The organism is Mucilaginibacter sp. UR6-11, assembly GCF_020880695.1.
Lineage (GTDB): Bacteria > Bacteroidota > Bacteroidia > Sphingobacteriales > Sphingobacteriaceae > Mucilaginibacter.
Genome location: NZ_JAJIWO010000004.1, coordinates 1 through 115,343, shown reverse-complemented (window position 1 = coordinate 115,343; position 115,343 = coordinate 1). Strand labels below are relative to the sequence as shown.

Sequence of the window (115,343 nt, the reverse complement as noted above, 5' to 3'; positions counted from 1 at the left end):
GCCGCGCAGTATGTGGGTGAGCGAACTGGCGCTGGCTGTTGCCGCTGTCCCGTTCCTGGCGCTGTTGTTTGGGCTGACCAAGGGGAGGCACCATTATACCATCCACAAAGAAACCTTATACTTCCCCGACCTGCCCGCGGCTTTTGACGGGTTTACCTTAACCCAACTATCAGATATCCACGCCGGCAGCTTTACCGACGCCAAAGGGGTTAACAAAGGCATTGACCTGGTAAACGCGCAGCAAAGCGACGTTATTCTGTTCACCGGCGACCTGGTAAATAACAAGGCCACCGAGATGGATCCCTGGATCTCTACATTTGCACGCTTGCAGGCGCCATACGGCAAATACTCTGTATTAGGCAACCACGACTACGGCGACTACACCCATTGGGACAGCGAGGAAGTCAAAGCCGCTAATCTTGACGATTTAAAGGGTGTGCATAAAAAGATAGGCTTTCGCTTATTACTGGACGAAGCCGTAAAGATTGAAAAGGACGGCCAGAGCATTACGCTGATAGGCGTTGAAAACTGGGGCAAAGGCGGCTTTCACAAATACGGCGACCTTGATAAAGCTATCCTGGAGATAGACGACAGCCAGGTTAAGATCCTGCTGTCGCACGATCCATCGCACTGGGAAGCCAAAACGCTGAACCACCTAAAACATATCCACCTTACGCTGGCGGGGCATACCCACGGCGCGCAGTTCGGCATTGAGCTGTTTAACTTTAAATGGAGCCCGATTAAATATGTTTACAAACAATGGGCCGGCCTGTATAAACTAAAGGACCGCTACCTATACGTAAACCGCGGCTTCGGTTTCCTGGGTCTGAAGGGCCGCATAGGGATCTGGCCGGAGATTACGGTGATTACTTTGAAGAAAGGTTAACGCCCTCCGCCCCCTAAAGGGGGTACTTTTGAAATAACAGATGGTAACTATATAAGCAAAAAGTGCCTTGTGATAATTAAGACGCTTTTTGTTTATGCTATTAAATTCACCTTTCAGTGGCCGGGGGGTTAAACATTAAACCTGAAGTGCATGATGTCGCCATCTTCAACAATGTAGGTCTTGCCTTCAATTCCCAGCTTACCGGCCTCTTTAATAGCGGCTTCAGAACCGTTATACTTTACAAATTCGTCATACTTAATCACCTCGGCGCGGATAAAGCCTTTTTCAAAATCGGTGTGGATAACGCCCGCGGCCTGCGGCGCGGTAAAGCCCTGGGTGATGGTCCAGGCGCGTACTTCCTGCACACCGGCTGTAAAGTAGGTGGCCAGGTTAAGCAGTTTGTAAGCAGCTTTAATCAACTTATTTACACCCGATTCGGTCAGACCCATATCGTTCAAAAACATTTCGCGTTCTTCAAATGATTCGAGTTCGGCAATCTCGGCTTCAATCTGTGCCGATATGACCAGTACACCCGCGTTCTCATCCTTAACTGCCTCGCGCACTTTGTCGACATAAGCGTTGCCGGTGTCTACCGATGCTTCGTCAACATTACAAACGTACAATACGGGTTTTGCGGTTAACAACCATAAGTCGGCAATGTATTCTTTATCTTCTTCGGCAACCGGCGCAGTCCGGGCAGATTTACCCTGAAGCAAATGCTCTTTATAAACTGTAAGCACATCAAAGGTTTTCTTTGCCTCTTTGTCGCCGCCGGTTTTAGCCATTTTTTCAACCTTCTGGATCTTCTTTTCAATACTGTCAAGATCCTTTAACTGGAGCTCGGTATCAATGATTTCTTTATCGCGGATGGGGTCAACGCTGCCGTCAACGTGGATAACATTATCATTGTCAAAACAGCGCAATACGTGCAGTATGGCGTTGGTTGAACGTATATTACCTAAAAACTGGTTACCCAATCCTTCACCCTTGCTGGCGCCTTTTACCAGTCCGGCTATATCCACAATCTCGATTGTATTGGGGACGATTGATTTTGGCTGTACTATCTCCGTTAGTTTCACCAGGCGCTCGTCGGGCACGGTTATTACGCCCACATTTGGTTCAATAGTGCAAAACGGGAAGTTAGCCGCCTGCGCCTTGGCGTTTGATAAGCAATTAAAAAGAGTTGATTTACCCACGTTTGGCAAACCTACTATACCACATTGTAAAGCCATTTATTAGTTATTAAGTTGATTATGTGAGTGGTTGGTTAAGTTAAATCCTGATAAGTGTGAAAAACTCAATCAACTTATTCAACCCAATAAACCACGCTCTAAAAAGCGCAAAGATAAGAGAAAATACTGCCTTATAATTTGAAAAAATAAACGACTTTTGTCGCAATTAAACAGGAACGGTAAACCCATGTAAAAAGCGGCGTATTATGGAAGAAATGGTTGAACAAATAGAATTGTTGCTGGAGCAAAAAGACGAGCAGCAATTACAGGATTACCTTAACAACCTTAATATATCAGATGTTGAAGAACTGATAGACGAACTTCCGCAATATGGCCCCCGTTTTATTGAAACTTTGTCGCTTAACCGTGCGGTAAACGTTTTCAGGATCCTTGATTTCCCTACGCAGGAACGCATCATTAAAAAACTTCCGGGTAAAAAAATCGCCGAGATCATTACCGGGCTCCCGCCGGATGACCGTACTGCGTTCTTCGCCGAACTGCACGGCGACGCGGTGAAAGCGCTGATCCTTCACCTGTCAGCCGCCGATCGAAAAGAAGCATTATCACTGTTAGGCTATAAAGAGGACAGCGTTGGCCGTTTAATGACGCCCGATTATATCGCTGTTAAAAAAAGCTGGGACGTTAACCGCGTGCTGGCCCATATCCGCCAGTTTGGTAAAAACTCTGAGACCATTGACGTTATTTATGTACTGGGCGACAAGGGAGTTTTGCTGGATGATATCCGGATCCGCGAGATCTTACTGGTTGACCCGGATACCAAGATAAGCCAGTTAATGGATGGCCGGCTCATTGCCCTTAAAGCTACTGATCCGCAGGAAGAGGCCATTAATGTGTTCAGGATGAATAACCGTACCGCTTTGCCGGTTACCGATGATGAAAATATACTGCTGGGGATTGTGACGGTTGACGATATCCTTTGGATAGCAAACGAAGAATACACCGAGGATATCCAGAAGATAGGTGGTACTGAAGCGCTGGATGAGCCTTACCTTGATATCAACCTGTTTAAGCTGGTCAAAAAACGGGTAGGCTGGCTTATAGTCCTGTTTTTAGGCGAGATGCTTACCGCTACCGCGATGGGTTATTTTCAACTGGAGATAGAAAAGGCAGTAGTGCTGGCCCTGTTTATTCCGCTGATCATATCCAGCGGTGGTAACAGCGGTTCGCAGGCCTCAACGCTCATCATACAAGCTATGGCCTTAGGCGAATTAACAGTTGAGGACTGGTGGCGCGTTATGCGCCGCGAAATCATATCTGGCCTGATGCTGGGTGCTACCCTCGGTATCATCGGCTTTTTACGTATAGCCGTGTGGAGCGGGTTTAGCAATATTTACGGCCCGCATTGGCCTTTGGTGGCATTGACGGTAGGCGTATCATTGGTAGGAGTGGTGTTATGGGGCTCATTGGCCGGATCTATGCTGCCGCTGTTGCTCAAAAAGTTGGGCGCCGACCCTGCAACCTCTTCCGCACCCTTTGTGGCTACCCTGGTGGATGTTACCGGGCTGATTATTTATTTCAGTATCGCGGTAATTATAATGAGCGATTTGCTGGGGAAATAGGTTGTCGCTTAGCTGTCGTCCGGGAGTGGAAAGCTTTACGCAGCCGAATTACTCAAACTGCAGTTCCCATTGGTCATCGCCCGCGTCCACCACGCGAAAGATTTTCTTTTCTACAGTTTTATCGCTGTCAGACGAATTGATGCGCACTATTTCATGGTCATGAAATTCCTCTGTTTTAGGTACCATAATTGCGGTTAATGAATGCGGGTCGCCGGGAACTGTTAAGATTTTCATAAGATTATCGTTTTGATGCTAGCTTAACAAAGCAGATCAAAATAAGTTTGCGGGGATCCATCCGGCGCGCTAATCCGGGCAGGGCAGCCGGCAGGTTAAACAAAAAAAGACCCGCCAGCCGGCAGGTCTTTACTTTTAGGTTTATAATAAAGTTTTAGTTTGGGTTCTTTTTATAAATTCTCGAATGAAAAATCATCATCTGTAATTGCTTTAGCAGCTTCCGGAGCATCGCTAAACTCGTAACGTTTTTCAACAACTTCCTGGTTCTCTTTGATGTAGTCGATGGTTCCGTTTAGTCCTTCAACAAATTTTTCAAAATCTTCTTTGTATAAAAATATTTTGTGTTTAATAAAAACTCCGTCTTCCAGTCTTTTTTTGCTTTCAGTAATTGTAACGTAATAATCGTTTGACCGTGTTGCCTTTACATCAAAAAAATAAGTCCTTTTGCCCGCTCTTACTTTCTTTGAAAAAACCTCTTCGCGCTCTCTGTTGTCAAAATCTCCCATGCTTCGTAATTGTTGTAGTTTAGTTTGTCAGGCATAAATATAAATAATTTTTCAAAGTGCAAGTATTAAAACAAATATTATTACCACTTTTTTAAACATTTATATATAAAATTATTAAATTTTTCTAGTTGCCCGGTACTTCTTCTTCCTCAAGTAGTTGTTTTTCATACAGTTCAAAGTAGGTTCTTTTGCGCTGCATCAGGTAATCGTGGTCGCCCTGCTCAATAATTTCGCCGTTATCTATCACTAATATTTTATCAGCATTTTTTATGGTCGAGATGCGGTGCGCGATAATAATATTTGTTTTGCCCTGCATAATATGCCCCAGGTTTTGTAGTATTTCTTCTTCGGTACGGGTATCAACCGCCGACAGGCAATCATCAAAAATCAATATCTGTGGATGTTTAACTATTGCCCGGGCAATAGATACCCGCTGCTTTTGTCCACCCGATAAAGTTACGCCGCGCTCGCCTATCAAGGTTTCAAAACCCTTTTCAAGCTCTATAATATTATTATACACGGCGGCATCTTTGGCAGCTTGCTCAACTATCGGCATATTTAATACATCGGCGCTAAACGCGATATTATTTGCGATAGTGTCCGAGAATAAGAACACTTCCTGCGGTACAACGCCTATTTGTGAGCGGTAACCTTCCAGGTTAAGTTGTTTAACAGGCTCGTTATCAATCAGGATCTCGCCACCGGTGGTATCGTACATCCGCAGTAATAAGTTGGCAATGGTTGATTTGCCCGAACCGGTACGCCCGATAATAGCCACCATTTCGCCGGGATTTGCGGTGAACGATACATTTTTTAAAGCCTGGATACCGGTATCAGGATAAGTGAAGGATACATTTTTAAATTCTATCCGGCCATTTATAACTCGCTTAGGTGTATCAGGCGATATAATCTCAGGCCTGGTATCCAGGAATTCATTAATGCGTTTTTGTGAGGCCGCGGCGCGTTGTATTAACGACGTCACCCAACCCAGCGCCATTACCGGGAAGGTAAGCAGGTTAAGATAAACTAAAAACTCGGCTATATTGCCGGGGGTGATGTTGCCCTTCATCACCTCAATACCACCAATAAATACGGTGATAACATTACTTACGCCAACCAAAAGCAACACCAGCGGATAAAATGCGGCCTGTACTTTAGCCAGAGCCATAGAGTGGGTTTTATAATCGTCGCTCTCCAATGCAAATTTAGCACGTACAGACCCTTCGCGCACATACGATTTCATGATCCGGATACCGGAGAAGTTTTCCTGAACAAAGCTGGACAGGGCTGATAACCGTTCCTGTATTTTTTCACTACGAAAATTGATGATATTATTTACATAGTATATCATAACTGCCAGTATAGGCATTGGCAGTATAGAAAAAATAGCCAGCCGCACGTTTACCATCAACATAAAAATGATAGCCATGGTAAACAACACAACTGTATTTAGCGCGTACATAATGCCCGGCCCCAGGTACATGCGTACGCGGCTCACGTCTTCGGTTACACGGTTCATCAGGTCGCCGGTATTGTGGCGGCGGTAAAAAGCAAGTGAAAGATCCTGGTAATGACTGTAAATTTCATTTTTCAGATCATACTCGATATGGCGCGACATCAATATGATAGTTTGCCGCATAAAAAACAAAAACAAACCCCTGATCAATGAAAGCGCCAATACCAATACGCCAAATAACAGCAGGCTCGACCCAAATATCTCATAAACCATGGACTGCCTGTTAAAGCCCGAAAAAAGCTGGTAAACACCAATGTTTTCGGTAACCAAATCAAACGCTATCCGGATAACCTGCGCGGGCAAAACGCTGAAAATATTCGATATAACAACGAACAATATGCCGGGTATCAGGTGCCAGCGATATTTTACAAAGAATTTATTAAGATAAGCTAGATCTTTCATTGATAGTTCTTAGGCCCCAAATCCGGATAGTATCCGGGGTTGCGGGTAAAGCAAAAATACATTAAATGGATTTGATTTTTTTAAGGAAACCCCGCTTTATCGTTTCAATCTAAAAAATGCCAGCTCTTCGCCATTGCGTATCAAATTTTCAACCGGTTTAAGCCCGGCTTTTTGCAGCACCCGCTGCGATGCCACGTTTTCAAACGTAGTGCAGGCTACAATTTCGGTAATATTTATATCGGCAAAACCATGGGTAATCATCGCCAGCGCCATTTCAGTACCAATACCTCTTCCCCAATATTTCTTTTCCATGCTATAGCCCACTTCAAGTATGCCCGGCTCATCATTAAACGGGCGTAAAAGGCAGCTGCCTATAAATTCGCCGGTAGCATTGTCAAATATTCCCCAAATCCCTGTCGCTTTGGTTGTTAAATACTGACTTAAGGCGTTGTTGAAAATAACAATACGCTCATCGCGGCTGCGCTTTGGCAAATACCGGGCAACCTCATCATCGGTAAAATGGGTTAGGTAGGTTTCCAGCTCTTCGGGTAAAAATTCACGGATAATCATCCTTAAAGTTTGGGCAATAATATTCATAATCAAATGTAAAAATTCATTTTAAAATCTATGCTTACAGTACGATATGCCGGCTGCTTAATACTTTCCTGACTTTTGGGACTAAAAAACATTAGTTGCGAAAAAAAAATACCTACTTTTGTTGCGCCTCAATAAACTACAGATGCCGATCACAAAAACCACAGATTCAATTTTTAGCCAGCTGGAAGATTGCGGGCACAAAAAAGTTGTTTATTGCAGTGATCCGGATACCGGCCTGAAAGCAATCATAGCCATTCATAATACCATACTAGGCCCCGCACTGGGTGGCGTACGTATGTGGACCTATAAAACCGAGGCTGAGGCGCTGGCGGACGTTTTGCGTTTGTCAAGGAGCATGACCTATAAGGCGGCTATCTCCGGGCTTAACCTGGGTGGGGGCAGCGCAGTGATCATCGGCGACTCGAGAAAGCATAAAACCGAGGCCCTTATGCGTAAATTTGGCCGTTTTGTTAAAAACTTTAACGGCGAATTTATAGCCGGCGAGGATGTAGGCACAAATTTGCGCGATATGGAATATATCCGCATGGAGACCGAGCATGTTGCGGGCCTGCCTGAAACCATAGGCGGCAGCGGCGACCCGGCCCCGATTGCTGCAATGGGCGTTTTTATGGGTATCAAGGCGTCGGTAAAAGAGGTTTTTGGCACAGATAGCCTTACCGGTAAATCAGTCATTGTACAGGGTATTGGCCATGTGGGCGAAAACCTGGTTAAACTGTTGCGCGATGAGAATGTAAAAGTTTACATCAGCGATATTAATGAAGAACGGACCCGGCAGGTATCAAAAAAATACGGTGCCGAAGCGATATCAAACAATAATATCTTTGATATTGACGCTGATATTTATTCGCCCTGTGCATTAGGGGGCACCATTAATACCCAAACTATAAATAAGCTTAAATGTGCTATAATAGCAGGGTCGGCAAATAACCAGTTAGAGGACGAAGAGGTACACGGACAATTATTACTTGATAAAGGTATTATATTTGCCCCTGATTACGTTATCAATGCCGGTGGTGTTATAAACTGTTATTCTGAGCTGATGGGTTTTAGTAAAAAACGCTCGCTGCAATTAACAGAAAATATTTATGAGGCAACGCGCAATGTTTTAAGGCTTTCAAAAGCCGAGAACATTTCTACCATTGTTGCGGCAAACAAAATTGTTGAAAAACGTATTACAGACATTAACAAAGTAAAATCAAGCTATTAAATAAATCACAAACAGGATTCATTTCCTAAATCGTTCTTACAAAATGTTAAACAGAAGGCACCTACGGGTAAAAGTATTACAGTCATTGTACGCATATCATCAAACAAGCGCGGCAAATATTAAACAACAGGAAAAAAACTTATTGCAAAGTATAGACCAGGTATACGAAATGTATATTTGGATGCTTTCCCTGATATCAGAAGTAGTTGGCTATGCCGATATAGACGCTAATGAAAGGGCACACAAGCATTTACCCACTGCCGATGACCTGAACGCGAACCTTAAACTTTTAACCAACAGGTTCACCATCTCCTTAAATCAAAACAAAGAGTTTTTAGCCGGGCTAAAAAAATATAAAGTTGAGTGGAGCTTTGAGCCGGAACTGGTTAAAACGCTTTTTACGAATCTGAAAGCAGCGCCCGAATATGCTGAATATTTAGAAAAGACCGGCGATACTATCCAGACCGATAAAGACATCATCAAGTTTATTTTCAAAAAGATCATCCTGAAATCAAGCCTGGCCGACCAGGTTTTTGAAGAGAAATTTATCTTTTGGCCGGTTGATAAAGATGTTTTACAGGCATTGATAGCCAAAACATTTAAAAACTTTGCCTTTGACGAACCTGAAAAAAATAAACTGGCCGAAGTAACCGGTAACTGGGAAGAGGACCGCGAGTTTATAGTGAAGCTTTTAGACACTACCGTGCGTTATGATAAAGATTACCAGGAACTGATAAGCGCCAAAACAAAAAATTGGGAGCCTGAACGTATTGCCATGATGGATACCTTATTGATGAAAATGGCCATTGCCGAGTTTATTAATTTTACATCTATCCCGGTTAAGGTTACTATTAATGAGTATCTGGAAATATCAAAAGAATACAGCACGCCAAAAAGTAATTCGTTTATAAACGGTATCTTGGACAAGATTTTATTTGAGCTGAAAGCAGAAAAGAAAATAAATAAAATAGGTAGAGGATTAATTGAATAATAATCAAAAATGAAAAAACTTTTTTTAGGTATTTTAATGGCAGGCGCTTTAATGGCCTGTAACAACACAAGTAAAAAACCGGTAGCTTTCACTACGGATGGGTCTGACATTAAATATGACGCCCCAACGTTTGATTTTGGTAAAATAAAGCAAAGCGAAAAAGTTTCTCACCGCTTTAAGTTTACCAATACCGGAAAATCACCATTGATTATAACAAATGCAACGGCATCATGTGGTTGCACAACGCCTGTCTGGCCTAAAACCCCGGTTCTGCCCGGCGATACAGGTTCAATAGCCGTGACTTTTAACAGCGCCGGTAAATCAGGCTTACAGGATAAGTTAATAACCGTTACCGCAAATAGCCAACCGGCACAAAGTATTGTGCATTTAATTGGCGAAGTACTTACAAACAATAAATAAAAATGATAGCAACTATTTTACTACAGGCCGCCGGCGGCTTTGACCCTAAACAATTGATCGTATTTGGATTAATTATAGTGGTGTTTTATTTCTTTATGATCCGCCCGCAGATAAAAAAACAAAAAGATCAGAAAAACTTTGTTAACGATTTGAAAAAAGGCGACAAGATCATTACCACAGCAGGTATGCACGGTAAAATTGTTGAAGTTGCTGATACCACTTTTTTAATTGAGACCGAAGGCGGTCATAAAGTACGTTTCAACAAGTCGGCAATTTCTTTAGATGATTCAAAAGCGTTAAACGCGCCGGCTTCAACTAAATAAGCGCATTAAGGTTAAGCTGGAGGTAAAGGGTTAAAGGCTTATTGCCTTCTCTTTATTAAGCCCGGGACTGAAAACATTATTAATAGGCGAAAGTAAAGGTTTATACCTTTTATCTTTCGCCTTTTACCTTTCACCTCAATATGGCAATAGTAAAACTATCAACAACAGAACGCAGGCGGGCATCGGCATTTGTTACCTGCCTGGGGCTGGCGCTTTTCGCGTGGGTAGCTACTGTTTTGTCCAGCTCCTATAATTACAAGGTAAAAGAAATACTTATTTTTAAAAACGCCCCTCAAAAACGGGCATTTCATTCGTTACAGTCTGATACCGTTTTGGTGACGGTTAAAGGAAGCGGCTGGCAAATGCTGCTTTCAAAAATAAACGAGCAAAACCGGGTAATTAAAGTTGACCTGAGTAAGTTAGACAGCGAAGCCTATGTAGTATTAAGTACGCAGCTGGCAGCTATAAATGCAGAAAAAGCGGTTGATAACGTAATTACCGCCATAACCCCTGACACACTTTATTTTGATTTTACAAATCGCAGCGTACGCCGGGTGCCTGTACAACTGGTAAAATCAATCCGGTACCAGCAGCAATTTGCCCAGTCGGGCAATGCGGTTATTAAACCGGCTTACGTTACCATCAGCGGCCCAAGTAACCGTATCGATAAAATAAAATACTGGCGAACCGATTCATTATCGCTAAAAAACATCGGCGAAAATATCAGCACACAGGTAAACCTTGAAGCTTCTGAAGAAGGGAATATCAGCATCTATCCTAAAACGGTGCAGGTAAACATTCCGGTTGATGAGTTTACAGAAAAAACGCTGGCCCTGCCTGTTAAGTTGATTGGCAATATCGATTTTTTTAATGTGAAGCTGTTTCCGCAAAAAGTAAATGTCACTTTTACAACAGCTTTAAGCAGTTTTGCCGATATAAATGAAACGCTTTTTGAGGCCCAGGCCGACCTTAATTTATGGCGTGTGTATGGCTATAATACACTGCCGGTTAAAATTACCCGGCTGCCGGCATTTTGCAAAGTGGTGAATATAGAGCCGCAGAATATTGATTTCATTGTTAAAAAGTAATGCTAAAAATAGGGATAACCGGCAATATAGGCAGTGGTAAAACTACCATCAGCAAAATGTTTGAGGTACTGGGCATCCCCGTATTTTATGCTGATGCCGAGGCCAAAAAGGTAATGACCACCGACCCTGTGCTGGTTGCTGCTATAAAGAAGGCCTTTGGCGATGCGGCCTATCTGCCGGACGGCAGCCTCGACAGAAAATATATAGCCAACATTGTTTTTAATAATGATGAAGAACTGGCAAAGCTTAATGCTTTAACACACCCCGCCGTATTCAGGGCTTTTGATAATTGGGTTGCCGATATTAAAAATGCACCCTATGTAATGAAGGAGGCTGCTTTGCTTTTTGAAAGCGCTTCTTATAAAATGTGCGATTATTCCTTACTGGTTACAGCGCCGCTGGATTTGCGGATACAGCGCGTAACCAGGCGCGACCATATCACCCCGGCCGAAGTAGAGGCGCGCGAGGCCAAACAGTTTACCGAGGCCAAAAAGCGCGAACTGGCAGATTACCTGATTGAAAACGACGAAATGCATTTGATTATTCCGCAGGTACTCCAGCTGCACCATGCGTTTTTACAGCTAGCAAGCGGCGGATGATACTTGACGATTTTATTTTTATTAATGCCAACGGCATTTATTGCAGTTACGGTGATTTTTATCTTGATCCGCAACAGCCGGTGGCAACGGCGGTTATATCGCACGCACATGCAGATCATGCTGTCAGCGGCAATAAGGAGGTTTATTGTACCCGCCCAACGCGCGAGTTTATGCACCTGAGGTACCACCGGTCGGCGGCGCAGGTGTTCAATATCGTCGGCTACAGCCAGCCGTTTATGATCAGGGATGTAAAGCTTACTTTTATATCGGCCGGCCACATGCTGGGGTCGGCAATGGTACTGATGGAATATCAGGGCGCCAGCTACCTGTATACCGGTGATTATAAGCTGCAACCCGATGCTACCTGCGACCCGGTTGAATGGGTGCATGCCGATGTACTGATCACAGAGAGCACGTTTGCTAATCCTGATATTATCCACCCGGATCCGGTGGCCGAGATAAAAAAATTAAATGATATTAAAACCAATATTCTGCTGGGGGCGTATGGATTGGGTAAGAGCCAGCGTTTAATACAAATGATAAATGAATACGCTCCGCAGAAAACAGTGCTGGTGCACCATAAAATAATGCCCCTAAACCAAATTTATGAGCTGGCAGGGTTTAAGTTAGGAAAGCACCAGCTATACGGCCGCAAGCTAATGAAAGAGCAAAAGGAGTTTGTTTATATAGTGCCGCCTTTCACTTTTAATAGTTATATAAAGGCTACCGGTGTGAAAAGATTGTTTGCGTCCGGCTGGAAAAACCTCCAGGTGAACAATGAGGACACGCTGTTTATATCAGACCACGTAGACTGGAACGATATTTTGCAGGCCATTAAGCTGGTTAACCCAAAACAGGTATGGACCCTGCATGGCAATGGCGCCCGGCTGAAGGCGCATCTGGGGACGGATATTGTGGTTAAACTGCTAAATTAACCGTGATGAAGGAAGGCGAAGACTATTATATAAATAAGGACGGCAACTTTGTTTTTACTGAAGCCTATCATTTAAAACGCGGTTATTGCTGTAAAAACAAATGCCTGCACTGCCCCTGGAACTTCGGAAAAACAGAAGAAAATAACAAATCAGAGAAAAAATAAGATATTTGCATCTTTGAAGTAATATTAGCAATGCGGATAGACGACGAAATACAAAGTTCAAAGTTTGAAGATAACTACCATAAGGCGGTTATCAACATCGCGTATACCGATGGCTGGTTAAAAAATACTTTTAACTGCCATTTCGAGAAACATAATTTAACGCAGCAACAGTTTAATATTTTGCGCATTTTAAGGGGCCAATATCCAAAACCGGCAACAGTTAACCTGCTTAAGGAACGCATGATAGATAAAATGAGCGATGCATCGCGCATTGTTGACAGGCTGGTGCAAAAAGAAATGATAACCCGTTGTACCAATAATAAGGACAGGCGCGCGGTTGATATCCGCATCAGCGAAAAGGGCCTTGATACGCTGGCAAAAATGGATGCCGAATTTAAAACCAAAGATTTTATTAAGAATAACCTTACCAACGAAGAAGCCGGCCAGTTAAGTGATCTGCTGGATAAGTTGCGGGGGTGAGACGAATTTGAATTTTGTAGTCGGATTTACCACCGCCTCCCTTGGATTTGCCATTGAATTGAATACACCTGGGTTATAATATTAGCTTGGCCTATAATATCCAATCTTCGTTTTAATACCTAAACTATGCGTCTTTCTATTTTAATTATTACAATTTTAATGTCTCTTAATTTGGCCGGGCAGCCATTAGTTCGGCCGCTAAGGCAGGAGATTATAACTGATGTTAGTTATTTGAAATCTGCTGTTGATGAAATAACCGTTAATCCTTATTTAAGAATATCAAAAGCTCAGTTTTTAAGAGAAATTGATAAAGCGGAAAGTAAATTATTACGTAAACCACAAGTAAATATTATTGACTTATATACCTTTCTGCAGCCGGTAATCGTGAAATTAGAAGATGGCCATACAGAACTATATCTTAACTCTTACATTGATAAAACAGACTATTTTGTATTTCCCTTCAACCTCTCCATTTCAACAAATGGCTTGCAGGTCACTGGTATAAATTCCGGTTATCAAACCTCTGTTCCTCTAAATGTTATTGATAAGAAGCTGGTTTCAATTAATGGTTATTCCTCGCAAGAAATTCTGAATACGATTAATAAATATTGTAGCGGAGAAAGCAAAAACAGCCGTTTAGCACTTAGCGGATATCTGTTTAACACAATTTTTAATCTCTTCTTTAGTAAAGAAAAAGAATTAAACATCCAATTTAACGACAACACCAGTTTACACTTAATCGCTGTAAAAAAATCAGAAATTAAAAATACCGCTTCAGCGGATCCGGGAACCCCTGATTACTCTTATCAAATAAGTAAAGATGAGAGAACCGCTACCTTAACTTTTAATAGTTTTTCAGGTTTGAAGAGATTTAAATCGTTTTTGTCAGAGATGTTTTCTTCATTAAGACAAAAGCACATCAAAAATTTAATTATTGATATCAGGAATAATGGAGGTGGCAATTCTGACCTCGGTGATGAGCTTTTAAAATACATTTGTCCGGTTCCGTTTACGCAATATGAAAAAACGATATTGAGATACAGCAAAATCAGTAAAGCATCTTTTAAAACGGATGCACCAGCTGATAGTGAGGAGCTAAAAGAATATCTAAATAAGCCGGACGGCACAATGGATACTATCGACAAGTCAAAGCAATTAGTCATTCCGGGAAAAGAGCAGTTTTTGGGTGCCGTTTTTTTACTTACGAGCCAGTCTACTTTTTCATCCGCTGCCGACTTTGCAAATGCCTTTAAGTTTTATAAGCTCGGAAAAATAATCGGGGAGGAAACCGGAGGGTATGTCATTTCACCGGGAGAAGATATCACGACAAGGTTGCCAAACTCACAATTAGAATTTCATATATCTTCAAGCAAAGATTTTGATATTGGTGTTACTAAAAATGATTGGCATGGTGTGCGACCTGATCTGGAAGTTAACAGAAGGGACGCATTGAATTATACGTTAAAAGAGTTAATCCGGTAATTATACTTTAACGCCCTTATTGATGTTGCCCGGCACGGGTCGGAGTTGGTAAACTTCGACAACCGCTACATTTTTCTGAAAAGCGGGGGTAAAGCCTCAGAGGCTATGCATCAAATTAGCTTTCCAAAATATCCAGCCGAATAAAAGGCCCACCAGGCTGCCGTATATCGCTCCTGCCGTTACATCAACCGGATAATGTACGCCAACATATACCTGCGCAAAACTTATGGACGCGGCCCATAATAAACCCACAGGCAATATCCATTTATGGCGTTTATAAAACACGATGATCAAAAACACCGCTATGGCAAAATGGTCGCTGGCATGGGTTGAAGGGAAGCTGTAGCCCGGCCCGCAATCAACCCTGCGGACAATGGTTGCCGCCATAGCCGGGTCATTACAGGGCCTTACCCGCTGGTAAAATGATTTAATAATGGTAGCGCTGCCAAAATCAGCAAGGCCAAAAGTAAGGGCCAGTAAAATAATGATTACAGCGCCCCGCTTCCGGTATCGCCAAAGGCAAAAAACAAAAATAAAAATATACAGCGGTATCCAAACTAACCGGTTGCGTAAAACCGGCATCAGCAGATCAAAAAACGTATTGCCCAGGTCATGGTTAATGAAATGGAATAACTGACGGTCAAACTGTAGCAGGTAGTCGGGCATTGGCGTTTAAACAAGGTGTAAATATAAACTAAGATTTTGTGGATTTAAGGATTTTAAGATTAATACAGCAAGTGTAAAATAATCATGAAATGCATTATCCCGCCGACAGCTTGTTCAGACAAAATCAATAAATATCGTTACTTTTGCAGCATAATTAAGAATATATATTTTGACTTTAATAAAATCGATTTCAGGTATACGCGGTACCATTGGCGGTGCTGCAGGTGATGGTTTAACACCATTGGATATTGTAAAATTCACCTCGGCTTATGGCGCCTGGGCGGTTAAAAAAACCGGCATAAAAAAGATCGTACTGGGCCGTGATGCACGCATATCGGGCAACATGGTTAATAATCTAGTTACCGGTACGTTAATGGGTTTGGGTATTGATGTGGTTGATATAGGCCTGTCAACCACACCAACCGTTGAAATAGCGGTGCCTTTGGAAAAAGCAGCCGGTGGAATTATCCTTACAGCCAGCCATAATCCAAAGCAGTGGAACGCGCTTAAGCTGTTAAATGCCGATGGCGAATTTATTAACGATGCCGATGGCAAAGAAGTATTGGAAATAGCAGAGAACAGCGATTTTACCTATGCTGATGTTAGTGCTTTGGGTAAAGTGAAATTTGACGATACCTATATGCAAAAACATATCGACCAGATATTGGCCCTGCCACTGGTTGATGTTGACGCCATTGTCAAAGCCAATTTTAAAGTAGTGATTGATTGCGTAAACTCTACGGGTGGTATATTTGTACCTGCTTTGCTGCAAGCGCTGGGCGTTAAAACCGTACATCGGTTATTTTGTGAACCTGACGGCGAGTTCGCCCATAACCCCGAGCCGTTGCCGGAGAACCTGGTAGCCTTATCAGCAGAAGTGCTGGATAAGGGTGCGGACCTGGGCATAGCCGTCGACCCGGATGTCGACCGCCTTTGCTTTGTGTGCGAGGATGGCAATATGTTTGGCGAGGAGTACACGCTGGTTGCCGTTGCAGATTATATCCTGAAAAACAATAAGGGTAATACAGTGTCTAACCTGTCATCAACCCGTGCTTTACGCGATGTTACCGAACAAGTAGGCGGCGAATATTATGCAGCCGCGGTAGGCGAGGTGAACGTGGTGAATAAAATGAAAGAAGTTGGCGCCGTTATAGGCGGCGAAGGTAACGGCGGGGTAATTTATCCCGGGCTACACTACGGCCGTGATGCCTTGGCCGGAATAGCTTTGTTTTTAACGCACCTGGCTAAATATGGGAAACCCATATCAAATTTGCGCAGCTCATATCCGGGCTACTTCATCTCCAAAAATAAAATCACACTTACGCCGGAGATGGACATCGATGCGTTGTTATTGAAAGTTGAGGATAAATACAAAGATCAGCCACATTCAACCATCGACGGACTTAAAATTGAGTTTGAGAAACAATGGGTACATCTGCGCCGTTCAAATACAGAGCCGATTATCCGGATCTATTCTGAAGGTGATTCTGAAACGGTTGCCGATAATTTGGCCAATAAGATCATCGCGGATATAAAAGAAATACTTCAGCTTCGCTAATGAGTGATTGAGTGAATTAGCGGGTGAGTGAATATAGAAGCTGACGAAAGCATTTTCCGGTTGGGAATTTTGATAGATGCGGATATAATTACAAAAAATGCAATAAGGAGTTTACTGACAGAAGGTAACGAAATATTAAAAGTAACGTCATCTGCCAGAAAATATAACTGATAAAAACAAATAGTGAAAGATAACTGGTGACCGGGCGACGAAACATTCCCTCGTTCACACAAACACTCATTCACTCATTAAAAAAACTAACTGATGAGGATTTACCTTGATAATGCTGCCACCACACCGCTGGATGCAGCAGTGATGAAAGCTATGTGTACGGTAATGGAAAATAATTACGGTAACCCATCGTCTATACATGCGCACGGACGTGAAGCCAGGGCATTAATCGAAAAATCACGTAAAACTATTGCCAACCTGCTGCATACCTCGCCCGCCGAGATCTTCTTTACCAGCAGCGGTACCGAGGCTGATAATACGGCCATCCGTTGCGGTATCATCGACAACAATATCACCCATGCTATTACCACGCGTATAGAACATCATGCGGTTATTCATACGCTTGAGGCGATGGCAAAAGCAGGCACTATCAAACTTAGCTTTGTTGATGTTGACAGTAAAGGCAATGTTGATTATACCCACCTTGAAAAACTATTGCAGGATAATGAGCGCAGCTTTGTGTCGCTGATGCATGCCAATAACGAAATAGGCACCCTTACTGATATTGAAAGGGTAGGAAACCTATGCGAGCAGTATAACGCTATTTTTCATTGCGATACGGTGCAGACCATGGGACACTATCCGCATGACCTGACCAAACTAAAGGTTCATTTTTTGGTTTGCGCCGCACATAAATTTCATGGGCCCAAGGGTGTAGGTTTTTTGCATATCAACCATAAAATAAAAATTAAACCATTTATTTACGGTGGATCGCAGGAACGTAACATGCGTGGCGGTACCGAAAATGTTTATGGTATAGTTGGCCTGGCTAAAGCACTTGAACTGGCTTATGCAGATATGGAACAACATCAAACTTACATACAGGGCCTGAAATCGTACCTTAAAGAGCAGCTGACCGAAAATATCCCGGGTGTTTTATTTAACGGCGAAACGGATGAGGATAACAGCCTGTATACTGTACTGAACGTTTCGTTCCCAGAAACGGACATGGCCGACATGCTGTTATTTAACCTGGATATCGCCGGCATTTCTGCATCGGGCGGCAGTGCCTGCAGCTCGGGTACAGACATCGGCTCACATGTGCTTACCGGTATAGGCGCAAGCAGTACCCGGCCTTCGGTACGCTTTTCTTTCTCTAAGTACAATACTAAAGAAGAGATTGATTTTGTAGTAAATAAGGTGCGCGAGTTGTTTGTAGTGAACGCTTAAATGCCTTCCCGAAGGAGTGGACACATTAAGGTATCAAGTTTAAATTTTTAAGCCTTGCCGACGGGAGGTTATTCAACTTGTTTTGTGTTTTAATGTGTTTAGGACAGCTGTGCCGTTTAGCATAAGGTGAATTACTGGCACGGTTTTCGGGGTTATATCATTACTAGTAAACAATGAAAATCATGGAAACGAACAATCAAAATCCCGGAAACGGTAACAGACCAGACGAAACTCCTGAAAGACATCAATCAGAACAAGAAGGTTCAGGTTATGCTCCGCAACGCGAGCAGCAACAACATAATAAAGGTAACGATGCTTCATACAGCGAGCAAAATGACGTGACCCCGCCAAATCATAAAGAATTTCCCGTACGTGGCCCGGGCAAGGCCGATTTTGAAAGCCGCCCGCAAGGCCGTACCACCGGCCGTATGGTAGGCCATGAGCCGGGTACAGAAAGCTTGTAAAAGTTATAGTCTTATTTATAATAAGGGCTATCTGAAAAGGTAGCGTTTTTACTTAAAAATTAAAGCTATGAAACCTAACAATCGAAACTCCGGAAACGGTAATCAACAAAAAACTGCGGTTAAGCAACAACAGGTTGACCAGCCGCAAAAAACTAATAACCCATCGGGCAAAAAGCCGGTTTATATTAAAGATATGCCGCCGATAGATGGTGCCAGGCCAGGCGTGATATAGGCGCAAAACAGGCAACAAAAAAGGGCGAACATCAAGTTCGCCCTTTTTTTGTTTATGCTTATGGCTTTTAATTTTTCATCATTTTTAAAAATGCCGCCAGCTCTTCTTTCATTTCACGGCGGTCGACTATAAAATCAAGGAAACCGTGTTCCTGCACAAACTCGGCAGTCTGGAACCCTTTTGGCAGGTCTTTCTTAATAGTTTCTTTGATAACCCTTGGGCCGGCAAAACCTATCAGCGCACCCGGCTCGGCAATGTTAATATCACCCAGCATGGCGTACGATGCGGTTACACCCCCGGTAGTCGGGTCTGTTAATAAAGAGATATAAGGGATCTTAGCTTGTGACAGCAGCGCCAGCTTGGCCGACGTTTTGGCCATTTGCATTAAAGAGAACGCTGCTTCCATCATCCGTGCACCGCCCGATTTTGATATCATCAGGAAAGGTACCTTATGCTCAATGCAATAATCAATAGACCGGGCAATCTTTTCGCCCACTACCGATCCCATTGATCCGCCTATGAAATTGAAATCCATACAGGCAATTACCAGGTCCTGCTCGTTTATTTTACCAACGCCGGCCCTTATCGCGTCCTTTAACCCGGTTTTAAACTGGGTTTCAACCAAACGCTCGGTATATTTCTTGGTGTCGGTAAAATTCAGCGGGTCGCCCGACACCAGGTCAGGGAATAACTCGGTAAATTCGTTATTATCAAACAATACAGAAAAATATTCTTTTGATCCTATCCGCAGGTGAAACCCGCAGTAATGACACACGTATTGATTTTCAACCTGTTCTGAGTAATGTAAAGGTTTTTTACATTGAGGGCATTTGTTCCAGATCCCTTCAGGGGTGTCTTTCTTCTCCTCGGTAGTCGTAATGATCCCTTTTATTTCACGTTTAAACCACGCCATATCTATGTCTAGCTCTTTCAATATACTGCAAAGAAACGAATTATTTTGTTAGATGTTTGCTAAATTTTAGAAACGAAGCTTTAGAATCAGGAAACAGGAATCAGAGCAGGGATGATTTGGATCGTTTTTAAAGAAACAGGATAATAACCCGTACTTTAATACTGCGGTTGTATACGGGCGTTTCCCTTCGGGCCGGGCTGTCCATTCATACGCCTTCAGGCATTTGACCAATGTCATCAATACCCTATCACTTATATAGACATTTTTTCTATATAAAACCGATAAATTTTTTACCTTCGAGGCCCAAACAAAAGTCAATGGATTTAAAAAATTATAAAGGTGTTTTGCACGGCGATCAGGTGCAGGCATTATTTGAAGCAGCAAAAGAGCATAAATTTGCTTTACCTGCAGTAAACGTAATAGGTACCAATACAGTTAATGCTGTTATGGAAACTGCAAAGGCGGTTAACTCGCCGGTAATTATTCAGTTATCACATGGCGGTGCGCAGTTTTATGCGGGCAAATCATTAGATAACTCTAAGTTGCAAGCCTGTATTTTAGGCGCGGTATCTGCTGCAAGGCACGTGCATTTATTGGCAGAGCATTATGGTGTCGCGGTTATTTTACATACCGATCATGCTGCTAAAAAATTATTACCCTGGATAGACGGTTTATTGGATTACGGCGAGAAATTTTTTGCTGAAACCGGCAAACCGTTGTTCTCATCGCATATGCTTGATCTTTCTGAAGAATCATTAGAAGAAAATATAGAGATTTCGGCCAGGTACCTGGCGCGTATGGCCAAAATGGGCATGACGCTTGAAATTGAATTAGGTGTTACCGGTGGCGAGGAAGATGGCGTTGACAACAGCGATGTTGACAGCTCACGTTTATATACCCAGCCTGAAGACGTAGCCTACTCGTACGAGAACCTGTTAAAAGTTAGCCCGCGCTTTACTGTTGCAGCTGCTTTTGGCAATGTGCATGGTGTTTACAAACCGGGTAATGTTAAATTACAACCGGTTATTTTACATAACTCACAAGAGTACGTTAAACAGAAATTTAACCTGTCGGCTCAAAAACCAATAAACTTTGTATTTCATGGCGGATCTGGTTCAACGCAGGAAGAAATACGCGAAGCTATTGGTTACGGAGCAATCAAAATGAATATTGATACTGATATGCAATGGGCATACTGGGAAGGCATTAAAGATTACTATAAGGCTAACGAAGCTTATTTGCAAGAGCAGATTGGTAACCCGCAGGGAACCGATTCGCCAAACAAAAAATACTACGACCCGCGCGTATGGTTACGTAAAGGCGAAGAGAACTTTGTTAAACGCTTAACGGCTGCTTTTGACGACCTGAATTGCATCAACGCTACAGATAAACTATAATCAGCAGCCTCATAACCTTAAAAAGCGCCAATGCAAAACATTGGCGCTTTTTTTTAGTTATAAAACCATAATTACTCATAATAATATATATGGCAAAAAAGAAAAATTTTTTCGAACGGTTCTCTAATTGGGCTACGGCCGCTACAGGCAGCTCAGCTGCGTTTTTAATAGCTATATCCGTAATAATCATATGGTTGGTGACCGGGCCGGTATTTAAGTACTCAGATACCTGGCAATTAATTATTAATACAGGTACAACTATCATAACCTTTTTAATGGTGTTCCTGATCCAAAAGTCGCAGAACAAGGATTCAAAAGCAATCCATTTAAAATTAAATGAGTTGCTGGCCTCACACCAGGGTGCAAGTAACCGTATGGTTGATATTGAGGATATTACCGAAGACGAGCTTGATCATCTTCATAAATTTTATGTACAGCTGTCAGATCTGGCCGAGAAGGAAGATGACCTAACCTGTACACACTCTATTGATGCTGCCGAAGAAAACCATAACTTTAAACTTTCTACCTATAAAGCAAAAAAGCATTATACCGATGCCCGAACCAGGAAAGATTCAAGTAAAAAAAGTAAGTGACCCGGCCAGCCTTGAAAAGGTTTTTGCCATCCGCCGCGAGGTTTTTGTTGGCGAACAAAATTGCCCACCCGAACTGGAGTGGGAGCATGAAGATGAATCAACCCATTTTTTAGCCACTGTTGATGATATACCGGCCGGCGCCTCGCGCTGGCGCAAAACCGAAAATGGTTATAAACTGGAGCGTTTTGCCGTCCTGAAACCATTCAGGGGATTGGGCGTGGCACAGCAGCTGGTTAAAACGGTACTGGCCGATCTGCCGCCGGATGCGGATTATATCTACCTTAATGCGCAATTATTAGCGATGGGCCTTTACGAAAAATTTGGTTTTGTAAAAGAGGGCCCCCAGTTTGAAGAGGCCGGGATCCCGCATTTTAAAATGGTGAGAAAATGATTTTGAATGTCGGAGTCCGGACGTTCGATTCGGATTTGTAAAGTAATCAATGACTGCTAAAGAGACTAAAAGGTAGCGCGCCCTGGCGGTAAGAATATATTAACCAAACACCCGGACGGAATAATCCAGCGCTTCCTGTAATTTATCATAATTAAGCCTGCTAAGCACGTTTTGTGTTTCGAGGTAACCTATCAGGTTTTCCGTAGCGATGTTGCCCGTAAGGTCGTCTTTGGCCATTGGGCAGCCACCGTAGCCTTTTAATGCACTATCAAAACGCCTGCAACCGCTTTGGTAAGCTGCTTCTACTTTTTCATGCCAGGTAGTTGGTGTGCTATGCAGGTGTACGCCAAATTCGGTTTGAGGGAATGCCTGGCAAAGCACCGGGTAAATACCGGCTATCTGTTCAGCGGTTGCAATGCCTATCGTATCAGACAAAGCCACAATCTTGATCCCCTCGTAAACCAGCTTCCCGGTCCAATATTTTACAATTTCAATATTCCATTCGTCACCGTAAGGATTACCAAATCCCATAGAAAGGTAAACTATCAGTTCCTTGCCTTTATCGGCACATAATTGTTTAATCCGTTTCACGGTTTCAAACGCGTCAATTAAGGTAGCGTTGGCATTACGCAATTGAAAGGTTTCTGAGATAGAGAACGGATATCCGAGGTAAGTTATCGCGTCGTGCGACACGGCTTCCTCAGCGCCTCTGTAATTAGCTACAATGGCCAGTAATTTTGATTGTGTATTACGCAAATCAAGTTTGGCCAGTACATCCGCCGTATCCCGCATTTGCGGTATAGCCTTAGGCGATACAAAACTTCCAAAATCTATGGTATCAAAACCTATCTGCAATAACAGGTTGATATACGCAGCTTTGACAACGGTTGGCACAAAGCCAGGTAAACCCTGCATGGCATCGCGCGGGCATTCAGTAAGTTTAATTTGCGTACCGGCCATAATGATGCAAGTTAATCAGCTTTTGCTTCCTGCGTATGTTTTTTTGGTAATTCCTCTCTTTTAAATCTGCGTATGATTAGCCTGCTGCCCCCGTTAAACGTTACATAGCTGCCTATCCAGTTAATGAATACAATTACCTTATTGCGGAAACCTAAAAGGGATATCAGGTGGACGAACATCCAGATCAGCCAGGCAAAAAAGCCCTGGAACCTGATTTTGCCCAGGTCGGCAATGGCTTTATTACGGCCTACGGTGGCCAATGAGCCTTTATCCCTGTATTTAAAAGGCACTACCGCTTCGTCTTTAATCAGGTGCATAATGTTTTTACCCGCCAGCGCGCCCTGTTGAATAGCAACCTGCGCCACCCCGGGATGACCTTTCGGCATTTCCTCGGTAATCATGGCGGCAACATCACCGATAGCAAATACATTTTCGGCGCCTTTTACCCGGTTTATAGCGTCAACGCTGATCCGGTTGCCGCCAACAATTTTATCTTTGCCAATGCCATCAGGTACAACGCCCATAACCCCGGCGCTCCATATTACATTTTTTGTCCTGATGGATTTACCGCCTTCAAACTTTATCTCTTCACCGTTATAACTTTCAACCTTTACGTTTAGTAAAACTTCAACCCCCATATCGGTTAAAAACTTTTTGGCCGCTTTTGATCCCTGGTCAGAGAACGGCCCCAGCACCTTTGGTAAAAAATCTACCAGGTAAACCTTCATGTGATTTTTTTCCAGGTCGGGATAATCACGGGTCAGGATATGATTACGCAGTTCTGCCAGCGCACCTGCAAGCTCTACACCGGTAGGGCCGGCACCAACCAGTACAAAGGACAGGTAAGGTTCCTTTTCTTCCCTGGTGGTCTTTAAAGAGGCCTCTTCCAGGTTCTGAAGGATAAGGTACCTTAAATTTAGCGCTTCGGGGATTGATTTCATTGGCATGGCGTAGCGCTCAATCTCTTTGTTGCCAAAGAAGTTGGTGGTCGACCCGGTGGCGATCACCAGGTAATCATACGGCACATCGCCAATGTCTGTACTAACGATATTTTTCTCCATATCCACACCTGAAACCTCAGCAATGCGAAACCGGAAGTTTTTTTGCGAAGCGAAATTCTTACGCAATGAAAATGCGATGGATTCAGACTCCAGGCTGCCCGTGGCAACCTGATACAGCAGGGGCTGAAAAGTATGATAATTATGTTTATCCAGCATTAAAACATCTACCGGCTTGTCAGCCAGCTGTTTGGCAACTTCCAGTCCGCCGAAGCCGCCGCCTATGATAACTACCTGCGGGAATTTTGATTTTTTTGGTTCCTTCATTTGATATAATATAAAGAACGCAAACCAGTAATAATTAATTGAAGGTTTGTGTTGATCCAGGCCTTTAAATACAAAAATCATTCCGCATATAGTTAGTTAACCAGATAATGACAGGAATAAGTGATTCATATCAGATTAAACCCGATCTGCTGTCATTTTTGCGCTTTTTAAATAGCGGTAATTTTAGACATTCTTAAAACCTATTAAAATTTAATACCATGGGAAATATAATTTCAAACAAAGAAGAGTTGTTAGTTGACGCACCTGACGTTAATGTAGCAAACAAAATATCAACAATGAAAGCGCTGGTTTATCATGGGCCGGGAAAAAAATCGTGGGAAGACAAGCCAAAACCGGCAATCATAAAACCAACTGACGCGATCATTAAGATTTCAAAGACTACCATATGCGGCACCGACCTCCACATTATGAAAGGAGATGTCCCAACGGTTACAGACGGAAGGATAATTGGTCATGAAGGTGTTGGCGTTATCCAGGATGTAGGATCTGCCGTAAGCAGTTTTAAACCGGGCGACCATGTCATTATATCATGTATCACATCATGCGGCAAATGCGAATATTGTAAAAAAGGCATGTACTCGCATTGCGAAGATGGCGGATGGATACTGGGCAATACCATTGATGGCACCCAGGCCGAATTTGTGAGGATACCTTATGCCGATAACAGCCTTTACCATATACCTGCGGGCGCGGATGAAGAGGCACTGGTGATGCTGAGCGATATTTTGCCAACCGGTTTTGAATGCGGTGTGCTAAACGGACAGGTTAAACCCGGAGACGTAGTAGCCATTGTAGGCTCAGGGCCGATAGGTATAGCCGCATTATTGACAGCCCAGTTTTATACCCCGGCAGAAATTATTATGATTGACCAGGATGATAACAGGCTGAGTGTGGCAAAGAAATTTGGGGCAACGCATACCATTAATGGTGCAAATGAAAATGTTATTGAAAAGATAATGAGCCTTACCAATAACAAGGGGGTTGATGTAGCCATTGAAGCAGTAGGTATACCTGCTACCTTTGAACTGTGCGCTGATATAATTACCGCCGGCGGCCATATAGCTAATATTGGTGTTCACGGCAAAAGCGTTACGCTGCATTTGGAAACGCTTTGGTCTAAAAATATAACGATCACCACGCGATTGGTTGATACGGTAACTACTCCATTGCTGCTAAAAACAGTTCAGTCGAAAAAGATTGAACCTAATAAATTGATCACTCATCATTTTAAACTGGATCAGATAATGGCGGCGTATGAAACTTTTGGCAATGCTGCCAAAGAAAAGGCTTTAAAAGTGATCCTTGAAAATTGATCATTTTTAAAATAGTGCTATATAGGTTTTTTGTAATAAAAAAAGCCGTCTTCAATAACATTGAAGACGGCTTTTTAGTAAAAAGTATTTTAGTGGTTATCTCAGGTCTTTCTTTCCGAAGTCGATAATAACCGGTGTCGCGATACAAATTGATGAGTAGGTACCAAAACATACCCCAATTAATAACGAGAACGAGAAGCCACGTAAAACGTCGCCACCGAATATGAACAGGATAACCAATACAAACAATACTGTTAAAGCGGTAATAATGGTACGGCTTAATGTATTGTTGATGGCGTTGTTGATAACCTCTTTAGGCTCGTCAGTTTTTGCATGGTGTAAATGCAGGAACTCACGGATACGGTCAAATACAACCACGGTATCGTTAATGGAGTAACCTATTACCGTTAATATAGCCGCCACGAATGACTGGTCAATATCAAGGAACGGCAACACATGTCTGAACAATGAGTAGAATGAAAGCACCATTAAAGCATCATGCGCAGTTGCAACCATCGCCGCCAGGCTAAATTGCCATTTGCGGAAACGTAATAAGATATAAGCCGATATAACCAATATGGCAAACAATACGGTCCAGACAGCTGATTTTTTCAAACCATCAGCAATAGTAGCCTGTACTTTTTGCGAACCTAAAATATCTTTTTTATTTATCTGTGTAACTGCCTTTTTGTTTAATAAATCCAACAAAGTGTTTTCAACTTTTGCATCAGCAGTGGTTGAGTTATCTTCAATTAGATAGTTGGTAGTTACACTTATTTTGTCTGATCCTAATTTTTTAACCAAAGTGCCATGACCCAATACTTCTTCTACAGCCCCACGTGCATCTTCAACAGTGGCGTTTTTATTAGGAAACCTAAGGATATAAGTACGGCCACCCTGGAAATCAACACCATAGTTAAAGCCCTGCACAAACATCGATATAATACCCGCGGTGATAAACGTACCTGAGAAAATATAGAACCTGAAACGTTTTTTAACGAATGCGAAGTTTGCATTTTTAAAGGTATGTGAGCTCCATGGGTTTGAGAATTTAATATCCCAGCCTTTTTCAATCATCCACTCAAATATTAATCTTGAAATTAATAATGAACAGAATAAGGAAGTGATAATACCGATCATCAAAGTGGTTGCAAAACCCTGGATGGGCCCGCTGCCAAATACAAACAGGATAACACCTGTTAAGAAGGTACTTATGTTTGAGTCAAGGATAGATGATAAAGCATGTTTAAAACCATCGCTAACCGCTAAACGGACCGACTTACCTAATGCCAGCTCTTCACGCACACGTTCATAAATCAATACGTTGGCATCAACCGACATACCGAACAATAACACGATACCGGCAACACCAGGCAAGGTTAATACAGCACGTAGGCTGGTTAACACGCCCATCAGGAAGAATACGTTGATGATTACCGCAACAACCGCTACGGTACCTGCACGGTTATAATAAGCAACCATGAACACCAATACTACCAGTAAACCCATTAAACATGAGATTAAACCGGCGTTAATTGATTCCTGGCCTAATGACGGACCTACCACGTCCTCGCCAACTATACGGGCGGGAGCTGGTAAACGGCCGGCTTTTAATACGTTGGCCAAATCCTTGGTATCTTCAACTTTAAAGTTACCCGAGATTGATGATACGCCACCTGATATTTCATTCTGTACGCTTGGGGCAGAGTAAACATTGTCATCCAAAACAATAGCGATTGCTTTTTTGCCTTGTGCCGCTTCGGCAGTTATCGCGCGCCATTTTTCGGCACCTTGCGAGTTCATGACCATTCTAACTTCGGGGCTGCCTTTTTGATCCACGTCATTTTGTGCATCGTTGATAACATCGCCGCCTAATACCGGGCCATTTTCTGCACCCGACAGTTTAAGCGCATACAATTCAAATATTTTTTTATCAAATGGTTTAACGCCCCATGCAAATTTAATGTTGCGTGGTAATGATCCCTGCACATCAGCACTATGTAAATAGCTGTTTACTTTGGCAGTATCTTTTTGCATTGCCCAGCCCACAACCGCACCGGGGCGCAATTGCTGCTGACCGCTTTGATCCTGGTAAGTTGGGATCTGTAATACAGTAAAAAGCGGATGAGCTGCGTTTAATTTAGATTTGGCAGCCAGTGAAGTATCCTTGGCTGCGGTTTTTTCAACTTTATTTAATAAAGCTAACGCACCTTTTTTAGCAACGGTATCCTTAGTGGCTGCCCCAGCTGTAGTTTTGGCAGTGTCTTTGGCAGCGTTTTTTGTTTTAGCGGCTAAGATGTTGTCTATGCTGGTAAACATAGGATATACTTCCTGGCTCTCAAAAGTCTGGTAAAACTCTAACTTGGCTGATCCTGATAAAAGCTTGCGTACCCGTTCAGGGTCTTTAACACCAGGTAATTCGATAAGTATACGGTTGGTGTTAGTCTCTAACTGGATGTTGGGCTGCGTAACGCCAAATTGGTCAATACGGGTGTTTAATACCGTGTATGATTGTTTTACCGCAACATCAGCCTCGTCTTTCAGGTATTTCTCTACTTCGCTGTTTGAGGCGTTGTATTTTAAATGAGCCTGGTTGTCTTTGGTTGAAAATATGGCAGCCAGCTTTCCGTTAGGGGCCAGTTTCTCATACTCGTTAACAAATAACGTGATGTAGTCAGACTGGCTGGTCCTTGTATCAGCTGTTGCATTAACCAATGCCTGGTTAAAAGCAGGGTCCGGATTGTTGTTTGACAATGCCTTTACCAGTTCAGCTAACGAGATCTGCATGGTAACGTTCATGCCGCCCTTAAGGTCAAGACCCAGTGCAAGCTCTCTTTCAAGGCAGTATTGATAAGTATGGCCCAGCACCGGATAGGCCGGCAATCCTGAAACAGAATCCAGATAAGCCTTTACTTTTGCAGTATCGCCTTTCGCATATACTTCAGCATCTTTCTCAACTTTGCGCGCCACCCATGTAAAAGACAATTGGTAAATACACACAATCGTTAGCACTATGGCGAAAAATTTAATAACCCCTTTACCTTGCATTGTAAATTATAATATGTAATTAATTAGTTTATAAGCATTTTAAACAAGACGGCAAATCTAACAAAATTTTGCAACCCTGAAATTTTAAATTGAAACAAAATTAAATGGCTCGTTGTTATGTGCGTTCAAGCGTGATGAAGGAGTAAGGAAGCGGGTTTTTTTCGTCCGGTTCATGGTCCTGTCTTTCGGTCTCTTTCCATATATCCTTCTTTACTTCAGGGAAGTAGGTATCGGCCTCGAAATTTTCGTGGACTATCGTCAGATAAATGCGATCTGTAAGATGCATTGCCTGTTTGTAAATTTCGGCACCGCCAACAATAAATACTTCCAATTCGTCGGCGCATAGGGCCAGTGCAGCCCCGATGGAATTAACCACCTCGCAGCCCGCAATTTCAATTTGCTGGCGCGTTATAACGATGTTTCTCCGGTTGGGCAACGGCCTGCCCACCGAGTCATAGGTTTTTCGTCCCATGATAACCGTACCGCCGGTGGTGATCTCTTTAAAGTGTTTCAGGTCCTTAGGCAAATGCCAAAGCAATTTATTGTTTTTGCCGATGGCGTTGTTTTCGGCGATGGCTACTACTATGGATACGGTCATGGGAATTGTTGAATTTTATTTAATTAAGCCGTCATTGCGAGGGACGAAGCATCTCTATATAGGACAATTAATTGAGAGGTTGATTAGCAAGTGCGTCATTGCTTCGTTCCTTGCAATGACGCACGAAAACAGGTAGCTATTCGAAGCGCATTCTTCGGTTGTCATTATCAATTAAATCAAAAAACTAAACAGCAACCACTCCCTTAATATGCGGCCACGGATCATAATTCTCCAGTTCAAAATCCTCAAATTTAAAATCAAAGATGTTTTTAACATCCGGGTTGATCTTCATAGTTGGCAATGGGCGCGGCTCGCGACTCAATTGCAGTTTGGTTTGCTCCAGATGGTTGTTGTATAAATGCGCGTCGCCAAAAGTGTGTACAAAATCGCCTAGCTGAAGGTTGCAGACCTGTGCTACCATCATCGTCAATAAAGCGTAGGAGGCGATGTTAAATGGCACGCCTAAAAAAATGTCGGCGCTGCGCTGATATAACTGGCAGGATAATTTACCATCGGCCACATAAAACTGAAACAGCATGTGGCAGGGTGGCAGCGCCATTTGGTTAACATCGGCAACGTTCCAGGCCGAAACAATAATGCGGCGCGAGTCCGGATTGTTTTTGATCTGGTTAATCACCTGACTGATCTGGTCGATGTGCCCGCCATCAGGGGTGGGCCATGAGCGCCATTGGTAACCGTACACCGGGCCAAGATTGCCGTCAGCATCGGCCCACTCGTCCCAAATGCGCACCCCGTTATCTTTTAAATATTTAATATTGGTATCGCCCTGTAAAAACCATATCAACTCATGGATGATTGATTTCAGGTGCAGCTTTTTTGTGGTTACCAGTGGGAAGCCTTCCTGCAGGTTAAAACGCATCTGGTAACCAAATACACTGATGGTGCCGGTGCCGGTGCGGTCGTGTTTCTGGGTGCCGGTTTCCATGACATGGCGCATAAGGTCAAGATACTGTTTCATTTTTCTGAATGAGTGATGGTGTGAATGATGGAATGTGTAAAACGTTTATTCCTGTACAAATAAAAATAATCTATTTTTGGTATCCTACGGATGTGTATAAATACCTGCCGTTGTTAATTGTTATATGATTAATTTCCCAAACGCAAAGATAAACATAGGCCTCAATATTACCGAACGCCGACCTGACGGTTATCATAATCTGGAAACCATTTTTTATCCCGTAAAAATAAACGACGCCCTGGAAGCTATCGAGGCTGCCCAATTAAGTTTCGAATCATCGGGCCTGGATATCCCCGGCCTTGAGGAAGACAACCTTTGTCTAAAAGGATATCAGCTGCTTAAAAAAGATTTCGACCTGCCGCCGGTAAAAATACACCTGCACAAAAATATCCCGATAGGCGCGGGGCTTGGCGGTGGCTCGGCCGATGCCGCTTTTTTTATCAGGCTGATGAATGATAAATTTGGGCTTGAACTATCCGTCAGCGAACAACTAAACTATGCCCGCAAACTGGGTGCAGACTGCGCCTTCTTTATCGAGAACAAGCCCGTGTTTGCTTTTGAGAAAGGCGACGAGTTTGAGACGATAAAATTAGACCTCTCAGATTACTCAATTGCGTTGGTGATGCCAGACATCCATATCTCGACATCCGAAGCCTATGGCGGCGTAAAACCGGCGCCGGTTAAAGAGTCATTGCTCGACCTGATTTATGAGCCGATTGGAGAATGGAAAAAATTCATCAAAAATGATTTTGAAAATAACATCTTCAAAAACCATCTCGAGATAAGAGGGGTAAAGGCCGCACTTTATGAGGCCGGCGCTCTCTATGCCAGCATGAGCGGGAGCGGGGCATCTGTGTTTGGCATCTTTGACAAAACACCTGACCTTAGCGCTTTGGAACACGACAACCAGGTGTTCTATAATATCTAGCAGAAATTTCTTTTTAGGGATGGCTGATGTAATCCCTGTCCTCGTCACTTAGTGTATCGGGTTTGTCGCCGTCGTAATCGCCGTCATTAAACCCGCCGCCCAGGGTCCTTACTTTTTTGGGACGGCCAACCAGCACGCCCAAAATAAATGCCACCAGTGCGAAGGCCGCCAGGGCTACCAGTTTTGAAATGTAAAACGTGCCAAACAAAATGGTGAATTTTACAGGCTCGGTGTTTTGCATCAGGATTATCGTGAGCAACACGGTAACTAAAATGATAACCATTGTTTTTATGCGCATAACTTTTTGGGAGTTTACAGTTTTAGCTAATATCCGATTTTTATAGATGGAATAAAAATCCATTTCAAAAAACAGGATAGGGGGCTAAATAAAAATCCCGTAAATGTTAAAGTAAAAAACAGGAAGGGAGCTGAGCCCTTTTTAAAAATCAGAAAATCGTGATTGTCAAATTCTGTTTTGGGGCAAGCCGTAACATCGACGCCAATGCCTATAATCAAATGCTTTTTTTTAAAACACAGTTTCAGGGTTTATTTTTTTCTAATTCTCTTCCGCTCTCCATCATGCCTTTTTCGGGCTTAATCTAATTTCACGGTTTCAGTACACTAACTGTCTTAATTTAGGCCAAAAGTATCGATAGTGATAAATTTGTCAATATAATCGTCATAAATGCTTTGAATTACAGTGATTTAAATTAAAAAAATCACACTAAATCGAATATTTGCTAAATTTATTAGTTAAAAATTAAATTAAAAATCAATATAATATCAATTTTTAATTTAGTTAATATCTATAATGATCTGATTTTCAATGTATTAAATTATTTATTTAAGGCGATCATAAACTTTTTTTAATTGAAAATCCATTCGTTTTTTGTATTGATTAAGCTGCTTTTTAAGGGTAAAATAAAACATAGATCCGATACACAAATCTACTTTTGAAATTTGCCCTGTAATTGATCGAAATTTTAAATATGTATGTGGATAGGCTAAAATTACAGCGTGCGTGAGAGGGGCTTAAAATTCGTTTGGATAGGGTGTGGTATTATCCCCTACCGGTTATTATCACGAAAAAACGACCTTAGAAGTCGTTGCCCAAGGGTAGATGATAAAGAATTTTTAACGGTTTTTACGTTTCTGAATTTGCCTTTGGGCCACCGGAAACAGGAAGATAGTAGATAGAATTAGGAGAGCGCCAACCCAAAATCCGGCGGTCATTTTATTCATATCGCCAAAAAAAAGAAACGACATCAGGATGCCGTATACCGGCTCAAGGTTGGTGATGAGGGCCACTCTGAAGGCAGAAAGTTCGCGCATTACTGATACTCCGGCCACGTAAGCCAAGGACGTACAGATGGTGCCAAGCAATATCAGATAGCCTATATCGCTATGCTTTAAAAGCATGGCCTGGTTAAACCCGCCGGTAAAAACAAGGTATAATGTGGCCCAGAAAAAGGCGCCGGTCAGCTCAAAAAATGAGATCACGGCGGGCTCGGTTTGCTGTACTTGTTTGGAGTTAATGATAGAAAACAGGCTGGCAAACAACGCGCTCAATAATCCTGCTATGATCCCCTTAGTGTATTGAGTTTCAAATTTAAAGATCAAAACGATGCCTGTTATGATTAATAAACCGGCAATAATTTCGAGTTTCGAGATCCGTTTTTTGCTGATTACCGGCTCTAAAACCGCGGTAAATAATGTCATTGATGACAGGCAAACCAGCGTTACCGGCACGGTAGAAAGCTTGATAGAAGCAAAGAAAAGTATCCAGTGCCCGCCAACCAACGCACCCGTAAAGAACAATTTCAGGAAGGTTTTGCGGCTTACTTTAAAGGCTGTTTTGTTGAATTTAAAGTACAAAAATAGCGAGATCAAGGCTATTAATACGCGATACCAGACCAATTGTACGGCCGAAATGCTTATTAAAGCGCCTAAAATGCTGGTAAAGCCCCAAATAAAGACCGTAAAATGAAGTATAAGCAGGTTTTTATTGAGCTCCGGAGTATTTACACTGCGCTGTGCCATGCTTATTTAGGCGCTTTATACAGTAAATAACAGCCCAGTAAGCCGAACAGGAAGTTGGGTAAACCTGCTGCAATCATTGGCGGCAGTCCGCTTTTTATCGCAAAAACCAGGGCGAATTTATCAACCACAATGTATCCGAAACATAAAAAAAGACCGATCCCCAGGGGCAAACCTATGCCGCCTCTGACGCGCCTGGACGAGATAGAAACACCAATTAAAGTAAGCACGAACGACGCGAACGGGTACAGAAAACGGCGCCATTTTTCGTACTGCATGTCTCTTAAATTGCCCGCTCCGCGAATCTTTTCTTTGACAATATTCCTGTTTAAATCGCTTAATGACATGGCTGAATATACATTGTCATGGGCCTCAAAATCGGCGGGGTAGAGCTCCAGAGTGGTATCTTTTTGGGGCAGATTTTGCAGTAGTTTTTCCCGCAAACCGTTAATATATCGTACCGAATAATCGTGCAGGATCCACTTCCTTTTTAATGAATCGTAGGTAACCGTATTGGCTACGGTCTTCTCGCGCAGCTTATCGCCGTCAAACTTTTCAAGCACAAACTGGTAGCCCGTATGCGACGTATTATCGTATGAATCTACGTATACATAAGTGCGGTTATCCAGCTTTAAATGTACCTGGTTTTTTTGCTGATCACCGTTAAAACCGTTGGCATTTTCAAACTTCACCTTTAGGTTATTGGTAAAAGGTATGAGGTATAAATTGGCAAATAATGACACAATAAATATCAGCGTAGCCGACACAAAGTAGGGCCTCAGGAAGCGGTTAAAGCTCGCCTTACCACTCAGTATCGGGACGATTTCAGTCTGGTTAGCCATCTTGGCCGTAAAGAAAATTACCGCCAGAAAGTTAATTAATGGCGAGAGCAGATTGATATAAAACGGAATAAAACCGGCATAATATTTAAATGCGACATCATAGAAAGTATTATGATGAGACAGGAAATTGTCCAGGTGTTCTGATATATCAAACACCACCGATATCACGATAAATATGCCCAGGGTAAACACAAACGTCCCCAGGTATTTTTTGATGATATACCAGTCAAGTATCTTTAAATACCGGTCTAAAAAATCCTTCATTATAGTCGTTGGCCCAAACGGTTAACCATTATTTTTTTCCAGTCGTAAAACTCGCCTGATATAATTTTTTTTCGTGCTTCTTTAACCAGCCACAGGTAAAAATGCAGGTTGTGCAGCGTTGCAATTTGCGCGCCCAGCATTTCGCCGCTGTGGATCAAGTGCCTTAAATAGGCCTTGGTATAATTCTTATCGGCAAACAGATCACTATCAGCCTCAATAGGCGAAAAGTCTGCTTTCCACTTCTCATTCTTGATATTGATAACGCCGTTTTTGGTAAATAACATACCGTTGCGGGCGTTACGGGTGGGCATTACACAGTCAAACATATCCACACCCAAAGCTATGTTTTCCAGCAAATTAATAGGTGTGCCTACACCCATTAAATAACGCGGTTTTTGCTCTGGTAATATATCGCACACTAATTCTGTCATGGCGTACATTTCTTCGGCCGGTTCACCTACCGAAAGGCCGCCTATGGCATTACCTTCGCGTTCGAAAGAAGCAATAACCTCGGCCGACCGCACCCGCAGATCTTTATAAACCGACCCCTGTACAATAGGAAAAAAAGTTTGGTCGTAACCATATTTTGGCTGGGTGCTATCAAACCTGTCGCAGCAGCGCTTTAACCAGCGGTGCGTCATTTCTATTGATCTTTTAGCGTAATTATAGTCGCACGGGTAGGGTGTGCATTCATCAAATGCCATAATAATATCGGCACCAATGGTGCGCTGTATGTCCATCACATTCTCGGGCGTAAACAGGTGTTTTGAGCCGTCGATATGCGAGCGGAACGTTACGCCTTCCTCCTTGATCTTACGCACTTCGCTTAAACTGTATACCTGGTAACCGCCGCTATCAGTCAATATCGGGCCATCCCAGCCGTTAAATTTATGCAGGCCGCCGGCGCCTTCAATCACGTCCAGTCCCGGCCTTAAGTATAGATGGTAGGTATTCCCCAATATAATTTGCGCCTGAATATCGTTCTTGAGCTCATGCTGATGAACGGCTTTTACTGTGCCCGCGGTACCCACAGGCATAAATATTGGCGTTTCGATAGTTCCGTGATCGGTTGTGATCTCGCCCGCGCGAGCCTTTGATAGCGGATCGTGTGCTGTTAAGTTAAATTTCATTTTTTGCAGGGGCAAAGATAGTGAATAGAGATTGTTAATGAAGATTGGTGGTTGAAGATTAAAGATTAGTGGTTAGCGGGATATGGCGGTCGGTCTGTGCGATCCGATAGCTATCGGATCTCTCCCTTGGGAGGGTGTAGGGAGGGGTTAGCAAAGCGATAAGACTGATCTTTAATCTTCAAATACCAATCTTTAAAAAAGGGCGTTGCCTGCGGCCCGGGTTATCCGCTTATACGGCCTCAGGCGTTGGGCACGGCCACAGCAGAGACTCTTCGCGGCCGGTACGCTGCTACTAACGCGACTGTGCATGCCGGGATTAACTGATATAGCATTAATGGCATTCGCTTAATACCGTTTCCTGGACGAGCAAATGGCCGATTTTTATCAGAAAGAAGTATTGATAAATAAACTGATCACATCAAGTGCCATCATTGCCATATTTATCAGCTGCCTTGGTTTGTTAGGATTGATATCTTTACTTACCCTGCAGCGTACCAAAGAAATAGGTATCCGCAAGGTACTTGGGGCTTCTATAACCAGCATAACCGGTTTGCTTTCTGCCGACTTTTTAAAGCTGGTATTGTTGGCGGTAATTATAGCCTCGCCCATAGCCTGGCTAATGATGAGTAAGTACCTGCAAAGTTTTGCTTACCGCATAGATATCCAATGGTGGGTATTTGTATTGACGGCATTTATTGCCCTGTTGATTGCGTTTATTACGGTAAGTTTTCAGTCTGTTAAAGCGGCAATGGCAAACCCGGTAGAGAGTTTAAGATCAGGAGAGTAGCAGATTGGAATTAATCACTCAGTATTGCGCTTTGCGCGATTATGAACTCAAATTACCACTCAGCGTTTAGCGTACATCGGATAGATGATACCTGTCATTAATCGCGGTGACAGCCGTCATCCCGTGGATAGGCGCCCCCATCTATCTTTGCTTACATACCTTTTAATCATGAAAAAGATCAGTGCAGCCTTTGACGGCTTGAAATTTTCAAAAGCTACGTTAGACTATGCTATTGACCTGGTTACACAAAGCCAGGCCATGCTAACCGGTGTTTTCCTGGAAGATTTTCTCTATCATAGTTTTAATCTCTACGACATGATCGGTAGTCAGGGCATATCCTCAACCAAGTTGAAACACCTGGTAGAAAAAGACAAAGCAACCCGGCAGCAGGCGGTTGAATCGTTCAAACAAAGCTGTGAGCATGCCGGCATTGATTATACAATCCATCAGGATGACCGCTTTGCTATTGACGATTTGCTGAAGGAAAGCATTTATAGTGACCTGGTATTGATCGGGGCACAAGAAACACTGAGCCATTTTCCGGCAGAAAAACCAACACCTTTTGTTAAGGAACTGCTGGCCGGAACCCCATGCCCGGTAATGGTTTTGCCGCGTACTTATCATGCCATTGAGCGGGTAGTGATCTTATATGACGGTCACCCATCCTCGGTTTTTGCTATTAAAATGTTCAATTACCTGATGCCTTTCCTGCGCAAGCTCCCAACAGAGATCGTATTTGTTTCGGAGGATACTTCATTAAAAAAACTTCCTGATGACCAACTCATAAAAGAATTTATCCGCTGCCATTATCCGGATGCTGCTTACACCCTGTTGGCCGGCGAGCCGGAACAAACGCTTGCAACGTATCTTAAAAAATTGTCGCCAAACGTTATGGTGGTGATGGGTGCTTATAACCGGGGCGCGGTTTCACGGATGTTTAAAACCAGTATGGCCGACAAGTTGATCAGCGCAGTGGAGGACGTACCGGTTTTTATCGCGCATCATCAATAGTTACTGCATTCCTGCTATAAGCGCCTGTCAGTGCAAGTCAGAAAAGTTTGTTTCCTGTTGCATCACAGCCCGGTAACCAGCCTTAAACAGGAGATCGGGATATTTTAATTCAAACATTGGGAACCGATGAAGATCTGGTTCGAGGTAATAATCACAAAAAGTTGCACTGGTGGCGACCTGATGAGCGATTATCAAATGAAAACATCGGTCCAGCACTTGTAGTCGGCTCATTTTCCTGGAAAGAGATGGATGGAATTTATTAACATTGGATCCAATAAGGGATTCACATACAGGACGAATATCCCTCACCGGGAGATTGTCCAGGATGCCGCCGTCAGCCAGATAGCCGCCGTCAAAATGCACCGGCATAAATATACCCGGCACAGCACATGAGCCAATAAGCGGCTGGTAAAGAGGGCCTTTTGATAAGGTGATCTCCTGGCAGGTTAACAGGTCGGTAGCGGTTACCCATAACGGCATGGCCAGATCTTCGAAATGAGTCGGCAGCTTGGCATCTTTAAAAAGTTGTGTTAACCCGGCTACGGTAAAAAGCCCCGACCCGGAGAATATCTTATTGATAAAACCCGAAGAAGCCGTTGTTTTTATTGTTTCAAGGATTTCCCTGGGCGAATGTCCTGCCGCATATAAAGCCCCTATCACTGCGCCCGCGCTGGCACCGGCGATCGCCCCCGGCCGGATGCCCAAATCTTCCAGGCCCTGTAAAACGCCTAAATGTGCAACACTGCGGGCACCGCCACCAGACAACACTAACCCTACTTTAATCATTAATTATTGTATTCGGCAAAATTGAGAAACCTATACCGCCCGGAAAATGATCAGGATCATATCCTGGCTTGTTAAGGGTCAGTTTTATTCCGGCGCGGATAACAGAACTTTACCAAAAAGCTCGAGATGAAAACACTATTAATCGCCACTGACCTTTCCGAAAATGCACGGCATGCTGCCACTTATGGTTATCATCTGGCCCAACAGCTTAAAGCAAAGGTTTTGCTTTGCCATGTAATGAATGTTCCGGCGGAGATCCCGCAAACGGGTATGGTACCCTGGCCTGCCGATGTTTATGAAGATATGCTGCAGGATAGCGATAATGAGCTGGCTAAACTTAAATGCCGGTTAATTGCCGAGGGTGACCCCGGCGGCTATCAGCCTGAAATTATTTGTGTGCACGAGGCTGGTTTTGTGACCGATGTGGTAAATGCCGAGGCGGATGCGCACCGGGCGGACATGATCCTGATCGGGATGCATGGTAATGATGGCTTTACAACGCTGATGATAGGCAACCATAGCCGGAAAATGATTGATAGCGCTGTGCGGCCCTTGCTGCTGATCCCTGCTGATGCCGCTTTTAAGCCCATAAAAAAAATTGCTTTTGCCAGTGACTTTAAACAACCGGGTCAGGATATAAAAACAATTAATGAACTTGTTGCGTTTGCCAGGCCCCTGGGTGCGGAGTTGGTGCTTGCACATATCGACCAGCGTAATGATGATCCCGAATGCAACACCATCGCGAATCAGTTATTAACCGAAATAACGGCCGGGCTTGATCATCAGGAAGTAAGTTATCAGGTGGTAAAAAGCAACCGTGTTGAAGATGGCTTGAGCTGGCTGGTCGGACACGCACATATCGATCTGATCGCCATGGCACATCGTGACCACGGCTTTTTCGACCAGCTGTTTAAAGGTAGTCACACGCAAAAGGCCGCTGGTAAAATGTCAGTTCCTTTATTGGTAATCAACAGAAAAGTAGCCCGTTAAACCATGGGTGATGAGGCTTTTTAATAATAGAACGTTCAATATAAAAGGTACTTAAAATGAAAAAGATTCTTGTACTTACCGATTTTACTGACCAGTCCGGCCAGATCACCGAAGCTGCTGTTAAACTGAGCGGCAAACTGCACGCTAACCTCATCTTATTAAATGCATTTGTCAGTCAGCCCGCATTGTCCGAATATGGCACAAATCCATGGTCCGCAGAAGAACTATTATGGGCAGATGAAAGTAAAAGGAAACTTGCCCTTTTAAAAGAAGATATGGAACCCCTTATCGCAGCTTTACCAACCGCTGACTATCGCGCAAGTATTGATTGCCGCCAGGGCATGGGTAGCCTGGGCTCACAAGTAAAGGATATGCTCAAAAATGATACTATTGAGCTGGTCGTCATGGGTGCCCGCACCGGCAGTGCCTGGGATCATTTGTTGATGGGCAGCGATACAGTATCTGTGATCAATCATACAGACAGACCGGTAATGATCATCCCGGCCGGGCATCCGCTTAAAAGTCTAAAAAAAGTCACTATTGCCACGGATTTTGACGAGGCCGACCTCAACGCAGTACATTACCTCACCAGGCTGGGTCGTTTGTTTAATTTTACGATCGAGATCACCCATGTGAAACTTTGGGGTGAAGAAGGTGGGGGTGAAGCACAGCAGGCGGCTTTTGCAAAGCATGTCGCTAAATTTAACTATGATGGTATCGCCTATCAAAACATCAGCGGTAAAGACCTGGTTAACAGGCTCAATAAGCTGGTTGAAGAGAATGGTTCGGACCTGCTTGTATTGGTTCATGATAAACATAGCTTGCTTGACCGGCTGATCAATGGCTCCAATGCAAAGTCGTTACTTGAAAAACAGGAATTTCCCGTAATGATCATTCCCGCCGGAATAGTGGTCAAATGATCACGGCGATCCGGGACTTCAGCGAGATCATTTCACCTAATAGATTTTGGTTATTGCGTATAGAATTAAATGATTTTGAACAGCTGTTTAAGTACCTTAATTTTATACGACAGATAGAACCTGTAATATCAATTTATCAAACCAATAATCAACTTTTAATATGGAAAAGGAAACAAATGATATCGGTAAATGCCCGTTTCATAACGGCACTTTAAAGAATAATGTCGGCGGTGGGGGGACCCGTAATCCCGACTGGTGGCCCAATCAGCTTAAGCTTAACATTCTGCGACAGCATTCGGCTTTGTCAAACCCGATGGATAAAAATTTTAACTATGCCGAAGCCTTTAAAAGCCTTGACCTTGCAGCAGTGAAAAGCGACCTTACCGCGCTCATGACCGACTCTCAGGCCTGGTGGCCGGCAGATTTCGGCCATTACGGTGGTTTGTTTATCCGTATGGCGTGGCATAGTGCAGGCACCTATCGTGTTGGGGATGGCCGGGGCGGGGCGGGTGCCGGCCTGCAGCGTTTTGCCCCGTTAAACAGCTGGCCTGATAATGTGAGCCTGGATAAAGCCCGCAGGCTGCTGTGGCCTGTTAAACAAAAATATGGCGATAAGATTTCGTGGGCCGATCTGATGATCCTTACCGGAAATGTCGCGCTTGAATCAATGGGTTTCAAAACTTTTGGTTTCGGCGGCGGACGCGAGGACGTATGGGAAGCGGATGAATCGGTTTATTGGGGCTCAGAAACCACCTGGCTGGGCGGGGATCTGCGTTACGCGCATGGATCTCCCGGCGTAGCGGGTCGCGGCGTATTGGTTTCAGAAGATGATGCAGATGGCGATATCCACTCGCGCAACCTGGAAAAACCACTGGCTGCTGTACAGATGGGACTGATCTACGTCAATCCCGAAGGACCTGACGGTAATCCTGACCCCGTAATGGCTGCTAAAGACATCCGCGATACCTTTGGCCGTATGGCTATGAATGATGAAGAAACGGTTGCGTTAATAGCGGGCGGTCACAGCTTTGGCAAAACCCACGGCGCCGCATCTCCCGATCATGTGGGCAAAGAGCCGGAAGCTGCGGACCTGGAGTTACAGGGCTTTGGCTGGAGTAACAGTTATGGCTCGGGCAAAGGCGCTGACACGATCACCAGCGGGCTTGAAGTAACCTGGACGAAGACCCCTACCCAATGGAGCAATAATTTCTTCGAGAACCTGTTTGGCTTTGAATGGGAATTGACCAAAAGTCCCGGAGGCGCACACCAATGGGTGGCTATGAACGCGGAGCAAATTATTCCCGACGCTTTTGACAGCTCAAAAAAACGTTTACCAACGATGCTGACGACTGACCTTGCTTTACGATTTGACCCGGCATATGAAAAAATATCGAGGCGCTTTCTGGAAAGACCGGAGGAATTTGCAGACGCTTTTGCGCGTGCCTGGTTTAAACTAACGCACCGCGATATGGGGCCACGCGCACGTTACCTCGGCCCTGAGGTTCCGCAGGAAGAACTGCTTTGGCAAGATCCTATCCCGGCGGTTAACCATGTATTGATCGATGAAAATGATATTACAGCACTAAAGGCAACAGTATTAGGGTCGGGATTAAGCATCCCGGAACTGGTATCTACCGCCTGGGCGTCAGCCTCCACTTTCCGCGGATCTGACAAACGCGGCGGCGCCAATGGCGCACGGATACGGCTGGCCCCTCAAAAATACTGGCAGGTAAACAATCCGGCCCAACTACAAAAAGTATTGGATGTATTGGAAGGTATTCAAAAACAATTTAATGATGCAGGGGCTAACGGAAAGAAAGTTTCGCTTGCCGACCTGATCGTACTGGCAGGATGCGCAGGAGTTGAAAGCGCCGCCAAAGCCGTAGGCCATGAAGTTACTGTTCCTTTCAGGCCCGGCCGGATGGACGCCTCGCAGGAACAAACCGACGTGGAGTCATTTGGATACCTGGAACCTCTTGCCGACTGTTTCCGTAATTACCGCGGGCCGAATTTGGCTGTGTCAACAGAATCCCTGCTTATTGATAAAGCTCAGTTGCTCACGCTCACTGTTCCTGAATTAACTGTATTGATCGGCGGCATGCGGGTATTGGGTGCCAATTTTGATGGATCTAAACACGGCGTATTTACATCCCGTCCGGAGGTGCTAACTACCGATTTTTTTGTCAATCTGCTGGATATGAATACTGCCTGGAAAGCGGTCTCACCTGACCGCGAACTGTATGAAGGCAGGGACCGGGCTACCGGTGAATTGAAATGGACAGCCACACGCGCAGATCTGGTGTTTGGCTCTAATGCCGAGTTGCGGGCCGTTGCCGAAGTTTACGGAAGTGCAGATGCAAAGGATAAATTTGTGAAAGACTTTGTAGCCGTTTGGAATAAAGTAATGAACCTGGACAGGTTTGATATCTCATAACAGGTTTAAAGAAGCAATAATTAAAGAGACTGCGCTCAATGAGACTGTCTCTTTAATCAACGTCAGGTTCATGACTCATTTTCAGGCTTCCTGTGTCTCAGCGGGTGGGGCATCTCTTTGTTCAAATCTGCCTGTTTTTTTGTTTAACAGGATCCTGTAGAGCACCAGTCTTTTGCTGGTACCGATTTCGCTGGCCCGGTCAGCAATCCCGTGTGAAGGATGTGCATCTTCGGCTTTGGATAGGTAAGGTTCGATGCGGTCAATAAGCTTTTGCATGGCTTGTTCCGATTCCTTCACGCCGGTAATTTCTTCAAACGTTCCCCAACAGACAGCGCTTTGCCAGTTAAAGAAATTTTCCACACGGTCAACCTCGAAACATACTTCAGGATTTTTGCGCATCAGGCTGACCTTTAACCCGTCTGCCGAATGAGCGTAAATATAGGGCGCTTCATAAACATAATTTACCGGTATAATATAGGTGATGCCATCAGCATGACAGCCAATCCGGCCAAGCAGTTGCGTGCTTAACAGGTCTTCCAGCATAGTAGTATTAAGTTCACCTAACATATTGCGATTTTTAAATAATTCCGGGAATAAGCCCGGCCCTTGTGTAATAAATCATAAGCGATACTTCCACCTATTATATATAACCAAGGTAGGGACGGGGAGGACTTACGCTATTGCCCTTAATCAGTTGGTTATATGATTGTTGTCATTTTAAAAGACATGTATAAAACTGAACTTCGTATGGAGTTTACTGTTTACTATGAAAAATATCCTGGTCCTGACCGATTTTTCTGCCAGTGCCGCCCGCGCGGCTGAATGCGCGTTGGGTATAGCTGCAAAGCTCGGCGCTGATGTGCTGCTGGTGAATGTGTACCCCATCACGCCTTATTTACCATCGGTGGGTTTAACCGTGTTACCGTTAAGTACTCCGGGAGAGAAAAGGCGCGAAAGCACCACCCGCCTGAACCGGGAGGTTCGGCGGCTGGAAAAACGTTTACAGGATCTCACTGTTCCCGGCCACAAGCCGGACATTCGCCCAATACCGCTGGAAGGTTTGTTGGCCGAGCGTGTTTCACAATTGGTACGGAGAAAGAACTGCATAATGATTACCATGGGCGTTTCGGCGCAATCCTATGGCGACTTGTTTTTTGACGGCAATATTAAAGCGGTTCTTCAACTAGCTGTCAGACCGGTGCTTATTATACCCGCAACCTGGAACCGGCGTGAGATCAGGCATATACTGTTTGCAACTGACCTGGCGGAGGAAGATCAAAAAGTGCTAAACGAACTGATCAGTCTTTGTAACCGCTTAAAGGTCCAGATCAGCGTGACCCACGTATCCCGGCCGGTACTGATCCCGGATTTTGCGGAAGAAATACGGGTCTCAGCCTTTATTGAAAAGATAACAAGCCTTAATCCGGCAATCCGGTACTACCCGGCCAGGGGCGCGAACACCCTGGCGGCGTTGAAAAAAACCAGCGAAGACCAGCAAACGGATCTGATTGCGTTGCGGTATCAAAAACATCCTGGTTTTTACCACCTATTCCATGAAAATCCCTTAAAAGAAGCGATCAAACTGGGAACACTTCCGCTGTTGATCTTCCCCGAAACCTCCCATGGTCATGACTAATTTTATCCGCCGCACGCTTACCGGGAGCGGGCTTGTCACCGTGATCCTGGCTGCCGTTTGGTTCGGCCCATACAGTTTCGCGGCGTTGGTACTGCTGATTGCCATGCTTTGCCTCCGGGAATTTTATCAGCTACTTGAAATACCCGGCGCCCGGCCTGCGCCCGGATGGGGGATATTGCTGGCCACCAGCCTGATCCTTACTTGCTTTGCGGCCGCCTCGGGACTATTCAGCTGGAAATGGTTGTTAATAAATGTGCCGGTTGCTTTTGGTGTTTTTGTAGCTGAACTTTACCGGCGACGGGCAAAATTTCCGTTTGAAAGCCTGGCGCTCACGTTTTTGGGGATCACCGCGACCGCTCTGCCCCTTTGTTTTTTTATCGCTCTGCCTTTTTTATCTGCGCAGGCCGGCTATCACTTCGAGCTGCCTATGGGTTGTTTTTTGTTGTTGTGGGCAAATGATACAGCGGCTTACCTGGTTGGCCGGAAACTGGGGAGGCAGCCGTTGTTTAGACGGATCTCGCCCAAAAAAACCTGGGAGGGCAGTTTTGGCGGTGCAGTGGCAGCCTTAGTTACGGCTTCGTTCCTCTCCCGGTATTTTACAGTTTTAAGTACAACAGAATGGGAAATTCTTTCGTTTATTATCGTAGTGACCGGCACTTATGGCGACCTGCTCAAGTCGATGTTAAAACGGAGCCGGGGAGTTAAGGATTCCGGCACCATTTTGCCCGGCCACGGCGGGATGCTTGACCGGTTCGATAGTTTGCTGGGTTCTGCACCTTTTATTTGTGTTTTTGTAATTTTGCTGGAGCGATGAATAAAAAAGTCTATAGATGGGTGAATATGATCACCTTTTATCGGCTGGCAGCCGCGCCATTTCTGGTACTGTTGCTGATTGGCCGGCAATTCGCTGCCTTTAAATGGCTGCTGGCCCTGAGTTTTTTTACAGACGCCATTGACGGCTGGCTGGCGCGAAAGTTTAAAGTTAACAGTTTGCTGGGCGCCCGCATGGATTCGGTAGCGGACGATCTGACCATCCTGGTGGCAATCATCGGGATTGTCCTGTACCAGCCGGTTTTTTTACGCAGTGAATGGCTGTTAATTGGCGTGATGATACTGCTGTACGCAACGCAAAACGGCATCGCACTGATCCGTTATCGCAAGCTAACCAGTTTTCATACCTATGCTGCTAAACTGGCCGCCGTGCTGCAGGGTGGTTTTCTGATGCTGTTTTTCTTTTTACCGAAACCTGTGCTGCCATTGTTTTACCTGACCGCCGGTGCCACCATCATTGACCTGGTTGAAGAGATCCTGCTGGCGCTGGTGCTGCCGCAATGGGAGGCCAATGTTAAAGGGCTGTACTGGGTGTTTAAAAGAAGGCGGCCGGTATAATGTCGCTATCGAAATATGGTGATGCTACATTGCTTTGTCAATGTCAGGCAGAACCAGATATAGGAAACATCATTTCAAAACACGTTTCTTCCTGCGGTTTGCTGTAAAAACGCAACTTACCGTTCATAAGCTCCACATAGCGTTTCACGATCGCCAATCCCAGGCCGGTTCCCGGGATATTGCCCGATTCATTAACCCGGTAGAATATCGTAAATAATTTTTCCTGGTCTTTTTCGGCAATACCCAAGCCGTTGTCTTTGACACAGATACTTAGGCGCCCGTCACTGATAGCCGTAATCAGGCGGATCCTGGCGTTTTCGCCTGCATAAGTAATGGCGTTGAAGAGCAGGTGGTTAACCGCGTTGCGGATCAGCTGCCTGTCCAGCGAGACCATTGTGCAACTGCCGGTTTGTTCATAGCTGAGTTGCTGGCCGGCCTTCGACAAGAGCCTGGTTTCGGCTATGATCTCCCGGCACAAGGCCGGCAAATCGAAAGGAACACAGTTCGCGCTGATCTCTCCCGCATCCAGCTTTTCGAGCGCCAGGAAATCTTCCAGTATATTTTCCAGGTTATGCACTACCTGTTTGATTTTGACGCTATGTTTTGCAACCTTTCCGAGGTCCTGCTGGTTTGCATATTTTTCTACCAGCGCTGTCGAGAGAAGGATCGAGCTTAGGGGCGTTCGGAATTCATGCGAGGCCAGGGTGATGAAATTACTTTTCAGTTGATTTAGCTCATGCTCTTGTTGATAGGCCTGAAATCGGCTGTTCAGCTCGTTCAGGACGATATAGACCAAAAAGGCAACGATCGCCAACACCGAGAGCGTACCTGCGGCTACAATAAGCTTGATGCCGCCGGCTTGCTCCCGGTTGAGGGAGGCATAAGAGATTACCCCTATTATCGCTACCAAAACGACAGATACAGCAGCACCGGTGTAAAACAGTAAGCGGAAACGATATAATATACTGTTTCGGCGGCCGTTTGGATCCTGGACTGATTTGCTTTCAAATTCTTTATTCTTCATATATTTCTTATTTGCACAATTTAGCGGCTCCTTCCCGGTTGTGAAATGATTGTTAACAAGCCGGAGCAGAATCTTCATCATCTTTAAAGACAAACAACCGACATCCTTTCCTGACGACGATCAGCCGCGAATGTGCCGGCGATCATTTTTTTTCAGGCCTGACTTCTATAATTTTGGCGCGATAGGTGGATGATTTAAATCACGTAATTGCTAATATCCGGATATGAGCATTAAAATTCTGATCGTTGAAGACACCGCTGACATCCGGGAGGGCGTCGTGGAAATACTGGAACTGGCCGGTCATACGGTCTATGCAGCCAGTAATGGCAAAGAAGGGATAGAAATGGCCAGGGTGCATCTGCCAGACATAATTCTTTGCGATATTATGATGCCTGAACTTGATGGTTACGGTGTCTTGCACCTGCTGGGGAAAACTCCCGAAACGGCTAACATCCCTTTTATTTTCCTGACTGCCAAGACCGACCGGGTTGATCTGCGTAAAGCAATGGAAATGGGTGCCGACGATTACCTAACCAAGCCATTCGACGATGTTGAGCTACTAAACGCTATTGAAAGCCGGCTAAAAAAGAAAGAACAGCAAAAGGAATATTACAGCCATGCTATGGAAGAACTGGGCCGCCTGGTTGCGCGGAACAATGGCCTGGCAGAGCTGCAGCGGATCATCCGGGAGCGAAAAACCCGGCATTTTAAAAAGAACCAGGTTATTTATTATGAAGGCGACAAGGGGAACGGACTTTATATTGTGCTTAGCGGGAAAATAAAAACCAGTAAATTGGCAGAGGACGGGCGTGAACTGATCACCGCTCTGCATACGGCTGATCAGTACCTGGGCATACAGGCGTTGCTGGCTGATGAGGCCTACGCAGAAACCGCCATTGCACTGGAAGACAGCCAGGTTTGCCTGATCCCTAAAGAACAGCTGGAAGAAATGCTGAATTTATATCCCGACGTGGCCCGCCAGTTTATCAAATTGATGGCAGTTCAGCTGCGGGAGAAAGAAGAACTATTACTGCAACTGGCTTATCATTCTGTCCGCAAAAAGCTGGCGGAGGCCATTTTGCGGCTATATCGCCAGACAGATTCGGTTGAAGAAGGATTGCGGATCTCGCGGGAGGACCTTGCCGCACTCGCCGGTATGGCCACCGAAACGGTTAGTCGCACCTTATCAGATTTCAGGAGCGAGGGGCTGATCGAAAGAAACGGCAGCCTGATCCAGGTACTTGACCCACAGCGCCTGGAACGGATGAAAAATTAATAATCAACAGTTTTAATCAGAAGCATACTTGCCAACTCTTTATCAAGCTGATAGATATCTTTCCTAAAATTTAGCCGCCCGTTCCGGTCCGTAAAGGCGGTGAGGTAGGCAATAAAGACCGGGACCTTTCGGGGAAGTGTCACATATCGTTCCTTCCCGGCGTGCATCGCCTGCCTGATCTTTTCGGCATCCCAGCCCTGCTGTCCATTTAACAGGAATGCGGCAAGTTTGGCCGGTTCCTGCACGCGGATGCAGCCATGGCTAAACGCGCGGGCGGTTTCACCGAATAAAGATTTGGCCGGTGTGTCATGCAGGTAAATATGGAAGCTGTTTGGAAGCAGGAACTTAACCAGCCCAAGGGAATTGTCCGGCCCCGGAAGTTGCCGGATTACCGGCAGGCCCGCTGCATAGCCGGTAATTTGCATGTGGTGGGCCGCCAAATAGTCCGGGTGTTTTTTCATTGCCGGCAGGATCTCCTTACGGACAATACTCTGAGGGACATCCCAGTAAGGGCTGAACACGACATATTTTATTTCGCCGTAAAATACACTGGTAGGGTGCACTGTTTGGCCAACTACCACATTGCAGCTCCATAACAGGCTGTCTGCATGGTAAACGTGGAGCTTGAATTCCGGGATATTGACCCCGAGGTAATCTGCATCCAGGCGGACGGGCAGCCAGCGACTGCGCTCCATATTAACCATAAGTTGTTCAATGCGGCTTTTTAGCGGTACATTTAATTCGGCCATGGTTTCTTTTGTCAGCAAGCCGCCCGTATCCAGTCCGTGCCGTGCCTGAAATTGACGAAGGGCGGTTTGCAGTTCCAAATTCAATGCTGTACTGAGCGTATCGCCCCGTAGGTCCCCGAGGTGATGTAAACGTGCCCTGACGGATGGGATGACGGCCGCTGTATCGCCGGGCCGCAGGCTTTTTAAAGGCATCGGAAGTTTGTCCCAGCGGTACTGTTCGTCCAGGTTGCGGTATTTCCTCAGGAAAGAACGCAGCAAATCATATTGACGATAAACGGGCTCGGGCGTTGCCGGCGCTTTTAACAGGCTATCAAGGTAAGTAGCATAGTCTACCCTTTTACGGGGGAGATACCAACCTGCGGACCGGCTAACTGCTGGGCCAAGGCCTTGCCAGGCCAGCCGCGCATAAACAAAATACTGTGCGGTTAGCATTAATTCTGTTCGGAGATCGGGTTTTCCTTTGGTCCAGGTATGAATCAGTGAGTCCAGTTCCTTCGGATAAGGGGCGGGCGGAGCGATGCCCTCGTTCGCCAGGTTAAGCATGCGGTTGACTAAATTACCGGCTTGCTCAATCAGTGCCCCATTTTCAAACCAGGCATAGGCATAGTTGCGGTTATGATAAAAACGATCGATCTCTCCGGCATAGGTTTGGAAAGCCGGGTAACGTTTTAAAAACGGGGCAATCTGCGTACTGTCAAAAACAACTTCAGACTGGCCGCTAAAGTTACCGGGCACCGTCATGTCACGGCTCAGCACTCCGGCTGCGGTCTTCCTGTTCGGCTGCTGTCCACAACTATTGCAGGAGAGGCCCAAACTGACCAGTGCCATAAGTATCGATATGCGAGCCGGTTGTTGCATGAGCTAAGCTCAAAGATCGCAGGCTGGCCGGTGAAAATGAATGATCGGGATCACGTGAAAAGCTGCTGCTGCTCAGAACCTGCATCTGTGGCAAGAGCCGGGCCAGGGACAAGGTACTTATGGAAGTTTCCGGGGGATTTTCGTTTATTGGTACGGCGGTTGCGGAAAATATAAGCTAAACGTGGTACCCTGCCCGCACCGGCTTTCAAAATCGACCGATCCGCCCATCAGACTAGCATAACGGGCAACAATATTCAGTCCAAGCCCTGTACCCTGGATGGTACCGGTATTGCCCGCGCGAAAAAAGGCGCTGAACAAATGTGGCTTATCCGCTTCCGGAATACCGATCCCCTGGTCAGCTACTGACAGGCGGCATTCCTCCGTGTTGAGTTCCGTATCCAGGCGGATGAGTGTGTTTTCGCCGGAATATTTGATCGCGTTAGACAAAAGGTTATGCAGGCAGTTCTTGAGTAAGTGCTGGTCAAGTATTACGCGGTCTGATGTCCCTGAATGCCTGTAAACCATCTGTTGCCCCGGCTTGGCCAGCAACTGCATTTCGCCAGTGGTTTCCTGGCAAAATTCCGGCAGGTCGAATTCGGTCAGTGAAACGTTGATCTTCCCGGATTCCAGTTTTTCCAGCGACAGAAAATCGCCCAGGATCGCCGAGAGGTCATTAACGGAGTTCTTGATTTTGCTGACATGTTTGGCGATATGCTGGTCTGCATAGGGTTGGGCATATTTCTCAATAAGCGAGGCTGAAAGTTTAACTGAACTAAGCGGCGTCCGGAACTCATGAGAGGCCATGGATACGAAGCGGCTTTTTAACTGACCCAGTTCCCGCTCTTTTTGCAGAGCCTGGTCAAGTTCAGCAGTGCGTTGTGCAACCATATCTTCGAGGTGGCTGGTATAGGCGATAACCTGTTCCTCAACCTGTTTCTGCCGGGTGATGTCGCGGGCGATTTTAGATGCGCCGGTGATCCGGCCCGAAGCGTCGCGCACGGGTGAAATCGTTAGTGAGATCGGAATAGCCTTCCCGGCCTTTGTCCGCCGGATGGTCTCAAAATGTTCCACCTTTTTGCCTTCACGGATAGCCTTAATGATCCGGGTTTCTTCCGCCAGCCGCTCTTCGGGAATGATCAGGTTGACGTGTTGCCCAATAGCTTCGGCGGCGGTATAGCCAAATATGCGTTCAGCGCCCCGGTTCCAACTGGTTATGTTCCCATCCAGGTCCTTGCCTATAATGGCGTCCTCGGATGAATCGACGATAGCGGCCAGCAGAGACTGCTGACTTTCTGAACTGTGCTGTGCAGTGATATCACTAAGTGTATGGATGGCGCCGTCATAATCGCCGGCCCCATCGCGGATCGCTACCGAGGAAACCAGGATATACCGGTCAGTACCATCCGGCAGCCGGAAGCGAAGTTCCCGCCGGTGACTTCCAGGATTTGTCTTAATCGCGTTTGTTACCGGTCTGTGACCGGTACCGATCTGGTGCCCTTCATGGTCGAGTATTTTGAAAGACGGATACCAATCCCTGCTGCCGGTTAATGGCGTCACGCCGAACAGGGATGCTGCCGCCAAGTTGTATTCCACCAGTTCATCATTGCGGTTGCAGACATAAACTGCGACCGGCAACTGTTCATAAAAGTTGAGCAGAGAGATTCGGTGTTCGGTCATCGTCATGGCCGGAAGTCTTTTACGTTTAGGCGCTAATTTAAAATTATTTGATAACATAATTTAAAATTATTACTAGCGCTGTCGCTGGCGTACCGTCACGCCGGGTTGCCGGGGCTATGATCAAAGATTCGCTATACTGGCAGCAATTATCCTATCAAATTTAGGTATATATTATTATTCCAACAAGTTGTATAACAAAAATATATTCCTGTTTAATAAAAACGGGATTCGCACTGATAAAGTATGCTTAAATTAAGATGCGTATATTTTTTTTCACTGCAAAAAGGGCCGGAAAGCGGAGTGACATGAAGATAAACGGTTAATATTTTCCCTCAATCCATCACCAAAACCGCTGCGCCGGTGACTTCACCATTTCGGAAACCGGCGATAGCCTCGTTGGCTGCTGAGAGCTTAAAAAGTTGAATTTGGGTATGTACCGAAACGTCCTTCAGTACAGAAAAAAAGTCCAGCCCGTCCTGACGTGTCAGATTAGCCACCGACCTGACTGATCGTTCGCCCCAGAGGAGGTCGTAGGAAAAGGCCGGGATGTCACTCATATGGATACCGCCGCAGATTACCTGACCGCCCTTACCTACATCTTTCAACGCCTTGGGAACCAGTTCGCCGGCGCTGGCGAAAATAATGGCTGCATCCAACATTTCCGGTGGACTGTCAGAACTCCCGCCGGTCCAAAAGGCTCCCATCTTTTTTGCGAACTCCTGTGCGCGGATATCCCCGTCGCGGGTAAGTGCAAATACTTTTTTTCCCTGTGCCGCCGCTATCTGAACCAGGATATGTGCCGCTGTGCCAAAACCATACATCCCGATATTTTTTGCCGTGGGCATGATCATGCGGTAGGAGCGGAAACCGATCAGCCCGGCACATAATAACGGCGCCGAACCTGGCTGATGATAGCGCTCATCCAGCACAAAGCAAAAGCGGGCGTCGGATACCGTATATTCGGCATAGCCGCCGTCAATTGTATAACCGGTAAATAAGGCATTATCACACAGGTTCTCCATGCCCTGTTTACAAAACCTGCATTGCCCGCAGGTATAGCCCAGCCACGGGACACCAATCAGTTGCCCGGGTTTAGGCCCTTTAACCGCATCGCCCGTTTTGACTACCGTCCCCACGATCTCGTGACCCGGGATCAGCGGCAGTTTGGGCCGGTCCAGTTCTCCATCCAGGATATGGAGGTCGGTACGGCAAATCCCGCAGGCTAATATTTTAATCAGCACCTGGTGATCATCAGGCCGGGGTACGGGCACCTGTTGATAAACAAGCGGCCCGCCGGTCTTTTTAAGCACCATGGCATGCATATGATCCGGGTAGGTCATGACTTATTTGCAGCTGTAATTATAAGTAACTACCTCTTGTTGTTTTAAAATGCAGCGCAATACCCCGGTGGAAATACCAGCAGCGGGATGTGAACATGGCGGGCCATAGCCTGGGTATGGCTGCCGGTTAATAGTTTGGCAAGGAAATGCCGCGGATGATGAACCATTGACAGGATATCTATCTGGCCATGTTCTGAAAGCCAGTCAAGCCCGTGTTCAACATCTATGCTTTTTACGTGCCGGTAATAGATATGGTCATAGCCGGCCTTTTCGGTTATTTCTGCTAAAAAATCTTTAGCTTCCCGTACATGACCGTCGGACGCATACTTTTCGTCTGCACAGTGCGCGATCAGTATTTCAGCATTCAGGTACCGTGCCAGGCTTACCAGTGAATGGATCACTTCGACGTCTTCAAGGCTCAGATCAGTTGCAAAAGCAATTTTCCGGATCGGCACAAAATGCGCTTCTTTAGGGATCAGCAGGACAGGGAATGGCGCGGCGTCAATCAGGTCCCGGCTCTGGCTGCCCAGGAAAAAACGACTGAGCCCGCCCTCTCCGGACATGCCCATCGCTACCAGGTTAAGTTGTTGTTCGTCCATTTGGTTCCTGACGATGTCTTTGACCGTACCAACTGCGCTATCGTAGCTTACCACCGGATGGTAGGAGCCGGTAGCGGAGCCCTCCCGCTCTTCCTGTTCCAGTTTCCCGGACAAAAAACTCAGGTCTTCTGTGACCTGTTTTTTGATCGAGCTGTAATCCTCCAATGGCCAAGCCACCTGAGCTGCCCCTGGTACTTCAATAGGAACTTTAAAGGCATGGACCAACCGGATGCCGGTATGCAGGCTTTTGGCTAACTGCAGCGCGTAACGACCAGCATTATCCGCCGCTGCCGAAAAGTCTGTGGGTACTAAAATCGTTTTCATTTATTGTCAATTAAGCTAACGCATTACCAGATTTTGTTTGACATTATACAAAGCCATTTCAAGGCTTTTGTCGAGATTATAAATATCTTTATGGAAGATCAGTTCGCCATTTTTCACCGCACAGGTTAAATAAGTGACCTTTAGCGGCACCTGTTTTTGGAGGATAAAAGTTTTTCGTTTATAGCTTGACATTGCCTTGCGAAGAATTGCCGCCTCATTTTCTCTTCCATCATGTTTTAACATCAGGGTGGCTAGTTTTTCAGCATCGTCTACCCAGATACATCCGGTGGTGATGGCCCTGTCGTTTTGATTAAAAAAATCTGTTTTTGGCATATCATGCAGATCTGTTTTGGATGAATTTGACAAATGAAACGCCAGGTCGCCCTGCCCGAGGTCACATCCGGAACCATGCCGTGCCCGGTAGTCGCCGGGATGTTCTGCGATATCTGCCAGCGTCATTTTGTCGACCACAATAAATTTACCTTTTTTATCATAAATCGCGATGTGATTGTCCCGGAGGTAGTTCGAATCCTTTAAGGCATTTGGTAAAATAGTATTCCGGAATACATCCTGCAGCAAAACCACATCCGGTGCGGTTGTTAAATAGCTGATTGCGCTGTTGAAGGCCGGCGTAGGACTGCCGGCTTTACCTACAGCAACCCGGAACGTATACGTGGTATCAGGCCGGACAAACTGCAGGGTATAGGCGGGTATATTGACCTGTATATAGCTGCTATCTACCATATTTGCCCATCTTAAGCGTTCCAGGTTAATGGCCATGATCCTGATATCCCTTTCGGGCACTTCGTAACAATCCCCTGTATATAGGCCCGTAACCAGTCGCATCCGGTGTTGCAGGTCCTGGTAGGCTTTTGATTTTGGTTGTACGCTTTCTACAGTCGCCAAAAAACTGTAACCTTTTTTTTGCTGTAGGGCCAACTGCAGCGTAGCTTCTGCCCTGAAGCTGTTCATGTTTCCGGCGTCAATACCCGCGGCTGGGAATTCGGGATTTAATTTTCCGAAATGCAGGTTGTTTACCAGGGTAATGATAGCGTCGGTCAACAGGATATCAAACCTGGCCTGCTGGCTGATATCCACTTTTCCGGGAGTATCTAAAATAGCGTGCAGCTGATCGTATAACAGTACCTTTGGGTGATAGTCATCATGCGCCAGCCCGTACTGTAACACGCAATCCAGCAAGAGCATGGCTTGCCATGCGGGGCCGGCGCCGTTCTGTGGCTTGATCCAGGCGGGATTAAAACCTACCTGTTCGTAAAATCGTTTAACACTTTTTGGATAAAATAAAACTGCCTCATCTCCGGCATTTAACTGACGACGGATTTCTGCCGGCAGGTCCTGACACGTACTAACGCCGGTAGCCAGGACCAGTAACCATAGCAGCAGGACGAATTTTTTCATGACAGCAATTTTTATAATACAAAATTGCAACAGATCAGGTAATTAAATAATGACCTTGGTCACCCGGTGGTTTGATCTGTCTACGATCCGCCGGTAGAACCAGCGCTTGGCCAACTCTGCCGAAACCATATAAGCTGCCAGGATCAGCAGCATCCAGCCATAATAGGACACAGGCAGGCGGATAAAACCAAACCAATTAGCCAAAGGTGTAAGGGGAAGCGTTAATACAAACAGGATCACCAGGAGGGTAGTGCCGAAAAGATAACGGCCGGGCAGGCTCCTGAAAAAGGGGAGGCGGGTGCGTACCACCAGGACGATGAGGGTTGCGGAGATGACCGATTCCACCAGCCATCCGGTCCGAAAGGTTTTTTCGTCAGCATGTAAAACTAAAAGCAGTATGCCAAATGTCAGGTAGTCAAATACCGAGCTCAATAAGCCGAAAATGATCATGAAGCGCTTTATAAAGCCGAGATCCCAGCGTTGAGGGGCCATAATATTTACCTTGTCGACCCGGTCGGTGGCGATGGACATTTCAGGAAGATCGGTCAGCAGGTTGGTGAGCAGGATCTGCTTGGGTAACATCGGCAGGAAAGGCAGGAACAGCGAAGCGCCGGCCATGCTGAACATGTTGCCAAAATTTGCGCTGGTTGCCATGAAGATATATTTCAACGTATTGGCAAAAGTTTTCCGACCCTCCATGATACCTGTGGCCAGGACATCTAGATTGCGGCTGAGCAAAACGATGTCCGCGGCTTCTTTAGCCACGTCGACTGCCGTATCCACCGAGATCCCCACATCTGCCGTATGCAGCGCCGGGGCGTCATTGATCCCATCACCCATAAATCCAACAACATGGCCGGCTCTTTTTAATACCGAAATTATACGCTCTTTCTGGTTGGGTTCTACCTCCGCAAATATATGGGTCAGCGGCGCCTGGTGGAGCAGCGCGGTATTGCTCATCTTTTGGAGCGCAGTTCCGGAGAGTATTTTCGGGTTTTTCATCCCGATTTGCAAAGCAAGGCTTTTGGCGACCTGGGCATTGTCGCCGGTAATAATCTTGAGTTTGACACCCAGGTCATCCAGTTGCCGGATAGTGGCGGCTATATTGGCCTTCGGTGGGTCAAATAAAGTAATAAAACCCAGGAAGATCATGTCTTTTTCCTCTTCTTTCGTAAAATCCCGGGCCGGATCAGTTGTTTTATAAGCCACGCCTAATGTCCGGAGCCCCGCTTTGCTTAGCTCCTCATATCGGGCTGTCAGATCAGCCCTGCGCGCGGCTATGTCACTGATCTTTCCGTTGGCCTCTTCCACCCGGCTGCAGATATTCAGGATAACGCTAAGTGCGCCCTTGGTTATGCAGAAGTTTTCCTTTGCGTTGCTTATCTGTATGGTCAGCCTTTTACGGATAAAATCATAAGGGATCTCGGTTTGAACGCGATAGGAAGTGTTTTCTTTCTTATAGCCCAGGCAAATCGCCTCATCAATCGGATTATGGAAACCCTGTTGCAGCGAAGCATTCAGCCGGCTATATAGCAACACTTTTTCACTGTGTTTACCGTCGGCGCCCGGGGTATCTTTCAAAGTCACTTTACCTTCGGTGATCGTACCCGTTTTATCTGAACAAAGGATATCCATACTGCCGAAATTTTCTATCGACGCGAGTCGTTTGACGATGACCTCCCGGGCAGCCATCCGCCGGGCCCCGGTGGCCAGGTTCACACTAATAATGGCGGGTAGTAGCTGTGGGGTCAGCCCGACGGCGAGCGCGAGCGAAAACAACAGGGAGTCAAGCACCGGCTTATGCAGGAATACGTTGATAGCGAAAATAATAATTACCAGCAACAACGTAACCTCCATCAGCATATAACCGAATTTGCGGATACCATTTTCGAAATCGGTTAACGGCGCGGCGGCGGCCAGGCGGGTAGATATTTTACCGAATTCGGTTTGCTGCCCTGTCCTGATGATCAGTGCGGTAGCCTTTCCGCTGATTACGTGGGCGCCCATCAGCAAAGTGTTGCTTCTTTTGGCTGGCGGTGTATCCTGCGGCAATATGCCGGCATTCTTTTCAACCGGATAAGTTTCTCCGGTAAACGCCGCTTCGTCCGTGAACAGTTCCTGCGATGTCAGGATCAGGCTGTCGCCGGGTATAATGTCGCCGGCCGCTAAAATGACGATATCCCCGGGGACGGCCGTTTCTACCGGGATAGCTATTTTTACCCCATCCCTTAACACGTCGCAATGGAGTTGAACCAGTTTTAACAGTGCCCTGACAGCATTTGCTGCGCCTCTTTCCTGCCAGAAACCAAGGAAACTGCTGATGAGCACAATCACCAGGATAATTAGTGTATCGACCACATCGCCCAAACCTGCTGATAATAATGCCGCGATGATGAGCAGCAATGTTATCGGGCTTTTAAACTGCGACAGGAACAAACGGAACCCGGAATTGCCCGCATTGGCCCGGATTGTATTGGGGCCATATTTTTTGAGTCGTTTACGAGCTTCCGCATTAGTAAGGCCCTGTTCACCGCAATCCAGGAGAGAGAAGGCTTCCGTTTGGCTAAGGTGACAATAACTGTCACCGGGGATAATGGACGTCTCTTTTATCATAAGCATCGGCTCAGCCTGGAAAAATAAGTAACGGGATTTGGATATGGGATGGCAGCTTGTCTAGCTCCCGCCCAACGAGTTTGTTAAAATGATAGCGGTTCCTGGTCAGTGCCAGCAGGTCATGGCGCATCCCGTTGGTCAATACATCCACCGCCTTGATCAGGTCCCTTTCACGGGTATAATTAAAACTCAGCCGGTGATACTTCACTTGCCGGCGAACCTGTTCCTCAAACAGACAGTGCGCATAACTTTCATCGATATGAACCAAATCTTCCTTCGTCAAGTGTGCAACTGACAGGTCTGCCCGACAGGCGGCAGCTAAGGCGGCCAGGTAACGGACAATATCGGTACGGCAATAACGCAGATCGGCCAGGTAGACGATACGTTCCGGGTCTTTGAATGACCAGTTAGCAGGTATCAGCAAAAGCGGACAATGGATATGGTTCAGCAGTGTACCGGGGTCTAAGGATCCGGGCGCCCTGTATTCAGCTACGCACTTTACAATTAACGTGATATCCCCCTTGTTGATCAGATCTGCAGCTTCCTGCAGGCTCCACCCTGAAATATCGATTTCGCCCGGCCCGGCCCGATTTGCTTCCGGCAAGCCGGCTACGGGCTGTATTAGCGCCTGGCTATTGATATTTCCGGCGGTTACTTTTTCTTTTTTAACGTCTTTCGGTTTAGCGGTACGCGCTTTCAGTAAATGAGAACCCATCCTGCCGGCAAGGGAAACGGCGCACGTCAGCGCGGCGCTGTTCCCGGGTAAATTGTCATCGATAAAAAGAATCCTTCCCATGCTAACAGAACGTTTTTTCCGTACAGTAAAGCTGGGGAGTATTGGCCGGATAATCACTGACCGCCGTCATCAAATAAATTGTTTATGATCAGTTTGCCAGAGCTGTAATTTAACTTTTTGCCACCCGCAGTAACCCGGCATTAATAGCCACAACCACCGTACTTACCGTCATGAGCACCGCGCCGGCGGCCGGGCTTAAAACCACACCCTGATGGTAGAGCACGCCCGCAGCCAGCGGCAGGGCGATCACATTATAGCCCGTGGCCCAAGCCAGGTTCTGGATCATTTTACGGTACGTTGCTTTGCCAAACAGGATCAAACTCACGATATCCTTTGGGTTGCTGTTAACGAGCACGATCCCGGCGGTTTCGGCTGCGATATCGCTGCCCGAGCCTACCGCAATCCCGATATCCGCCTGTGCCAGCGCCGGGGCATCATTTACGCCATCGCCGGTCATTGCCACAAATTCGCCCACAGCCTGCAGCGCTTTGATCTTTTCGAGTTTTTGATGGGGAAGGACCCCGGCAATAAAACTGTCCATGTTTAAGGTCTTACTGACGCTTTCTGCTACTTTTCTGTTATCACCAGTAAGCAGGATAGATTTGATGTTTTCTTTTTTCAGGATCTTAATAGCTTCTGCAGATTCCGGACGTAATTCATCCGACAAAGCGATGTAGCCGGCTAGTTCATTATTAATCAGTATCAATACAACCGTTTCTGTATCATCGGGGGCAAAAGCCCCGGGTACCGCTAACTTTTTTTCAATTAAATAACCCGGACTAACAACCATGATCTTTTTACCGTCAACCGTACCTTCAACACCCTGGCCGGTTATGGCTTTAAAAGCAGTTGTTTGGGGGATGTTGATCTTTAAGTTTTTTGCTTTTTGCAGGATGCCGGTTGCGATGGGGTGTTCGGAGTTTTGTTCTAAGGCCGAAGCCAGGCGTACCAGTTCTTCTTCAGTCAGGTTTTTTTGTAATGAAACTATTTTTGATACCTCAAATTTCCCTACCGTTAGGGTTCCGGTCTTATCAAATACAATGGTGGTGATCTTTCGGGCGTTTTCAAAAGCTGTCCGGTTTTTGATCAGCAGGCCGTGTTTGGCCGATAAAGCGGTTGAGCGGGCGACCACCAGCGGCACTGCCAGGCCCAGGGCATGCGGGCAGCAAATAACGATGACGGTGACCATTCTTTCCATAGCGAAAGCTAAAGTTTGACCGGTTAAGTACCAGTATAAAAAGGTGCTGATGCCCGAAGCCAACGCAATAATGGTTAGCCATCTGGCAGCAGTATCTGCCAGTAACTGGGTCTTTGATTTTGATTCGCGGGCTTCATTTACCAGTTTAACCACCTGCGACAGGTACGAGTCTTTGGCAGCATGGGATACGGTAACCATAAATGAACCGTTTCCGTTTATAGATCCGGCGATCACCTTATCGCCCGTACCTTTATAAACCGGCCTGGATTCGCCTGTCAGCATTGATTCATTCAGATAGCTTTCGCCATTCAGAATAATACCGTCAGCAGCAACTTTTTCACCGGGTTTAACCAAAATAACATCATTTGCCTTCAACGTATCGGTCCTTACCTCATGAACCATATCGGGCATCACCATATGCGCCTCTGCCGGCATTAATTGTACCAATAGCTCCAGTTCTTTTGATGCGCCCATCACCGACCGCATTTCGATCCAGTGCCCAAGGAGCATGATCAGGATCAGTGTGTCGAGTTCCCAGAAGAAGTCCATGCCTTTTAAGCCAAAAACAGTTGCCGTACTGTAGGCATAGGCAACGGTAATGGCAAAGCCGATCAGGGTCATCATACCCGGATTCTTGGACCTCAGCTCGCTTAGCCAGCCGGTCAGAAAAGGCCAGCCGCCATACAGAAACACAGTTGTTGACAGTCCGAACAGCGCATAGCGTAAACCGGCAAAGTAGATGTCCAGGTGCAGCCATTGCTGGATCTGCATGGACAGCATCATCACCGGAATAGTAAGCACCAGTACGATGTAAAACCGCTTTTTAAAGTCGGCAATCATCATTGCGTGATGGGAGTGGCCCATTTGCTCATGGGCCATGCCGGCATGCGCGCTATGCCCGGCATGTTCATGAGCCAACTGTGGTTTACTTGTCATTTTCAATGATACTTTTCTTTTCCCGGTATTCTTCCGGAGTGATTTCTCCTGAAGCCAGGCGCTTTTTTAAAATATCCAGCGGAGTGTCTTTTTTTCTTCGCTGTCCCGGTATGTCATAGGGGGTAACAAATATCCAGAACAGTAACATCATCCACAGGAACCACCATATCAGGTGCATTCCTCCAAAATAATAGCTGTAAAACATGGTCTTTAAATTTAAAATTAACGATTACGAGTTATACATTTTTATATAATATTCATCTGCCAGCCGACCTGCTTCAAAAGCAGGCACAACATCCGCAGCAGCTTTCTTCAGGACAGACAGCCATTTCGGCCGGTCATGGTAGTATATTGGCAATACCAGTTTTTCCAGCGTGTCCATCAGGTTCCTGTTTTCCTGCAGGTCCATTTCAGCTTCGGATAAATTCGCTGGCGCCGGTGCAATCACAAAACAGTTTTCCCGGTCGCGGGCAAATTCAGGCACCCAGCCATCGGGCATAGTCAGGTTGATGCTGCCATTCATAGCAGCGGTCATTCCGCTGGTACCTGAGGCTTCATGATACATCCGCGGATTATTGAGCCAGACATCCGACCCCTTTTTCAAAAGAGCGGATAAGCCGAGCTCGTATCCTGTCAGCACTGCGCAATTGGCAAATGGTTTTGCCCTGGTGATAATCTGGTTAAATTGCCAAATACCGTCCGAATCTTCCGGGTACGGCTTTCCCGCCCAGATGATTTGCACCGGTGAGGCTGTTTGGTTAACCAGGGCCGTAAATCTTTCCCAATCCTGCATCAGCAGGTCGGCCCGTTTATAACCGGCAAACCGCCTTGCCCAGACAATGGTTATTATGTCCTCCTTAAAAAGCTTACCGCATTGGTCGGCTACAACTTTAAACAAGTCGCGTTTAAGTTCTTTTTTCCTGCTGATTATCGCCTCGTCCCGATTGGCTATAATCGCTTCATCCAGTATTGTATCTTTCCAATAAACTTCATTTTGGGCGTTGGTGATGGAAATAATTTCACAAATGCCGGGATTGCTGCCCCACATCTGGCGGGCAACCCCGCCATGTATTTGAGATACCCCGTTTGCTTTACGTGAAAATTTAAGGGCCGCGAGCGTATAATTAAAATAATCGCCATTCAGGCCAAGCAGGGACCTGACCTCTTGTTCCTGCAGGTTGCAAAAAAACGACATTTCTTTGAGCAGGCTGTAGGTATGGGCTTCGTTACCCGCCATCTCCGGGGTATGGGTGGTAAAGACAACCCTTTTTTTTACTGCTTCGAGACTTTTATATTTAGCCAGCAGGTAAAAATTGAGCGAAACGGCGTGGCCCTCATTCATATGATAAACGTCAGGTTCGATCCCTAAAATATCTAACAGCGTAGCGCCACCTATCCCTAAGACGATGGTTTGCGCAATCCGGGCGGCCTCATTAAAATCATACAAAATATGCGTTATAGATCTGGAAAGCTCATCATTCTCCGGAACATCCGTGCTCAATAAAAACAGCGGGGCCGTGCCAAAGGTTTCGGGTTTTAACAGCCAGGCCTTAACCTGCACCGGCGCGTCGTGCACGTTTACTGCGAACATAATGCCGGTATCCTGCAGGAACGAATAGTCCTTTTCAATAAACTCCGGCTTCATCAGGCCGTTACCTTCTCTTCCCTGGTCATAATAGCCGTATTTCCACAATATGCCGATCCCGATGAGATTTTGTTTCAGGTTATAGGCGCTGCGCAGATGCGAACCCGATAAAAATCCCAGTCCGCCGCTATAGATCTTCAGTGCCTGGTCAATAGCAAACTCCATTGAAAAGTAAGCGACACCGGTGCCATATTTCTCATCCGGCGTGTAGCCGAAAATTTCATCTTTAGTCATTATCAGTGTTTTAGCAAGTATTTACACTTAAAACTTTACATTTTCCCTTAGAGGCTGAGCTTCAGTCCGGAAGAGCCGGATGATACGTAGCTACTCATCGGGTTGCTACTCCATTTCACCGATGCCGTTGAAATAAATCTTTGCGCCAGTAAAAATAGAATAATTACCAGGCGCATAAAATGATGGGGCCGGTTCAAAAAAAATGATGACGGTCATTAACAGATCATGGCCGGACGCAGATAAGGGATATGCCAGGAAACCCCTGATAAAATAAGAACGTGACCAGCATCACTTTCACGGCTGCCGTCGGTCATTTTGCCAAAGCGAAGCCCTCCGTAATCTTGTGATATGAAAAATTACATCAACATTAAACATATCAAGAACCTGAACAATGATGGTTTGAGAGGCATCGCATTTTATAAACAGGAACTGACTATCCTGCAGGAGCGTCTGGAAGAAATTTCTTCGGATAATACGGCAAAGGAAGTTCAGCAACAAGTAGAACATTTTCAGAACCAATTTCTGATCCATGGGAATTACCTTGATGAATTGAAACATGATATTCATGCTAATGACCAGGCTATTGAGGCAGAACTATTAGTTACCGGCAGTATGGTTAACGAAGACGTTGTTGCCCAACACAACCGCATCCATGAGCGCTACCTGAACGAAGAGCGGATATTCAATGACCTGCGTCACGAGTTTAACCGCTTTGCTGCAGAATGGATGTAAGTTCTATTGAACCCGCGGGGGCGGTTATATATCGGGGGTATATAAATTGAGGTCGTAAATATTCATGGCCTTTTCAATTCGTGTTACCTTATCTAAAGCCATATCAAACCCGTCGCCGCCAAACTGTTCTTTTTCCTTCCGCTCAAAATCCTCTCCCATTGAGTCGTATTCATGTTTAGAGATCAGCTTATGCAGCGCCGGAAACAATACTGTATCTTCCCTCGCTTCGTGGGGGTTGTACATGCGAACAAAGGCCTGCATGTCTGCTGCCATCATTTTTTTCTCATCAGCTGTCGGATTTGGTTTTTTTGCGTTAACGATAATTCGTTGCGTTAATAAGCGACCTTTATGATGTTGTATGCGCAAGGTTTTGGTCAGCTCCGTAAGCTGGCCTGCTTTTTCGAAACGTGGGAATAAGTGGTCTTCCTCCAGTTTCTCGTGATAATCTTCGATAAATGTTTTAATCAGATCGGCAGATTTCCCGATGAGCGATACATTAAGATCTTTACCTGTTATTAATCGTGAGGAAGCTTCGTTATAAACTAAGAGGATCCTTTTTAGGACACCATGTTCCCTCATCAGGTCTTCGTTTGTTGTTACGTCATCATCGCCGCCTTTTTCTGATCCGCAGGAGTTTACCATAGTCACCGCCAGGCCGGATGCTGCCAGTATTCCGGTTTTGGTTAAAAAATCCCTGCGGCTGTCACTTTGCTGGTTTTTCATGGTCGTTCTTTTTTAAAAGGAACCATTCGCTGCCTTTCTTGTTTTAGGGAATAGCGATAAGTTATCCGGCAAGCAGTGAATTCCGGGACTATTTGGGGAATGCTATTAATGCTTTTCCTTTTCCTTGTTTTTGAAATAGCCCCTGAACAGAAAATTATGCTTAAGCGCCTCCATATTCTGGTTAAATCCCGAGGTCCCTTTCTGCAGATTATCCATTGTCGTTTTCAGATCTCTGGCGAATACCGAATCGCGCAAAAGTACCTGCAGGGAGCCGTTGCCCCGGTTCAGTTGCCGGTCAAGGGTTTGCACCAGGTTGTTGAGATGGGCGGTCAGTTGATCTGCATTGTCACTTGCCTTCCTGATCTTAAACATCGCCGCCTGCAAATTGCGCGCGACAGCGGTATCTGATAGCAGGGCGCCGGCGGTACCCTTTCCTTTTTTAATGCCGGCAACCAGTTCGTCCAATCCCGCGGTGATCTGCATGGCGTTGCCCGCTGCTTTATCTATATGTTTTAGTGATGAACGCAGGCTGCTGCCGATGCGTTGATCGTTGAGCAAATCCATCAGCGCGCTGCCGTTAATTTTAAGGACCGTTCCCTTGATCGCCTCCGAGATCAGGGCGATATTATTATTGGTTTTTGACAAGGTCTGCAGCATCTCATCGGTGTTGACTATTTTTTGCGCAGCCAGCAAATCCCCTTCAGTAATAGCTGCGCCGGGTGTTTTGGCAGGGACGATATTGACTATCTTGTTGCCCATCAGTCCCTCTGTGCCTATAGCCGCAATAGCGTTACGATGGATGAAAGAGCCAACCTTGTCATCAATCAGCAGCGTCACTTCTATCGTCGTGTCGTTGATCATGTTTATGGTGTTTACAGTGCCTGCCTGGATGCCCGAGAACAGTACATTACTACCTTCCGTTAACCCGTTCAGATTTGAAAAACGAACCCTGATCCTGAAATTGCTGCCAAATAGGCTATGATTTTTACCTATCAGGTAAAAGGAAAATATCAGCACGAACAGTCCTGCCAGTACGAATAAGCCTAGTTTAATATTATTTTCTCCCTGTTTTGCCATAGTTTATTCAAAAAATTGGTGAATGTTTGGATCTGCCGACTGTTCAAAGTCTGCATAGGTTCCCTGTGCATAACAGTGGCCGTCCAGCAGGAGGGCCACCCGGTCGGCGGTGTTTTTAACACAGTTCATATCATGGGTAATGATAATGGACGAAGTATGGTACTTTTTCTGAAGTTTCAGGATCAGGTTGTCAATCTCCCTGGCGGTTACCGGGTCCAGGCCCGTTGTCGGTTCGTCATATAAGATCACCTCCGGCTTAAGGATCATGGTCCTGGCCAGTGCAACCCGCTTAAGCATTCCGCCGGATAATTCTTCGGGCATCAGATTGACGGTGTACGCCAGCCCCACGTTTTCCAGCGCCTCCATAACCAGTGCATCTACCTGTTTCTGGGAATGATTGATCCAGTGGCGGCGCAGCGGAAATTCCAGGTTCTCGCGCACGGTCATCGAATCATACAAAGCATTACCCTGAAAGAGGAACCCGATCCTGGCGCGGATCTGATCCAGAGCGTCATGAGCCAGTTCGGGCACATTTTCACCAAAAACCCATATGTTCCCGCTGTCCGGGTTCAACAGGCCGATAATACACTTAATCAGTACTGACTTGCCCGAACCGGATTTACCCAACACCACCACATTCTCTTCCTTTTGCACGGTGAGCGAAAAATCCTTCAGGACGACATGGTCGCCAAAGCTTTTGCACAGCTTTTCAATAACAATCGCCGGGCTGTTGGAAACGGTGTCGGTTGATTTTTTCATCGGTTTTAATTTAGTCCCAACAGGTCGGTTAGCTGCACGGCCAGCAGGTCGATGATAAAAATAACTACCGACGAGAGCACGACCGCCGAATTGGCCGAGCTGCCTACGCCCCGGGTGCCCTTGCTGGATGTATAGCCTTTATAACAGCCGATCATCCCGACGGCAAACCCGAAGAAAAAGGTTTTAATGAAGGCGGGCAGGGCATCGCCAAAAGTCAGACTATGGAATATCTGGGTAAAAAAAAGATAAAAGCTGGTCACTGAACGGATATTGACACCGATATAGGCACCCAACAGCGAAATAGCGTCGCCCATCACGGTCAGCACCGGCAGCATCAGGGTGGTGGCCAGCGCACGGGTGGCAACCAGATACTTAAAAGGATTAGTGCCGCTTACTTCCATTGCATCAATCTGCTCGGTTACCTTCATCGAACCCAGTTCGGCGCCGATGCTGCTGGCGATCTTGCCCGCAAATATAAGCGCGGTAATAACCGGCCCGATCTCCCGTACGATGGCTATGCCCACCATTACCGGCAGTTGCGATTCCACGCCATAATCAACTAGCGAAGGGCGTAACTGCATGGTAAGTACCAGCCCCATGATGAATCCGGTAAGCGCAATAAGGGGTAACGATTTGTATCCGATGATATAGCATTGGTTCAATAGTTCCTTAAATTCAAAACGGGGTTTGAGGCCTGTGGAGAAAAAACGGCCGGTAAACCGGCCGAGCGTACCCGTTTCGTCCAAAAAGTCTCGTATAATTGCGATTGGTAGCATGGCTTTGTTATTGTTAACCTAAAAATAAAAATAGCGACAATTATGTATGCCGGTTATGACCCCACGCACCGGCGGGCGTGATACAAGTCATTTTTTAAACATAGCACACGGCTTGATTTTAAAACCATTGTGTAGCTTTATAAAATTCCTGCCTATGATCAGAAGATTGTATTTATGTTTTATACTATCCGGTTGTTTGAGACTTTCTGCCGCAGCACAGCATCAAGATGCGCTTATTGCGTCTGTACAGGCGGAACCGGCCCAAAGGGAAGCTAAACTGGTGGACTATATCCTGCAAACTTTTGATCGCATTGACCTGGACCGGTTCAAAAAATCGGAGGCTGTTACACGGGAGGTGCTCCGGGAGAACAACGTGCCGAACCAAAATGCTTTTTTTTATTTTATGGAAAGTATCTACCAGCGCCGCACGGGCAACTTCGATGAGGCCGAGGCTAACCTGGTAAAAGCGATAGAAGAGGCGGGGAAAGCCGGCGACCACTTTCTGTTATATACTTTTTTTAGTCATTTGGCTTTTTTACAGACCAACCGCGGCAATACCATCGCGGCTATTGCCAGTTTCCGGCTCGCTAAGAAAGAAACCTTACTAATCCCTGAACGACGCCCGGGCGTATTGGTCGCTATCAATATTTCAGATCTTTATTACCGTAACCAGTTGTACCGCCAGTCTTTAGCCAGCCTTAACCAGGCACAGTACCTGTTTGACAAACGCCGGCTAAACGAACCCCGGATGCAATACGTGATCTGGTATAACAAAGCCGAAAACTTTTTCCGGACCGGGCGGGCTGATTCTCTTAGGAATTATCATAATCGGTTGGCCGCCGCAAAAGAACCGTTTTATAAGCTGCCAACCTATACTAAACGTACAGGGTATTATCTAACTTTATTAAGCAGGCAGTACTCAAACGCTGTTGACGAAATTAAGAAGTTAAAGCTGGACACCTCTTATATATACTCATCAATGGATGAGCAGCACCTGGCAGAGGCATTTTATAATGCCGGGCAGCTGGATTCTGCCAAAAATCATCTCAGCCGGTTAGTTGCTGTCCCCGGCCAGGATAACCACCCTGAAGTTAAACTACAGCTTTATCGCCTTTTGGCCCGGATAGCGCATGATCAGGGAGCCAATCAGGAGGCTGTAGCGAATTATCATTTGGCTTTAATGGCCTATGATGAATACACGCACCGACTGACCCAGATACAGGATGTTTCGTCGCAAATTAAGCTGGATGAAGCACGGTCATGGTACTTAAAAAGAGAAAGCGACTATCAGCGGCAAAAATTATGGCTGGTTTTTGTAATAGCAATGGCTGTTTTTATTGCAATTGCAGGGATGATACTTTACAGGGCTGTACGGCAAAAGCGGTACTATGAGAAATTGCTAAATATAGCCAAGAAAGAAGAATTGGCATTTATTCATTCACATGAAGTCCGTCGGCATCTTTCCAATATCCTGGGTATTGTGTCTGTGATCAAACAAGCCGAAGACCCGTATATGGAGTATCGTAACGCCGAATCTCATTTGTTATCTGCTGCCGAAAGTTTGGATAAGGCGATCAAAAATGTATCCAGCAAGCTTGATCATTAAGCAGTCCGCCCATGCTTTAGCCCAATCTGGCGTAATTTTAAGGCCAGATAAATCCTGAACAGGCCGGCTGCCAGGAAGGCCAGTCCGCTGAAAAAAAAGATATTTTCTATCCCGACGACGGGGCATAAAAGCAGGAGTGAGGCCATCAGGACGACTAATACGGCTGTAAATAACAGCCGGCGCCAATTGCCGAAGTTGTAGGCGCGGATATGTAAGGCATCGCCAACGGCCATAAATCCCTTGTAAAATGTCCATAAGCCCACTATCAATGGTAAAAGAACAATCGTTATCAGCTTGTTGTTAAAAAGATAAGTGCCTATAACCAGGTCGGCGATCCCGGCCAGGAACCACCATATCCAGCGTTTGCTGTGGCGGTTGGTCCAGGCGAAGAGGATATCTGCCAGCCCGGTGCCGATCATACCAACTGCAAACAGCCAGCTCAACGTCAGATACGATTGAAACGGGGACCTGATAATCCAGGCTCCCAAACCGGCCAGCAGCAGGCCGGCGATTAGTAATAACCACCAGTTTTTCAGGATGTCCTGCATGGTTTTAATAAGCAGGTTTTCAACTGGCAGCGGTTCAGTTATTGTTGTTTTCATAGTTAATGACTGGTTACAGTAGCCCGGTGCTCCTCGTGGTGCCTTTTGCCGGTTTTTAATGCAGCGTTGATATTTTCAATCCCCCTGATCAGGGCATCCGGGTTAAAAGATATGCTGTCAATGCCAGTTTCGACCAGCAACCGGGTAAAGGCTTCAGAATCACTGGCCGCCTGGCCGCATAATCCCACTTTCTTACCCAGCCTGTTGGCCTTTTCAATCATCATTGTAATGAGTTGTTTGCTGGCCGCGTTCTGTTCATCAAACAGGCCGGCAATCAGCGACGAGTCGCGGTCTATACCCAGTGTAAGTTGCGTAAGATCATTTGAGCCAATAGAAAAACCGTCAAATACCTGGGCAAATTCTTCGGCAAGGAGTACATTGCCGGGTATTTCAGCCATCACAAAGATCTGCAGGTCGTTCTCGCCGCGTTTAAGTCCGTAAGACGCCATCAGATCTACCACTTTCTTTCCTTCTTCAACCGTGCGGCAAAAAGGGATCATCAGCTTAACGTTGGTAAAGCCCATTTCATCCCTAACAACTTTCATCGCTTCACATTCAAGCCGGAAACCATCCCGGTAATGTTCATTGTAGTACCTGGAGGCTCCCCTGAAACCGATCATTGGGTTCTCTTCCTGCGGTTCAAAGTAGCTGCCGCCAATCAGACCGGCATATTCGTTGGATTTGAAATCGCTCATCCGTACAATGACCTCCTTGGGATAAAACGCAGCTGCTATGGTAGCAACTCCTTCGGCAAGCTTGTCTACAAAGTATTGTTCCTTCCTTTGATAAGTATGGGTCAGGTTGGTTATTTTGATGCGGTCCAGTTCGCGGGTAACCTTCTCAAACCTCATCAGGGCCATCGGGTGTACCCGGACATAGTTATTAATAATAAATTCAAGGCGCATCAAGCCAACGCCGTCATTCGGAAAAAGAGAAAGCTGGAAGGCTTTTTCCGGCTCGCCGATGATAAGCTGGGCCTTGACGGTACCGGGCAGCGTTATCGCGCCGGCATCGGTAACGGTTTCTCGCCAGTTCAGTTTCCCGCGGTAAACATAGCCGGTTTTTCCTTCGGCGCAGCTGATAGTGATCGCTTCTCCTTCTTTGATGTTTACAGTAGCGTTCTCTGTTCCTACGATAGCTACTACCCCCAGCTCGCGGGCAATGATCGCCGCGTGGCTGGTCCTCCCGCCTTTGTTAGTGATTATGCCGGATACCTTTTTCAATACCGGGTCCCAATCGGGGCTGGTCATGTCGGTAACCAGGATATCGCCGGGCCTGAGGCGGTCCGCTTCACTGGGCGAAGCCAGCAAGCGCGCGGTTCCGGTGGTAATCATATTGCCTATCGCTTCGCCGCGCGTAATTTCTTCGCCTTTTTCGATGATCGAGCAGGTTTTTACCAGCAACTTTTTTTCCTGGCTGTGAACTGTTTCCGGACGTGCCTGGATAATATAAAGTTTGTGGTCATCACCGTCTTTCGCCCATTCAAAATCCATCGGCTGGCCATAATGGTCCTCTATAATCAGTGCCCAGCCGGCAAGCTTTTCAACTTCCTTATCACTCAGTACAAACTGTTCGCGCAACTCCCAGGGGGTATCGCGGTTCAGGGTTGCGTTTACGGCATTATCCGTAGTAGCATAAACCATTGTTTTGCTTTTGCTGCCAAGGTTTTTTTGAATGATGGATCGCAAATTCTTTTTCAGGGACGGTTTAAAAACCAGGAATTCATCAGGCGTAACCGTTCCCTGCACCATGTTTTCACCTAATCCCCAAACCCCCGCAAGGTGTACGATATCCCGGAAACCTGATTCGGGCTCGAGCGTGAATCCCACTCCGGAGCAGGCGGTATCAGAACGAACCATGCGCTGAATACCTACGGAAAGAAAGACCTTGCCATGGTCAAAACCCTTATCTTCCCGGTATTTAATGGCCCGGTCGGTGTAAAGCGACGCAAAACAACGTTTAACCGCATCAACTATCGCTACGTGACCCTTAATATTCAGATAGGATTCATGCTGCCCGGCAAAGCTGGCACCCGGCAGGTCCTCAGCCGTCGCGCTGCTGCGTACCGCTACCGCGGGTTCGGTTTGCTCAAAAAGATAATCGTAAGCATCAATGATTGCCATTTTCAGGTCGCCCGGCATTACGCCATCCAGGATCAGTTTTCGGGCTTTGGCGCCGGTTTTGGACAGATTCGAAAAATTCTCCCGGTCCAGCTCCGCCATCAGTTTACGTAACTCATCTTCCAGCTGGTTATGTTCTATAAAATACCTGAAGCCGGCTACAGTTACGGCAAAACCGTTGGGGATAAGGATCCCTTTTGCAGTCAGCTGCGTAAATAGCTCGCCTAGCGAAGCATTCTTGCCGCCTACTTCCCTGATATCTGCTAAGCTGGTCTCGCTGAATTTTTTGATGAAATTTTCCATAGTGTTGTCGGGAGAAAACCCGCAGGCCCCGCCTGCGGGGATAACTTATTAGTCAACTTTGATCTCTTTTTTTGCGGTCCTGCTCTTGCCGGTTTTTTTGAGTTCGATCTCCAGCAAGCCATTGTGATAGTTGGCGCTGATATCGTCCTCGTCGGCATTGTCGGGCAAGTTGAATGTACGGGTGAAAGAAGAAGACGAAAATTCCCTGCGGGTATAATTTTCATTTTCCACATTTTCTTCTTTACTGGTTTCCGCACTGATGGTCAGCAGGCCGTCCTCTGTAGTGATCTTAAAATCGTCCTTTTTAAAACCCGGAACAGCTACATCCAGCTTGTAGTGGTTTTTAGTTTCACGGATGTTTACTGCCGGCAGAAAATCACCGTCGGTAAATGGCTGCTCGAAAAATCGGTCTGTGCTCCAGAAATCTTCCATCATTGATCTTAATGACGGAAAGCGATTTGATTTTACTAAAGTTGTCATAGATTTATTTTATTGATGAATTAATAACCCAAATCTCGCAATACAGAAACGCCGGCGTTATGATCGTGATCATCCCGGATGGTGATATAGGTCAGTTCCACGTCCGGATTACCATGTACATCAGCTTTGTTCAAAAAGCCATTTAAACGGCTTCATTTTTACTTCCGGCCGAAGCCCGAATGATTTGATGCTTTTTTCCCTGATCAGGGCGACGGCCTCCCCGATATCATCGGTCACTAAAAACAATGACCTGTCGGCCACGGCGATGGTTGCGTTCTGTTGCATAAGTTCGATATGGGCGATCAATTCCTTATGGTATTCTTTGCCGAAAATAATAACCGGGAAATCTTTGATCTTATGGGTTTGAATGAGCGTTAAGGCCTCAAAATATTCATCCAGCGTACCAAAGCCGCCCGGCATGACCACAAAAGCATAGGAATATTTGACCAGCAATATTTTGCGGACAAAAAAATGTTGCATCCGGATCCATTTATCGAGGTAAGGGTTGGGCTGCTGCTCAACCGGCAACTGGATATTGCAGCCAACTGAACGGCCGCCAACATCGCGCGCTCCGCGATTGGCGGCTTCCATTAATCCGGGGCCGCCGCCGGTCAGGATCGTAAATCCCAGGCGGGCAAAGGTGGCGGCTGCCTGGCGTGTCAAGCCGTAATAGGGGTGATCCTCTTTAAAACGTGCCGAACCGAAAATGGTAATACAGGGCCCCACAAAGTGTAGCCCGCGGAACCCCCGGATCAGCTCGCGCATGGTTTCGAAAGCGAAGGTCAACTCTTTCCATCTGGACTGCGGACCTTCCAAAAAGATAATCTCGGATTTATTGGTGTTGCTCATGACAAGATTGGTTAGAACACTACAAAAATGCCTATTCGGCCTTATTATTATTATGACAGGGGTCACAAATTACTTTAAATTCTTTTCAGAGCCTGGGAGTTTAAATGACCAGAATCATCAAAAAAATTGATCGCTGTTCTGCCCGGCCTGTGGGCAACTGTTTAATTTTGGGTTAACCGATGGATGGAATTTATTCCTGTTTCGGTAAATGACCCTGCAGCATGGGTTTCAGGCCGGTGCCTGCTGGCATTACGGAACCGGAGGCACCCGGTTCCGTTTTTTTGTTCCCCTGAGAAGGTTAATCATCTGATAAATGGAGGAAAATAATTTCCATATACGTGGCCTGCAGGAGCAGGAGGTTGTTGCTTCAAGATTGAAATATGGATCTAACCGCCTCCTGCTAAAAAAAAGCAACGGTTTACTTGATGCTTTGAAGGACCTGGCCCGTGAGCCGATGGTTGTTTTACTCCTGGTAACTGCTGTTGTCTATTTGATCAGCGGAAAGAAAGGGGACGCCATCTTTCTGGCTGCGGCTGTTGTTTTTGTCGCCGGGATATCCCTCTTCCAAAATTCACGGAGCAACAAAGCGCTGGATAAATTAAAAGATTTTACCCAGCCAAAATGCAAGGTCATCCGTAATAGTATCGTAACAAGTATAAAAAGTGAAGACCTTGTCGTCGGTGACAGCCTGGTGGTTGAGGAAGGGACATCCATTACGGCCGATGGCACCATTGTGCGCTCAAACGACTTTTCTGTGAACGAAAGTGTGCTGACCGGCGAGTCCCTGCCCGTTTTTAAGGACCCGTCTTCGGCCGACCACCTAGTCTTTCAGGGTACAACCGTCTCCAGCGGACTTGCCGTAGCCACGGTAACCGCCATTGGCGACCAAACCCGCTTAGGACAGATCGGCAGGAGCCTGGAAGCTATTGTAACTGAGAAAACGCCGCTGGAGCTGCAGATCAATAACTTCGTGAAAAAAATGGTTATTGCCGGTAGTGTTGTTTTCGTGATCGTTTGGACGATTAACTACCTCCATTCGGCCAATTGGCTGGCCAGCCTCACCAAGGCACTTACGCTGGCCATGAGTATCCTGCCGGAAGAAATACCGGTTGCTTTTACAACATTTATGGCGCTGGGAGCGTGGCGGCTGATGCAACTTGGGGTAGTGGTTAAACAAATTAAGACGGTTGAAACGTTGGGCAGCGCATCGGTGATTTGTACGGATAAAACAGGGACGCTTACCGAAAACAGGATGAGCCTGGCAAAAATATATCTGGCCCAATCCGGGCAGTTTTATGATGCCAAAGGGCCGTTTGATGAACAGGCCAGGGCGCTTATCCGACTGGCTATGTGGGCCAGCGAGCCGATTCCTTTTGATCCGATGGAGGTTGCTTTACACGAGGCTTACCGGAGTACCTGTGCCGCAGACGAGCGCCCCGACTACCACATGGCCCACGAATATCCTTTAAGCGGCAAACCGCCCATGATGACCCATATTTTTGAACGGAGGGACGGCACCCGGATTATCGCCGCCAAAGGGGCACCCGAAGCCCTGCTGAAGGTTTCCGGCCTGAGCGCTGACCAAAAGGGACCGGTAGAAACCGCGATCAAAAAATTTTCGGCGGATGGTTACCGGGTATTGGGTGTGGCAGAAGCGTACTTTAACGGCAATGACTTTCCGGCCACTCAGCAGGAATTTAAGTTTGTATTTGCCGGCCTGGTCGCTTTCTATGATCCACCCAAAAAAAACATTAATGCTGTGCTTGAAGCTTTCTATAAAGCAGGTATTGTGGTAAAGATTGTGACGGGCGATAATGCCCTGACCACGCAGGCGATTGCAAGGGAAATCAATTTCCGCGGCAGCGACAAAAGCATTAGCGGGGATGAGTTGCTTGCACTGCCTGAAAAGGAGTTTGGAGAGGCGGTAGCGAAAACAAATATTTTCAGCCGGATGTTCCCGGATGCTAAATTGAAGATAATCAATGTTTTGAAGGCCGCTGGCGAAATAGTGGCCATGACCGGCGACGGTGTCAATGACGGCCCTGCGCTAAAATCCGCACATATCGGGATTGCTATGGGCAGGCGGGGAACCGAAATCGCCAAAGAAGCAGCCTCGCTTATCCTGCTGGAGGATGACCTGTCCAAAATGGTCGACGCCATTGCAATGGGACGGCGCATCTACGCAAACCTGAAAAAAGCCATACAGTATATCATCTCTATTCATATCCCGATCATCCTGACCGTGTTTATTCCCCTGGTGCTGGGATGGGTGTATCCCAATATATTTTCCCCGGTACATATTATTTTCCTCGAGTTGATCATGGGGCCGACCTGCTCTATCGTTTATGAGAATGAGCCGATGGAGAAGAACACCATGCTTTGGTCGCCGCGACCTTTCAGCGCAACTTTTTTTAACTGGAAAGAGTTAATAACCAGTGTTATCCAGGGGCTGGTTATTACCGCCGGCACTTTGTTTACGTATAATTATGCCGTTAGCGCCGGGCTCAATGAGCAATTGACACGTACGATGGTTTTTAGTTGCCTGCTCTCGGCAAACATTTTCCTGACTCTCGTTAACCGTTCATTTTATTACTCCCTGTTAACTACCGTTGGCTATAAAAATAAACTGATGTGGCTCATTATCAGCCTTACCCTAACCTTATCCGCTGCGTTGATCTATGTAAAACCGCTGGCAGATTTTTTTGAATTTAAGATGCTCCCGCCGGCGCAGCTGGGGATAAGCGCGGGGATAGGTTTTATTTCGGTAAGCTGGTTTGAGGTTGTTAAGTGGATTAACCGCAGGAGGCATTAAGCTAACTGACGGGAACCTGTTTTGTAAAAATTCAGCATTATTTCAGGCCGAATGCTTAAATTACGATAAATGATGATGTGCCTAGTTTTTTGCTAAAGTATACTCGCCCCAAAAATCCGTGGGCGAAGTGGTTTGGGCCTCCAGCCCTAATTTTGCGGCCACCAGGCCGTCGCTCATATCCGGCGATAGCCTGACTTGCTTTAATGACGTAACTGGCGCTCTTTCGGGCAGTATGCTCTCACCGTTTAATACAATATGATAATTAAATTTTCCTGCTTTGTTTGTGGAAAGCCCAAGGTTAGCCAACGCAACGGCTAATTCATAAGTATAGGCCATTTTGCTATCAAATTTTTCGGCCACTTTAATATTGTGGTCATTGTATACCGAAATAAGCGTGTCAATTTCCCTAATGCCGGTCACCATGATCAGTTTGGATTTTTCTTCCAGCCGGCGGTTATTGAGCGTCACAATAGAATCGGCCAGAGCTATATTGGTTGATGATTGCTCAAAAAAAGCTTTACCCGTATTTAAACCCGGCCTGGCATAACTTTCAAACACCGGGTAGGTAATAGTTATTGCATCTTGATTTTTTTTAGCCGATGGTGTAATACTGAAACTAATACCGCCATTGATGATCTTGTTGATAATTGCGCGGTTGGTTGCCTGAACCGTGAGATACAGGTTTTTATCATCATTTGAAAGCGTATAATAAATCTCAACCGCCCGGTTATAGGCCTGGAAATGATTATTCCACTCGGTTGTTTTACCATCAATTTTCAGGTTAGCCGGTGCCCACAGGCTAACGGTTTGTTTATTAGGTAGTTTTTGAGGGAATAAATCCAAAGAAATCATTTGTGCCAGGCAGGTAAGCAGTATGAATTTAAACTTCGTTTTCATTTCATAATAATTTACTTAAAGATATACGATATGTTTCGTATATTAAAGTTAAAAAATAAAATTGCTCATGTTAAACTGGTGTAAATGCCTGGTTTTTCTGACGATGACTTAAAACTCCCGGTCGCCGGTTTCGCTTGTCGGCATTTTGAGTTTGCTGGTAAACCGGTTAAGGTTAAAACTAAGGTTGATCAGGAAGACATCCGTTTCTGAAATATAGTTCGTCGTTGTGTAAAATGCCGGGCCAGAGGTGGTGATCCGCTGTTTATTGGCCCCCAAAAAGCCCATATTCATGTTCTGCCACAACAGCGAGGCGGTGAACCGTCCTTTCATCATTGTTTTTTTGACAGCGGTATTCGGTACAAAAAACCGGCTGTCTTCGCCCTGGGCCGCCGGCCGCTTTGACAGGTAATTGATATTAACCTGTACGCCCCAGTTACTACCCGGCGCGAAGCTTGAATTACCGTTAAGCGAGTATGCCCAGCGGGTGTTAGAGAGGGTTAAAGGCACGTTCAGGATATCAATATCGCCATGGATCTTATAGTTGTACAGGTTGGCGCCGGCGTAAAGCGTCCACCACTTAAACGGCGAAATATTAAGTCCCGCCTCCAGTCCAAACAGCCGGGCGCTGCCGGCATTGGTATAAACGCGGTTCAGTATCGTATCGGCATAAACACTGTTCAGCCGCTGAATTGGGTTTTGAATGTGCTGGTAATAAACCGTGCTAAAAAAAGAACCCTTGCTGAATACATGGTTCACACCGAGCTCAGCCAAATCGACAAATTCAGGCAGCAGGTCGGGGTCGCCCTCCTCCAATGTCTCCGAATGTTCCCGTTCGGGTATGGGGTTCAGTTCAAGGTTGCTGGTACGTTGTACCCGTTTGCTGTAACCGGCTTTCAGGTTGGTGCTGGCAGTAAGATGATATAACAGGCTGGCCGACGGGAACAGGTTGGACAGGTTCAGGTTATGCGGGTTGGGATCGTAGGACAGAACCACCGTCCGGGTTGCATATTCATACCTGAGGCCCGCTACATAATCCAGCTGGCCCGCCTTCCCGGTATACTGGCTGTAAAGCGCATTGATCTCATTAACGGCATGCGTGCTGCCCCTGAATTTGGCGATATCGGGTTGTGAAGTTGCCGGGGTTACAAAATAATCAAAAGTGCCATCCTGCGTATCATGACGAAACTGGTAACCGCTTTCAAGTTTGCCGTTTCCGATGTTGATGCTATGGTCCAGCTTAAAGCGGAAGGCGTTGATTGGCCTTTTATACGGATTATTGACCAGTTGAATGGTGTCTGCCGTATTGGGGTATTTCAGGTTACGGTTGAGCGTTGAACCGTACAGGTTATCATGTTCATATTGCAAGCTGGCGGTTAAACTTGATTTATCGGCAAAGGTATGGGAATAATCCAGGTTGCCCAGGTTGAAGGTACCCTCTTTCGTTTGCAGATTGGAATTGAAATAGGTGGTACTTTTGATCAGTGCACCGGTAGCCAGGTCGGCAGTAGTATTATGATAAAGCAGCTCGGCTAAACGTGCCTGGTGTCTTTTTCCGCTGTAAAAACCACCCGATATCACGTTATGGGCATCTGCCGCATAGCTTACTGATAAACGACCCGCGTAATTATACCGGTCGAAGCTGCGCTCGCCCGCAGACGGGAAGCGGGTGATGGTATTATTGCCGGCATTCTTTGTGTAAACGTCGCCTTCACGATAACCTTCGTTGTCGTTACGTGTATAGTTTAAGCCGACGGAAACATCCCATTGTTTTTTTCTGAAATTAATGGTCGCATCGCCACCGAGGCGTTTTGGTTTCTCCAGGTTATTATAATCAGTGGTGCTGGGCAAACCGCCCTGTACATTGGCGGTCAGGGTAAACCCGTCGGCGGTGCCTTTTTTGGTGATGATGTTAATGATACCGCCACGGCCGTCCGGGTCGTATTTAGCCGAAGGGGCGGTGATCAGTTCAATGTTATCAATAGCGTTGGCGGGTAACTGGGTCAATACGGTTTGTGCATCCGCCAGAACCGGTTTACCGTTGATAAGTACCATAAAACCGCCCGCGCCGCGCACGCTGATATCGCCTTCTGAATTAACCGCGACTGAGGGCAGGTTCTTTAAAACGTCTATCGCCGAACCACCCTTTGCCGACTCGAACTGCCCGGCTTTATAACTTTGTTTGTCAATTTTATTCAGCGCGGACACTTTTTGCCCGGATACCGCAACTTCGCTTAACATCTTTGTAGACGGGTTTAGCTGGATGTTACCCAGGTCAGCCGGTGCCCCGTCAAGCTTAATATCCCGGATGTACCTGGTTTCATAACCGATAAAAACGATCCTGAGCCGATAACTACCCGGCTGCAACCCGTTAAATACAAAGGCGCCGTCGTTCCCGGTTACCTGGCCCGCAACCAGGGAAGAGTCGGTGCTTTTAAAAAGAGCGATACTGGCGTACTCAACCGGTGATTTCGTTTTTGAATCTGTGATTTTTCCTTTGATAGCAGCGCGTTGGGCCAGCGCGCTCAGCGAAACAAACAAGATCAGGCAGCTTAAAGTTAAACGTGTTTTCATAGACAGCACATGCGACCCAAAAGTAAGTATCGGTAACTGGTGGTTACGGTAGGTTGCCTGCCATTTACGGTATAATTAAACGGCCCTGTGGACTTGTGGTATGGCCATTTCCTTGTATTGGCCCGGCGTGAGGTTGGTTTTCAGTTTGAAGAATTTTACAAAGTGCGAAGTATCGGCGAAATCAAGTTCGGCCGCCACCTCTTTTATGGTCAGGGCAGTATGGCTCAGCAGTGTTTTGGCTTCCAGCAAAAGCCGTTCGTTAAGTATTGTTGAAGGTGTTTTACCCGAGGCTTTTTTACAAATATCATTTAGCCGGCCAGCTGGTATACCTAAAATAGCCGCGTAGTCCTTTATCTTTCTGACGTTTTGATAGCGTTCATTAAGAAGACCTTTAAAGCGATAGTAAACCTGATTGAAGGGCTGTTCAGGCTGCAGGTTATGACGGTACTGTTCTTCCGATACCTTTAACAGGATCAGCTGTAAATAGCTCCTGAGCAGCGCGGCGGAACTTTTCGCCAGGTAGTCCCGGTGAAACCGGCTGATCAGCTCGAGCAGGGTTTCGCTGTCACCGACACGGCTGTGTGCGGGCAGGCGGTAAACAATCTCCAAACTTTCGCGGTTTAACAGCTCTTCGCGGAACAGGATGACAAATCCCCTGGGTATACACGAAAAATCCCAGCAATGGGTTTGACCGGGTTTTAAAAAATAAACCGCAGGCGGCAGTACATCATAAATACGGTCGTCGATCACATGTGATCCGGCACCCTGGCTCAAAAAAATCAGCTCGAAATAATCCGCGTGTTTATGGGGTACCGTAGGTTTGATAACCTCTTTAAAAGGACTGATTTTTAACAGTTGCAAAGCATCGATCTTCGACTTGACAGGTATCGCCTTCATGACGGCCTAAGTTAATGACTATCCGTTAAAAACAAGAATAATGCTGGTGAGGAAAAGGGGAGGTATGGTTATTCCCCATACAGTAACGAAACAGGCTTTACCGATAACTTGTAAACACTTCCCGGCGACGGCGATCATCCAAGAAAATTAATATTTCGTTTTAACCCGGTGAACTTGGCACGTTTAACAGCCGAGTTTTTAAAAACTTTTTGAAACACATCTTCTGTTATCTCCCGGAGATCATTACTGTTTAGCTGTAACAAATCAGGGTGCGGGTTAAATGCAGGCTCGTTATGCAGCACCGAGAACTTGTTCCAGGGGCATACATCCTGGCAGATGTCACAGCCAAACATCCAGTTGTCCATTTTTCCTTTAAATTCCGGCGGCAGCTCGTTTTTAAGCTCAATGGTTAAATAGGATATACAACGGCTGCCGTCAACCACGTAAGGGCCTACAATAGCGTCTGTGGGGCAGGCATCAATACACCGGGTGCAGGTTCCGCAATGGTCGGCGGTTGGTTCAGTATCATACGCCAGTTCAATATCAACAATCAGCTCGGCCAGGAAAAAGAATGAACCTGTTTTTTGATTGATCAGGTTGGTGTTTTTACCTATCCATCCCAGTCCTGCTTTTTTTGCCCAGGTCTTATCGAGCACCGGTGCCGAGTCGACAAATGCCCGGCCGCCCACTTCGCCAATTTTTTCATTGATGATAGCTAGTAGTTGTTTGAGCTTATCTTTTATTACGGTGTGATAGTCTTGCCCGTAAGCATATTTGGAGATTTTGGGCGCAGCCGGATCAGCCTGCGTGCTGTCCGTATAATAATTAAGCCCCAGCGATATCACTGATTTTGCGCCGTCAACTAACAATCGCGGGTCAAGGCGCTTGTCAAAATGGTTTTCCATGTACTGCATTTCGCCGTGCATGTTTTTGTTAAGCCAGGCTTCCAGTCGCGGCGCCTCATCTTCTAAAAAATCAGCCTTGGATATACCGCAAAACAGGAAGCCCAGATTTTTGGCTTCCGCTTTGATCAATTCACTATAGGCCGACCGGTTTTGCTGCATTACTGCAAAGATAACATAAATAAAAAACAGACCTTTTGATTGGATGTTAACAAGATAGATAATACCTAAAACAAAAAAGCCATGGAAAATTCAGCATATAGTGATCCAAAGGATGATCAGATTACCAATGACGACACATCAGTAACTAACAAAGACGGGGATAATGATCTGGAAAAGGGAGAGCCGTCAACAAATGAAGCCGACAGCGACGCAGCTAAGACACCTACCCCCGATGATAATATAGGCGACCCCACACCACGGAAAAAAGGAGAGGATGCATCCAATAAAGGCGCGGGGCCTAAGGGAGAAGCCCTGTAGCGCAATATTATCGTTTAGGACCCGCTATTTTTTGAAAAAGGGGTGATCCACTTTAGTGATCCACCGGTCAAAAAAATGGTAAAAAACACTTATTTTTAATTGCTTGATTATAAGTATTTTAATTAACTATCAGGCATAAAAATCCTGACGAATAAGACTGATCCAAAGTGATCCGCTTGAACTGTTAAGTATTTTATTTTCAGCTGTTTAAATAAAAACGGTGATCCGGGTGATCCATATTTTTAAGTGGATCACCATGTCGTCCTGAAACAACAAAGCCGCTTCAAATAAATGAAGCGGCTTTGTTGTAAAATACTATTACTCTTTAAAAGATTAAAAGATTAAAAGCTGTTCCGGATGCTGTTGCTTAAAGTTTTAGCGCTCCAGTAACCGCTGTCCAGGATCCTGCGCACGCACATCAACGGATCGTTAGGGTCGCGTTTGTCTGCTAAAGCAAAGGCTATTTTAAAACCGCGTTTATGTAGTTCAGGGAAGCCTGATTTGTTCCAGATACCAAACGGATAAGCAAAGTAGTTTATCTTTTTGCCGGTTATCTCTTCCAGTTTAGCGGTTGGTTTGTCAACCTGTATCACCCAATCATCCTTTTTAGGATTAGGGTCATGTTTGTATTTGCTGGTCATGTGGTGGTCCCAGGTATGGCTGCCAATGATATTGCCTGCATCTGATAATGCTTTAACCTGTTCTTTGGTCATATAATGCGGGCGGCCAATTGATACCGTCATCACAAAATAAACCGCTTTGTAACCATATTTCTTCAACTCAGGGGCGGCGATGGTGTATTGATCTTCGTCCGTATCATCAAACGTAAGCATAATTGGCTTTTTAGGTAAAGCGGCGCCTGTTGTTAAATAGGCATATAACTGATCCGGCAATATGGTATGGTAGCCGCTGTCTGCCAGCATCTTGATATGTTTTTTAAACTCGGCAATCTGCACGATATAGTCTTTCGCGTTTTTAGAATCTTTGGGGCGCCAGTCGCGTATTTGATGATAGCATAAAATAGGTACTTGTTTGCGGGCCATAATGGCAGCCGGATTTGAGGCCTGACCAAATGCGTTGGTTATTAATAAACAAACCGATAATAAAGCGATAGATACTTTTGACATGTAATAATTGATATTTATAATAAATAGAAAGACTTACGAAGTTGTAAAAACCGCGTAAGCCTGATAATGTTTTACGGTTGTAAAACTATTCTTTTGCCTTCGTTGATCGACCGTTTGGCAGCATCCAGGATCTCCATGGCGATCATGTTGTATTTTAAAGAAGCCTGGTCGTCTGTTCCGGGGATCTGTCCGCGCAGCACAGCCGTCAGGTAAACCAACGGATCATTGTTGGGTGCCGGTATGGCTTTTGGTTTATTCACCATCCCAAAATTGCCTTCTTTAGTTTTAAATTGAACGTTGTTGCCATCAAATGCGTGTATAACACCGGTCTCGCCCCAAACTTCCATATCCTTTAAATTTAATGCCCAGTTCCATGATGCTTCGATAGATGCAGTAGCGGTAGGGTACTCAACCAATATGGTGGCGTCATCTTCAACTTTTGGATAAACAGATGGTTTGTAGTGTTTAGCGATAGCAGTAACTGCAATAGGCCTTTGGCCGTGCATTAACCAGGTAGCCAGGTCAGCGCCATAGCAACCAAAGTCGTTAAGCGCGCCGGCTCCGTTTAAAACGGGATCAGTTAACCACGCCAAAAATTCGGGGCTGCAACCAATTTCAACCGGTCCACGGTGTCCGTCACGGATCACCATTTTGCGTATCTTGCCTATACTGTCCTGGTTAACTATATTGTAGATATATTGAAACGACGGGTACCAGGTTGTTTCATAATTAACCAATAATTTGATTTTGTATTTATTGGCCAGTGCTTCCATGCGTTTTGCCTGTGCCAGTGTTGCCGCTAACGGTTTTTCAACCATGACAGGGATATGTAAAGGGGCGCATAGCTCCACAATATCAACATGCTTGCCTACCGCATTATAGCCCAGCATGACCTCGGGTTTGCGGGCCTTTATCATTTTATTTACGTCATCAAAATAAAGTGAATCGGGCAGTTTAAACCGTTTTTTGTATTTTTCCCAAAGGGCTTTGCTCGGCTCATATACGCCAACTACATTTGCTTTGCCTGATCTCATCTGCCCAAAAAAGCCGCTGATGTGGTCATGGTTTAAACCATATATGCCCAGGCGCAGGCGCGTGTCTTGTGCATTTACCATCGTAAATGCACAAGTTGTAAACAACGCCAATAAAGTAAGCTTTTTTAAAAAGCTCAAATTTTTACTTTTCATTTGATAATGAATAAGGGAAGCTTGATTGCTGTGTACCTCTGGTTTTGTTCGGGAACGCCGACATTTTGAAGTTAATAACCCCGCCCTGCGTTAAAGCAGCATGGCCAAACCAGTTGTTATTGTATGGCTTTCCGTTTACAGATATGGCACTAACATATTTATTATTATCACTGTTATTTGGTGCGTTTATTACCAGCTTTTTGCCGTTTTCTAAACTAACCGTAATGCTTTTAAACAAAGGCGTACCTATTACATATTGGCTGCTTGCAGGGCACACCGGGTAAAAGCCCATTGCCGAGAATATGTACCAGGCTGATGTCTGGCCGTTATCCTCGTCACCGCAATAGCCATCAGGCGTAGCTTTGTATAATTTGGCCATAGCATCACGGATGTGTTCTTGTGATTTCCAGGGCTCTCCCGCAAAATTGTATAAATATAACATGTGTTGAATAGGCTGATTGCCATGTGCATATTGCCCCATGTTTACGATCTGCATTTCGCGGATCTCATGGATAACGCCGCCATAATAGCTGTCATCAAAAACAGGAGGGATAATGAAGATAGAATCCAATTTGTTTATGAAAGCTTTATTACCACCCTCCAAATCGATCATACCCTGGATGTCATGTAAAGCCGCCCAGCTATAGTGCCACGCATTGCCTTCGGTAAATGCGTCACCCCATTTTAGTGGATTGAATGGTGTTTCCCATGAACCGTCTTTGTTTTTACCGCGCATCAAACCAATTGATTTATCAAACAGGTTACGGTAGTTTAAGCTTCTTTTTTTGTAGATCGCAATTTCTGATTCAGGTTTGCCTAAAGCTTTACCTAATTTATAAATCGCAAAGTCATCATAAGCATACTCTAGCGTACGGGCAGCATTTTCATTGATCTTAACATCATAAGGCACGTAGCCTAAAGTGTTGTAATATTCAACACCCCGCCGGCCGGTAGCTTCAGGGCCGGTATTGTCTGCGCCGTGTTTTACAGCTTCCCAAAGGGTATTGATATCATAACCACGGATGCCTTTTAAATAAGCGTCAGCAACTATAGAAGCCGAGTTATTACCAATCATACAATCAGCATAACCGGGGCTTGACCACTCTGGCAACCAGCCGCCTTCTTTATAGTCATTAACAAGGCCGGCCTGCATCTCTTTGTCTACTGACGGATATACCAGATTCAGGAATGGGTATAAAGCCCGGAATGTATCCCAGAAGCCTGTGCCTGCAAATTTATAGCCGGGTAAAACTTCTCCGTTTTGTGCACTGTAATGTGTCGGTACGCCTTTTGCATCCAGCTCATACATTTTATGAGGGAAGAAAAGCATGCGGTAAAGGCATGAATAGAACGTGCGGGTTTGATCAATCGTGCCGCCTGATACCGATAGCCGGCTTAAAGTTTTATTCCACACGGCTCTTCCTTTTTGTGCTGTTGCATTAAAGCTGTCGCCGCCTATTTCCCTTTTTAAGTTAAGTTCGGCCTGTTCAATGCTGATGAAAGACGATGCAACGCGCAGGTTAACAGTTTCGCCGGCACGGGTTTTAAAACCGATTGCCGCTAACGCGTGATCTGCAGTTGATTCTAAAGAGCCGTTTAATGAGGCTGTTTCTGTTCTGTTACGACCGCCACGGCCGCCTTTTTCTTCTTCAGTCAGGTTATAAGTTCGTGATAAAGTGAATGGTTTGTCAACATAAATAACAAAGTAATTTTTGAAGTTTTTTAGCTGACCGGCAGCGTATCTGGTTGAGTAACCAACTATCTTGTTTTGGCCCGGAATTACTTTAATGTACGATCCTTTATCATAGGCGTCTACCACAATAAATGAACTGTCAGTTTTAGGGAAAGTGAACCTGAACTGAGCGGCACGTTCTGTCGGAGTAATTTCGGTTGTTATGTCATGATCTGCTAGGTAAACGCTGTAATAATAAGGTTTAACAACCTCTGCTTTATGTGAGAACCAGCTGGCACGGTCATTTTGTGTGACATTTAAGTGCTTGGTCATCGGCATTATAGAAAACTGGCCGTAATCGCCCATCCAGGGTGATGGCTGGTGAGTTTGCTTAAAGCCTACTATTTTATGCGCGTCATAGGTATAAGCCCAGCCGTCGCCATTTGACCCGGTTTGCGGGGTCCAGAAGTTCATGCCCCACGGTAAAGCTATACATGGATAGGTATTGCCGTTTGATAGGTCGGGTTTAGAGGAGGAGCCCATTAGCGGGTTAACCCAATCCACCGGATCGGTAACTTTGGTTACCATTTGGGCAAAAGTGCTACTGCATATCAATAACAATGCAAAGAGTAATATTCGTTTCATAAAAGTTATTTATAGTGTATAAAACTATGTGTTTGGTTGGTTATAATTTAAGGTGCCAACAGTTTAATTGTAACGGCAATAGTAATAATAAAAACTTAAAATAAGGAAGCATTTCCGCCGAGTTTTATTTTACCCAAATGCCTGTAAGCACTCTCGGTGGCTTCGCGTCCGCGGGCGGTGCGCATTAAAAAACCCTCCTGTATTAAAAACGGCTCGTAAACCTCTTCAATGGTGCCTTCATCTTCGCCTACGGCAGTCGCGATGGTCTTCAAGCCAACCGGGCCGCCCTTAAACTTGTCAATGATGGTAGATAGTATCTTATTGTCCATTTCATCAAGGCCATGCTCATCTACATTTAAGGCATTAAGCGCATATTTGGCAATTATCGTATCTATGTTTCCGTCGCCCTTTATTTGTGCGAAGTCGCGCGTGCGGCGCAACAGGGCATTAGCTATACGTGGCGTGCCACGGCTGCGACGGGCAATTTCATAAGCGCCCTCATCACTGATTGGTGTTTTTAATATGGATGCAGAGCGTAATACAATGGTAGTTAATAACTTGGCGTCATAATACTCGAGCCGCGAATTAATGCCGAAGCGTGCACGTAACGGCGCCGTTAATAGTCCGGAACGGGTAGTGGCGCCAACCAGGGTGAACGGGTTAAGCGATATCTGAACTGAGCGCGCATTGGGGCCGCTCTCCAGCATAATATCTATTTTAAAGTCTTCCATGGCGGAGTATAAATACTCCTCAACCAGCGGACTTAAACGGTGTATTTCGTCAATGAATAAAATATCGCCGGTTTCTAAATTCGTCAGCAGGCCTGCCAGATCCCCGGGTTTATCCAAAACCGGGCCCGAGGTTATTTTTATGCCAACCCCCATTTCATTAGCGATGATATATGACAAGGTAGTTTTGCCTAATCCCGGGGGGCCGTGTAATAATACGTGATCAAGGGCCTCACCGCGCTGGCGTGCCGCTTGTACAAATATCCGTAAGTTCTCTAGTATTTTAAACTGGCCCGTAAAATCCTCAAAAGCCTGCGGACGTAAAACTTTTTCGATATCGCGCTCGGCAGGGGATAGGCGTTCGCCGTCAGGATCAAGATGCTCGTTCATTAAAGGCGAATTTAGAGATTAAAGATTAGAGATTAAAGATTAGCGAATAGTTTTTTAAGAATAAATTAAGGGGATAGGCGCTGATCTTTAACCGCTGATTTTACCCTTCGGGATATTTCCTGAAGATACTGTTGATCCTCATTCTTAATACACCTAAAATAGCTTCTTTAAAAATGCCTTTTGACATTTTTGAGGCGCCGGCCGTGCGATCGGTAAATATGATAGGGATCTCGGTAACTGTAAATCCATGTTTTACCGCCGTATATTTCATTTCTATCTGGAAGGCGTAGCCCACAAATTTTATTTTATGCAGCTCTACGGTTTCAAGCACTTTACGCTTATAGCACATAAAGCCCGCAGTAAAATCCTGTATGTTTACGCCGGTTATAAACCTAACATATACCGAAGCGAAATAGCTCATTAATACCCGGCTCATTGGCCAGTTAACCACATTTACGCCTTTTATATAGCGGGATCCGACGGCAACATCAGCACCTTCAACACAAGCGGTTCTTAACCTGATAAGGTCATCCGGGTTATGCGAAAAATCGGCGTCCATTTCAAAAATATACTCGTATTGATGTTCAATGGCCCATTTAAAGCCATGTATATAGGCAGTGCCAAGCCCCTGTTTACCTTCCCGTTCTACCAGGAATAGCCTGTCGGGATAAGTATTCTGCAAATTTTTTACGATTATTTGGGTGCCATCCGGCGACCCGTCATCAATAATGAGCAAATGAAAATCAAAAGGCAAAGAAAAAACCCTGCGGATCATCCGCTCAATATTTTCTTTTTCATTGTAGGTAGGTATAATTACTAGGCTATCAGGCACTTTGGCAGATTGGTCTTTTACGGTAAATAGTTTACTAAAATAGTAGATTTAGCCCTTATATGAAATAAAAAAAGCAGGAAACGATAATTTCTTTCCTGCTTTTTTTTAAGTATTAAATAACTATAGATTATTTGTTTCGGCAATAGCCTCATTTTCCGTTTCCGGATCTGCAATATAACTGCGTTCTTTTAAGCGTGGCGATATGAATAAATAGATTACCAAAAACGCGGTGCAAATACCCACAAATAACCAGTAAAAATCAGCACCCGCAAAGCGTGAAAAAAATCCGCCTCTTGAAATATTGCCGTTAATCAGGGCATCAAATAAATTACCTGCGGCTACAGTTAATAACCAGATAGCGCTCATGGTGCTTTTCATTGATTTTGGTGCTTGTGTATATGCATATTCAAGGCCGGTAATAGACACCAAAACTTCGGCAGCAGATAATACTACGTAAGCAAATATTTGCCACCATACTGACGGGTGATTACCTGCGTCAACACTTTTTTGTACAAATGCAATTATTACAAACGATAAAGCGGTTAGGGCCAAACCTGCACCTATGCGGCGCAATGGTGTGGTTTTAATGCCTATTTTATCCAGGTAGGGATAAACAAAGTAGGTGAATAAAGGGATAAATGATAATAAGAAAATTGGATTTGCGGTTTGTACCTGCCCGGCCAAAATAGTGAAATTAAAAAAGCCCAGGTTAATATGCCTGTCCAGCTTCTCGGCCTGCAAAACCCATTCGGATAAGTTTTGATCCCACATCGCCCAAAAAATAGGCGCGAATATAAATACCGCCATTACCCGGTATACGGCCTTTACGCCTTCAACTTTTTCGGGGTTAAACTCGCCTTTTGCAACATCTAAAAGCGACTGCCCCTTTTGTTTTTTGCCGATGTTAAACAGTGCGTATACAGATATAAAAACAAAATTATTTTTATTGATGCCGCCCGGCGGCACCTTTACATATTTTTTGCGGCCCGAAAAGAAGATTATAGTGGCCAGGGCCATTAATAAACCCGGGATACCGAATGCCCATTTTGCGCCATAATTTGCGTATACCCAGGGGATTAATATAGTTGAGATAACTGAGCCCGCGTTTATACTGAAATAAAACCACCCGTAAACTTTTGATAATAATTCCTGGTTGGTCTTATCAAACTGATCGCCCACGTTGGCAGATACGCATGATTTTATACCACCGGCACCTATTGCAATTAACACCAGGCCCAGGATAAATCCGTTTAAATTATTATCAAATACAGAAAGACATAAATGGCCAAGACAGTACACCATGGATATGTACAAAATTATTCTGTATTTGCCGGTAAACCAGTCGGCCACTAAGCCACCAACAAAGGGTAAAGTGTAAGCAAGTGTTACAAAAAAGTGTGTGCTTTCGTTCGCTTTAGCTTCCGCTACCGTCTGCATCGCGGGATTAAGCGTGGGGTTGAAAAATTGCGCGACCAAAAAAGTGGCTAAAATGGAGCGCATGCCGTAGAAACTGAAGCGTTCTGCCGCTTCATTGCCTATGATATAGGGGATGCTTCTGGGGTATTTCGCTTCAGTAGTAACAACGTCAGTTGTTAAGGTGTTTGTGGACATAAGATCAGTTTAATTTGTCTAAAATACTATTATTCTCTTAAATAAAAATTATAGCGGATTTATTATAAGATTAGCGGTTTTTGGAGATTTATTGAATTTGTTTTTTCTTAATGGGGTGCAAAATTTTTGGCCGTTCGGTTATCTTGGGATCGATGTAGGTTTCGTCCTGGTCACTGGGTACGTTTCTCATGTCCATGTTATCCATATAATGCCACGTGCCGTCTTTTAAACGATAACCGTTATAGGTAAGATCAGGGCCGTAAGTTTCTAGTTTATCTTTTGATTTCTTATCCGGAGCTGCGAGGTTGTCGAACACAATTAAATGCTCAGATGGTACATATTTTAAAAGCATGGATGCCTGCCGTGCATATTCAAAAACAATACGATCACGTTTCTTACCATTGCGGTTAAAAATCGGCATGCCAAAAACAGGTTTGTTGTTTTGAAATGAAAGTACTTCAATAACTTTTTTTGTTGATCTGTCATTATTGCCCTTCCAGCCTAATAAAACATAATAGGGCCTGGTTACGCCAACGGGTATAATGGTATAATATTGAGCTCCATACCAGGTGCGGTTGTCGCCAACGGTGTCTTCAGGATTTTTTAGCAAAGGGGTGTAGTCTTCCAAGCCGTATAATTTTAACGGGCCCCCGGTATTGATTTGTATCGCGCCGTAAAACCGGTAGCTGCCGTCATCATTGGCAACGTGCCAGCTAAAAATCCTGAATTTATCATCAGGCGAGCGGGTAAGCGTAATAGTTTTAACAGAATCAAACGGAAAATGAAAAGAGTTTGGCGTTTTTAAAGCGGATACCAATGTTTTTATAAATTGATAGCTGGCATTTTTGCGCACCAGTTCATTATCATTATTAATGACTGTACTACCCAAATGCTTTAAACTGTCCTGGTAAAAATTGAGCTGTTTAAGCCCAGCCTCATCAATGCCCTGCGCAAAAGCTTGAGAGAGAAATAAAATAGAAAACAGGGTTAAGACAAATTTTCTTGTCACCGCTAAAATATTAATGCCCACTTATCCGTAAATATAGTTGATTTTATGGTTAACGTAAATTTTCTATAACAATTGCGCTGGCGCCACCACCGCCATTACAAATTCCGGCTGCGCCATATTTGCCATTGTTTTGTTGTAAAACGCTTAGCAGCGTTACTACAATGCGTGCGCCGGATGCCCCCAGCGGGTGCCCTAAAGAAACCGCGCCGCCATTTACGTTTACTTTTAACGGGTCAAGGTTTAGCGCCTGGTTGTTGGCAATTGATACTACAGAGAATGCTTCATTAATTTCATAATAGTCTATGTCGCTGGTATTTAATCCGGCACGGTGTAATGCTAAAGGTAATGCTTTTGCCGGTGCGGTAGTAAACCACTCCGGTGCTTGCTGGGCATCGGCATAGGATATTATTTTAGCAATAGCTTTAATGCCCAGTTCATCGGCTTTTTCTTTACTCATTAATACAAGGGCGGCGGCGCCGTCATTTAACGTTGAAGCGTTTGCGGCGGTAACTGTACCATCTTTTTTAAATACCGGTTTTAATGATGATATCTTGTCAAATTTAACAGTCGCCGGTTCTTCATCTTCGCTAAATAAAGTAACGTCGCCCTTTTTGTTTTTTAGTTCGACAGGGGTTATCTCGCTCACAAATTTGCCGTTGTTTTGCGCATTTATTGCGCGGTTATATGACTCGGTTGCGTAAGCATCTTGCTCTTCGCGGCTTATATTACATTCGGTTGCACAAAGCTCGGCGGCTGTGCCCATGTGGTAATCGTTATAAACATCCCACAAGCCGTCTTCAACTAAACCATCAATTAACAGGTCATTACCCAGCTTATAGCCGGTGCGCGCTTTGCTTAAATAGTAAGGCACGTTACTCATGCTTTCCATTCCGCCAGCCAATACAATATCGTTTTGCCCGGTAGCGATACTTTGCGCGGCAAGCATAATTGCTTTCATGCCGGATGCGCAAACTTTATTAACTGTAGTAGCCGGTAAATAGGGCAGGCCCGCAAATATTGCCGCCTGTGTTGTCGGTGCCTGGCCCAGGTTGGCCGACAAAACATTCCCCATAAAAACCTCCTGTATCTGTTCCGGCTTTAAGCCTGATTGCTCAACCGCAGATTTTATGACGATACCGCCTAACTGCGTTGCGGTAAGGGATGCTAAACTGCCACCAAAACTACCGATAGCTGTACGTGTTGCCGATACAATTACTACTTCTCTCATCAAATAGATTTTAGACTACAAATCTATCTATTTTATTTTAACAATTACTATGCTTGCATAGTAATTGTTAATCTTCTTTTTTCTTTTTATTATTTTTTTTGCGGACAAGCAGAGCCTGTTGCAGCAGGTATTCTATCTGGCCGTTGGTGCTTCTAAACTCATCAGCCGCCCAGCTTTCTATCTCCTTCAACATTTCAGGATTCACTCTTAATATAAATGCTTTCTTTTCAGCCATAATTAAGCTACTGCTGCCGCCTGTGCCTGCCTTTGTAAAACTAAATTAATACCTATTAATATGATCAAAGCCACCGGTGCGGTTGTTTTAGGTAACCTGTCATCAATAGTTATATTAAACGGCGTGGTGCATTTACAGGTACTGATAATTTTAATGCATTCGCCATATTGATCGTTCGCCCAGTTTAATTCCCTTGAAAAAAAGCCGGGGCCCTTTTTTAACAGGGCACTGAATCCATCGTTCATCTCCAGCAGGGTCTTTGTTTCCCAGATATTTTTGGTAATCCGGCCAATTACCTCTGCCTTTGATTTATCTATGATCTGGATTTGCTTTCCTAAGAAACCAATTTGTTTAATCAGCCAGCTGCCACTTGCAGTGTCAATATTCATTTTCCTTCCTAAATAGTCGCCACAGCTTATCTGGCCATAAGTAAACTGGCCATCGGTTAAAGTATAAACAGGTTTAAACAGGCCGCTACGGGTTACCTGTAGCTGAGTGGTGCGTAAAGCATCAATTTTACTGAAGTTGCTATTCATAATTATTAATGTACTGCTCTTTGTTGTCTCTTTACTATAATTAAATGTGCTCCCAGAAATATCATTAACGGGATTATTGACGCAGGGGTTTGCGACTGATAAAGATGAATGTCAGTTGTTAAGCTAAAAGGAAAATGATTAGTGATTCCCATTAGCTTGCCATATCCTTCAGAGTCCCAAACATGTTCGCGCGAAAAAAATGATGGCCTGTAAAACCTGGCGCTAAAGCCACTTTTTAAAGTCAATATCCTGGTACGTGTAAATGGTTCGCGGGTGCATTTGCCTGTAACCATACCTTTCTCATCGGTTATTAAAATGGCTCTGCTAAAAATCCGTTCGAAATTAAAGCTAAATTCATGGCCCGCCAGGCAAACAGTGGCATTACGCTTAGATAATCCCTTGTAGCTTAGTTTGCCATAATTGAAGGTGTTATCAGTTAATGTATACTCAGGGAATAACCATCCGCGCCTTTGCAGGGATAATTCATTTGTTTTGCCGGCATTTAGTTCCTGATACATCTTCTTAGTGATATAAGGTGCCGGTGTTAACAACGGGGTTTACACTTCTGTCGCCGCATAACACAACCAATAAATTGCTAACCATGGCTGCTTTCCGTTCCTCATCCAGATCTACGATATTCTTTTCTGACAATCTTTGCAATGCCATTTCTACCATACCCACGGCGCCTTCAACAATTAGCCTGCGGGCAGATATTATAGCTGAAGCTTGTTGTCTTTGCAGCATCGTGTGTGCAATCTCAGGCGCATAGGCAAGGTGGGATATGCGCGCTTCCAGTACTTCAATCCCGGCGCGGTCCAAACGTTCATTTAACTCTTTCTCCAAAAGTATACTTACCTGTTCTGCTCCGCCTCTTAAAGTTATATTTGCATTCTCGTCCTCAATATTATCATACGGAAATGAATTGGCAAGGTGCCTTACTGCTGCCTCGCTTTGTATATTGACATATTGCAGATAATTTTCTACCGCGAATATTGCGCTTGCGGTATCTTTAATCTGCCATACAATAACGGCAGCTATCTCAATAGGATTACCAACACTATCATTTACTTTAAGTTGTTGTCCGTTTAAGTTAAATGCTTTTAACGATACCTTCTTTTTTATCGTTAATGGATTGACCCAAAAAAAGCCATCCTTTTTTACAGTGCCGATATATTTACCAAAAAGGGTAAGCACTTTTGATTCATTGGGGTTAACGATGATGAGCCCGGGTAATACCAATATAAAGTTTATTAAACCTATAGCAACGGCGGTTAACGGCATTCGTTGGATGCCGCACACAATGGTTGCTATTAAAAGAATTAAAAATGTTACTAAGGTTAAATAACCTGATGGCGGGTTAATAATTTTTTCAGTATTCATGACGGTTTTGATTTTAAAATGATATCACAAAGATATCAAAATTGATTTGATAAAGTCAATAAAAAAAGATAGATAGGATAAATTATATTATTTTTGGCGGCTTAGTTATATAAATGGCAACACTTTCTTCTTCACGCCAAAAGGCACTATTGCGCAAATACGCCCGTAACGTTAAATTTTTAATGATGGTGGTAAGTACTTGCCTGATTGTTTATTCGTTGCCTAAACAAGCCAAGTTTAGCTATGAAATTGAAAAGGGGAGGATATGGAACCAAAAGGACCTGGTGTCGCCTTATAACTTTGCGATACTAAAAACTCAGGCTGAAATACAAGCCGACCGGAAAAATGCATTGGCCAACACCAGCCAGCTTTACCAGTTAAATACCGAGGTTGCCCAGCAACAAATTGAGGGTTTTAAAAATGATCTGGAAATAAAATGGCATAATGCCGGTATTGATGACAGGCAAAAAAACAAATATATTATGGCCGGCAGCAATTTACTGCGCGAGGTTTATGATAAGGGTGTTATTACGCTTAACTCAAAATATCAGCAAAACCAGGGCTATCCAATAATTATTCTTCAAAAAAACGTTTCGGCTGAAAAAAATACAGCAGAGTTGTTTACCAGGGAGACTGCCATAAATTATTGCAGCCAAATGCTTGGCAAATATGCAGATATAGACAAGACCTTTTTATTGGATATGATCCAAAATCGCATACAAAGCAATATCATATATGATGATAAGCTAACAACACGTCTTGAAGCCGAGGTATTGGAAGGTCTGTCATTAACCCGCGGTATGGTACAAAAGGGCGAAGTGATCGTGTCCAAAGGATCAGTAGTTAATGACGAGGTTTTTCAGAAACTTGAATCCTATAAAAAAGCATTTGAAGACAATGCCCGCATAAACGGCAACCCTAAGCTGGTTTTGGCCGGTCAGTTTTTACTGGTATCAATAACCATAGCGTTGCTGATGATATTCCTTTACCTTTTCAGGAAAGACATTTATGCTGATAACAGGCTGGTGAGTTTGATATTACTTGTAATTACAGCCATGTTATTTACTTTATCAATGGCGATAAAGTTGGAGCTGCCTAATTTATATTTTATACCCTATTGTATCGTTCCAATCATCATTCGCATTTTGTTTGATACGCGGTTGGCGCTAAACATCCATTTATTGGTGGTACTTATAGCGGGTTTCTTTGTGCCTAATAGTTTCGAGTTTGCCTATTTTGAAATTACGGCAGGCATGGTGTCTATCTATAGTATTAAGAACCTGGTTCGGCGTGAGCAATTCCTGATATCGGCAGTTATTATAACGTTTACCTATTTCGTTTCTTTCCTGGGGATATCCCTGATCAGAGAGGGAAGCCTGGTTGATATTGACTGGAGAAACTTTATACCGTTTGCCGTAAGCGTGCTACTAACTTTATTGGCTTATCCTTTAATTTATTTATTCGAGAAGATATTTGCCATCACATCAGATATTACGCTCATTGAGCTCACCAACACCAATGCGCCGTTATTACGCGAAATGGCATTTACCGCTCCAGGTACGTTCCAGCACTCTTTGCAGGTGGCTAACCTGGCCGAGAATGCTATTTATGCCATTGGCGGTAATGCTTTACTGGTTAGGGCAGGAGCATTGTATCATGACATCGGTAAAATGGAAAATCCACTGTTTTTTGTGGAGAACCAAAATTCGGGCTTTAATCCGCATGATAAGGTGACCTATGAAGAGAGTGCCCAGATTATTATCAGGCACGTTTACAAAGGCATTGAAATGGCCCAGAAAGCAAATATTCCTGAGATAGTGATTGATTTTATCCGTACGCACCATGGTAATACCAGGGTTGATTATTTTTATCAATCGTTTTTGAAAAATTTTCCTGAAAAAATCATTAATGAGAACACTTTTAGGTACCCGGGACCCATTCCTTTCTCAAAAGAAGCCGGTGTTTTGATGCTTGCGGACTCGGTTGAGGCCGCTTCACGCTCACTAAAAGCGCCTGATGAAAAATCAATCAGCGCGCTGGTAGACCGGATTGTGAAATACAAATTGGATCAAAACCAATTGAAAGACAGTAATATAACTTTAAAGGATATCGAAACAATCAAGACAATATTTAAGCGGATGTTGATGAGTATTTATCATGTGCGAATTGATTATTAATTTTTTTTTGAGGGCTTACGCTATTTGCTATATTTGCAGTCCCTGAAAAAGGGGTTTTACTGAAAAAATAACACGGTGAGGTGCCTGAGAGGCCGAAAGGATCAGTTTGCTAAACTGACGTACGGGAAACTGTACCGAGGGTTCGAATCCCTCCCTCACCGCACAACAACAACAACAACAGCAAAACCAGACAATCGTCTGGTTTTGCTGTTTATATATCATCGTAAACGGACGTCTTAGTGTCTAAATCTTATTGTCCACCGTTAGTCGACCATGATCATCAAACGACACAATAAAAAGAAAAGGTTAACATATCTTTATCCGTTTTCTGAAGCTATCTTATTCGTAAAGTCGTTTAGTCCCCTTTTGGGTAAGCGTAGTTAGTAGATGGTTCGAGCATCTTGACTGGGCGAACCTCGATCTTTGCGCTGGTGTTAAAAGCAAATTCAGGGTTGCGTTTCGCAATAGCGACGGCCTCATCCAGATCAGCTGCTAAAATGTGGTAATAGCCGACTATGATTTCTTTGTTTTCATCGTAAGGTCCGTCTTTAAATGAACCGGGCGTACCAGAGATCATAACACCTTCGCGCACCAGTGGCTGGGCACTTTTGAGGTTACTGTTTGCTTTAAGCTCTTCGATATGCACCATGCAGGCGTTTAAAAACTCTTGTTGTTGTTGAGGAGATAAGGCTGCTTTGCCATCACCTTCATTGCGGATCAGTAACATAAACTCTTTCATTTCCTTAATTTAAAATTTATTATAAGACAAATGTTTTTGAGACAGGGACAGAACCTACCGATGAAGCTTCGGACTTGTGTCGGTTAGCTAAATTACTATTTGTTTTTTGTGACTTTTGCACCCGGCGAGGTTATGTTTTTTAAAACAATAAAAAGCGGTTGTGTGGTATGGTTGTTTTTATCACTGTTGTAGAAACCGTTGCCTAATAGTAAATCAGTTTTCCCATCGTCATCTATATCAGCCGCATCCATGGTTAGCCCTTTCTGAAAAGGAGTATTTAAGGGTAACGTGTAGGTTTGGAATTTAAAATCGCCTTTATTTTCAAAATAGATAAATGCCTCCCAGGGTGTTGCCGCCGCAGGAAAACAGCTAATGGTAGCGATATCCAGGTCGCCATCGCCATCAAAGTCCCGGGCTATTGCTTTATAGCAACCATTTATTGGATAAAAATATTTTTGGGTAAAGTTGTTTTTACCGTCATTTAAATAAATATACAAACCGTGATAAGGTTTTAATATCTGGCTGTAATCCCCATTATCCCCGCACGTATAAATTATATCTTTAAATCCATCCGAATTAAAATCAACCAATTCAAAAGAACTTGAACCGTAGGAAGGAGGGAAGCTTAATACCTGCTTTTCTGTGAAATTACCATTGCCGGTGTTTTTATATAAAAAGATTCCTTCATCACCCTGCGCAAAAAGCGTCCAGATATCGGGCCCCTTACTCTTGTTATTATAATCAATGACAGTTTTTATACATCCCGGTTTTTGCCTTATTATATGCTCTTTAAAATCACGTCCCCGGTTTTCCATCCAGCTCAGCCGGCCAGCCATTTTACCAAATTGCGCAATAAGATAATCCATCCTTCCGTCCCCGTTAAAATCGGCAATATTAACTGATACCGGCCGGCCTAAGTGTGCAAAAAGAGGCTGGCTTTGTGGCTTAATGTCGCCATTGTTATCAATAGTAATTTCTTTAACATTACCATTTTTAAAATTATTGGCCCACAGATCCCTGCCAATTGTTGTAACAAAAACGGCTTTGTTTTTTTGAAACTGCATATCTACAATGGCGCCGTCTAATGTGTATGATTTGAGTTTTTGCACTTTGTCGTTCAAAACAGTTAATCTATTACTGATGCCGTCATTTACAATTAGCCTGTGCGGAGACACACTTGTATCAATTTTAACGTATGATGCTGTTGATATTGTTGAATACCATTCGGCAGCGGTAGGTTGTATTTTAAAAAAAGGTAATTGGTGCAAAGGTAACGGCCTGTTTGGCGTAGGCAGGTGAGTTGGAGCTTTTGCGGTATAGTATGCCACAATCTGTTTCCATTTTACGGTATCCATCATCGCGCTGTCCGGCATATAATTCAAATCGTCTTGCGGAGATCTTGACATATTATTAACCAGCGCAGCCGGTTGAATACCTAAATACAAACCCATTACGGGCAGCACATGACTGCGCCATGTTTCTTTGTCCAGCAGAGCCGGATCAGGCAATTTATGGCATGATTGACAATATCCGGCGGCCAGTATTTTTCCTTTTGTCACGTCAGCCTCAGTAAATGTAACAGGCGATGTTAATATCGCTGGTTTGCCGGGTTCGCTATTACATTGAATAAGTATGGTAACCATCAAAGCCAGCAATATGATAACGACCATTTTGTACGAAAACCGCATAGTATAAAATTGATTGATACAGTAAAGATAATACTTAAAGAATCGTTTATTTTTTGGGTTAATGGGAATTAATGGCTGACATATCTGAACCAGTTAATTTAGTATGGTAGAAGTTATACCAAAATTACTTTAACGCCCATTGTCTCCAGCTTTTCAGCAATATGATCGGGTAATCCCTTATCTGTTATGATTTGGTCGATCTCATCCAACCCGCAAATTTTTCCAAAACCGCGCTTGCCAAATTTAGTTGAATCGGCAATTACAATGGTTTTTTGAGAAACTGACATCATCTGGCGGTTTAAATGCGCCTCCATAGCACTTGTTGTTGTTAAACCAAAGTCAAGATCAATTCCGTCCACTCCTAAAAAAAACTTACTACAGAAAAAGTCTGATAATATACTTTCAGCATAAGGGCCCATTACAGATGATGAACTTTTTCTTAATATCCCCCCCAACTGAAGTATTTCGATATTTGGATGATGAATTAATGCAATAGCCACGTTTAACGCCGACGTTATAACCGTTAAATTTCCTGCCGGCTGTATGCTTTTGGCCAGGGCTAAAACGGTTGTTCCGGATGCAATTATTATGGAATCATCTGGTTGGATTAATTTTGCCGCTGCGGCCCCAATTTTGATCTTTTCCGTTGATTGTAATTTTTCTTTTTCATTTACCGGCCGGTCAGTAGTATAGGGATTATGCTGTGTGGCCCCGCCGTGCGTACGGAAAAGGAAGTTCTTATCCTCCAGGAGTTTCAAATCCTTCCGAATGGTTACAGATGATACCTCCAATTCACTACAAAGGTCCAATACATTTACATTCCCTTTTAGTTGAATCTGGTTTAAAATATATTGATGTCGTTCTGTTAAACTAATCATTGTTTAGGTAATTACGTTGCAAGTTAATTGATTTTTACCGGAATTTTGGCGCTATATCTGTTCATAGATTTAAAATAAAATTATTTTGAATAATATTTTGACTTTCAAAATATTTCATATTATTGTTTAATATTTCGTTTTAATCATAAATGAGGTATTAATAGCTTGAAATGAAATGATACAAAATAAAACCGGTTTTAACAGGGCGATTTTTTTAGCAGAACTTAAAGAAACCGATTTATGGGATATCATAATAATAGGTGGCGGAGCAACCGGCTTAGGATCAGCAGTAGATGCAGCCTCAAGAGGATACAAAACCTTGTTGCTTGAACAAGTTGATTATGCTAAAGGCACTTCAAGCAGAAGTACGAAATTAGTACATGGCGGGGTGCGTTATCTGGCGCAGGGTAACATTAGGTTGGTTTACGAGGCCTTGCAAGAACGCGGCCTGCTGTTACAAAATGCGCCTCATTTGGTAAAACCGCAGTCATTTATTATCCCCTGTTACAGTTGGCTGGCTAAAGCTAAATACCTTATTGGTTTGAAAATTTATGATTGGCTTGCGGCGAAATTTAGTTTTGGTGTGTCCGGGTCGCTTACCAAACAAGAGGTATTAGCCGCTGTCCCTGAAATTAAAAAGAAAGCATTAAAAGGTGGAATTGAATATTGGGACGGGCAATTTGACGATGCGCGCCTGGCGATAAGTCTGGCCAGAACCAGCGCAGAACATGGCGGAAGTTTATTAAACTATATTAAGGTAACCGGACTGCTGAAAACGGAAGAGGGAAGGATCAATGGCGTAATGGCCCGTGATACAGAGAGCGGGGTAATCTATAACCTCCGCTCAAAAGCCGTTATTAATGCAACCGGAGTATTTGTAGATGAAATAATGCAAATGGATGAAGCCTCACAACGGCCATTGGTTCGTTCAAGTCAGGGCGTCCATATTGTGTTAAACAAATCATTCCTTAAAGGAAACAAAGCTATTATGATCCCTCAAACCGCGGACGGACGTGTGCTTTTTGCAGTACCCTGGCACGAACATGTTTTAGTGGGCACAACAGATACTCCATTGGGTAGTAACAGCCTGGAGCCCGTCGCATTAAATAAAGAGATTGAATTTATCCTGGCTACAGCAAAACAATATTTAACACAGCCGCCAACGCGTAAAGATGTGTTGTCTGTATTTGCGGGATTGCGCCCGCTGGCTGCTCCTGATAAAAAAACAAACTCTACAAAAGAGATTTCAAGAGGGCATAAAATTATTGTCAGTGATTCAGGTTTAGTCACGGTGATTGGAGGTAAATGGACAACTTATCGGAAGATGGCTGAGGATACAATAGATAAAGTCATCAAAACTGCAGGATTAAAGATGTGGGTTTGTATAACAAGGGACTTGAAGATTCATGGATACCGGCAATACCTGGACAATGATTATCTGTCTGTTTACGGCAGCGACAAAAAATTAATAGCATCAATGATTATTGCAGATCCTAAGCTAGCGCAAAAACTTGCTGAAGATTTGCCTTATCAGCACGCTGAAGTAATATGGGCGGTACGACATGAGATGGCCCGCACCGTGGAGGATGTATTAGCCAGGCGACTAAGAATATTGTTTTTGGATGCTAAAAAGGCAATGGCGATAGCGCCGGTTGTCGCAGAACTAATCGCAAAAGAACTTGGATATGATCAGGAGTGGCAAAGAAGGCAGGTAATAAATTTTATTAAGCTGGCCAACAATTATCTGATAGGCCCTTATACATCATAATAAAAAATATATTTGTAAGTAAACCAACCAATAACAACCTGGAATATCTAATGGAGAAGTACATTTTGTCGTTTGACCAGGGTACCACCAGCTCGCGCGCTATTGTTTTCAATAAAGCGGGGAGTATGGTGTCCGTCGCCCAAAGAGAGTTCACCCAGATCTATCCGCAGCCGGGCTGGGTGGAGCATAATGCCCGCGAAATTTGGTCTACGCAGGCATCTGTCGCAACTGAAGCCATAATAAAGGCTAATCTTAAACCAGATGATATTGCCGCTATCGGAATAACCAACCAGCGCGAAACGACGGTGGTTTGGGACAGGGCTACCGGCGAGCCGATATACCATGCCATTGTATGGCAGGACAGGCGTACTGCCGCCATTTGTGATGATTTAAAGGCCGAAGGTGCTGATAAGCTGATCCAGGAAAAAACAGGACTGGTACTTGATGCCTATTTTTCGGCCACAAAAATTCAATGGATACTTGACAATGTGGCCGGGGCCAGGGAAAAAGCTGAGGCGGGTGACCTCGCTTTTGGAACCATTGATTCATGGTTGATCTGGAACATGACAGCCGGGAAAACGCATGTTACAGATGTAAGCAATGCATCGAGGACTATGCTTTTTAATATACATCTGTTGGATTGGGATACCGAGTTGCTTCAGCTATTTAATATACCAGCAAGTATGCTGCCTGCTGTAAAATCAAGTAGCGAAGTATACGGCGAAACCGCAGGCGATATCTTTGCAGCAAAAATTCCGATTGCCGGTATAGCCGGCGACCAGCAAGCGGCTCTTTTTGGCCAGCTGTGCACCAGGGTGGGTATGGTGAAAAATACCTATGGTACAGGTTGTTTTATGCTGATGAATATTGGCAACAAGCCCATTATTTCAAAAAACAACCTGATTACTACTATAGCCTGGAAAATTGGTAACGATGTGCAATACGCTCTTGAAGGTAGCATATTTATTGCCGGCGCAGTAGTGCAGTGGTTGCGTGATGAGCTTAAAATCATCTCAGCTGCTGCAGAGGTTGAAAAGCTGGCATTAAAGGTGACGGATAGCGGAGGCGTTTATTTGGTACCCGCCTTTGCCGGTTTAGGCGCCCCTCATTGGAATCAATACGCGCGCGGCACTATTTTCGGTATCACACGTGGTACTAATAACTCACATATTGCACGTGCTGCGCTTGAAAGCATCGCCTATCAAACCTTAGAAGTTTTAAAGGCGATGGAAGCTGACTCTGGTGTGCAGATCCAGGAGTTGAGGGTTGATGGTGGTGCAACAGCTAACAATTTATTAATGCAGTTTCAGGCCAATATTCTAAAAACTGCGGTTGTACGTCCTGAGGTTACCGAGGTTACCGCAATAGGTGCAGCTTATCTTGCCGGGCTTGCCACCGGGTATTGGAATAGCATTGATGAGATCAGGCAACAATGGCAAATAAACCGAAGTTTTAAACCTGATCTGTCAATAAATACAGACCAAATGATTAAAGGATGGCACAAGGCTGTTGCGGCTGTAAAAGTATGGACACAACTATAAAATAAACCAAACTAACCTAAAACGATAAAATTATGTCAGAATTTACCGCCGAACTTATCGGCACTATGTTCGTGATCCTGTTGGGAAACGGAGTGGTTGCAAACGTGGTACTAACGGGTACCAAGGGCCATAATAGTGGTTGGATAGTAATCACAACGGGTTGGGCGCTGGGCGTATTTGCCGGTGTAGTTATAGCCGGCCCTTATAGCGGTGCTCATTTAAACCCGGCGGTAACTATCGCTTTGGCTATAGCCGGGCAATTTAGCTGGGCCAAGGTGCCTTTATTTATATTGGCTCAGTTTGCGGGCGCTATGTTAGGTGCGGTGCTGGTGTATTTAATGTATAAAGATCATTTTTATACTACCAAGGAACCGGGATTAAAATCGGCGGTGTTTTGTACATCGCCGGCAATAAAAAATATCCCTTCTAACTTAATCAGCGAAGTTATCGGGACGTTTGTTTTACTATTTGTTATATTTTACTTTACCAAAGGAGAGATAGGTGCTACAAAAACGCCAATAGGTTTAGGATCGTTGGGAGCGCTGCCGGTTAGCCTGTTGGTATGGGCCATTGGCTTATCTTTAGGTGGTACTACAGGTTACGCAATAAATCCGGCTCGCGACTTAGGCCCCAGAATAATACATGCGATATTACCCATACCCGAAAAAGGAAGCACCGGTTGGGATTATGCCTGGGTGCCGGTTGTCGGACCCATTATAGGATCTGCCGTAGCGGCGGGTTTATATCTATTTTTAAAGGTATAAGCCCCAATGGCAAAAGACAACCGAGTATTAAACATAAAAGCCATCCCGCGGGATGGCTTTTATATAAAAAAACGTTATTATTGCTTAGCTTTTAAAGCCTGCGCTATTGCCTGCTCAGCCAAAGGCTCCATCATTTTATAGCCTTCCAGGTTAGGATGCACACCGTCTTTAGAAAGATTTTTTGGTAAACCTGCATTTTCATCAGCCATCACGGTGAAATAATCCAGGTAAATGAATTTGTTTTTTGCCGCATACTCCTTAATCATTTGGTTTAATGCCTTTACTTTTGGTTTGGGGTCGATAGCCGGTCTCCAAGGGAAAGCAGCAGCCGGTAATACAGAAGATAACACCACTTTAATGTGGTTAGCGCGGGCCAATTCGGCCATCGAGATAATATTACCCATTACATCCTCTAGTTTTGAGGGGCCGTTGTTCTCTGCTATGTCATTAATACCGGCTAATATTACAACAACCGCCGGTTTTAAATTGATCACGTCCTCGCGGAAGCGTAATAACATTTGTCCGGTTGTTTGACCGCTGATACCACGATCAATATATGGTTTGGTTTTAAAAAAGGTTGAATCATTACCTATCCAGAAGTCGGTTATTGAGTCACCCATGTAAACCACTCGCTTCTCACCGGCCGACGGAGCTGGTAAATTTTCATTCGCCTTGCTGTAATGGTTAATATTAGGCCAGTCCTGTGCGTTGGCTGATGCAGCCACAAACAGGGCAAAAAGTAAAATTAGTTTAGTTTTCATGCAGCCAATTTATAAATATATTTCTGACATCTGCAACCGATTTAAGAAGCTCAAGGCAACATTGTGTTTACAAAGAAACACGGCAATTTAAAAGTACGGGCAATTTATTTATATAATATAAAGCATTTAGGATAAATGATTAGTTTTAAATCCTGAATATAAATGGAACTTAGAACTGTAAATGTAACACGCTACGTCACCCCGTTGCGTGAGGGTGGGTCTCTGCCGGCTATAGCGGAAGCCGATGACGAATTTTTGTATGTACTTAAATTTAAAGGGGCTGGCCAGGGAGTAAAAGCATTAATTGCCGAACTGATAGGTGGCGAATTGTCACGGATATTGGGTTTAAAAGTACCAGAACTTGTATTTGCCAACCTGGACGAGGCATTTGGCCGTACTGAGCCTGACGAAGAGATACAAGATTTGCTTAAAGCCAGTGTCGGGCTTAATCTGGCGTTGCACTATCTTTCCGGTGCAATAACATTTGATCCCGCGGTTACTGTTATTGATTCGAAACTGGCCTCAAAAATAGTATGGTTGGATTGTCTGTTAACTAATGTCGATCGGACACCACGTAATACCAATATGTTAATATGGCATAAAGAGCTATGGCTGATAGACCACGGCGCGGCGTTATATTTTCATCATTCGTGGGATAATTGGCAAGAGCAGGCGGTGCGGCCGTTTGTTCAGGTAAAAGATCATGTTCTGCTACCTCGGGCCACAGAGCTGGCGTTGGTAGATGCCGAATTTAAATCTATTTTAAACGAGGACATTATCCGTAATATCACAGGATTAATACCTGACGAATGGCTGGCTGACAATATGGAAACAGCAGCCGAACACCGTGAAGTATACGTTCAATTTTTATTGCTGCGGATAGCAGCATCAGACATTTTTATAAAAGAAGCACAAAATGCCAGGGAAGCACGTTTTTGAGTATGCGGTAGTGCGCGTTGTACCCAGGGTAGAGCGTGAAGAATTTATGAATGTAGGGGTGGTTCTGTATTGCAAAAAATTAAACTTTTTACAGGCAATAATTACCGTAAATGAGGAGCGCATTTGTTGTTTCACCAGTTATGAAGAGGCACAGGATATTAAGGCAAATCTGCACGCGTTCGAGCTGATATGCCGTGGCAGTGCAGAAGGCGGGCCAATAGCCCAATTGGACGAAGCTTCGCGTTTTAGATGGCTGACCGCTACACGCAGTACTGTGGTGCAGGCATCCAAGGTTCATCCGGGTTTAAGTTCAGATCCGCTGCAAACACTGATTAAGCTGCACGCACAGTTGGTTTTATAGCAATTAGTCGGCAACTTTTATTTTAATCACCAATTTTTTTACGGTATCATATCCCTCAACATGGATGCCAGGCCGGTGCGGGTTTTGCGGGAAAAATATAAATAAAGTTCCGGGATCGGCTACATAATAATTACCCTTGGTATTCGTATCAAAGTTGACAACATCCTTAGCGGCATCATATGGGTTAGTTACAGCAGCAGTGGCCGGATCCATCATGCCTATCCTTTCTTTACCATGTATCATTAAATGGAGATCAATATATTTTCGGTGTGCTTCCCACCCGGTTTTATTATAATCTTTAGTGGGCCCGTCACTCACGGTAGCAAAAACATTTTCACCATCAATTAAATGTTTACCTACTGATAAAGTGTCCAGTTGGGTATTTGCTATAAATGCGAAAGCTTTGTCCCAATATGCCTTATTGCGTCTGTATTGGATGGCAAACTCTTCATTATTAAGATCTTTGTACAGGTCTAATTTAACTCCATTTCTCCAGTCACCTTTTTTAACCCATGCTTTGGAGGTGCTTTCAGTAGTTTGAGCGGAAGCTGTCAAACTGACCAGCAATGCTACAACCAAAAGGATCAATATGCGGTTAAGTGATATTTTCATGATAGAATAATTTAGCGCCGACGGGCCGGATATATTGGTTTTTATTATTCAATAATACAAGTATTTAACAATAAAAGCCGGCTTACTTCGTCAAAAATAACAGGCAGTTTATAATTCTACATCGTTTGCGTAAAAATATAGCGGTGTTAGCTTTTAATTGAGTGATAAATTGTAAAATTGCCATTCATCACCAAAAATCTAACTAATCTTGAAATCTATCTATAGCGTACACCCAGACGATTTTAAATCTTATCAAACAGCAGCCATCCGTGAGCGTTTTTTGCTGGATGGAATTGTAAAGCCAGATGAGCTAAATTGCGTTTATACGCATTATGACAGGATGATAGTTGGCGCAGCAAATCCTATTGATAGGCAACTTCAACTTGAAAGTTATCCTAATTTAAAAGCTGATTACTTTTTACAACGCCGTGAAATCGGAATTATAAATGTAGCTGGTGATGGCGAGATAACTGTCAATGACCAAACTTATGCCGTTAATAAGTTGGATTGCCTGTATGTTGGCAAAGGCATAGAAAATGTAAAGTTTGCAAGCACAGATCGTAATAATCCTGCTGTATTTTATATTCTTTCTTGTCCGGCGCATCGCAGTTATCCCACTACGTTATTAACTTATGATTTGGCAGTCAAAGTCAATGCAGGCGATGCAGCTACAGCCAACCGGCGTACAATCAACAAGTACATTCATGCAGATGGTATACAAAGCTGTCAACTGGTTATGGGCCTTACCATTTTGAGTGAAGGCAGCGTATGGAACACTATGCCGGCGCATGTCCATGACCGCAGGATGGAGGTATATTTTTATTTTGATGTACCGGAAAGCCAAAGAGTATTTCATTATATGGGGGAGGGAAACGAAACTCGCCACATTGTTATGGGTAATTACGAAGCTGTTGTTTCGCCACCATGGAGCATTCATGCGGGTAGTGGTACAGCCAGCTATAGTTTTATATGGGGTATGGCAGGCGAAAATCTTGACTATACCGATATGGACATTTTAAACATTACACAAATTAAATAAACCAATATAAAGTGGAAAACAAGTTCTCATTAAAAGATAAAGTTATTGTAGTTACCGGCGGCACTGGTATATTAGGTAACGCGTTTGTAAATGGCATAGCCGAAGCTGGCGGCATTGTTGGGATTTTAGGAAGAAACGAACAAGTTGCCGCGGACAGAGCTGCAAGCATCAACGCCAAAGGCGGCAAAGCAATAGCCCTGATTGCCGACGCTTTAGATGAAGAAGCGCTGGTAGCAGCAAAAGATAAAGTTTTGACCGCCTACGGCCGCGTTGATGGCCTGGTTAATGCAGCAGGTGGCAATATGCCCGAAGGTGTTTTGTTGCCCGAACAGGATATTTTTAAAATGAACCTGGCCGGTATGAAAAAAGTAGCAGAACTTAATTTATGGGGTACAATTATACCCACGCAGATATTTGGTGGGGCTATTGTACAAACTGTCGGAAATGGCAGCATAGTTAATATCTCGTCTATGAATTCAAAGAGCGCCGTGACACGCGTGTTGGGTTATAATATGGGTAAAGCAGCGGTTGATTGTTATAACCAGTGGTTTGCGGTTGAGCTGGCTAATCGTTATGGCGATGCTATACGAATGAATGCGCTGGCTCCAGGATTTTTCCTGACCGAACAAAACAGGAACCTGTTAACTACACCAGACGGGGGATATACTGATAGAGGCGAAAAGGTAATCAGAAATACACCGTTTAAACGGTTTGGTCACCCGGACGAATTGATCGGTGCGCTGGTTTGGCTGCTAAGCGATGCATCGGCATTTGTAACCGGATCAATGATTTGTGTGGACGGCGGATTTTCTATTTTTAGTGGTGTGTAATATTGATGCATAATGCTATATTGTGCCCACTAAGACCTGTCTTATATAACCAATTATGAATGAAACCAAAATCGGCAATTACCGCTGGGTAATATGTGCGCTGCTGTTTTTTGCTACAACTATAAATTATCTTGACAGGCAGGTTATAGCCCTGTTAAAGCCCACACTTGAAGCTCAGTTTCACTGGACAGAAAAAGACTATGGCTATATTGTAGTTGCTTTTCAGGCCGCTTACGCGATTGGTATGGTAATAGCCGGGGCGTTTATTGATAAAATAGGCACAAAGCTAGGTTATACCGTGTCTATTATTGTCTGGAGCGTTTCTGCCATGCTTCATGCCGTAGTAAAATCTACATTTGGTTTTGGAATAGCCAGGGCAGCCTTAGGATTGGGGGAAGCCGGCAATTTTCCGACGGCGATAAGGTCAGTCGCAGAATGGTTTCCTAAAAAGGAACGCGCTTTCGCTACAGGTATCTTTAATTCCGGAGCAAATATTGGCGCTGTTTTGGCACCAATAATGATACCGCTGATATTGGGGTTATATGGTTGGCAAATGGCATTTTTAATAACAGGCGCTATTGGCTTTATTTGGCTGATATTTTGGATTGTGTTATATGAAATCCCATCCCGCCACAAAAAAATAAAAACTGCAGAATATGATTATATACATAGTGATATCAATTCGGCAGCCGAAACGGCTAATCAGGATAAAAGTGTAAAGTGGGTAAAATTGCTGCGTATACGCCAAACCTGGAGTTTCGTTTTTGGTAAATTTTTAACTGACCCAATATGGTGGTTTTTTCTGTTATGGCTACCGGGCTATTTTGCAAGTACATTTGCACTTGATCTTAAAAAGCCGAGCCTGCCTTTAGTGATTGTTTATACAGCAACAACAATCGGCAGCATAGGTGGCGGATATCTTTCATCATGGTTTATCAAGCGGGGCTGGCCGGTTTTCAAGGCGCGCAAAATATCCATGCTGATATTTGCTTTTTGTATTGTGCCAATAGTTACTGCGCAATTTGCAACCAATATATGGCAGGCCGTTGCTTTGATAAGTTTGGCGGCAGCCGGGCACCAGGCCTGGAGCGCAACCATATTTACAACCGCGTCTGATATGTTTCCTAAAAAAGCGGTTAGCTCGGTAGTTGGTTTGGGCGGGATGGCCGGTGCTGTAGGCGGGATGATATTTCCGTTGTTTGTAGGTTTTATTTTGGATAAATATAAAGAAGCCGGTAATATTACTATAGGTTACAATATTATTTTTTGTATTTGTGGCGGTGCCTATTTATTGGCGTGGCTGGTGATGCATTTTTTTACCCCAAAAATGAAACAGGTAGAATTAAGTTAACAGGGAAATTTTATTCCTTTTAACTACCTTTATCGTGCAGCGCTTTATACCAATTAATACCTAAGTCCTGATAATAAATTTATAGTTTATTATGTATAGATTGCTTGTTTGCACCTTGCTGATTATGCTCAAGATTACGCCATACTGCTCTGCGCAAACCGTGATGTTGGATTGCTATTTTAATCACGAAACGCATAGAACTAAAAACGGTATAGAACGCTTCCACTATTTATGGAATGATGAAAAAGATTCGGGGTTTAGTTCCTGGGGCGCTATATTTAAAATTAACGGATTTGAGTTAGATACTTTAAACAAAGCGCCGACGCTGGCTAATTTGCACAATAGTATGATCTATATTATCGTTGATCCGGACACAAAAAAAGAGAACGCAAATCCTAATTACATTAAAGCTGCCGATGTTGAGCAAATTTCGCTTTGGGTAAAAGCCGGTGGCGTATTGGTGATGATGGCAAATGATAGTGCCAATGTAGAATTGATTCACTTTAATGCCCTCGCTGCAAAGTTTGGTCTTCGTTTTAACAATGACCTGCAAAATCATGTTATTGACGACGCGCACTTTAAGGATGGAGAAGCGACAGGTATTGATAATACAATTTTTACATCATCGCCGAAGATTTTCATGAAAGATGTAAGCAGTATCAGTTTAAACAATCCGGCTGCTAAAAGCGTAATTAAATCAACAGACGGATCATCTGTAATTGCCGCTACCGTGAAATACGGTAAAGGTGTTGTCTTTACAGTGGGCGATCCCTGGTTGTACAATGAATATGTAAACGGCAGGCTGCCAGCTGGGTATCAAAATGATATTGCAGCAATGGACCTGACTATCTGGCTAAAAAAACAAATAAAAAGATAACCAATTAGTAATAACTTAAATTAACAACATGAAACTTAAATTTATGGCGGGCGCGTTACCTGCATTGCTTTTATTAGCAGCCTGTAACTCGTCTTCAAAAAAAACAACTGTAGATAGTGTTACAACTGAGTCTGTTTCTAAAGCAGACACGTCGATTAAAAACACCTCGTTCTATGTCCTGAAAAATAAAAACAATGTAAAAGCTGTTTTTACCAATTATGGAGGGCGTTTGGTGAGCTTATTTGTGCCAGACAAAAAAGGTACTCTTATTGACGTGGTTACCGGCTTTAAAACTGCCGAAGAGTATAAAAAATCTACCGAGCCTTATTTTGGTGCGACGATAGGTCGGTATGGTAATCGCATCGCTAAGGGCAAATTTATGCTGGATGGCAAACAGGTTACACTCACCATTAATAATGGCCCCAACACGCTGCATGGTGGCAAAGCGGGCTTTCAATACGTGGTATTTAACGCGAATCAGAAAGACGAGCACACTTTAGAATTAAGTTATCTATCAAAAGATATGGAAGGCGGCTTCCCGGGGAATGTAAAAGTAAAAGTTACTTATACCCTGAACGATGATAATGAACTGCATATGGACTACGAAGCTACTACTGATAAAACCACGGTAGTGAACCTAACCAACCATGCATTCTTTAACTTAAATGGCGAGGGTAGCGGTACAATATTAAACCATATCGTACAGATCAATGCAGATAAGTATACACCGGTCGACTCTACATTAATCCCGACGGGTAAATTAGAGCCTGTTGCGGGTACACCATTTGATTTTAATAAACCAACTGCCATTGGTTTGAGGATCAATGATAAAAATCAGCAATTAAAAAATGGTACTGGTTATGATCATAACTTTGTATTAACCGGTACAGCTCCCGGTAAATTTACCCATGCTGCCAGCGTACTAGGCGATAAAAGCGGTGTATTAATGGATGTATATACCCAAGAGCCAGGTTTGCAGTTTTACAGCGGTAATTTTATGCAAAGCAAAAATACTTTTAAAGGTGGTAGCAAAGATGATTTTAGAACAGCGTTTGCGATGGAAACACAACATTTTCCTGATTCGCCAAATGAACCATCTTTTCCTACCACAACTTTAAAACCAGGGCAAACTTATAAGACATCGTCTTACTATAAATTCTCTGTAAAGAAATAGGGATGATAAATAATCAGCAAATGATAATATCACCCGATGTTTGAAACGTCGGAAAAATAATACACATAAAAAAGGCGAGCTAAAAATTAGCTCGCCTTTTTTATGTGTATTTATGCATATTAGTTGTAAATAAAACTACCGTCGCCTCTGCGTTGCATGTTTTTACCATTTCGTTGTGGCCTGCCGCCCCATTTTTGAAGGTTAAGACGTAGCCCAACCATAAAATAACGGCTTAATGTACTTGATATCGTGTTGGTTATGCCTCCGTCAGCGGTAACATCCTGCCTGATAAAGCTGTTTTGATGCAATAAATCAAAGACATCAAAGGTTAAAACCAGATTTCTTTTCTCCAGGAATTCCTTTTGAAAACCAACATTCACTACAAATGGATTGGTTGCATTTTGGATACCGCTAACGAAGTTTTTTGATGCACTATAATTAACCTGGTAAGTCTTTAAAAAATACATCCTGCCATCAATAGCTAATTTTGTGGTTTGATACAGACTTGAATAACCCTTGGGCGATGTCGTAAAGGTTCTGGTTAAGTTATAACCGACATAAGGGTTTATTTCGATATTGTCATTAGGATTTATCCTGGGGCCAAATCGGTCATCAAATCTCCAGGCCGTATTATGATATAAGATATTATTACTCATTGCAGTAGAGTAATCATAATTGATGCTACCGTTTAATGATATGTTATATCTTCTATCATCAAGTTGCTTTGATATACCGTAACCGCCACCGTATGAGTGTGACCCTCCAAGGTTAATAAAATGAACTTCATTTATGTTTTTGTAAGTAGCCGCGGCGGCTGGGATACCCGGATTGCCATTGGCAGGCGGGATTGAATCATGCGCAGCGGTAAGTATGGTACGTATGTTTAATGTGTTTGTAGTTATTTTATTAGTATAAAAGTTTGCGTATGCGCTTAATGAGATATTGAATCTTGAATTTGCTATATAATTGTTATAAGAGCCATTAATAGCGTGATTAAATCCGGGGTCAAGGTTTGGATTACCAACAATGATGTTGTTGGGGTTTGAACGGTCTGTAAAGGGCTGAATTTGTTGGAATTCCGGATCTATGTTTGCACCATTATAATTTAACTGTATTCGTTGAGTGCGGGACCAGGCATAAGAAAAACGAAACGCAGGTATTATTTTAAAATTTGTGCGCGAAGTTCCAGCATTTTGAAAGGTATTATTATCAACCTTAGTGCCCACCAATTTATAATCAATTGCCGTAGCACCAATTGATAGGTTAACCTTTTTGCCATCATAGCGATAATTGGCTGTATAGCGTGATTGGGTGGTTGAGAAATTATAGATATTGCTTAGGTCGGGCCGTTCAACTAACTTGCCGGTTGCAGTATCTAATTCGCTCTGTATTGACCTCGCGTTGTTGTTTGATTGAGATAGTTCTGCCCTTAACTCAAGCAGCGAAAACTCAGCCAATGGTTCTGTATAAGTTGCAGTTCCTGAAAAAGAGGAATTTTTATTATTACGTGTTGTCAATACATCTATTGTCGAATCGCGTAAATGCACGTTTTGTGTGCTATCGGCGAAGTATTTATAAAGTTTATTAGAGCCGCCATCAGCCTGTGAATCTGAGTGAGAAGCATTTAGCGTAATTGAGATATTTCTTTTAGGTTTTCTAAATAAATGCACATAGAGGGCATTGATGCCATAATTTTTATTTTCATTGGAGCTATAGCCTGTGCCGTTGCTTAACCGGTGCTGAAACAGGGATGTACCTGTTGAATCCCGAAAGTTATCTATCTGATCTCTTGTATAGTTATTTGAATTGGATGAAGCAGACGTGCCAAAAGACGGATTAAGTTGTAAAAAATTTAAACTATCCATCTGGAAATCCATTTGGAAATGCATGTTTTGTCCATGGCTTTTACTTTCGTTTCCACCGTGTTGTGAAAAATAGCTGGGACCTAAACTGGTATTGTTAAATCCATACTGCGTGTTTACCGAATTATTATTGCTAAACCAATAAGAGTAACTGGTATTTACCTGTATTTTTTTACTCCACTGATCACGGTAGCTGATGGAAGGCGAACCAGTTTTTGTTGTTCCTGGATTCCCACCGCCTATGCCGTCCACAGTACTTTTGGCATTTCCAATAACACTGATAACCTGGTTGGCATCAATACGCTGAACCGAAATTTGTGTATTGAAACGACCATTATTGCCGTACTGGTCTGTAGTGCGGCCCGTTATACCTACTGATCTGTCGGGTTTGGTAGTGATGTTTAATATTTTTTGAGGTAAACCTGTTTTAATTCCGGTACGGGCGGCTTGCTCACCATAGTCGTCAACTATCTGGATTTTTTCAACTATATCAGCTGGTAGGTTTTTGAGAGCTTGTGATATACTACCACCGGCAAACTCCTTGCCGTTCAATTTAGCCTTTACAACGTTTTCTCCCTGATGTACCAATGATCCGTCTGAGCCAACTTCCATACCTTCCATTTTCTTCACTAATTCGTCAAGAGTGGCATTTGCACGTACTTTATAATCGCTTGCCCTGTATTCGACCGTATCAGTTTTATAGGTTACGCTTGGCGTGCCATTAATTTTTACCTCATTAAGCAGGTTAGTTTCTGTTTTTAACGTTATGGGGTCTAAAACGATTTTTTTTGCGACATCGCTATTTAGATATTTCTTAACAAAGGTTACGGAGCCGATGCTTGATACAGTAACATTGAATGCTGCTTTTTTTACGTCTTTAAAAACAAAAACTCCGTCTTCATTAGTTGCTCCTCTTAAAGTATCTACGGCCGATTTTAATACTACTAATGCACCTATAACGGTTTCTCCTTTTTCGTCCTTTACTACACCGCTCACTTCGCGAGATGGTAAAGGAGGTGGTAGCGGTTTGCTGCTTTGTGCAAACAATTGATCCGACAAGATTATTAATAGCGTTATAACAAATAAAAATTTTCTCATATTGAGGTATAAGGGGAGTATCAGGGTATTATATTATTAGTGGATATTCTATTTTTTAGCGAGGGTATATTTACCCCAAAAATCGGTTGGTGCTATTAGCTCCTGGTAATCAATGTTGTTTCTGCCACCGCCTGCGCCGCCACGGCCACCACGACTACGACCACCGCCTCCGCCACCAAATCCGCTGGTGGTTGGTGCAGATATGCCACTCAGCAACAACTGGTAAGTAAATTCTTTCGGATCATTGGCTGATAATCCCAGTTCCTTAAGCGGCACAGCCATCTCGTAGGTAAGGTTACCCTGTTCATCATAACCAACTAATGATTTAATGCTGTATTCGTTATAAATAGATATCAGCGTATCTGTAATTTCTTTAAATCCTAAAACTTTGATTTCTTTAGCTGCCGAAATGAATTGTTTATGAGCTTCCTCTGTAGCCGCTTTTGCTGCCGAATCTGATAGGATAGCCCCGCCATTTCGGCCACCTCCAAAGCCGCCGCGACCACGCCCGCCGCCTGCCCTGTTAACAACCGGATAGGTTAAACTAAAAGCATCTTTGTCATTTTTTTTATCTGCGGTGTTGATATTAAGTGTTATACCACCCGCTGCAATTTTAGCATTATTTGTAGGGTCTGTTGATTTTACAACCAGGTAAAGGTATTTTTCATCGTTTGCTAAGGTGTAATATAACTTAACCGCTTTATTATAGGCCTGAAAATCATCTTTCCATTCGGTTAAATTACCATCAATTTTAACGTTGGGAACGGCCCATACACTGGTGCTTTGTATGCTTTTTAATTTAGTTTGGGCAGCTAATTGCGAAATGCCGGCGACTAATAAAAGCAATGATAGAATTCCTGTTTTCATATCGTGTTTTATTTAAAATTGATTGAGGCGAAATTACGACGAAGGTTTAATCAATACATCAATGTCATATAATTGTTGCTTAAATGTCATGTGATTGTTGCACAAAGAGTTGGTTTAACTAGTATATACATGATCTATAAAATGTTTTTCTTTATTATTTACTCAACTAAACAGATTAAATAAAACTCTTTTAAAAAATATTTGCAGCACTGATTTTTAATCCTACCTTTGCAATCCCAATCGGGATGTAGCGTAGCCCGGTATCGCGCCACATTTGGGATGTGGAGGCCGCAGGTTCGAATCCTGCCATCCCGACGATACCAAACATATTATAGCCACTATTTAACAATAGTGGCTATTTTTGTTCTAATGGCTAAACCACCGCCTTTGGCGGTAGGTCATGGGTGGAGGCTATGCCAGAAACCACTATCTTAGTATTTGTGACGAAATACAGGAAATTATCTCATAGCTTTTACTATTGTGTGTA

The 115,343-nt window shown here is 44.5% G+C and carries 105 protein-coding genes and 2 tRNA genes (1 of these 107 running past the window's edge); 47 read left to right on the top strand and 60 right to left on the bottom strand.

The window, feature by feature from the left end; translation table 11 throughout:
- A protein-coding gene (locus tag LJ658_RS11380) for a metallophosphoesterase (protein ID WP_230546632.1) crosses the window boundary here: on the top strand, nucleotides 1–886 show its 3' portion. Its footprint begins 290 nt before the window's first position; the window shows 886 of its 1,176 coding nt (coding positions 291–1,176); its start codon lies beyond the left edge, outside the window; its stop codon occupies nucleotides 884–886.
- 128 nt (nucleotides 887–1,014) lie between these two features.
- Here the strand turns inward: LJ658_RS11380 and ychF are convergent, their stop codons facing one another.
- The gene (ychF, locus tag LJ658_RS11375; protein WP_230546631.1) at nucleotides 1,015–2,118 is read right to left on the bottom strand and encodes a redox-regulated ATPase YchF; all 1,104 of its coding nucleotides are present in this window, start codon (nucleotides 2,116–2,118) and stop codon (nucleotides 1,015–1,017) included.
- 206 nt (nucleotides 2,119–2,324) lie between these two features.
- On the opposite strand from ychF, the gene mgtE reads away from it, so the two are divergent.
- The gene (mgtE, locus tag LJ658_RS11370; RefSeq protein ID WP_230546630.1) at nucleotides 2,325–3,698 is read left to right on the top strand and encodes a magnesium transporter; all 1,374 of its coding nucleotides are present in this window, start codon (nucleotides 2,325–2,327) and stop codon (nucleotides 3,696–3,698) included.
- 48 nt (nucleotides 3,699–3,746) lie between these two features.
- Here the strand turns inward: mgtE and LJ658_RS11365 are convergent, their stop codons facing one another.
- The 4 genes from LJ658_RS11365 to LJ658_RS11350 all read right to left on the bottom strand — a co-directional run bounded on the left by LJ658_RS11365 (nucleotide 3,747) and on the right by LJ658_RS11350 (nucleotide 6,953).
- Entirely contained in the window at nucleotides 3,747–3,932 is a 186-nt protein-coding gene (locus tag LJ658_RS11365; RefSeq protein WP_230546629.1) for a hypothetical protein, read from the bottom strand.
- 170 nt (nucleotides 3,933–4,102) lie between these two features.
- A complete protein-coding gene (locus LJ658_RS11360) occupies nucleotides 4,103–4,438 on the bottom strand; it encodes a DUF3276 family protein (RefSeq protein WP_230546628.1) in 336 nt (111 codons plus the stop codon).
- Between the two features lie 124 nt (nucleotides 4,439–4,562).
- The gene (locus LJ658_RS11355) at nucleotides 4,563–6,356 is read right to left on the bottom strand and encodes an ABC transporter ATP-binding protein (RefSeq protein ID WP_230546627.1); all 1,794 of its coding nucleotides are present in this window, start codon (nucleotides 6,354–6,356) and stop codon (nucleotides 4,563–4,565) included.
- 96 nt (nucleotides 6,357–6,452) lie between these two features.
- On the bottom strand, nucleotides 6,453–6,953 hold the full coding sequence (locus LJ658_RS11350) for a GNAT family N-acetyltransferase (protein WP_230546626.1): 501 nt from the start codon (nucleotides 6,951–6,953) through the stop codon (nucleotides 6,453–6,455).
- Between the two features lie 142 nt (nucleotides 6,954–7,095).
- Between LJ658_RS11350 and LJ658_RS11345 the strand changes: the two genes are divergently transcribed.
- From LJ658_RS11345 to LJ658_RS11300, 10 genes are all read left to right on the top strand, one after another.
- Nucleotides 7,096–8,181, top strand: a complete 1,086-nt coding sequence (locus LJ658_RS11345; protein ID WP_230546625.1) for a Glu/Leu/Phe/Val dehydrogenase — start codon at nucleotides 7,096–7,098, stop codon at nucleotides 8,179–8,181.
- Nucleotides 8,182–8,224: 43 nt separating this feature from the next.
- Nucleotides 8,225–9,172: a transcription antitermination factor NusB gene (gene nusB, locus LJ658_RS11340; protein WP_230546624.1), complete on the top strand. Its 948-nt coding sequence runs from the start codon at nucleotides 8,225–8,227 to the stop codon at nucleotides 9,170–9,172.
- 9 nt (nucleotides 9,173–9,181) lie between these two features.
- Entirely contained in the window at nucleotides 9,182–9,592 is a 411-nt protein-coding gene (locus LJ658_RS11335; protein WP_230546623.1) for a DUF1573 domain-containing protein, read from the top strand.
- Between the two features lie 2 nt (nucleotides 9,593–9,594).
- The gene (gene yajC / locus LJ658_RS11330) at nucleotides 9,595–9,915 is read left to right on the top strand and encodes a preprotein translocase subunit YajC (protein WP_230546622.1); all 321 of its coding nucleotides are present in this window, start codon (nucleotides 9,595–9,597) and stop codon (nucleotides 9,913–9,915) included.
- Nucleotides 9,916–10,055: 140 nt separating this feature from the next.
- Nucleotides 10,056–11,003 carry a CdaR family protein gene (locus LJ658_RS11325; protein ID WP_230546621.1) on the top strand — a complete coding sequence of 316 codons (948 nt, stop codon included), beginning with the start codon at nucleotides 10,056–10,058 and terminating at the stop codon, nucleotides 11,001–11,003.
- Nucleotides 11,003–11,602 (top strand): dephospho-CoA kinase, encoded by a 600-nt coding sequence (gene coaE / locus LJ658_RS11320; protein ID WP_230546620.1) that lies wholly within the window; start codon nucleotides 11,003–11,005, stop codon nucleotides 11,600–11,602. The genes LJ658_RS11325 and coaE overlap by 1 nt, the downstream gene beginning before the upstream one ends.
- Complete coding sequence (locus LJ658_RS11315; RefSeq protein WP_230546619.1) at nucleotides 11,599–12,537, top strand: MBL fold metallo-hydrolase; 939 nt, start codon at nucleotides 11,599–11,601, stop codon at nucleotides 12,535–12,537. The genes coaE and LJ658_RS11315 overlap by 4 nt, the downstream gene beginning before the upstream one ends.
- A gap of 5 nt (nucleotides 12,538–12,542) precedes the next feature.
- Complete coding sequence (locus LJ658_RS11310) at nucleotides 12,543–12,701, top strand: DUF5522 domain-containing protein (RefSeq protein WP_230546618.1); 159 nt, start codon at nucleotides 12,543–12,545, stop codon at nucleotides 12,699–12,701.
- 30 nt (nucleotides 12,702–12,731) lie between these two features.
- Complete coding sequence (locus LJ658_RS11305) at nucleotides 12,732–13,181, top strand: MarR family winged helix-turn-helix transcriptional regulator (protein WP_230546617.1); 450 nt, start codon at nucleotides 12,732–12,734, stop codon at nucleotides 13,179–13,181.
- A gap of 126 nt (nucleotides 13,182–13,307) precedes the next feature.
- A complete protein-coding gene (locus tag LJ658_RS11300) occupies nucleotides 13,308–14,663 on the top strand; it encodes a S41 family peptidase (protein ID WP_230546616.1) in 1,356 nt (451 codons plus the stop codon).
- A 96-nt stretch (nucleotides 14,664–14,759) separates the two neighbouring features.
- Here the strand turns inward: LJ658_RS11300 and LJ658_RS11295 are convergent, their stop codons facing one another.
- On the bottom strand, nucleotides 14,760–15,329 hold the full coding sequence (locus LJ658_RS11295) for a phosphatase PAP2 family protein (protein ID WP_230546615.1): 570 nt from the start codon (nucleotides 15,327–15,329) through the stop codon (nucleotides 14,760–14,762).
- Nucleotides 15,330–15,498: 169 nt separating this feature from the next.
- Here LJ658_RS11295 and glmM point away from each other — a divergent pair, with 169 nt between their 5' ends.
- The 4 genes from glmM to LJ658_RS11275 all read left to right on the top strand — a co-directional run bounded on the left by glmM (nucleotide 15,499) and on the right by LJ658_RS11275 (nucleotide 18,984).
- On the top strand, nucleotides 15,499–16,887 hold the full coding sequence (gene glmM, locus LJ658_RS11290) for a phosphoglucosamine mutase (RefSeq protein WP_230546614.1): 1,389 nt from the start codon (nucleotides 15,499–15,501) through the stop codon (nucleotides 16,885–16,887).
- Between the two features lie 264 nt (nucleotides 16,888–17,151).
- Nucleotides 17,152–18,288: a cysteine desulfurase family protein gene (locus LJ658_RS11285; protein WP_230546613.1), complete on the top strand. Its 1,137-nt coding sequence runs from the start codon at nucleotides 17,152–17,154 to the stop codon at nucleotides 18,286–18,288.
- Between the two features lie 173 nt (nucleotides 18,289–18,461).
- Nucleotides 18,462–18,752: a hypothetical protein gene (locus tag LJ658_RS11280; RefSeq protein ID WP_230546612.1), complete on the top strand. Its 291-nt coding sequence runs from the start codon at nucleotides 18,462–18,464 to the stop codon at nucleotides 18,750–18,752.
- Between the two features lie 67 nt (nucleotides 18,753–18,819).
- A complete protein-coding gene (locus tag LJ658_RS11275) occupies nucleotides 18,820–18,984 on the top strand; it encodes a hypothetical protein (protein WP_230546611.1) in 165 nt (54 codons plus the stop codon).
- Nucleotides 18,985–19,051: 67 nt separating this feature from the next.
- Here LJ658_RS11275 and accD read toward each other — a convergent pair whose 3' ends face one another.
- Nucleotides 19,052–19,897 (bottom strand): acetyl-CoA carboxylase, carboxyltransferase subunit beta, encoded by an 846-nt coding sequence (gene accD, locus LJ658_RS11270; protein ID WP_230546867.1) that lies wholly within the window; start codon nucleotides 19,895–19,897, stop codon nucleotides 19,052–19,054.
- Between the two features lie 317 nt (nucleotides 19,898–20,214).
- On the opposite strand from accD, the gene fbaA reads away from it, so the two are divergent.
- The 3 genes from fbaA to LJ658_RS11255 all read left to right on the top strand — a co-directional run bounded on the left by fbaA (nucleotide 20,215) and on the right by LJ658_RS11255 (nucleotide 22,278).
- Nucleotides 20,215–21,294 (top strand): class II fructose-bisphosphate aldolase, encoded by a 1,080-nt coding sequence (gene fbaA, locus LJ658_RS11265; RefSeq protein ID WP_230546610.1) that lies wholly within the window; start codon nucleotides 20,215–20,217, stop codon nucleotides 21,292–21,294.
- 89 nt (nucleotides 21,295–21,383) lie between these two features.
- Nucleotides 21,384–21,887: a low affinity iron permease family protein gene (locus tag LJ658_RS11260; protein WP_230546609.1), complete on the top strand. Its 504-nt coding sequence runs from the start codon at nucleotides 21,384–21,386 to the stop codon at nucleotides 21,885–21,887.
- Nucleotides 21,847–22,278 (top strand): GNAT family N-acetyltransferase, encoded by a 432-nt coding sequence (locus LJ658_RS11255; protein WP_230546608.1) that lies wholly within the window; start codon nucleotides 21,847–21,849, stop codon nucleotides 22,276–22,278. The genes LJ658_RS11260 and LJ658_RS11255 overlap by 41 nt, the downstream gene beginning before the upstream one ends.
- A 99-nt stretch (nucleotides 22,279–22,377) precedes the next feature.
- Here the strand turns inward: LJ658_RS11255 and LJ658_RS11250 are convergent, their stop codons facing one another.
- Complete coding sequence (locus LJ658_RS11250; protein ID WP_230546607.1) at nucleotides 22,378–23,238, bottom strand: hydroxymethylglutaryl-CoA lyase; 861 nt, start codon at nucleotides 23,236–23,238, stop codon at nucleotides 22,378–22,380.
- An 11-nt stretch (nucleotides 23,239–23,249) separates the two neighbouring features.
- A complete protein-coding gene (locus LJ658_RS11245) occupies nucleotides 23,250–24,563 on the bottom strand; it encodes an NAD(P)/FAD-dependent oxidoreductase (protein ID WP_230546606.1) in 1,314 nt (437 codons plus the stop codon).
- A 218-nt stretch (nucleotides 24,564–24,781) separates the two neighbouring features.
- On the opposite strand from LJ658_RS11245, the gene LJ658_RS11240 reads away from it, so the two are divergent.
- Nucleotides 24,782–25,897, top strand: coding sequence for a zinc-dependent alcohol dehydrogenase family protein (locus LJ658_RS11240; RefSeq protein WP_230546605.1), 1,116 nt, complete (start codon nucleotides 24,782–24,784; stop codon nucleotides 25,895–25,897).
- 96 nt (nucleotides 25,898–25,993) lie between these two features.
- Here the strand turns inward: LJ658_RS11240 and secDF are convergent, their stop codons facing one another.
- The 3 genes from secDF to LJ658_RS11225 all read right to left on the bottom strand — a co-directional run bounded on the left by secDF (nucleotide 25,994) and on the right by LJ658_RS11225 (nucleotide 30,522).
- On the bottom strand, nucleotides 25,994–28,945 hold the full coding sequence (gene secDF, locus LJ658_RS11235) for a protein translocase subunit SecDF (protein WP_230546604.1): 2,952 nt from the start codon (nucleotides 28,943–28,945) through the stop codon (nucleotides 25,994–25,996).
- A 115-nt stretch (nucleotides 28,946–29,060) separates the two neighbouring features.
- Nucleotides 29,061–29,543, bottom strand: a complete 483-nt coding sequence (locus LJ658_RS11230) for a dihydrofolate reductase (protein ID WP_230546603.1) — start codon at nucleotides 29,541–29,543, stop codon at nucleotides 29,061–29,063.
- A 184-nt stretch (nucleotides 29,544–29,727) separates the two neighbouring features.
- Nucleotides 29,728–30,522, bottom strand: coding sequence for a thymidylate synthase (locus LJ658_RS11225; RefSeq protein WP_230546602.1), 795 nt, complete (start codon nucleotides 30,520–30,522; stop codon nucleotides 29,728–29,730).
- 124 nt (nucleotides 30,523–30,646) lie between these two features.
- Between LJ658_RS11225 and ispE the strand changes: the two genes are divergently transcribed.
- Complete coding sequence (gene ispE / locus LJ658_RS11220) at nucleotides 30,647–31,450, top strand: 4-(cytidine 5'-diphospho)-2-C-methyl-D-erythritol kinase (RefSeq protein WP_230546601.1); 804 nt, start codon at nucleotides 30,647–30,649, stop codon at nucleotides 31,448–31,450.
- A gap of 13 nt (nucleotides 31,451–31,463) precedes the next feature.
- Here ispE and LJ658_RS11215 read toward each other — a convergent pair whose 3' ends face one another.
- The 4 genes from LJ658_RS11215 to tgt form a co-directional block, all read right to left on the bottom strand.
- Nucleotides 31,464–31,748 (bottom strand): hypothetical protein, encoded by a 285-nt coding sequence (locus LJ658_RS11215; RefSeq protein WP_230546600.1) that lies wholly within the window; start codon nucleotides 31,746–31,748, stop codon nucleotides 31,464–31,466.
- 836 nt (nucleotides 31,749–32,584) lie between these two features.
- Complete coding sequence (locus tag LJ658_RS11210; protein ID WP_230546599.1) at nucleotides 32,585–33,490, bottom strand: DMT family transporter; 906 nt, start codon at nucleotides 33,488–33,490, stop codon at nucleotides 32,585–32,587.
- 2 nt (nucleotides 33,491–33,492) lie between these two features.
- Nucleotides 33,493–34,593, bottom strand: a complete 1,101-nt coding sequence (locus tag LJ658_RS11205) for an LptF/LptG family permease (RefSeq protein ID WP_230546598.1) — start codon at nucleotides 34,591–34,593, stop codon at nucleotides 33,493–33,495.
- Complete coding sequence (gene tgt, locus LJ658_RS11200) at nucleotides 34,593–35,723, bottom strand: tRNA guanosine(34) transglycosylase Tgt (RefSeq protein ID WP_230546597.1); 1,131 nt, start codon at nucleotides 35,721–35,723, stop codon at nucleotides 34,593–34,595. Before tgt ends, LJ658_RS11205 begins: the two co-directional genes overlap by 1 nt.
- A 370-nt stretch (nucleotides 35,724–36,093) precedes the next feature.
- On the opposite strand from tgt, the gene LJ658_RS11195 reads away from it, so the two are divergent.
- The gene (locus LJ658_RS11195; RefSeq protein ID WP_230546596.1) at nucleotides 36,094–36,510 is read left to right on the top strand and encodes an ABC transporter permease; all 417 of its coding nucleotides are present in this window, start codon (nucleotides 36,094–36,096) and stop codon (nucleotides 36,508–36,510) included.
- 168 nt (nucleotides 36,511–36,678) lie between these two features.
- Nucleotides 36,679–37,521: a universal stress protein gene (locus LJ658_RS11190; protein ID WP_230546595.1), complete on the top strand. Its 843-nt coding sequence runs from the start codon at nucleotides 36,679–36,681 to the stop codon at nucleotides 37,519–37,521.
- 27 nt (nucleotides 37,522–37,548) lie between these two features.
- Here LJ658_RS11190 and LJ658_RS11185 read toward each other — a convergent pair whose 3' ends face one another.
- Nucleotides 37,549–38,307 carry a patatin-like phospholipase family protein gene (locus LJ658_RS11185; protein ID WP_230546594.1) on the bottom strand — a complete coding sequence of 253 codons (759 nt, stop codon included), beginning with the start codon at nucleotides 38,305–38,307 and terminating at the stop codon, nucleotides 37,549–37,551.
- Between the two features lie 126 nt (nucleotides 38,308–38,433).
- On the opposite strand from LJ658_RS11185, the gene LJ658_RS11180 reads away from it, so the two are divergent.
- The 3 genes from LJ658_RS11180 (at nucleotide 38,434) to katG (ending at nucleotide 42,651) form a co-directional block, all read left to right on the top strand.
- Nucleotides 38,434–39,297 (top strand): universal stress protein, encoded by an 864-nt coding sequence (locus tag LJ658_RS11180; RefSeq protein ID WP_230546593.1) that lies wholly within the window; start codon nucleotides 38,434–38,436, stop codon nucleotides 39,295–39,297.
- Between the two features lie 56 nt (nucleotides 39,298–39,353).
- Entirely contained in the window at nucleotides 39,354–40,217 is an 864-nt protein-coding gene (locus tag LJ658_RS11175; RefSeq protein WP_230546592.1) for a universal stress protein, read from the top strand.
- Nucleotides 40,218–40,377: 160 nt separating this feature from the next.
- Nucleotides 40,378–42,651 carry a catalase/peroxidase HPI gene (gene katG, locus LJ658_RS11170; protein ID WP_230546591.1) on the top strand — a complete coding sequence of 758 codons (2,274 nt, stop codon included), beginning with the start codon at nucleotides 40,378–40,380 and terminating at the stop codon, nucleotides 42,649–42,651.
- Nucleotides 42,652–42,732: 81 nt separating this feature from the next.
- Here katG and LJ658_RS11165 read toward each other — a convergent pair whose 3' ends face one another.
- Nucleotides 42,733–43,218, bottom strand: coding sequence for a pyridoxamine 5'-phosphate oxidase family protein (locus LJ658_RS11165; RefSeq protein ID WP_230546590.1), 486 nt, complete (start codon nucleotides 43,216–43,218; stop codon nucleotides 42,733–42,735).
- Nucleotides 43,219–43,417: 199 nt separating this feature from the next.
- On the opposite strand from LJ658_RS11165, the gene LJ658_RS11160 reads away from it, so the two are divergent.
- From LJ658_RS11160 to LJ658_RS11150, 3 genes are read left to right on the top strand one after another with little or no spacing between them, the layout of a single operon-like run.
- Complete coding sequence (locus LJ658_RS11160) at nucleotides 43,418–44,287, top strand: universal stress protein (protein ID WP_230546589.1); 870 nt, start codon at nucleotides 43,418–43,420, stop codon at nucleotides 44,285–44,287.
- Nucleotides 44,280–45,101, top strand: coding sequence for a phosphatidate cytidylyltransferase (locus LJ658_RS11155; RefSeq protein WP_230546588.1), 822 nt, complete (start codon nucleotides 44,280–44,282; stop codon nucleotides 45,099–45,101). The genes LJ658_RS11160 and LJ658_RS11155 overlap by 8 nt, the downstream gene beginning before the upstream one ends.
- Nucleotides 45,098–45,676, top strand: a complete 579-nt coding sequence (locus tag LJ658_RS11150; protein WP_230546587.1) for a CDP-alcohol phosphatidyltransferase family protein — start codon at nucleotides 45,098–45,100, stop codon at nucleotides 45,674–45,676. Before LJ658_RS11155 ends, LJ658_RS11150 begins: the two co-directional genes overlap by 4 nt.
- A gap of 43 nt (nucleotides 45,677–45,719) precedes the next feature.
- Here the strand turns inward: LJ658_RS11150 and LJ658_RS11145 are convergent, their stop codons facing one another.
- A complete protein-coding gene (locus LJ658_RS11145) occupies nucleotides 45,720–46,700 on the bottom strand; it encodes a sensor histidine kinase KdpD (protein WP_230546586.1) in 981 nt (326 codons plus the stop codon).
- Nucleotides 46,701–46,923: 223 nt separating this feature from the next.
- Between LJ658_RS11145 and LJ658_RS11140 the strand changes: the two genes are divergently transcribed.
- Nucleotides 46,924–47,976, top strand: a complete 1,053-nt coding sequence (locus LJ658_RS11140; RefSeq protein ID WP_230546585.1) for a response regulator — start codon at nucleotides 46,924–46,926, stop codon at nucleotides 47,974–47,976.
- Here the strand turns inward: LJ658_RS11140 and LJ658_RS11135 are convergent.
- From LJ658_RS11135 to glgP, 10 genes are all read right to left on the bottom strand, one after another.
- Nucleotides 47,973–49,553: a murein L,D-transpeptidase gene (locus tag LJ658_RS11135; RefSeq protein ID WP_230546584.1), complete on the bottom strand. Its 1,581-nt coding sequence runs from the start codon at nucleotides 49,551–49,553 to the stop codon at nucleotides 47,973–47,975. The two genes, LJ658_RS11140 and LJ658_RS11135, sit on opposite strands and share 4 nt — an antisense overlap.
- A gap of 174 nt (nucleotides 49,554–49,727) precedes the next feature.
- Nucleotides 49,728–51,260 carry a PAS domain-containing sensor histidine kinase gene (locus LJ658_RS11130; protein WP_230546866.1) on the bottom strand — a complete coding sequence of 511 codons (1,533 nt, stop codon included), beginning with the start codon at nucleotides 51,258–51,260 and terminating at the stop codon, nucleotides 49,728–49,730.
- Nucleotides 51,261–51,592: 332 nt separating this feature from the next.
- Entirely contained in the window at nucleotides 51,593–52,600 is a 1,008-nt protein-coding gene (locus LJ658_RS11125) for a zinc-dependent alcohol dehydrogenase family protein (protein ID WP_230546583.1), read from the bottom strand.
- 44 nt (nucleotides 52,601–52,644) lie between these two features.
- Nucleotides 52,645–53,523 (bottom strand): universal stress protein, encoded by an 879-nt coding sequence (locus LJ658_RS11120; protein ID WP_230546582.1) that lies wholly within the window; start codon nucleotides 53,521–53,523, stop codon nucleotides 52,645–52,647.
- A 15-nt stretch (nucleotides 53,524–53,538) separates the two neighbouring features.
- Nucleotides 53,539–54,942: a L,D-transpeptidase family protein gene (locus tag LJ658_RS11115; RefSeq protein ID WP_230546581.1), complete on the bottom strand. Its 1,404-nt coding sequence runs from the start codon at nucleotides 54,940–54,942 to the stop codon at nucleotides 53,539–53,541.
- Nucleotides 54,943–54,984: 42 nt separating this feature from the next.
- Complete coding sequence (gene mgtA / locus LJ658_RS11110; RefSeq protein ID WP_230546580.1) at nucleotides 54,985–57,561, bottom strand: magnesium-translocating P-type ATPase; 2,577 nt, start codon at nucleotides 57,559–57,561, stop codon at nucleotides 54,985–54,987.
- Between the two features lie 4 nt (nucleotides 57,562–57,565).
- Nucleotides 57,566–58,351 carry a hypothetical protein gene (locus LJ658_RS11105; RefSeq protein ID WP_230546579.1) on the bottom strand — a complete coding sequence of 262 codons (786 nt, stop codon included), beginning with the start codon at nucleotides 58,349–58,351 and terminating at the stop codon, nucleotides 57,566–57,568.
- 109 nt (nucleotides 58,352–58,460) lie between these two features.
- Nucleotides 58,461–60,485 carry a copper-translocating P-type ATPase gene (locus LJ658_RS11100; RefSeq protein WP_230546578.1) on the bottom strand — a complete coding sequence of 675 codons (2,025 nt, stop codon included), beginning with the start codon at nucleotides 60,483–60,485 and terminating at the stop codon, nucleotides 58,461–58,463.
- Nucleotides 60,475–60,690, bottom strand: a complete 216-nt coding sequence (locus tag LJ658_RS11095; RefSeq protein ID WP_230546577.1) for an SHOCT domain-containing protein — start codon at nucleotides 60,688–60,690, stop codon at nucleotides 60,475–60,477. The genes LJ658_RS11100 and LJ658_RS11095 overlap by 11 nt, the downstream gene beginning before the upstream one ends.
- Before the next feature lie 24 nt (nucleotides 60,691–60,714).
- Nucleotides 60,715–62,364 (bottom strand): alpha-glucan family phosphorylase, encoded by a 1,650-nt coding sequence (gene glgP, locus LJ658_RS11090; protein WP_230546576.1) that lies wholly within the window; start codon nucleotides 62,362–62,364, stop codon nucleotides 60,715–60,717.
- Between the two features lie 348 nt (nucleotides 62,365–62,712).
- Here glgP and LJ658_RS11085 point away from each other — a divergent pair, with 348 nt between their 5' ends.
- Entirely contained in the window at nucleotides 62,713–63,096 is a 384-nt protein-coding gene (locus LJ658_RS11085) for a hypothetical protein (protein ID WP_230546575.1), read from the top strand.
- A gap of 24 nt (nucleotides 63,097–63,120) precedes the next feature.
- On the opposite strand, the gene LJ658_RS11080 is transcribed toward LJ658_RS11085, so the two are convergent.
- The 4 genes from LJ658_RS11080 to LJ658_RS11065 form a co-directional block, all read right to left on the bottom strand.
- Nucleotides 63,121–63,819: a hemerythrin domain-containing protein gene (locus tag LJ658_RS11080; RefSeq protein ID WP_230546574.1), complete on the bottom strand. Its 699-nt coding sequence runs from the start codon at nucleotides 63,817–63,819 to the stop codon at nucleotides 63,121–63,123.
- Between the two features lie 105 nt (nucleotides 63,820–63,924).
- Nucleotides 63,925–64,896: an MlaD family protein gene (locus LJ658_RS11075; protein ID WP_230546573.1), complete on the bottom strand. Its 972-nt coding sequence runs from the start codon at nucleotides 64,894–64,896 to the stop codon at nucleotides 63,925–63,927.
- Nucleotides 64,897–64,899: 3 nt separating this feature from the next.
- Complete coding sequence (locus tag LJ658_RS11070; RefSeq protein ID WP_230546572.1) at nucleotides 64,900–65,655, bottom strand: ABC transporter ATP-binding protein; 756 nt, start codon at nucleotides 65,653–65,655, stop codon at nucleotides 64,900–64,902.
- A 5-nt stretch (nucleotides 65,656–65,660) separates the two neighbouring features.
- Complete coding sequence (locus LJ658_RS11065) at nucleotides 65,661–66,431, bottom strand: ABC transporter permease (RefSeq protein ID WP_230546571.1); 771 nt, start codon at nucleotides 66,429–66,431, stop codon at nucleotides 65,661–65,663.
- Nucleotides 66,432–66,585: 154 nt separating this feature from the next.
- Here LJ658_RS11065 and LJ658_RS11060 point away from each other — a divergent pair, with 154 nt between their 5' ends.
- Nucleotides 66,586–68,037 carry a lipopolysaccharide assembly protein LapB gene (locus LJ658_RS11060; protein ID WP_230546570.1) on the top strand — a complete coding sequence of 484 codons (1,452 nt, stop codon included), beginning with the start codon at nucleotides 66,586–66,588 and terminating at the stop codon, nucleotides 68,035–68,037.
- Here LJ658_RS11060 and LJ658_RS11055 read toward each other — a convergent pair.
- From LJ658_RS11055 to LJ658_RS11040, 4 genes are all read right to left on the bottom strand, one after another.
- On the bottom strand, nucleotides 68,034–68,639 hold the full coding sequence (locus tag LJ658_RS11055) for an HdeD family acid-resistance protein (protein ID WP_230546569.1): 606 nt from the start codon (nucleotides 68,637–68,639) through the stop codon (nucleotides 68,034–68,036). The two genes, LJ658_RS11060 and LJ658_RS11055, sit on opposite strands and share 4 nt — an antisense overlap.
- Nucleotides 68,640–68,641: 2 nt before the next feature.
- Complete coding sequence (gene ppsA / locus LJ658_RS11050; RefSeq protein WP_230546568.1) at nucleotides 68,642–71,062, bottom strand: phosphoenolpyruvate synthase; 2,421 nt, start codon at nucleotides 71,060–71,062, stop codon at nucleotides 68,642–68,644.
- A gap of 48 nt (nucleotides 71,063–71,110) precedes the next feature.
- Nucleotides 71,111–71,542, bottom strand: coding sequence for an Hsp20/alpha crystallin family protein (locus tag LJ658_RS11045; protein ID WP_230546567.1), 432 nt, complete (start codon nucleotides 71,540–71,542; stop codon nucleotides 71,111–71,113).
- A 120-nt stretch (nucleotides 71,543–71,662) separates the two neighbouring features.
- Nucleotides 71,663–72,391 (bottom strand): TIGR00730 family Rossman fold protein, encoded by a 729-nt coding sequence (locus LJ658_RS11040; RefSeq protein ID WP_230546566.1) that lies wholly within the window; start codon nucleotides 72,389–72,391, stop codon nucleotides 71,663–71,665.
- A gap of 313 nt (nucleotides 72,392–72,704) precedes the next feature.
- On the opposite strand from LJ658_RS11040, the gene LJ658_RS11035 reads away from it, so the two are divergent.
- On the top strand, nucleotides 72,705–75,203 hold the full coding sequence (locus LJ658_RS11035; protein WP_230546565.1) for a cation-translocating P-type ATPase: 2,499 nt from the start codon (nucleotides 72,705–72,707) through the stop codon (nucleotides 75,201–75,203).
- Between the two features lie 81 nt (nucleotides 75,204–75,284).
- Here the strand turns inward: LJ658_RS11035 and LJ658_RS11030 are convergent, their stop codons facing one another.
- The 4 genes from LJ658_RS11030 to queG all read right to left on the bottom strand — a co-directional run bounded on the left by LJ658_RS11030 (nucleotide 75,285) and on the right by queG (nucleotide 80,632).
- Nucleotides 75,285–76,100: a hypothetical protein gene (locus LJ658_RS11030; RefSeq protein ID WP_230546564.1), complete on the bottom strand. Its 816-nt coding sequence runs from the start codon at nucleotides 76,098–76,100 to the stop codon at nucleotides 75,285–75,287.
- Between the two features lie 108 nt (nucleotides 76,101–76,208).
- Nucleotides 76,209–78,671: a TonB-dependent receptor domain-containing protein gene (locus LJ658_RS11025; protein WP_230546563.1), complete on the bottom strand. Its 2,463-nt coding sequence runs from the start codon at nucleotides 78,669–78,671 to the stop codon at nucleotides 76,209–76,211.
- Between the two features lie 75 nt (nucleotides 78,672–78,746).
- Nucleotides 78,747–79,568 (bottom strand): AraC family transcriptional regulator, encoded by an 822-nt coding sequence (locus tag LJ658_RS11020; protein ID WP_230546562.1) that lies wholly within the window; start codon nucleotides 79,566–79,568, stop codon nucleotides 78,747–78,749.
- A gap of 134 nt (nucleotides 79,569–79,702) precedes the next feature.
- Nucleotides 79,703–80,632: a tRNA epoxyqueuosine(34) reductase QueG gene (gene queG, locus LJ658_RS11015; RefSeq protein ID WP_230546561.1), complete on the bottom strand. Its 930-nt coding sequence runs from the start codon at nucleotides 80,630–80,632 to the stop codon at nucleotides 79,703–79,705.
- Between the two features lie 81 nt (nucleotides 80,633–80,713).
- On the opposite strand from queG, the gene LJ658_RS11010 reads away from it, so the two are divergent.
- Nucleotides 80,714–80,950 carry a hypothetical protein gene (locus LJ658_RS11010; protein WP_230546560.1) on the top strand — a complete coding sequence of 79 codons (237 nt, stop codon included), beginning with the start codon at nucleotides 80,714–80,716 and terminating at the stop codon, nucleotides 80,948–80,950.
- 341 nt (nucleotides 80,951–81,291) lie between these two features.
- Here LJ658_RS11010 and LJ658_RS11005 read toward each other — a convergent pair whose 3' ends face one another.
- The 12 genes from LJ658_RS11005 to LJ658_RS10950 all read right to left on the bottom strand — a co-directional run bounded on the left by LJ658_RS11005 (nucleotide 81,292) and on the right by LJ658_RS10950 (nucleotide 93,530).
- Nucleotides 81,292–82,077 carry a polysaccharide deacetylase family protein gene (locus LJ658_RS11005; RefSeq protein WP_230546559.1) on the bottom strand — a complete coding sequence of 262 codons (786 nt, stop codon included), beginning with the start codon at nucleotides 82,075–82,077 and terminating at the stop codon, nucleotides 81,292–81,294.
- 71 nt (nucleotides 82,078–82,148) lie between these two features.
- Complete coding sequence (locus LJ658_RS11000) at nucleotides 82,149–83,264, bottom strand: Gfo/Idh/MocA family protein (RefSeq protein ID WP_230546558.1); 1,116 nt, start codon at nucleotides 83,262–83,264, stop codon at nucleotides 82,149–82,151.
- The gene (locus LJ658_RS10995) at nucleotides 83,254–85,581 is read right to left on the bottom strand and encodes a GH92 family glycosyl hydrolase (RefSeq protein ID WP_230546557.1); all 2,328 of its coding nucleotides are present in this window, start codon (nucleotides 85,579–85,581) and stop codon (nucleotides 83,254–83,256) included. Before LJ658_RS10995 ends, LJ658_RS11000 begins: the two co-directional genes overlap by 11 nt.
- 95 nt (nucleotides 85,582–85,676) lie before the next feature.
- Nucleotides 85,677–86,699, bottom strand: a complete 1,023-nt coding sequence (gene ruvB, locus LJ658_RS10990) for a Holliday junction branch migration DNA helicase RuvB (RefSeq protein ID WP_230546556.1) — start codon at nucleotides 86,697–86,699, stop codon at nucleotides 85,677–85,679.
- 100 nt (nucleotides 86,700–86,799) lie between these two features.
- The gene (locus LJ658_RS10985; RefSeq protein ID WP_230546555.1) at nucleotides 86,800–87,531 is read right to left on the bottom strand and encodes a polyprenol monophosphomannose synthase; all 732 of its coding nucleotides are present in this window, start codon (nucleotides 87,529–87,531) and stop codon (nucleotides 86,800–86,802) included.
- A gap of 120 nt (nucleotides 87,532–87,651) precedes the next feature.
- Nucleotides 87,652–89,142, bottom strand: coding sequence for a POT family MFS transporter (locus LJ658_RS10980; RefSeq protein WP_230546554.1), 1,491 nt, complete (start codon nucleotides 89,140–89,142; stop codon nucleotides 87,652–87,654).
- An 88-nt stretch (nucleotides 89,143–89,230) separates the two neighbouring features.
- Complete coding sequence (locus LJ658_RS10975; protein WP_230546553.1) at nucleotides 89,231–90,151, bottom strand: hypothetical protein; 921 nt, start codon at nucleotides 90,149–90,151, stop codon at nucleotides 89,231–89,233.
- Between the two features lie 49 nt (nucleotides 90,152–90,200).
- The gene (locus LJ658_RS10970) at nucleotides 90,201–91,379 is read right to left on the bottom strand and encodes an acetyl-CoA C-acyltransferase (protein ID WP_230546552.1); all 1,179 of its coding nucleotides are present in this window, start codon (nucleotides 91,377–91,379) and stop codon (nucleotides 90,201–90,203) included.
- A 67-nt stretch (nucleotides 91,380–91,446) separates the two neighbouring features.
- A complete protein-coding gene (locus tag LJ658_RS10965; RefSeq protein ID WP_230546551.1) occupies nucleotides 91,447–91,614 on the bottom strand; it encodes an Arc family DNA binding domain-containing protein in 168 nt (55 codons plus the stop codon).
- A gap of 2 nt (nucleotides 91,615–91,616) precedes the next feature.
- Nucleotides 91,617–92,150 (bottom strand): hypothetical protein, encoded by a 534-nt coding sequence (locus LJ658_RS10960; protein WP_230546550.1) that lies wholly within the window; start codon nucleotides 92,148–92,150, stop codon nucleotides 91,617–91,619.
- A 5-nt stretch (nucleotides 92,151–92,155) separates the two neighbouring features.
- Entirely contained in the window at nucleotides 92,156–92,668 is a 513-nt protein-coding gene (locus LJ658_RS10955) for a hypothetical protein (RefSeq protein WP_230546549.1), read from the bottom strand.
- Nucleotides 92,669–92,672: 4 nt separating this feature from the next.
- Complete coding sequence (locus tag LJ658_RS10950) at nucleotides 92,673–93,530, bottom strand: SPFH domain-containing protein (RefSeq protein ID WP_230546548.1); 858 nt, start codon at nucleotides 93,528–93,530, stop codon at nucleotides 92,673–92,675.
- A gap of 113 nt (nucleotides 93,531–93,643) precedes the next feature.
- On the opposite strand from LJ658_RS10950, the gene LJ658_RS10945 reads away from it, so the two are divergent.
- Nucleotides 93,644–95,707 (top strand): HD family phosphohydrolase, encoded by a 2,064-nt coding sequence (locus LJ658_RS10945; protein WP_230546547.1) that lies wholly within the window; start codon nucleotides 93,644–93,646, stop codon nucleotides 95,705–95,707.
- 74 nt (nucleotides 95,708–95,781) lie between these two features.
- Nucleotides 95,782–95,868 (top strand) — tRNA-Ser (locus tag LJ658_RS10940).
- A 194-nt stretch (nucleotides 95,869–96,062) separates the two neighbouring features.
- On the opposite strand, the gene LJ658_RS10935 is transcribed toward LJ658_RS10940, so the two are convergent.
- From LJ658_RS10935 to LJ658_RS10925, 3 genes are all read right to left on the bottom strand, one after another.
- Nucleotides 96,063–96,446 carry a YciI family protein gene (locus tag LJ658_RS10935; RefSeq protein ID WP_230546546.1) on the bottom strand — a complete coding sequence of 128 codons (384 nt, stop codon included), beginning with the start codon at nucleotides 96,444–96,446 and terminating at the stop codon, nucleotides 96,063–96,065.
- A gap of 95 nt (nucleotides 96,447–96,541) precedes the next feature.
- Complete coding sequence (locus LJ658_RS10930) at nucleotides 96,542–98,134, bottom strand: VCBS repeat-containing protein (protein WP_230546545.1); 1,593 nt, start codon at nucleotides 98,132–98,134, stop codon at nucleotides 96,542–96,544.
- A 113-nt stretch (nucleotides 98,135–98,247) separates the two neighbouring features.
- Nucleotides 98,248–99,012, bottom strand: coding sequence for a DeoR/GlpR family DNA-binding transcription regulator (locus tag LJ658_RS10925; RefSeq protein WP_230546544.1), 765 nt, complete (start codon nucleotides 99,010–99,012; stop codon nucleotides 98,248–98,250).
- Between the two features lie 175 nt (nucleotides 99,013–99,187).
- On the opposite strand from LJ658_RS10925, the gene LJ658_RS10920 reads away from it, so the two are divergent.
- From LJ658_RS10920 to LJ658_RS10910, 3 genes are read left to right on the top strand one after another with little or no spacing between them, the layout of a single operon-like run.
- Nucleotides 99,188–100,780, top strand: a complete 1,593-nt coding sequence (locus LJ658_RS10920) for a glycerol-3-phosphate dehydrogenase/oxidase (RefSeq protein ID WP_230546543.1) — start codon at nucleotides 99,188–99,190, stop codon at nucleotides 100,778–100,780.
- A 50-nt stretch (nucleotides 100,781–100,830) separates the two neighbouring features.
- Nucleotides 100,831–102,321, top strand: a complete 1,491-nt coding sequence (gene glpK / locus LJ658_RS10915; protein ID WP_230546542.1) for a glycerol kinase GlpK — start codon at nucleotides 100,831–100,833, stop codon at nucleotides 102,319–102,321.
- Between the two features lie 32 nt (nucleotides 102,322–102,353).
- Nucleotides 102,354–103,085: an MIP/aquaporin family protein gene (locus tag LJ658_RS10910; protein WP_230546541.1), complete on the top strand. Its 732-nt coding sequence runs from the start codon at nucleotides 102,354–102,356 to the stop codon at nucleotides 103,083–103,085.
- A gap of 77 nt (nucleotides 103,086–103,162) precedes the next feature.
- Here the strand turns inward: LJ658_RS10910 and LJ658_RS10905 are convergent, their stop codons facing one another.
- Nucleotides 103,163–103,846 (bottom strand): SGNH/GDSL hydrolase family protein, encoded by a 684-nt coding sequence (locus tag LJ658_RS10905; protein WP_230546540.1) that lies wholly within the window; start codon nucleotides 103,844–103,846, stop codon nucleotides 103,163–103,165.
- Nucleotides 103,847–104,008: 162 nt separating this feature from the next.
- On the opposite strand from LJ658_RS10905, the gene LJ658_RS10900 reads away from it, so the two are divergent.
- Both LJ658_RS10900 and LJ658_RS10895 read left to right on the top strand, forming a co-directional pair.
- The gene (locus tag LJ658_RS10900) at nucleotides 104,009–104,785 is read left to right on the top strand and encodes a HipA family kinase (RefSeq protein ID WP_230546539.1); all 777 of its coding nucleotides are present in this window, start codon (nucleotides 104,009–104,011) and stop codon (nucleotides 104,783–104,785) included.
- On the top strand, nucleotides 104,763–105,146 hold the full coding sequence (locus tag LJ658_RS10895) for a DUF3037 domain-containing protein (protein ID WP_230546538.1): 384 nt from the start codon (nucleotides 104,763–104,765) through the stop codon (nucleotides 105,144–105,146). The genes LJ658_RS10900 and LJ658_RS10895 overlap by 23 nt, the downstream gene beginning before the upstream one ends.
- Before the next feature lie 3 nt (nucleotides 105,147–105,149).
- On the opposite strand, the gene LJ658_RS10890 is transcribed toward LJ658_RS10895, so the two are convergent.
- Entirely contained in the window at nucleotides 105,150–105,758 is a 609-nt protein-coding gene (locus LJ658_RS10890; protein ID WP_230546537.1) for a YhcH/YjgK/YiaL family protein, read from the bottom strand.
- A 208-nt stretch (nucleotides 105,759–105,966) separates the two neighbouring features.
- On the opposite strand from LJ658_RS10890, the gene kduI reads away from it, so the two are divergent.
- The 5 genes from kduI (at nucleotide 105,967) to LJ658_RS10865 (ending at nucleotide 111,029) form a co-directional block, all read left to right on the top strand.
- Nucleotides 105,967–106,797 carry a 5-dehydro-4-deoxy-D-glucuronate isomerase gene (gene kduI / locus LJ658_RS10885; protein ID WP_230546536.1) on the top strand — a complete coding sequence of 277 codons (831 nt, stop codon included), beginning with the start codon at nucleotides 105,967–105,969 and terminating at the stop codon, nucleotides 106,795–106,797.
- Nucleotides 106,798–106,808: 11 nt separating this feature from the next.
- Nucleotides 106,809–107,627 (top strand): SDR family oxidoreductase, encoded by an 819-nt coding sequence (locus tag LJ658_RS10880; protein WP_230546535.1) that lies wholly within the window; start codon nucleotides 106,809–106,811, stop codon nucleotides 107,625–107,627.
- 55 nt (nucleotides 107,628–107,682) lie between these two features.
- Nucleotides 107,683–108,978, top strand: a complete 1,296-nt coding sequence (locus LJ658_RS10875; RefSeq protein ID WP_230546534.1) for an MFS transporter — start codon at nucleotides 107,683–107,685, stop codon at nucleotides 108,976–108,978.
- Nucleotides 108,979–109,102: 124 nt separating this feature from the next.
- Nucleotides 109,103–109,855, top strand: coding sequence for a hypothetical protein (locus LJ658_RS10870; RefSeq protein WP_230546533.1), 753 nt, complete (start codon nucleotides 109,103–109,105; stop codon nucleotides 109,853–109,855).
- 28 nt (nucleotides 109,856–109,883) lie between these two features.
- Nucleotides 109,884–111,029, top strand: a complete 1,146-nt coding sequence (locus LJ658_RS10865) for an aldose epimerase family protein (RefSeq protein WP_230546532.1) — start codon at nucleotides 109,884–109,886, stop codon at nucleotides 111,027–111,029.
- A gap of 119 nt (nucleotides 111,030–111,148) precedes the next feature.
- On the opposite strand, the gene LJ658_RS10860 is transcribed toward LJ658_RS10865, so the two are convergent.
- A complete protein-coding gene (locus tag LJ658_RS10860; protein WP_230546531.1) occupies nucleotides 111,149–113,989 on the bottom strand; it encodes an outer membrane beta-barrel protein in 2,841 nt (946 codons plus the stop codon).
- A 48-nt stretch (nucleotides 113,990–114,037) separates the two neighbouring features.
- A complete protein-coding gene (locus tag LJ658_RS10855; RefSeq protein WP_230546530.1) occupies nucleotides 114,038–114,856 on the bottom strand; it encodes a hypothetical protein in 819 nt (272 codons plus the stop codon).
- 241 nt (nucleotides 114,857–115,097) lie between these two features.
- Here LJ658_RS10855 and LJ658_RS10850 point away from each other — a divergent pair.
- Nucleotides 115,098–115,171, top strand: a tRNA-Pro gene (locus tag LJ658_RS10850).
- The last annotated feature ends 172 nt before the right edge of the window (nucleotides 115,172–115,343 follow it).

What these genes read in the sequence shown, in the direction of transcription:
- ychF (WP_230546631.1), bottom strand. Translation starts at nt 2,118, where the DNA reads ATGGCTTTACAATGTGGTATAGTAGGTTTGCCAAACGTGGGTAAATCA.
- mgtE (WP_230546630.1), top strand. Translation starts at nt 2,325, where the DNA reads ATGGAAGAAATGGTTGAACAAATAGAATTGTTGCTGGAGCAAAAAGAC.
- LJ658_RS11365 (WP_230546629.1), bottom strand. Translation starts at nt 3,932, where the DNA reads ATGAAAATCTTAACAGTTCCCGGCGACCCGCATTCATTAACCGCAATT.
- LJ658_RS11360 (WP_230546628.1), bottom strand. Translation starts at nt 4,438, where the DNA reads ATGGGAGATTTTGACAACAGAGAGCGCGAAGAGGTTTTTTCAAAGAAA.
- LJ658_RS11355 (WP_230546627.1), bottom strand. Translation starts at nt 6,356, where the DNA reads ATGAAAGATCTAGCTTATCTTAATAAATTCTTTGTAAAATATCGCTGG.
- LJ658_RS11350 (WP_230546626.1), bottom strand. Translation starts at nt 6,953, where the DNA reads ATGAATATTATTGCCCAAACTTTAAGGATGATTATCCGTGAATTTTTA.
- LJ658_RS11345 (WP_230546625.1), top strand. Translation starts at nt 7,096, where the DNA reads ATGCCGATCACAAAAACCACAGATTCAATTTTTAGCCAGCTGGAAGAT.
- nusB (WP_230546624.1), top strand. Translation starts at nt 8,225, where the DNA reads ATGTTAAACAGAAGGCACCTACGGGTAAAAGTATTACAGTCATTGTAC.
- LJ658_RS11335 (WP_230546623.1), top strand. Translation starts at nt 9,182, where the DNA reads ATGAAAAAACTTTTTTTAGGTATTTTAATGGCAGGCGCTTTAATGGCC.
- yajC (WP_230546622.1), top strand. Translation starts at nt 9,595, where the DNA reads ATGATAGCAACTATTTTACTACAGGCCGCCGGCGGCTTTGACCCTAAA.
- LJ658_RS11325 (WP_230546621.1), top strand. Translation starts at nt 10,056, where the DNA reads ATGGCAATAGTAAAACTATCAACAACAGAACGCAGGCGGGCATCGGCA.
- coaE (WP_230546620.1), top strand. Translation starts at nt 11,003, where the DNA reads ATGCTAAAAATAGGGATAACCGGCAATATAGGCAGTGGTAAAACTACC.
- LJ658_RS11315 (WP_230546619.1), top strand. Translation starts at nt 11,599, where the DNA reads ATGATACTTGACGATTTTATTTTTATTAATGCCAACGGCATTTATTGC.
- LJ658_RS11310 (WP_230546618.1), top strand. Translation starts at nt 12,543, where the DNA reads ATGAAGGAAGGCGAAGACTATTATATAAATAAGGACGGCAACTTTGTT.
- LJ658_RS11305 (WP_230546617.1), top strand. Translation starts at nt 12,732, where the DNA reads ATGCGGATAGACGACGAAATACAAAGTTCAAAGTTTGAAGATAACTAC.
- LJ658_RS11300 (WP_230546616.1), top strand. Translation starts at nt 13,308, where the DNA reads ATGCGTCTTTCTATTTTAATTATTACAATTTTAATGTCTCTTAATTTG.
- LJ658_RS11295 (WP_230546615.1), bottom strand. Translation starts at nt 15,329, where the DNA reads ATGCCCGACTACCTGCTACAGTTTGACCGTCAGTTATTCCATTTCATT.
- LJ658_RS11285 (WP_230546613.1), top strand. Translation starts at nt 17,152, where the DNA reads ATGAGGATTTACCTTGATAATGCTGCCACCACACCGCTGGATGCAGCA.
- LJ658_RS11280 (WP_230546612.1), top strand. Translation starts at nt 18,462, where the DNA reads ATGAAAATCATGGAAACGAACAATCAAAATCCCGGAAACGGTAACAGA.
- LJ658_RS11275 (WP_230546611.1), top strand. Translation starts at nt 18,820, where the DNA reads ATGAAACCTAACAATCGAAACTCCGGAAACGGTAATCAACAAAAAACT.
- accD (WP_230546867.1), bottom strand. Translation starts at nt 19,897, where the DNA reads ATGGCGTGGTTTAAACGTGAAATAAAAGGGATCATTACGACTACCGAG.
- fbaA (WP_230546610.1), top strand. Translation starts at nt 20,215, where the DNA reads ATGGATTTAAAAAATTATAAAGGTGTTTTGCACGGCGATCAGGTGCAG.
- LJ658_RS11260 (WP_230546609.1), top strand. Translation starts at nt 21,384, where the DNA reads ATGGCAAAAAAGAAAAATTTTTTCGAACGGTTCTCTAATTGGGCTACG.
- LJ658_RS11255 (WP_230546608.1), top strand. Translation starts at nt 21,847, where the DNA reads ATGCCCGAACCAGGAAAGATTCAAGTAAAAAAAGTAAGTGACCCGGCC.
- LJ658_RS11250 (WP_230546607.1), bottom strand. Translation starts at nt 23,238, where the DNA reads ATGGCCGGTACGCAAATTAAACTTACTGAATGCCCGCGCGATGCCATG.
- LJ658_RS11245 (WP_230546606.1), bottom strand. Translation starts at nt 24,563, where the DNA reads ATGAAGGAACCAAAAAAATCAAAATTCCCGCAGGTAGTTATCATAGGC.
- LJ658_RS11240 (WP_230546605.1), top strand. Translation starts at nt 24,782, where the DNA reads ATGGGAAATATAATTTCAAACAAAGAAGAGTTGTTAGTTGACGCACCT.
- secDF (WP_230546604.1), bottom strand. Translation starts at nt 28,945, where the DNA reads ATGCAAGGTAAAGGGGTTATTAAATTTTTCGCCATAGTGCTAACGATT.
- LJ658_RS11230 (WP_230546603.1), bottom strand. Translation starts at nt 29,543, where the DNA reads ATGACCGTATCCATAGTAGTAGCCATCGCCGAAAACAACGCCATCGGC.
- LJ658_RS11225 (WP_230546602.1), bottom strand. Translation starts at nt 30,522, where the DNA reads ATGAAACAGTATCTTGACCTTATGCGCCATGTCATGGAAACCGGCACC.
- ispE (WP_230546601.1), top strand. Translation starts at nt 30,647, where the DNA reads ATGATTAATTTCCCAAACGCAAAGATAAACATAGGCCTCAATATTACC.
- LJ658_RS11215 (WP_230546600.1), bottom strand. Translation starts at nt 31,748, where the DNA reads ATGCGCATAAAAACAATGGTTATCATTTTAGTTACCGTGTTGCTCACG.
- LJ658_RS11210 (WP_230546599.1), bottom strand. Translation starts at nt 33,490, where the DNA reads ATGGCACAGCGCAGTGTAAATACTCCGGAGCTCAATAAAAACCTGCTT.
- LJ658_RS11205 (WP_230546598.1), bottom strand. Translation starts at nt 34,593, where the DNA reads ATGAAGGATTTTTTAGACCGGTATTTAAAGATACTTGACTGGTATATC.
- tgt (WP_230546597.1), bottom strand. Translation starts at nt 35,723, where the DNA reads ATGAAATTTAACTTAACAGCACACGATCCGCTATCAAAGGCTCGCGCG.
- LJ658_RS11195 (WP_230546596.1), top strand. Translation starts at nt 36,094, where the DNA reads ATGGCCGATTTTTATCAGAAAGAAGTATTGATAAATAAACTGATCACA.
- LJ658_RS11190 (WP_230546595.1), top strand. Translation starts at nt 36,679, where the DNA reads ATGAAAAAGATCAGTGCAGCCTTTGACGGCTTGAAATTTTCAAAAGCT.
- LJ658_RS11185 (WP_230546594.1), bottom strand. Translation starts at nt 38,307, where the DNA reads ATGATTAAAGTAGGGTTAGTGTTGTCTGGTGGCGGTGCCCGCAGTGTT.
- LJ658_RS11180 (WP_230546593.1), top strand. Translation starts at nt 38,434, where the DNA reads ATGAAAACACTATTAATCGCCACTGACCTTTCCGAAAATGCACGGCAT.
- LJ658_RS11175 (WP_230546592.1), top strand. Translation starts at nt 39,354, where the DNA reads ATGAAAAAGATTCTTGTACTTACCGATTTTACTGACCAGTCCGGCCAG.
- katG (WP_230546591.1), top strand. Translation starts at nt 40,378, where the DNA reads ATGGAAAAGGAAACAAATGATATCGGTAAATGCCCGTTTCATAACGGC.
- LJ658_RS11165 (WP_230546590.1), bottom strand. Translation starts at nt 43,218, where the DNA reads ATGTTAGGTGAACTTAATACTACTATGCTGGAAGACCTGTTAAGCACG.
- LJ658_RS11160 (WP_230546589.1), top strand. Translation starts at nt 43,418, where the DNA reads ATGAAAAATATCCTGGTCCTGACCGATTTTTCTGCCAGTGCCGCCCGC.
- LJ658_RS11155 (WP_230546588.1), top strand. Translation starts at nt 44,280, where the DNA reads ATGACTAATTTTATCCGCCGCACGCTTACCGGGAGCGGGCTTGTCACC.
- LJ658_RS11150 (WP_230546587.1), top strand. Translation starts at nt 45,098, where the DNA reads ATGAATAAAAAAGTCTATAGATGGGTGAATATGATCACCTTTTATCGG.
- LJ658_RS11145 (WP_230546586.1), bottom strand. Translation starts at nt 46,700, where the DNA reads ATGAAGAATAAAGAATTTGAAAGCAAATCAGTCCAGGATCCAAACGGC.
- LJ658_RS11140 (WP_230546585.1), top strand. Translation starts at nt 46,924, where the DNA reads ATGAGCATTAAAATTCTGATCGTTGAAGACACCGCTGACATCCGGGAG.
- LJ658_RS11135 (WP_230546584.1), bottom strand. Translation starts at nt 49,553, where the DNA reads ATGGCACTGGTCAGTTTGGGCCTCTCCTGCAATAGTTGTGGACAGCAG.
- LJ658_RS11130 (WP_230546866.1), bottom strand. Translation starts at nt 51,260, where the DNA reads ATGACCGAACACCGAATCTCTCTGCTCAACTTTTATGAACAGTTGCCG.
- LJ658_RS11125 (WP_230546583.1), bottom strand. Translation starts at nt 52,600, where the DNA reads ATGACCTACCCGGATCATATGCATGCCATGGTGCTTAAAAAGACCGGC.
- LJ658_RS11120 (WP_230546582.1), bottom strand. Translation starts at nt 53,523, where the DNA reads ATGAAAACGATTTTAGTACCCACAGACTTTTCGGCAGCGGCGGATAAT.
- LJ658_RS11115 (WP_230546581.1), bottom strand. Translation starts at nt 54,942, where the DNA reads ATGAAAAAATTCGTCCTGCTGCTATGGTTACTGGTCCTGGCTACCGGC.
- mgtA (WP_230546580.1), bottom strand. Translation starts at nt 57,561, where the DNA reads ATGCTTATGATAAAAGAGACGTCCATTATCCCCGGTGACAGTTATTGT.
- LJ658_RS11105 (WP_230546579.1), bottom strand. Translation starts at nt 58,351, where the DNA reads ATGGGAAGGATTCTTTTTATCGATGACAATTTACCCGGGAACAGCGCC.
- LJ658_RS11100 (WP_230546578.1), bottom strand. Translation starts at nt 60,485, where the DNA reads ATGACAAGTAAACCACAGTTGGCTCATGAACATGCCGGGCATAGCGCG.
- LJ658_RS11095 (WP_230546577.1), bottom strand. Translation starts at nt 60,690, where the DNA reads ATGTTTTACAGCTATTATTTTGGAGGAATGCACCTGATATGGTGGTTC.
- glgP (WP_230546576.1), bottom strand. Translation starts at nt 62,364, where the DNA reads ATGACTAAAGATGAAATTTTCGGCTACACGCCGGATGAGAAATATGGC.
- LJ658_RS11085 (WP_230546575.1), top strand. Translation starts at nt 62,713, where the DNA reads ATGAAAAATTACATCAACATTAAACATATCAAGAACCTGAACAATGAT.
- LJ658_RS11080 (WP_230546574.1), bottom strand. Translation starts at nt 63,819, where the DNA reads ATGAAAAACCAGCAAAGTGACAGCCGCAGGGATTTTTTAACCAAAACC.
- LJ658_RS11075 (WP_230546573.1), bottom strand. Translation starts at nt 64,896, where the DNA reads ATGGCAAAACAGGGAGAAAATAATATTAAACTAGGCTTATTCGTACTG.
- LJ658_RS11070 (WP_230546572.1), bottom strand. Translation starts at nt 65,655, where the DNA reads ATGAAAAAATCAACCGACACCGTTTCCAACAGCCCGGCGATTGTTATT.
- LJ658_RS11065 (WP_230546571.1), bottom strand. Translation starts at nt 66,431, where the DNA reads ATGCTACCAATCGCAATTATACGAGACTTTTTGGACGAAACGGGTACG.
- LJ658_RS11060 (WP_230546570.1), top strand. Translation starts at nt 66,586, where the DNA reads ATGATCAGAAGATTGTATTTATGTTTTATACTATCCGGTTGTTTGAGA.
- LJ658_RS11055 (WP_230546569.1), bottom strand. Translation starts at nt 68,639, where the DNA reads ATGAAAACAACAATAACTGAACCGCTGCCAGTTGAAAACCTGCTTATT.
- ppsA (WP_230546568.1), bottom strand. Translation starts at nt 71,062, where the DNA reads ATGGAAAATTTCATCAAAAAATTCAGCGAGACCAGCTTAGCAGATATC.
- LJ658_RS11045 (WP_230546567.1), bottom strand. Translation starts at nt 71,542, where the DNA reads ATGACAACTTTAGTAAAATCAAATCGCTTTCCGTCATTAAGATCAATG.
- LJ658_RS11040 (WP_230546566.1), bottom strand. Translation starts at nt 72,391, where the DNA reads ATGAGCAACACCAATAAATCCGAGATTATCTTTTTGGAAGGTCCGCAG.
- LJ658_RS11035 (WP_230546565.1), top strand. Translation starts at nt 72,705, where the DNA reads ATGGAGGAAAATAATTTCCATATACGTGGCCTGCAGGAGCAGGAGGTT.
- LJ658_RS11030 (WP_230546564.1), bottom strand. Translation starts at nt 76,100, where the DNA reads ATGAAAACGAAGTTTAAATTCATACTGCTTACCTGCCTGGCACAAATG.
- LJ658_RS11025 (WP_230546563.1), bottom strand. Translation starts at nt 78,671, where the DNA reads ATGAAAACACGTTTAACTTTAAGCTGCCTGATCTTGTTTGTTTCGCTG.
- LJ658_RS11020 (WP_230546562.1), bottom strand. Translation starts at nt 79,568, where the DNA reads ATGAAGGCGATACCTGTCAAGTCGAAGATCGATGCTTTGCAACTGTTA.
- queG (WP_230546561.1), bottom strand. Translation starts at nt 80,632, where the DNA reads ATGCAGCAAAACCGGTCGGCCTATAGTGAATTGATCAAAGCGGAAGCC.
- LJ658_RS11010 (WP_230546560.1), top strand. Translation starts at nt 80,714, where the DNA reads ATGGAAAATTCAGCATATAGTGATCCAAAGGATGATCAGATTACCAAT.
- LJ658_RS11005 (WP_230546559.1), bottom strand. Translation starts at nt 82,077, where the DNA reads ATGTCAAAAGTATCTATCGCTTTATTATCGGTTTGTTTATTAATAACC.
- LJ658_RS11000 (WP_230546558.1), bottom strand. Translation starts at nt 83,264, where the DNA reads ATGAAAAGTAAAAATTTGAGCTTTTTAAAAAAGCTTACTTTATTGGCG.
- LJ658_RS10995 (WP_230546557.1), bottom strand. Translation starts at nt 85,581, where the DNA reads ATGAAACGAATATTACTCTTTGCATTGTTATTGATATGCAGTAGCACT.
- ruvB (WP_230546556.1), bottom strand. Translation starts at nt 86,699, where the DNA reads ATGAACGAGCATCTTGATCCTGACGGCGAACGCCTATCCCCTGCCGAG.
- LJ658_RS10980 (WP_230546554.1), bottom strand. Translation starts at nt 89,142, where the DNA reads ATGTCCACAAACACCTTAACAACTGACGTTGTTACTACTGAAGCGAAA.
- LJ658_RS10970 (WP_230546552.1), bottom strand. Translation starts at nt 91,379, where the DNA reads ATGAGAGAAGTAGTAATTGTATCGGCAACACGTACAGCTATCGGTAGT.
- LJ658_RS10965 (WP_230546551.1), bottom strand. Translation starts at nt 91,614, where the DNA reads ATGGCTGAAAAGAAAGCATTTATATTAAGAGTGAATCCTGAAATGTTG.
- LJ658_RS10960 (WP_230546550.1), bottom strand. Translation starts at nt 92,150, where the DNA reads ATGAATAGCAACTTCAGTAAAATTGATGCTTTACGCACCACTCAGCTA.
- LJ658_RS10955 (WP_230546549.1), bottom strand. Translation starts at nt 92,668, where the DNA reads ATGTATCAGGAACTAAATGCCGGCAAAACAAATGAATTATCCCTGCAA.
- LJ658_RS10950 (WP_230546548.1), bottom strand. Translation starts at nt 93,530, where the DNA reads ATGAATACTGAAAAAATTATTAACCCGCCATCAGGTTATTTAACCTTA.
- LJ658_RS10945 (WP_230546547.1), top strand. Translation starts at nt 93,644, where the DNA reads ATGGCAACACTTTCTTCTTCACGCCAAAAGGCACTATTGCGCAAATAC.
- LJ658_RS10935 (WP_230546546.1), bottom strand. Translation starts at nt 96,446, where the DNA reads ATGAAAGAGTTTATGTTACTGATCCGCAATGAAGGTGATGGCAAAGCA.
- LJ658_RS10930 (WP_230546545.1), bottom strand. Translation starts at nt 98,134, where the DNA reads ATGCGGTTTTCGTACAAAATGGTCGTTATCATATTGCTGGCTTTGATG.
- LJ658_RS10925 (WP_230546544.1), bottom strand. Translation starts at nt 99,012, where the DNA reads ATGATTAGTTTAACAGAACGACATCAATATATTTTAAACCAGATTCAA.
- LJ658_RS10920 (WP_230546543.1), top strand. Translation starts at nt 99,188, where the DNA reads ATGATACAAAATAAAACCGGTTTTAACAGGGCGATTTTTTTAGCAGAA.
- glpK (WP_230546542.1), top strand. Translation starts at nt 100,831, where the DNA reads ATGGAGAAGTACATTTTGTCGTTTGACCAGGGTACCACCAGCTCGCGC.
- LJ658_RS10910 (WP_230546541.1), top strand. Translation starts at nt 102,354, where the DNA reads ATGTCAGAATTTACCGCCGAACTTATCGGCACTATGTTCGTGATCCTG.
- LJ658_RS10905 (WP_230546540.1), bottom strand. Translation starts at nt 103,846, where the DNA reads ATGAAAACTAAACTAATTTTACTTTTTGCCCTGTTTGTGGCTGCATCA.
- LJ658_RS10900 (WP_230546539.1), top strand. Translation starts at nt 104,009, where the DNA reads ATGGAACTTAGAACTGTAAATGTAACACGCTACGTCACCCCGTTGCGT.
- LJ658_RS10895 (WP_230546538.1), top strand. Translation starts at nt 104,763, where the DNA reads ATGCCAGGGAAGCACGTTTTTGAGTATGCGGTAGTGCGCGTTGTACCC.
- LJ658_RS10890 (WP_230546537.1), bottom strand. Translation starts at nt 105,758, where the DNA reads ATGAAAATATCACTTAACCGCATATTGATCCTTTTGGTTGTAGCATTG.
- LJ658_RS10875 (WP_230546534.1), top strand. Translation starts at nt 107,683, where the DNA reads ATGAATGAAACCAAAATCGGCAATTACCGCTGGGTAATATGTGCGCTG.
- LJ658_RS10870 (WP_230546533.1), top strand. Translation starts at nt 109,103, where the DNA reads ATGCTCAAGATTACGCCATACTGCTCTGCGCAAACCGTGATGTTGGAT.
- LJ658_RS10865 (WP_230546532.1), top strand. Translation starts at nt 109,884, where the DNA reads ATGAAACTTAAATTTATGGCGGGCGCGTTACCTGCATTGCTTTTATTA.
- LJ658_RS10860 (WP_230546531.1), bottom strand. Translation starts at nt 113,989, where the DNA reads ATGAGAAAATTTTTATTTGTTATAACGCTATTAATAATCTTGTCGGAT.
- LJ658_RS10855 (WP_230546530.1), bottom strand. Translation starts at nt 114,856, where the DNA reads ATGAAAACAGGAATTCTATCATTGCTTTTATTAGTCGCCGGCATTTCG.